A 115,343-nucleotide genomic window follows, 5' to 3' on the forward strand; every position below is an offset into this window, starting at 1 on the left:
TTTTTATTCATTCAAATTAATGCACTGCTATGATCAGGCCACTGAATTTATATATACTATCAGGTTGTTTTTTGATGTCAGCCATCTTTACCGGTTGTAAGAAAGACAACGATTTGCAACATGCTGCCGGTTCGCCGATGAGCATCAGCGATTTCATACCGGCACAAGGTGGTGCTACCACTGAAATTTTAATTTCCGGAGATAATTTTTCCTCCGATACTACGCAGCTTTCTGTTACGATCAACGGTAACAAATGCGCTGTTGTAGGCGCCAATACCAAACAGATTATGGTAGTGGTGCCCAAAAAATGCGGCTCCGGAGAAGTGGTGGTGAAAGTGGGTAACGACACCGTAAAATCAGCCTCCCAGTTTAAATATATTTTTACCAATACCGTTACAACGCTCGCCGGCAACGGTAAAGCCGGTTTCGCCAATGGTACCGGTACAGACGCCATGTTTGCTTTTAATAAAGAATCCTGGTACCGTATGATGGGAATAGGAGCAGATGATAACGGTAACGTATATATCGCTGATCCGGGCAATGCCTGTATCCGTAAAATAGATAAAACCGGTTTGGTGAGCGTATTGGCCGGCAGCCCGGGAAACACCGGGTCAGATGACGGCGTGGGATCCACTGCCCGTTTCATCATTCCTTACGGATTAGCAGTGGATGCACAGGGTAATGTGTATACCGCAGATCCGGGTACCTGGGGCATCCGTAAAACCAAACCGGATGGTACTACCACTACTATCGGATGGGCAAAACAGGAGCCATGGAATGTAGGTGTGGATAAAACAAGTGGTAAAATATACTATCTCAGCACCGGTGGGGGAAGCATATTTGAAATGAAGACAGACGGTAGCAGTGTTGAAATTGTGAGCGGAATTGCGAACCCGGGTGGAATTGATTTCGATAAGGCTGGAAACATGTACGTATCCAGCAATGGTAGTCATACTATTACGCGGTATAAAGCAGGCACCTGGGAACCTACTGTAATTGCAGGTTTGGCCGGAAGCCCGGGTTATGTAAACGGAACAGGCGCCGATGCCCGGTTTGCAAACCCATGGGGGCTGGCGGTGGATGCCGCCGGAAATATATTTGTTGCAGGTAACGGCAGCTATGGCGCCAACGCAGATGAAAGTATCCGCTTTATTTCCGCCAATACATGGAATGTGATCACCTATGCCGGCAGCGGTACTGCAGGCTATGCGGATGCCATCGGAGGCGCAGCCTCCTTCAATACGCCAATGGGTGTGGCAGTCGATAAAAACGGTGTGGCATATGTATTGGACAAAAATAATAACAGGGTCAGGAAAATAGTTTCAGAATAAATCTATATGTGAACCCATGGCGACAGTACCAGGTGCTGTCGCCACCTATTTTTTTATTTATGTTAAACAGCAACATGTTTTTTTTATCATTGGCCCTATTTGCAGCTGCATGCAGCAAAGGTTCCACTTCCGAACCCATTGTTACCGCTGCACAAACACATACTTACTACGTGGCAGCTACCGGCAACGATGCCGCCAACGGCGCTATTGGCACGCCTATGCGTACCATCAACTATGCGCTGGGTAAAGCTAACCCGGGCGACAGTGTTATTGTGCGCGGCGGCAGCTATGTTGAAAAAGTAGCATTCAAGAAATCTGGCAGGCTCGATAAATTAATTACGCTTAAAGCTTATGCCGGCGAAAAAGCTGTTATCGATGGAACGGGGTTGACCGTTTCCGGCAAAGAATCTCTTGTAACCATCAGTAATGTGAGCTTCGTGGTGCTGGAAGGCTTTGATATCTGCAATCTGAAAAGCAGTACTCCCTGGGCCAACGTAAATGGTGTTACTGCTGATGCAGGGTCCGGTAATATCATCATACGGAAAAATAAAATTTATAACATCGAACATAATGTAGATCCCGCGCAAGGAAGAAGCGGGCACGGCATCGAAATCATCGGCAATACCGCCGATGTGATGAAGAATGTCCTGGTGGAAGGAAATATCATTCACGATACCAAAACCGGTTACAGCGAAAACCTCACGATCAATGGTTATGTAGATGGATTCACTATTCGTGGAAACACCATTTACAACACAGAAAATATTGGCATCGACGCGGCAGGCGGTTATAGCGCCAACAGCAATCCGTCTTTCAATTACGCGCGTAACGGCGTGATCACTGATAACGAATTATACAATATAGATATGACACGCGGTCCTGTAGGCGGCGTACATGGCCATGGCGCCATTGCTATTTATGTAGACGGCGCCCGGAATATTGTAGTAGAAAGAAATAAAGTACATGAAGCCGATCGTGGAATTGGTATTGTGAGCGAGAATGACGCGTATCCTACCAGCAACTGTATTGTGAGAAACAACTTTGTTTTTAACTGCTGGCGCACCGGTATTTACCTGGGTGGTTACCTGGGCTATACTTCCGGAGGTACCCGTAATTGTTATGTTGTTAATAATACGCTGATGTACAACAACAAGGAAAAAGGTTCTTTTGATGAGATAGAAGGAGAGATCCGTCTTACAGAGCAATGCTTTGATAATGTGATCAAAAATAATATCGTATATGCGAGACCGGTAGATGTATTTGTACATAAATATACTGCCACCGGTTCCGGTAATGTGATCGATAATAACTTGTATTATACTACCGGTACACCGCAGTGGATCTGGGGCAGTACGAAAGACAACGTTATTACCGATTTCAATGCGTGGAAAACGGCTTCCGGCACAGATGCCGGATCTATATATGGTGTGGACCCGCTGTTTATCAGCACTACATTGCCCGATCTGCATATATCCCCCAATTCACCAGCCAAAAATGCAGGAGCGGTGATTTCGGAAGATATAAACGGCACGCTGGACATAGATGGAAAAACAAGGATTGTGAATAACAAGATCAGTAAGGGAGCGCAGCAATAAAAAATCCCCTTTTTACGTGATTGATGGAGAAGATGGTATGATGTAGATTGAAGTAACCTAAATCTGTACTATCATGAAAAAGAAAACCACTTCAAAATTAAAGCTCACAAAAATTACGGTGGCAAGTCTTAGTAAAACACCAAAGGAAGACAAAAACCGTTCATTGCCTACCACACAATTTATCAGCTGCGGAGAAACTTTTTGGGTATGCTAATAGCCGGATGCCCAATAGCTCAGGTTTTGTTTTAGTCATTGAACCCGCTCAAAAGGCGGGTTCAAATATGATGACTGGTTTCCAGCAAGTACTAATTATTGTGCTATTGTTTCATACACCGGGTAATCTGTATATCCGTGTGCAGCTCCTCCATAGTGTAAATTCCTTTCCGGTACTGTCAGTGGCCAGTCGTTTTTCAATCGGGCGGTTAAGTCTGGATTGGCTATAAATGGTTCCCCGAATCCTGCCAGGTCAATTAAATCCTCATCGATATATTGTATTGATTTTTCCTTGTCCAATCCGCCGGCGAGGATCAGGATACCATTGTATTGTTTTCTGAACCGGGCCAGGAAACCTTCGGGCAGCGCGTAACTGCCTCGTGATTTTTGGTCCATCAGGTGGATGTATGCGATGTTGCGTTTGCCGAGTTCCGCGGCCAGGTAGGTATAGGTAGCCTCAAGCTCCTCATAATGGGGCATTTCGTGCAGGCCGCCATAGGGCGTGAGCCGGATCGCTGTTTTGTCTGCCCCGATACGGCCGATCACGGCATCGATTGCTTCCAGCAGGAAGCGGCTGCGGTTTATTATGTTGCCACCGTATTCATCTGTGCGGTTGTTGACGGCGGGATTTAGGAATTGTTCTATCAGGTAGCCATTGGCGCCATGCAGCTCCACGCCGTCGAAACCGGCAAGTATGGCATTGGCCGCCGCATTGGCGAAATCTTGTACCACTGTTTTTACTTCGGCTGTGGTTAATGCGCGGGGTATGGAACAGGGAACAAAGTTTTCTTTACCATTTTCATCGTAGCCCCAGGCAAAAGAGTTCGCTGCCGGGATGTTGGATGCGCTCACGGGCGCAATGCCACCGGGCTGGTTAGAAGTATGTGATACCCTGCCTACATGCCATAGCTGTGTAAATATTTTGCTGCCGGCTTCGTGTGCCGCCCGGGTAACCAGTTTCCAGCCCGCCACCTGTTCGGGGGTGAACAGTCCCGGTATATGCAATACACCGGCTGCTGTAGGGGAAATCGCCGTTCCTTCTGTGATGATCAGCCCCGCGTTGGTGCGTTGTTTATAATAGAGCGCATTCATTTCATTTGGAATCCCGTTCGGGTTGCGGGCACGGGTCATTGGCGCCATCACGATCCTGTTTTTTAAGTCCAGGTGTTTACTATGATATGGTTCAAATAACGGCATCTGCTGTTTTTTTAATGGTGGAGTAATCCGTGTAGCCTTTGGCGTTACCACCAAAGAAGGTTGTTTTGTCTGGTTCATTCAATGGAAGCCGGTGCTGCAGGCGGTAGGGGAGGTCAGGATTGGCAATGAACGGTCTGCCAAAGCCGATCAGGTCTGCCCAGCCTTTTTCCAGGGCTTCCGCTGCTCTTTCCCGGGTGTATTTCCCGGAATAGATCATGGCGCCGGAATAGGCCTGTCTGTATGCTTCCTTAAAGGCAACGGGCATTACCGGTGCATTGTCCCAGTCGGCTTCCGCAACATGTATGTAGGCGATGCCGATATCGTTCAGCACTTTGGCGGCGGCAATGTAAGTTTCTTCCGGATGATCGTCGATGGCGCCCATCAGGGTAGTAAGTGGGGCCTGGCGTACGCCTGTTTTTTCTTTCCCGATGGCGGCAGCTACAGCCGTTACTACCTCTTTCAGGAAGCGCAGCCGGTTTTCCAGCGAGCCGCCGTATTCGTCGGTGCGGTGGTTGGTTTGTGAGTCCATAAACTGTTCTATCAGGTAACCGTTGGCGCCATGCAATTCCACGCCATCAAAACCGGCTTCAACGGCATTTTTCGCTGCCTGCGCGTAATCACTGATAATAGCCTTTATTTCGGCTTTTGTCAGTTCCCGGGGCATAGAGTGCTGTATCATTTCCCCGGCGCCATTTTCGGCTCCTTTGCCTGCAGGATCAGCAAAAACTTTTACGCCTGTTGCCTGTATAGGCGATGGCGCTACCGGCGCCGCCCCATTTTCCTGTATCGAGGTATGCGATACCCTGCCTACATGCCATAACTGGGCAAATATCAGCCCGCCATTGGCGTGTACCTCGTTTGTTACCTGTTTCCAGCCGGCCACCTGTTCCGGGGTATAAATACCCGGCGTCCAGGCATAACCTTGTCCCTGTCGGCTGATTTGTGTGCCTTCAGTGATAATCAGTCCGGCTCCCGCCCGCTGACGGTAATATTCGGCCATCAAAGCAGTGGCTACTTCTCCTTTCGCCGCCCTGGAGCGGGTCATGGGCGGCATAACGATCCTGTTTTTCAGGGTAAGCCCGCCTAGTTTATAATTTGAAAAAAGCATATTCTCTTCGTTTGACAAGGCAAAATTGACGCAAAAAGAATCATTATCATAATTATTTAACTTATACATTTGTATCAGAAAAATTATAGATTATGGGAATTGACCTGGAATGGCTGCGCACCTTTAAGGCCATCTACGAACAGGGTACGCTTACCGGCGCTGCGCAAGCCCTTTTTATATCACAGCCCGGCGTGAGCTTACACCTCAACTCATTGGAAGCATATACCGGGTATAAGCTGTTTGACCGCTCCGCGAAAAGACTGGTCCCCACAGAAAGAGGAAAGGTGATCTATAACTTCGTGGAAGAACCGTTGCTGAAGCTGGAAACAGCCGAACAGCTTTTCCATAAAAGCACCAAAACGGAACGTGCCACCATCAGCATAGGAATGTGCTTTGAAACGTTTCAATACACATTGGAAAAATACATTGCCACCCTGCCCTTTAACGTGATCATTAAATTCGGCGACTACCACCAGATGATCCATGATCTTGATAGTGGCGTGCTGGACCTCATCATCACCCCGCAAAAAGGTGAACAGAAAAACCTCGAATTCAACGCATTTTCAAAAGAGCGCATTGTATTGATAGCCGGCGGAAAAACCGATACCAGAACATTACGCGCACTCCTGAAAAAAAAGGATCTTACAGGCGCAGAGAACTGGTTGAAAGAACAGATCTGGTACAGCACTGCGGCCGACATGGAACACCTCAAAAGGTTCTGGCAGCTGAACTTTAAACATCATCTCGATTTCAAGCCCAATTATATTGTGCCCAATATGTGCTCTATAACCCGTTGTCTGAGCGGGGAAACAGGCTACTCCATTATGCCTGATTTCCTGTGCCGCGAAGAAATAGCCGCCGGTAAATTACAACTGGTATGGGAAGGAGAACAGGTGATGGAGAATATATTGTACTTCGGCTCGCGGAAAAAAACCATGTATGAGAAGGAAATAAAACAGGTGCAGACGGTTTTCCGGAAAAGCTTTTAGCAAATGCTGTGGGTTTTGTCTTTCCCAGGATTAAACTTATTTTATGATTTACAGGATTTTTTTTGTGATTATAATTTGATTTTAAAAGATTGGGAAAGATAATCGCATATATCTCCATTAATCTTTTAAAATCAAAAAAGAAAAAATCCTGTAAATCATAAAATAAGTTTAATCCTGGGAAAGACAAAATCAATCGCCGGCTTCAATGGCTTTCTGCTTTTTGCTTTCCGCTTTTTGCTCCTCCAGTGCTTTAATATACTCGGTAGGCGTATGGCCGGTAATCTTTTTAAAATACTGGTTAAAGGAAGATTTGGCTTTGAAGCCGCAATCATAGGCCAGTGTCAGCATATTAACAGGCAACGCTTTTTCATTCATAAAACGGATCTGTTCTGTTGCACGTTGTATGCGCCATTCGTTAATATACTGGTAAAATGATTTGCCGGCATAGCTGTTCAGCGCTTCGGAAATATGGTATTTGCTGACAGCAGCGCCCTGCGCCAGTTTGTCGAGGTTCAGCGCTGCGTCGGTAAATATTTTTGTTTTATGAAGATGCGCTTCCAGCGTTTCCATGATCTGTTGATGCTCCGTGGTGCTGAGCAGGTTTTTCCTGGCAGGAAGCGCGGCAGGTATGTCAGCTGTTGTTGTTGCCGGCACTTTAGAAGGCATCGCGCCCATGATCCCCACATATTTATACCGGATAATAACCAGGCAGATCACTAATAGTAAGGAATATACGATGTCTCTGCAGATAATATTATACTGGCCTGTCAGGAGATAAACCGACTGGGCTGTTTTGAAAAAAAGCGAAATGATACTGATGCTTATTAACAGGTAACTGATACTATTGATCAGTTTTTTCTCCTGGGGCATCGCCTGTAAATGCCGCCGGCTGATGCGGATCGCTAAAAGCGGGAAAAGAAATCCCATTAACATCATCATCCAGGTGGTGGCTTCATTATAAAAATGCAGCACCGCATAACCTGCCGCCGCCGACCACCACAGCACACATATGACGGTGAGATAACCAATTGCGCCGCCTATAAACGGCAGGAATACATACCAGCGCGAAGCCGGAATAAAACGGGCGTTCTGTTGCCGGCAGGCATATAAATATAATAATGGTCCGTAGCAAAAGCCGATGAAGGTATTCATCTGCGTGCGTACATGCTCATCCTGCACAAAGTTGAAAATAAAGAATTTGATCGCCAGGTGGGCTGCAATACTGCACAGCAGCAGTATCAGTAACAGATCTGCCTTGCTGCGCAATTTACTGCCGCCTAATAAGGCAACAGCGGTAAGCGCCTGAAATGCCCCGATAGCAATTACATATATCATAGCCTGGATATGCCCCGAAAGTAGAAAATCAATATTACCGGAATGTTAAACTACGTTTTTTACCACCATACCCACGATTTGGTAATGATTTCGTAACACATGCTAATGCATTGGTTTTCAATAAAAGTTGGTACGTTTAAGCCCATCACTACGTGTACGCGTAGGTGTTGTTTGATGCGGTCGCAGCATTCATGATCAGCATAGACTTTTGCTGAAAAATACCTTCATATGAATCGCATTTCTACGAAATTATCCCGCCCCCGTTATGGCGTATTATTACTGTTGCTGCTGGCGGCAGGAGTGGTACGGGCGCAAACGATCAAAGGGGTTATTGATGGTAAAGAAGGACATTTACCCGGGGCTTCTGTGCAGGCCGCCGGTATCAGGGCGGGCACCGCTACTGATCTGAATGGCGCATTTACACTGAATGTGCATACTACCGGTAGAATTACATTGCTGCTATCCTATATTGGTCATGAAACAAAACAACTCGAACTGCAGGTAAAGCCCGGCATCAATGATGCCGGTAATATTATACTGTCGCCCACCGGCGGTAAGCTCGGCGAAATACTGGTAAAAGGCACCATGGCCCCTTCTACGGTAAAAGCATTGAGCATCAAGAAAAATGCGCTTGCCATTATGGATGTTATTGCTGCAGATGCTATCGGCAAATTACCGGACCGTAATGCTGCAGAAGCGGTACAACGCGTACAGGGCGTGGCCGTAGCCCGTTACCATGGCGAAGCAGATGCCGCCACTGTAAGAGGTACGCCGTTCGCCTGGACTTCCATCCTCTTTAACGGCAGCCGCTTACCCAGCGCTAACGTACTGGGCAACCGTAACTCCGTACTGGATGCGGTTCCTTCCGAAATGATACAGTACGTACAGGTGGCCAAAGCCATCACCCCCGATATGGAAGGGGATGCGATCGGTGGCTCCATCAACTTCATCACCCGTACCGCACCCGCCAAAAGAACGCTGAATGTTAGCGCCGCCGGCGGCTATAATACCTTTTCCAAAAATGCTACCTATAATGCTTCCCTGGTATATGGCGACCGCTTTTTTAAGGATAAGCTGGGCGTTATGATTGCCGGCGCTATCTGGGACCGGCAATGGGGTACCGATTCGTATGAAATTGCTTATAACACCGGCCTGCCTGATCCGCAACAACAAAAATCTGTCAGCACCGTATTACTGAAACGCTATATGGGTAAAAGACAAACCTATGGTGGTAACGTAGGACTGGAATATAAATTCAATGCAGCCCACAAAATTTTTATGCGCGGACTGATGGACAAATTTAATGATATCCGTCCCGTATATGAATCTTATGTAGACTATAACAATAGCCGCTTTCAATACAATTATCGCTATTCTTATTATCAGACCGTGTTAAACGGCGCAGAACTGGGAGGGGAACACCAGTTGTCTTCTAAAGTGAAAATGGACTGGGCGCTGAGTAATTATTACACCAAATACTTCCTGGAAACGCCTCCTACCAACAGCAACAAAGGATTGCCTATTGCCACTTTCAGACAAAAGATCACTGGTGGTTTTAACAACCTTTCTGCTGACGGTAAAAGATACTGGGGCTTCGACTCGCCGCAGGGTGTAGGTGGCGACCCGCTGCATTTTGATGCCGGCTTAAAAAATCCTTCCGAAGTAATGGACCCGTCGAAATTAACCTTGCAGCAGCTGGTAATAGCACAGCTGGATACAAAGGAAGAAGATAAAACTGCCCAGCTGAATGTTAAGATCAATGCCTCTTCCAGGGTGAACCTGAAATTCGGCGCTAAATACCGGCATAAAGACAGGGCAGGGATGTACGGATCCAATATTGTATACCTGCCCGGCGCCGCGCTGGGTATTCCCAAATCGCCCGACCTGCTGGTACTGGATCAGCTGCAACGCACCGATTTTCCGGTACGCAGCACGTTTTACAAAAGCATGGGCGGTAATTATAATTCCTTTATCATAGATCCGCTGACAAAGCAACAGCTGTTTGATTTGTATGATACTGCGGCGCTCCGCAAAAATGGCTTCGGTAATTATACGTCCGCCGCCAATGCCACCAATATTTATACCGGCACAGAAAACGTAGCTGCCGCTTATGCTATGGCGGAAATAGACCTGACAGATAAACTGAAAATGATAGCGGGGATAAGAAATGAGTATACTTCGTTTACCCTGCATGGCTCCAAAGCCAGTACAACAGGCACTCCCAAAGTCGCCACTATTACGCCTGCCACGGTTGGCAACAACTACAACGCGCTGTTGCCTATGCTGCATCTGAAATACAGTATCAGCGAACAGGCCAACCTGCGTGCTGCCTATACCCGTACGTTTATCCGTCCTAATTTTACGGATCTTACCCCGGGCGAGTCGGTGGATAACAGCGGCGCTACCATTACCATCACCAAAGGGAATCCCGATCTGAAGCCTACCTTCTCCAATAACTTTGACCTGATGGGAGAATACTATTTTAATAATATCGGTCTGCTTTCCGGAGGGGTTTTCTACAAACAGATCAAAGATGTAATTTTTGCCGATAAAAGTTATTATACAGAGAATGGCAGCAACTACGTGGTATCACAGGCAAAGAACCTGCACAATGCCAGTCTCGCAGGGATCGAAGCCGGCATCAATAAGCGCTTTGATTTCCTGCCGGGTTTTCTCAGCGGATTTGGCGCTGAGCTGAACTACACCTTTATTCATTCTTCCGTAGAAGTACCCAGAACAGGCAGTGGGCCGAAAGTCACCGACAAAACCAGTTTGCCGAATCAATCCAGGCACCTCTTTAACAGCATTCTCTTTTACGAGCGCAACAACCTGATGGTGCGTATTGCAGGGAACTACCGCGGGGCATCCGTGGAAACACTGAATCAGCAGCTGGGAAAAGATTTTTATATCTGGACAGACAAAAACTTTACAGTCGATGCTTCCGCTACCTGGAGCGTGAACTCCCGGATCAAGGTATTTGTGGAGCTGAATAACATTACCAACGAACCTTTAAAAACCTATATGGGTGATAAACGCCGCATTGCAGCTGCTGAATGGTATGGCAGTCGTGGCCAGGCGGGTATCAGGTGGGATATCATCAAATAATTTCTTCTTAAAAAAACTAACAGGTACTATATGAAAAAAATAATTTTGGCACTGGCTATCGCCTTGCCTGGTACAGCTTTTGCCCAGTTGTCGGACAGCGCTCAGAGAGTAGTGCGTATGCAGGGAACGGTGAACTTCCGTGATGTAGGCGGCTATAAAACCCAGGAAGGCCGGCAGGTGGTATGGGGAAAAGTATTCCGCTCTGCCGATGTAAGCCGTTTAACCGCGCAGGATCTCAGCTTACTGGAACAGAAACATATTCATACCGTCATTGATTTCCGTGGGGTGAAAGAGGCTGCTGCAGCCCCGGATCACCTGTTACCGCATACTGATTATCTTTTGTGTCCTGCCGGCAGCGATAGTTTACCCGGCGCTGCGCAAATGGCAGAAATCATCAAAAACGGCGGGTTCCTGGAGAAGTTTTACGGCAACACCCAATACCTGGGCGCGCGCTATAAACCGTTATTCCAGAAATTGCTTACCCTTCCTGCCAGCGAATCCATCATGTACCACTGCACCGGTGGCCGCGACAGAACCGGGATGGCTACCGCTTTATTCCTCTACGCACTGGGGGTGCCGCAAAGTACCATTGAAGCTGATTTTACTGCCAGCAATGTATATCTCCAACCCATGAACCGGCAGATGTTTAAAGGACTGCAGCAAAGCAGCGGTTTGGATGAAGAAACGATCCGCAAAGCCCTGGAACTTAAGCCGGAACTGCTTCATAGCCTGTTTGATGCTATCCGCAAACAATATGGTACGGTAGATAACTTTTTTGAAAAGGAATTGGGAATCGGGAAGAAGGAAAGAGCCATCCTGGTTAAAAAGTATACGGAGAGCTAACAAATGCAGCGGAATTTTTCTTGCCCAGGATTAATGGTGATTATGATGATTCCAAGGATTTTTCTTGTGATTATAATTTGATTTTAAAAGATTCGGGAAGATCTAAGCGAAAAATTAGCCTACGTCTCGCAAAATCTTTTAAAATCAAATCAATCACAGGAAAAAAAATCCTTGGAATCATCATAATCACCATTAATCCTGGGCAAGAAAAATCCCGGGCAAGAAAACAGCTAATCAGTTATTCCCCTCACCATGAGTACAATCAGCAGTCCGCATATCGCCATAATGGCAAACGACAGCCGTAAGCTGGTAGCCTGTGCTACGAATCCGATCAGTGGAGGAACTACGAGGAATCCTAAGTAACCGATGGTGGAAATGGAGGCCAGGGTTTGGCCGCTGTTGGCGCTTTTTGATTTACCAGCGAGACTGAAAACAAGTGGTACAACGCAGGCAACACCCAGGCCGGCAAAGATAAACCCGATGCCCGCTGTAACGGGATATGGCAGCAAAATGGCCAGCAGTAAGCCGCTGAGGATCAGCCAGCCGCTGTACAGCAGGATAGATTTAATGCCTATTTTTTTGACGAGTTTGTCGCCCATAAAGCGACCGGTGGTCATGGCGACCATATATATTACAAAGGCCGCTACAGCGGTGGCTTTGCTGGCGCCTACTACTTTTTCAAAGTATAATCCGCTCCAGTCGTACATGGTATTTTCTGTAGCCATACAGGCAAAACAGATCAGGGAATATTTCAGCAACGATTTATCAGGAAGGGAAAATGCAGGCCGCTTTGTGGTTTCTTTTACGGGTTGGTCGGGAAATGTTTTCGGATAATAATACATGGTGAATGCCAGCAGTAATACGCTTATCAGCAGGAGGTGATAGGAGGGGGGCACATTCATGCTTACCATCAGCAGACCCGTGAGCGCTCCTACAGAACCCGCTACGCTCCAGATACCATGGAAGGTAGTCATAATGGACCTGGAGTAAAGATGTTGCACCGCCACCGCCTGTGCATTCATGGAGAGATTGAGCAGGTTACGGGCAGAACCGAAACAGAATAGCACCAGCGCCAATTGCCACAGACTGTTGGTGAAGCCCGGTAAACTCAGCACCACGTTGAATATCATGGCGCCAAACATCATGATTTTACGGCTGCTGAAATTGCCCAGCAGTTTACCGGTTACCGGCATGGTGAGCATGAGTCCTATGGGCAATGCAAATAATACGGCGCCCAGCTGGGCCTCGTTTAAATGCAACTGTTGCTGAATAGAGGGTATCCTGGAAGCCCAGGAAGAATAACCTAATCCTGAAATAAAAAAGAAAACGGAAGTGGCGATACGGTATTGCCGGGCATCGGTTTCGTTGTGAATATCTGCTAACATGATCTGCGGTGTACACCAGTTTGCGGCGCTGAAGTACGCAAAATTAGGCAAATATTGGCAAAATTGCCTCAAATTCCGTTACCTCCGCCTCACATACGTAGCAGCAGTAGTTTGCCGGTAAATCGGCAAACAATGTGCCCGGAGCAATACCCTGCTCGCTGTCACCCACCGTTTCATCGTATATGGTCATACAATGCGGACACTGATGCACTTGTCTTTCAGCTACAGGCAGGTGTGCCAGCGATTGCTGTTCCTGTACATAATGCTGTAATACATTGGCTTCGCTGTGATGTTCATAAAATGTTTTGCATAAAGACACGATATAAGGCCCCAGGTGTTCTTTTGACACGCCTTCCCGGTATAGCAGCAATTGGGCAGAATTGGCGTTGTAATCTGCCGTATACAGGATGTCATAGCGTTGCATGTATTTAAGTTTGCTGCCATGTTTATTTTCCTGCTTGCGGATGACGACGGTGCCAAAAAGACTTGCCGGCCGGTTGACCCGCACGCTGAAACAAAGTCCGTAGGTACGCACATCTGCCGTATCAAAATAACGAATGATATGCCGTTTCAGGATCAACCCATCTTCACAGTTATCTTCTACCTGCCAGTTGAGTTCGTTGGCAGCATGACGTACATTGATACCATGTTTACCCAGTACATAGTCCCATAGTTTCCGGTGAACGGCATCAATGTTTTTGATGATGAGCGATTTCCACGGTGTGGCATATAGCTGACCGGTGCGCGTTTCCAGGCAAATGGTACATACTTCCTTCAGAAAGGGAATGGGAAAATCCTCATCGCGGCGATATATACCCAGCCAGTAACTGTTATTGTATTTGTTGAATCCTTCATAGTAAGGTAAATGAAAAGCAGGCAGGTCGGGTTCTTTGTCGCGGGGAGAACTGATATAACCCGACGCTTGTTTTACCTGTGTATATATATGTTCCGGCGCATCGCCTTTGCTGAGGAAAGTTTCCACCTGTTTGCTCACCGCAGCAATATTATTGGTGTAGATCAGCTCCGGCCATGCAAACAGTTGCTGGCTGCCGGGTGTGCGCAAATACAGGTGCCAGTAATGTGTATGGGAAGAAGAGATCCAGTTGATATGACCGGTGAACAGCGGCACAAATGTTTGCTGGCTGTCGCAGATATTGATCTTCAGGGCCGGTGCATAGTCAAAGAGATTAAATACATCTTTGTAAATCCCTTCACTTACCCAGCTGTCATGAATAAAGATATCGGCGGCCGGATAAGAGCTGATGATATTGGGTGTGTCGGCAAAACGGATTTGTTTTTCCCCGCAATTGCTTTTAAAAGCCGCTACATTTTTGTCGGGAATATCGATCAGTATTTGCTGCCGCAGCCCGAAACGGATATGCGTGGCCTGCGCAGCGCCGGCTATTTCCAGCAGTTCCAGCAGGTATCCCGGTGAAATAATGCCACCGGTAAAGTTGATCGGAAATGTATGGGTATGTTTTGCCATAATTATACAAGTGCCGCGGCGGTTTTTTGAATAGATTTTTCCAGCAACGCTTTTATTTCCGGTTTGCAGCTGCCGCAGCCCATACCAGCACCGGAGGCCTGGCACAGCTGCTGCAGGTTGTTGCAGCCACCGGCAATTTTTTCCATGATATTGCCTTCACCCACATTACCACAGGAACATACCAGTTTGCCGATAACCGGTGTTCCTTTTTTACCTGAACGCAAAAGCTCCAGCCGTTTGTCCGATAGTTCAATCTGTTGCTGTATAAGATCCCTGAATTCTATAAATTCTGATTTATCCCCGATGAGGATGGCGCCCACAAGCTTGTCCTGGTGTATGATGCATTTCTTATAATATCGTTTTGCTTTATCTATGAATACTACTTCTTCATAAGCAGGGTCCTTGGGTGTTTCTACCATGCCCAGCGAACAAAGATCAGTGCCGTGCATTTTCAGGATATTCATGAAAAGCGAGCCTTTGTAGTAGCTGCTGATATCGCCGTTGAGGTAGCGGGCTACTACGGTTGCCTGTTCTTCTGCCGCCGCGGTAATGCCATACAGGGTACCGTTAAAGGCGGCAATTTCACCGATGGCATAGATATCCGGATCGCTGGTCTGCAGGTATTCGTTGACTACCACGCCGCGGTTACATAGCAGTTGCGCTGCCTGGGCCAATTCGATGTTGGGTACAGTACCGATAGACATCACCACTGCCTGGCAGGGAATATACAAACCGCTTTTCATACGCAGCCCTTCCAGTTGTGTTTGGCCGGAGAAGCGGTCAATTTCATCATTGTAGTAAATGTCGATGCCACGGTCTGTTAGTTCTTCATACAGCAGTTGCCCGCCTAATGTGTCGAGTTGCCGGTCCATTAAGCGGGAAGTGCGTTGTATAACGCCTACGTCTATATTAATTTCTTTGAGAGACGCCGCCAGCTCTATCCCTAATAATCCGCCACCTACGATCATTACTTTCCCTTTGGAGGGATCTATATGTTGTTTGAAGGCGTCGGCATCCATCCGGGTGCGCATGGTAAAGATACCCGGAATGGCTGGCACGTCCCGAAGGGTGGCCGCCCTGCTGCCGGTAGCCATCAGTAATATGTCATACGTGTGTACGTTACCGTTACTATCGGTTAGCAGTTTGTTGCTGCGGTCAATATGTGTGATGCTCACACCCCGGTGAAGGGTGATGTTGAATACATTTTCTTCTGCTCTTGTCATTTTGATCAGCTGTTTCCATTGCTGGGTACCGCTGATATAGTCCGGTAACATTACCCGGTTATAGAAAGGGAGATCTTCTTTGCTGAATACCACTATTTCGTCGGTGCTGTTCAGTTCCCGGTAGGATTTTACAAACCCGCAGGCGCCTGCGCCCGCACCTATGACCACTATTTTCTGTACGGGCTTCCGGTAGCGCTGTACCTGAACAGCGGAATATTTGAAGTCGGGTTGTTTGGAGATAGGGTCGAGGAGCGTGTTAGTCAGGTTGTTGGCCCGGTGCAGATCGTTGTTGAGTATTTTGCCCCAATGCATGGGTAAAAACACTACTCCTTTTTTGATGGTATCGCTGAGCTGTGCTTTTACCCTTACCTGTCCTCTTCCATTATGGATGGTCACAATATCATCGGCCTGTATGCCCCGCTGCCGTGCATCTTCGGGGTGTATTTCCAGGTAGGCGGAAGAAATATGCTGTTTCAGTTTGCTCACTTTACCTGTTTTGCTCATCGTGTGCCACTGGTCGCGTATACGCCCTGTTGTTAATATCAGGGGCAAATCTTTTGAGAGCTGCTCTGATTTATTGGCATCTTCAAAGCTGTGGATAACGGCTTTCCCATCGGCGGTGAAAAACTGGCGGTCTTCAAACAGGCGTGGAGTGCTTTTGCCGCTGTGGTAAGGCCATTGCACGCTGCGTTGCTCCTGTAAGGTCTGGTAATTCAACCCGCTGATATCTATGTTGGTGCCGGCAGTCAGGCGGCAGTGCTCTTCATAGATCTCCGACATATTCGTATAGTCGAAACCGTGATACCCCATTTTTTGTGCAAACCGGCAGATAATTTCAGCATCCGGTAATGCTTCCCCGGGGGCGTCAGTTAATTTGGAGAGATAGCTGATGCGGCGTTCGGCGTTTGTCATGGTACCTTCCTTTTCGGTCCATGCAGCGGCAGGAAGTATGACGTCGGCAAAGCGGAGGGTTTCCGGTTTGTTGGAAATTTCCTGCACGACTACAAATTTTGTTTTCAGCAATCCCGCTTCTGCAAAACGCACATCCGGTAAGCTCACCAGCGGATTGGTACACATGATCCAGATCGCCTTCAAGCTGCCGTCGTGCATAGCGCGGAACATTTCGGTAGCTGTAAGACCTGGTTTATCAGACAATTCGGTACCACCCCAGAATTCCTGTACTTCCTTGCGGTGCTGTGGGTTGCTGAGCACGCGATGCGCGGGCAGCAGGTTGGATAATCCTCCTACTTCCCGGCCGCCCATAGCGTTGGGTTGCCCTGTTAAGGAGAAAGGGCCGCTGCCCGGCTTGCCGATATGACCGGTGATGAGATGCAGGTTGATGAGACTCAGGTTTTTGTTGACGCCTACCACGCTCTGATTTAATCCCATGGTCCAGAAGGTCATGAAGCCGGTGGCGTTGCCGATATAGTCTGCCGTGGTATATATATCTTCCGCTGAAATGCCGCATATGGCGGCGGCCTCTTCCACGGTGCGTTCCATTACGGTATCCTTGTACTTGTCGAAACCGTTGGTATGTTCTTTTATGAAGGAGCTGCTGGTGTGCCCGGCGGTGATGAGCGCCCGGCCGATGGCATGATGCAACACAATATCGGTGCCGGGGTTTACCTGCAGGTGCAGGTCGGCGGTGGCGCAGCTTTGTGTTACGCGCGGATCACTGACAATGATCTTCAGCGCGGGGTTAGCTGCCTTAGCTGCTTCTACGCGGCGCCATAAGATGGGGTGACACCAGGCGGGGTTAGCGCCGGCAACAAAAATGCAGTCGGCCAGTTCTATATCATCATAGGTGCCTGGCACTGCATCTTCTCCCAAAGCCAGCTTGTAGGCAGCTACCGCGCTGCTCATACATAAGCGGGAGTTGGTATCTATATTGTTGCTGCCAATAAACCCTTTGATGAGTTTATTTACCACATAATATTCTTCTGTCAGGCATTGTCCGGATGCGTAGAAAGCTACGGCATCCGGACCATGTTTTTTGATGATGGAAGCAAATACGGCGGCTGTTCTTTCCAATGCCTGATCCCAGGTAACCCTTTGCCGTGGCAGGTTACGGTGGTAACGCATTTCAGGATACAGCAGCCGGTCGGAAGTGTCCATCACCGTATAATGGAGGTTCATGCCTTTGGAGCAAAGCATGCCCTTATTTACCGGGTGTGTTTTATCACCTTCCACATGCAGCTTGCCCTGCCGGTCCTTATGTACTACTATTCCGCAGCCTACGCCACAGTAACAGCACGTCGTTTTAAATGATGCTTGCATGCCGGAAGTTTAAATAAATAATCTACGATATCGCTACCGGTGTTCTCACCGGCGCCGCTTCTTCAACAGGCTGACGGGTAAACCTGGTCAGCATAACGATGCACGAAATACCAATCACAATAAAGCCGATATAGGTGAATGCTTCTACATAAGTGATGCTGTCCGATTTAAAGAGGAAGCCGAACAACATGCCGCCCATATTACCACCGGCGCCTACAATACCGCTCACCAGTCCCGCGTTTTTCTCGTTGATAAACGGTACGATGCCATAAGTGGCGCCGTTGGCCATTTTCAGGAAAAGCGCGAAACTAAGCATAGCCACAATGGCGATTACGAGCGATCCCGCCTGTGCAAATAATAATAATCCAATACCTTCTGCCAGCAGCATCAGGGCCAATAGCCATCCTTTGCCTTTCATGCCAAATCTGGCACCTGCCTTGTCTGAAATAATGCCGCCCAATGCCCTGGCAAAAAGGTTCATAAAACCAAATATGCCAGCCCAGAACCCTGCGCTGCCTTGAGAAAGGTGAAATGTATCTACAAAATGTAAAGAAGCAACATTGTCGAAAGTGATCTCCATACCAAAACACATTCCGTATGCCAGCATGAGCGCCCATATGCGCCAGTCGGCCAGTACGGACCAATCTGTTTTACTGTTCTTTTTGTGATGATTGATCTCATCAAAGTTGCCATTGGGCGTATCTTTTGTATAGCGGGAATACAGGTACGCTACGCCCAGCATCATCAGGCCGGGTACAATCATCGCATAGCGCCAGGCCTCTGCTTTGGTGTAGCCAAAACCTACAATGGCGGCGAAGATCAGCGGCATCACCATATTGGTGACCCCGCCGCCCAGGTTACCCCAGCCGCCGGTGATGGCATTGGCAGTACCCTTGATCGACGGCGCAAACATCAGCGAAGTATGAAACTGCGTGATCACGAATGAACCGCCTATCACGCTGATGGCTAAACGAAACAGGAGAAAAGAAGTATAATCTTTTGCCAGCCCTACCAGGAACACCGGCAACGAGCCTATCAGCAGCAGGCGTATAGCTGTTTTGCGGGGCCCCCAGGTATCGCACAAACGGCCAATGATCAGCCGGGCAATGATGGTGCCGGATACAGAAGCGATAATGATGTTGCCGATTTGGGATTTGCTTAGTCCCAGATCCGTACGGATAGTAGGCATTAGCGGCGCCAGGCCGAACCAGCCGAAGAAGCAGACAAAGAACATGAGCCACGTGATGTGAAACGTACGCATTTGTATGGTATCGAGACTGAATATTTTTATTTTATTAAGCGGAGCAGACATAGTAAAGATTTACAGGTTATTTAATCAGGAATTCCGGACGGATGTTTACAGACAGGTAAGCCCAGTTGCTGTTACTCCCGGCATTTTTTATATTTTTTACCGAGGGAGACGATAATGTGGCGGTATTCCAGAAGTGGCTGTAACCGGCTTCCAGGCCAATCATTTTGGTCAGGGTATAGTTGGCTGTAAGGTCGGCCTCTGTACCAAATTGTTTGCTCATCCCGGCAACAGCGGAGGCGGCATAAAATTCATGCACATCCCCGGTAACCACCCAGCGTTGGCCGGGTTTGAGTTTAGTTTTTATATAGTAATCCTGTAATCCTTTGTTGCCAAATCCGCTGGCTACATAGAAATAGTCCATGTTGCCCCAGAATTTGTGCGGGGTACCATACAGCGGATCGAAGTCGGGACTGGTGTAATCCACTCCTGCGCCTGCGGTGAATGCTTTGCTTACGTTATACATGAACGAGCCGGATAACAGGCTGCCGCTTACCGTTTGCCCGTTGCCGTTAGTACCAAACTGGTGATAGGCGGCGGCGGTATAACTGATCCGGTTAAACTGCTGTGTATAAAACAAGCCGGTGGTCATACGACTGTAAGCGCCGGTTTCCCACACTTTTACGGCTACATGTTCCACGCTGTCGGTATGATATTTTGAAAACTGGTCTGTCAGGAAGAGGAAAGAGAGGTTTCCTTTGGACAGTTTCCGGGATACATACGCGAACTCCAGGCTTTTGTAGGCATTGCCACCATTGGTATTGGCGGGGTAGTTGCCCGGAGGAACCGGGTTATAGATGGTGCCGCTGGCGTTTTCCTTATTCTGGTTAAAAGCGGCGCCGGCGTGTAAGGTCCAGTCGCGGCTTTCATACTTTAATACGGCGGCATCGTGGCGGCGGCCCTGTTGCAGCCAGTCGAGATTACCAAGCAGGCGGCTGTCGTCGTACACCAGTTCCTGCCGGCCCACTTTCAGCGAAAGACTTTTATTTTTAACGATAGTGTCTGTCAGGAGTATTTCCGCCCATGCTTCATGCAGCATGAATCCATTATTATCCGGCGTGGTGGTGCGGTTTAGGGTGGAGGCATCCTGGCCCCATACCCGTACATCCTGCACCGTTAGTCCGAGTTTAATGCGATAGGCGCTGAAGCCGGCGATCAACCGGGTGCGCTGGGAGGTAAAGAAGGCCGGGTCGGCGCCGAGCGGCTGCGGGGCGCCTTGTCCGTTACGTAGCTCGGTGCGTGTTCTGAGTTGCGCTCCGAGAGTGAGCTGGGCATAGCCATACTGTGACAACAGCAAGCCGGGGAGTATCAATGATATCCTGCCTGAAAACCATTTTTTCATGTAACTTTGGTTGATTTTGAATGAGCCAATCATTTCGGATCAGAAGCCCGGTTAGCCTGCCAGCTACCGGGTTTCGTTTTATATCTGCGCGTCTGCCATTTCCACTACTGCATCTACTCCTATGTATACTTTGTCGTCAACAATCTTAACAGGGTAGGTGGTGAGAGCGCATTCTGTTTCGTCGGACAGGCAACGGCCGTCTTTCAGCGAGAATGTTTTTTTGTGAAAGGGGCATGCTACTTTTGGCTCATCTTTTACGGTACCGGTCATGCCGCGGCTGAGGGCCATCTGCCGGCGGTGCGGACAAAGGTTCTGCGTAGCATACCATTCATTTCTGCGTGCAAAGTAAAACAGCGCAATCTGTTCTTCCTTATACTTTACGCATACGCCGCCGTTGGTTGGTACATCCGATGTTTTGCAGGCAAAGAACCAGCTGGTAGAGGTAGTGTGAATAGTAGACATAGCAGTATATTTTTTGTAAAAAGATTATTTCCATTCTGCGGCTTTCTTCTGTGCGCGCATAGTTTCGAATTTTACGGTCGGATCTTTATCTTCCGGTGCATTGATAAAGTGGGAGAAGCGTTTACGGAGTTCAGGGTTTTCCACCACTTCCCTCCACTCGCATTTGTAGTTGTCGACCAGCATTTGCATTTCTGCTTCCAGCTGTGCGGCGATACCCAGACTATCGTTCAGTACCACGTTGCGGAGATAGTCCATACCACCGTCGAGTTTATTGAGCCAGGTGGCGGTACGGGTAAGAGGATCGGCTGTTTTGATGTAGAACATCAGGAAACGGTCGATATACCGGATACAGGTGTCGCTGTCTATATCCGCAGCGAGGAGTTGGGCATGTTGTGGTTTGGAACCGCCGTTACCGCATACATACAGGTTCCATCCTTTTTCGGTGGCGATGATGCCAAAGTCTTTTGACTGTGCTTCGGCGCATTCCCTGATGCAGCCGGATACGGCCGATTTAAGTTTGTGCGGCGCCCGTAATCCGCGGTAGCGTTCTTCTATCCGGATGGCGAAGCTTACGCTGTCGTGCAGTCCAAAGCGGCACCAGGTGGAGCCTACGCAGCTTTTTACAGTACGCAGTGCTTTTCCATAGGCGTGTCCGCTTTCAAATCCGGCGGCAATCAGTTCCTCCCAGATATTGGGCAGGTCGCTCAGATGCGCGCCAAACAGATCGATGCGTTGTCCGCCGGTGATTTTCGTATAGAGGTTATATTTAGTACCTATCTCCCCGATGACAACCAGTTTTTCCGGTGTAATTTCTCCGCCGGGAATCCGGGGTACTACGGAGTAGGTACCTCCTTTCTGTATGTTGGCGAGGTAGCGGTCGTTGGAGTCCTGGGCGGTGTCGTTGCCTTTATCCAGGATCATGTCGTTCCACAAACTGGCCAGTATGGAGGCGACTACGGGTTTACATACTTCACAGCCTTCGCCTTCGCCGTAGTGGTCCAGTACTTCATCGAAGGAGCGCAGTGATTTTACTTTGATGAGGTCCAGCATTTCCTGCCGGGAATAGGGGAAGTGTTCGCATACCACGTTGCGGATGTATTTGCCCTGTGCCTTCATGGTGGCGGTGATCAGGTCTTTTACCATGGGGGTGCAACCGCCGCAGCAGGTACCGGCTTTGGTACATTTCTTTACGTCGTCGAGTGTTTCATGCCCATCTGTTACGGCCTGGCAGATGGCGCCTTTGCTTACGTTTTCGCAGCTGCATATCATGGCCTCATCCGGGAGGGCGGTAACGCCGGCGCCGGCGTCGGAAGTACCACGGGAGGCTCCCAGCAGGAGGTCTTCCGGGTTGGCAGGTAATACCATTTTGTTCCTCGTTGTTTGCAGCAGCATATTATAAGCCGCTGCATCGCCTATTAATATACCTCCCAGCAGGAATTGACCATCTGTAGTAATATTGATGCGTTTGTAGGTGCCTTTGTATTTGTCTTCAAATACAATACTATGGCAGCTTTCGGGATCAGCAAACGGATCGCCGAAGCTGGCTACATCTACGCCGATGAGTTTTAATTTGGTGCTCATATCAAAGCCGGTAAAGGCTTTTGCCTCACCGGTGATATGTGACGCCGCTACTTCCGCCATTTCATAGCCGGGGGCTACCAGGCCATAGATCATGTTATTGAAGAGGGCGCATTCACCGATGGAATAGATATAGGGATCGCTGGTTTGCATTTGTTCATTCACCAGGATGCCGCCGCGGGGGCCGGTGGTGAGTCCGGCGGCTTTCGCCAGTTCGTCGCGGGGCTTGATGCCGGCTGATACTACCAGGATATCTGTTTCCAGGATGGTATCGTCGGCAAACTGCAGCCCGGTGATGGCGTCGTCGCCCAGGATTTCACGGGTATTTTTACCGGTAAGTACTTTAAGACCGAGACCTGCCAGTTTGTTTTGCAGGATGGCCGATCCCTGGTCATCTATTTGCCGTGGCATGAGGCGGGACGAAAATTCGATGACATGGGTATTGGAAATGCCGAGGTCGAGCAGGGCTTTAGCCGCCTCCAGTCCCAGCAAACCGCCGCCTATAACAGCGCCGCTGCGGGCGTTGGGTGCAAAGGCCTTCATCATTTCCAGGTCCTCTATGGTGCGGTAAATAAATACGCCTTTTTTATCCATGCCAGGTACCGGCGGTACAAATGCAGCCGAACCGGTAGCGATTACGAGGTAATCATAAGTTTCCACGATGCCTTTGTGGGACTGCACCGTTTTGTTTTCCCGGTCAATCCGGAGTACCGGGTCGCCCAGGTGAAGCCGGATACCATTTTCAACGTACCAGTCGGCCGTAGCCAGTAAAAGATCATCGGCTGTTTTGCCATCAAACCAGGAGGTGAGGTGCACCCGATCATAGGCGGGACGGGGTTCTTCTCCGAATACAACCAGTTCTGAAGCATGAAGGGAATACCTGGCTACCATCTTCTCGCAGAACTTGTAACCCACCATACCGTTTCCTATAACTACTATTTTCATTCGATTATATTTAAGGATCAGAAAACTTAAATTATATTATAAATAAATTAATATAATAGTATTTTTTGTTTTGGAGATGATTTTTGAGGTAGGTGTATGATGTTGATGATAAAATTAAGCGATTTTGTTTTAATTTTAGGTATCATTCATTGTTAAATTATCAGATAATTTTAAATATAATATGTATGCATGCGTTGAATCCGTCGTTATCTTTAGTAGGTGCAGGACCGGGAGATCCCGAAATGATCACCCTGAAAGCCATTAATACCATCCGGAAAGCAGATGTTATATTATATGATGCATTAGCTAATGAATCCCTGCTGGAGTACGCCGCCCCGGGCGCCATTATCCGGTTTGTGGGTAAACGCTATGGCTGCCACGCCTTGTCGCAGGATGAAATCAACCAGCTCATCGTGGAAATGGCGATGACCCACGGGCATGTAGTACGACTGAAAGGAGGAGATCCTTTTGTATTTGGCAGGGCGGTGGAAGAGATACAGGCAGCCAACGCACATGGCATCAAAGTAACGGTGATACCGGGTGTATCCAGCGCGGTAGCAGTACCGGCATCGCAAATGATACCGCTTACCTGCCGCGGAATAGCGGAGAGCTTCTGGGTAACCACCGGCACCACCCGCTCCGGGGATATTTCGGGCGACATTGCACTGGCCGCCCGCTCTACCGCCACAGTAGTGATTTTGATGGCGATGAGCAAGCTGGAAGCTATCATGGACATCTTTACACAATGCGGTAAACAGGATACGCCGGTGGCGATCATCCAGGAGGGAACCACCCCTCAGGAAAAAATGGTGATCGGTACCGTACGTGATATTGTATGGAGGGCATCCGCCGCCGGTATGGGTAATCCCGCTATTATTGTAGTGGGAGAAGTGGTAAAGATGCAGGCGATCCTGGCAGATGAAACCTGGCAACAGCTACAAAACAGCAATATTATACATGAAGAAAGACAAACAGGGTTGTGATGGTAAAACCTGTCTGCTATGCAGGCTGTCTATTAAAGAATGGATACCCGCCGTGGCCCTGCACCGCAAAAATTTTATCCTGAACAAAGGCGAAATGCTGTTTAAGGAAGGAGATAAGGTAACCGGCATCTACTTCATTTACGAGGGCCGTATGAAAGTGCATAAACACTGGGGCACGGAAAAAGAACTGATTGTCCGCTTTGCCCAGAAAGGAGACATTGTAGGACATCGCGGTATGGGCGGCGTGGAACACTTTTACCCGGTATCCGCCACTGCGCTGGAACCTGTAAAAGTTTGTTTTATTGATATGGACTTTTTCCAGTCATCTCTCAAAATAAACCATGAACTATTATATGAGCTCATGCTGTTCTATGCACAGGAGTTACAATCTTCAGAAAGGCATATGCGCAACCTGGCTCATATGTCCGTTAAAGGCCGGATGGCCAATGCCCTCTTACTGCTGCAGCAAAAATTTGGTTTTAATAAAGACGGATTCATAGATATTTCCCTTTCCAAACAAGACCTGGCCTCCTACATAGGCGCTACCTATGAAACCACCTTCCGGATACTGAATGAACTGATCGACGAACGGATGATAGCAGTGGCGGGAAAGAGCATCACCATATTGAATGAGGCAAAACTATTGCGGCTCACAGAGATAACTTAGCGGTTTTGTCTTGCCCAGGATTAGACTGATTTTGATGATTTACAGGATTTTTTCCATTTTGATTTTAAAAGATTTTGGGAGATATAAGCGAATTATTTTTCGCTTATATCTCCCAAAATCTTTTAAAATCAAATTATAATCAAAAAAGAAAAATCTTGTAAATCATCAAAATCAGTCTAATCCTGGGCAAGACAAAACATACTTCCTCAGTTTCTTCTCATTTAAAATCCGGATCGATTTCCCATCGACTGCAATCAGTTTTTCCTGGATAAATTCCTGCAGGTTACGGTAAATAGTTTCGTACGTGGTACCGGCAAATGACGCCAGATCCTGACGACTGATGGTAAACAGTGTATCGTTATGGAGGCGGCTGATTTCCAGCAGCGCATCTGCCAGCCTGCTTTTTACATCCATGTGAACGAGGTTGCGCATCTTTCTCTCTGCTTCCTGCAACTCGTCAGCATAAAACTGCATCAGCTTTAATGTAAGGGTGGGATTGACTTTCAGGGAAGCTTCAAAAAAAGCCATGTCGGTGTAACATACGGTTGTGTCTTCCAGGGCAGTGGCCGACACGGTATAGAGGCGCTCCCCGCTGCCAAGTCCCCTGTGTCCGAGTATATCTCCCTTTTGTGCAAAGCGGACAATCAGGTCTTTATCCGATCCCCATTGTTTATGCACTTTCACCTTTCCCTCGTAGAGGAAAAAGATGCCTTCTACAGGATTGCCCTCCTGGAAAATGACCTCATTTTTTTTATAGAACAGGTGTTGCTTGTGATCAGATACGGCGGCAATCCACTCCGGAATGCTGAACTGGCAAAGAAAACACGTTTTTAAATCGCAGGCCCCGGCTTTTTTCATGATTGCAATAGTAATGTTTTTTTGCGTTTTTGAAAGAAAAAATAGGTTTTAATATGATTTAGATCATATTTTTGTGTTGATTTTAGCTTTTTGATTGTCATTTTATATAGTATGAATCATAAAAAAGGGCAAAAGTTTGCCGGAAATATGTCGAGAAGGGTATTTTACCTGAGTTTGCAGGCCTGCATCAATGCCCTGTTGATCGGCGTGGTTGCAAAGGGGCTGGTAATGCTGATCAGCCTGATCACTAATCTTTCTTTTTACGGCAGATTTTCATTTGCGGAAGAAGGGCCTGCCGGCAATACCCTCGGCTGGCTGGTTATCCTGGTACCAATAGTCGGTAGTTTACTGGTAGGTGTCATGGCTCGCTTTGGCAGTAAAGCCATCCGTGGCCATGGTATCCCGGAAGCTATGGAGAACATTATTTTGAATGAAAGCAAGATCCCGCCGGTGATCACCCTGCTGAAACCACTGTCGGCCGCCATTTCCATTGGTACGGGTGGTCCGTTTGGTGCTGAAGGACCTATCATTGCCACGGGTGGCGCTATCGGTTCCTTTACGGGGCAGGTGATCCATATTTCTTCGGCAGAAAGAAAAGTATTGCTGGCCGCCGGCGCATGCGCAGGTATGGCGGCCATTTTCGGTAGTCCGCTGGCGGCTATCCTCCTCGCGATAGAATTGCTGTTATTCGAATTTTCGCCCCGTTCGGTGATTCCTGTAGCCATGGGTTGTATTGCAGGAGCAGGCATGCATATTCTCCTGTTTGAGAGTCATCCTGTATTCGCGATGCCGGATATCCCTGCGGTATCAGATATTGCCCTGGTAACTTATGTACTCATGGGCGCTGTGGTGGGCGTAGTAGCGGCTTATGTATCAAAGTCTGTATACTTTGTGGAAGATATGTTTGAAAAACTACCCATCCACTGGATGTGGTGGCCCGCACTCGGCGCTGTAGTGGTGGGTGTGGTAGGTTATTATGCGCCGCATACCATGGGTGTAGGATATGATAATATCAAAACCCTGCTGACAGGTAATGTACCGCTGGCATTAGTGATATCTCTTTGTGTACTCAAGTATATTTCATGGGTGATTTCCCTGGGTAGTGGTACTTCCGGTGGTACGCTTGCCCCTTTATTCACTATTGGCGGTGCTTTGGGCGCTTTGATCGGTATGCTGGTACAGAAAATATTTCCCGGCAGCGATATCAACATCGCTACATCGGCATTGATTGGTATGGCGGCTATGTTTGCCGGCGCCTCCCGCGCATTGTTAACCGCCATCGTATTTTCACTGGAAACCACCGGGCAGCCACATGGCCTGCTCCCACTGATCGGCGCCTGTACTGCGGCGTATTTTGTGTCGTTCTTCCTGATGAAAGGAAGTATTATGACAGAGAAGATCAGGCGCAGAGGGGTGGCCGCACCGGATGAATATACGCCCGATATCATGCAGCTCATTAATGTGTCGACCGTCATCGTGAAACCGATACTGACACTGCGTGATAACATGACCTTGCTGCAGGCGCAACAATTCCTGCAGGAGCATAGTGCCGCATATTATTATCAATACCTGCCGGTAACAGATGAGGCAGGAAGTTTTAAAGGATACCTCAACCGGGCAAAACTGTCTGCCGGCGGGGATATTGCCCTGGCGCAGGAACTGGAATCGTCGGCGCCTTATGTATATGCGTCTGATGATATTAACCTGGTAACGGAATTATTCGACAGTTATGCGCCGGATGTACTGGCCGTACTGGATGCCGACAGGAAAATGACAGGAATGGTAACGGCAGATGCGGTACTCAGGGCCTATGGCGAACGCCGCAAAGCTGACGCCAGGTACCATTCGGCCTTTTATGGAAATACCCGTTTGCTCCGGTTGATGGCCAGGGGCAAACGTTTGATCGTTCGTTAGGATGTGTTGTTGTTGTAAGATAGGTTGAATGCAGGGGTCTGCTCTTTTTTTGGAGCAGGCCCTTTTTTATTTTCTTTTTTATAAAATATATCCCGCAGCTATCCGTCTTCCCTGTAAGAGGTTTTTAACAAAACACTTCTTAACTTTAATACATGCAGGGAAAAGCATTGTCTATAAAAGAACGAATAAAAAATTCGCAGAACTTCCGGGACGGGGTATTTCAGAACCTGTCGCTCACTCCCATGAAGCCGGATGATGTGACTTACTACCAGATGCTGAAAGAAACCTTTCAGCGGCCCGCAGACGTACGACCACCGGCGCCGTTGACTACGGTGAAAACAAACCTGAAAACACTGTATTCAGAAAAGCCCGTCATCGTTTGGTTTGGCCATTCGTCCTACCTGGTGCATGTAAAAGGATTTAATATACTGGTAGACCCGGTGTTCAGCGGCAGCGCTTCCCCAATGTCTTTTATGATAAAGGCTTTCCCGGGCGCTGATGCTTATACGCCGGCAGATATGCCGGAAATAGATCTGATGATCATCACGCATAATCACTATGATCATCTCGATAAAAAAACACTGGCACAACTAAAACCCCATACCAAAATAATTTATACTTCCCTGGGTGTGGGCCGTGACCTGCAATCCTGCCTGGTAAAGGAAAACAACATTAACGAAATGGATTGGTGGGAAACGCAGGAGATCGCAAAAGATATCACGCTAACGGCCACGCCTGCACGACATTTCTCCGGTCGTGGTTTAAAAAGGGGAGGAAGTCTGTGGTCATCTTTTGTGTTACAGATATTCGGGTACCAGCTTTTTCTCGGCGGCGACTCCGGTTACGATACACATTTTAAAGCTATCGGCGACAAATATGGTCCTTTTGACCTGGTGATACTGGAATGCGGCCAGTACAATGATAACTGGCCGTTTATACATATGAAGCCGGAAGAAACCGTGCAGGCGGCTATTGACCTGCAGGCAAAAGTATTGCTGCCGGTACACTGGGCTAAATTTGCCCTGGCTAATCATCCCTGGAATGATTCGGTAAAACGCGTAACGGCCAGCGCCGCACAACGCGGCCTGTTTGTAACCACGCCAAAGATCGGTGAACCGGTTATCGTCGGGGAGCATTATCCGCAGGAACATTGGTGGCTATAAGGCAACAGCAGTATAGCCCTTTATATACGGAAACTCATCATTTCCACCACACCTTCACCGGGCGAATGAAATAACACATTGCGCCCGGTGATTTTTTTTTCTGTTTCACACAAAGGCTCCAGGTTTTCCAGCATAGCATCCAGCCGGTAAATAATACCGGCCATATCGGCATGGCTGTTTACATTGATCCCGATATTGATATATCCTTCCAGCATATCCAGGATACCTTTATGGTAAGACAGGAACGTTGCCGGTACTTCTTCTTCCGCCAGCGAATAATCCAGCATCACTATGTTGCGCTTGTCGGTTGTTTTAAACAACTGCATGATTTGGATAAAGGCGTCGTTACTTACATAATGAATCACTCCTTCAAATACAATGATGGCCGGAACAGCCTCATCGTAGCCCTTTTCCAGCAGTTGTGACCAAAGCATCGCTGTATCGGTAACATCACACCGGGAAAAATGGATCAATGGTTCGCCGGGAATAATGTTGGCATACAATTGTTGTTTTTCTTCGATATAACCATTGTCTATTTCTATAATCCTGCTGAGCTGCTCCCGGTAATTTTCCAGGAGATATAAAGAAAGCGGGTCCAGTCCGGCGCCCAGTAGTATTACCTGTTGCCCCGGAAAAAGCGGAATCCTTTCCTGCAGCATCCGGCGGATACTTTGCTTGCGCAGGCAAACGGTATCAATGATCAATGGATAATGTTGTTTAAACGCATCGTAAACATGGTTGGTTTCGCTGAAGTCGATCGCTTCCATATAACGTTGTTGCAATGGCGTGGTATAAAGCGGCATCGCTGCCTCCAGCACAAGCCGTGAAGTGGAGGGAACCTTTAATTGTTCTGTCATTTTGAGGGTTTTTTTTGATAAAGCTACCATGAGCAGGTGCGTATGGACAGCAGGATTATTTTAACATTAAAGGTGCATAAAAGGTTCACAATAAGGTATATTTATACAACAAAAGCTTTGGGGTCATTGTTTCGTTCATGTAGTCAATAATCATTTATTATGGAGCCTCGTATCGCATCACTCAGCAAACTGGAGCAGGAAGGAAAACGGATTTCTCGTCTGCCTTTTTCCATCAGGATTTTATTAGAAAATGTACTGCGAAACCACGACAACTTCGCTATTACGGATGAGCACCTGGACACGCTGGTGAACTGGGAGCCGGCGGGTACCGACAAAGAAATTCCTTTTAAGCCCGCCCGCGTGCTGATGCAGGATTTCACCGGGGTAGCCGCCGTGGTGGATATTGCTTCTATCCGTGCAGAGGTGATCCGCAAAGGGAAGGACGGCGCAAAAATTAACCCGGCCATCCCGGTAGACCTGGTGGTGGATCATTCTGTGCAGGTGGACTTTTTTGGTACCGACTATTCCTATACAAAAAATGTGGCCTATGAGTATGAGCGTAATAAAGAACGCTATCAGCTGCTCAAATGGGCGCAGCAGGCCTTCAATAATTTTACGGTAGTGCCGCCGGGCATGGGTATTTGTCACCAGGTAAACCTGGAATACCTGGCGCAGGGCGTTATAAACCGCGACGGATGGCTGTTTCCCGATACGCTGGTGGGAACAGATTCCCATACTCCCATGGTAAACGGTATTGGGGTGCTGGGCTGGGGAGTAGGTGGTATCGAAGCGGAAGCAGCGATACTGGGGCAACCCATTTATTTTACCTGTCCCCAGGTAATCGGGTTAAAGCTTACCGGTCGGCTTACAGAAGGGGTGACCGCCACTGATATGGTACTGGCGATTACGCAGCTGCTCCGCAAATACGGGGTGGTCGACAAATTTGTGGAAGTGTTTGGCGACGGACTCGATCATTTATCTGTACCCGACAGGGCCACTATTTCTAATATGTCGCCCGAATTTGGTTGTACCGTTACTTATTTCCCGATAGATCAGCAAACCTTGCAATACATGCACCGCACCAATCGTTCGCCGGAACAGATTGCGCAGGTGGAAGCGTATTGCCGGGAAAATATGTTGTGGCGGCACGGCAGCGAAGAAATCACCTACACCGATATCCTGGAGCTGGATCTGGGTGGTATCCAATCGGCCGTGGCGGGACCTAAGCGGCCACAGGACCGTATCCTGGTGAGAGATCTGCACAACGAGTTTGAATCGCTGCTCAACAAGGAATTCAAGCGCATGTATACCCCCGAAGGGAAGCGCCGTGACACCGCCTGGTTGTCGGAAGGAGGATCGGGCACCGCATTTACCTACGAAATACAAAAGCATGCAGAGGAAGTTGCGGTGGAAACAGTAGAGGTAGATTACCTCAAATCTGTACGCATCAAACTAAAGAATGAAGAATATGTACTGAGTGATGGAGCGATTACCATCGCCGCTATTACCAGTTGCACCAATACCTCTAACCCCAGCGTGATGATTGGCGCCGGGCTGGTGGCAAAGAAAGCGATCAGCCGCGGGCTGTATGTAAAGCCCTGGGTGAAAACCAGCCTGGCGCCGGGTTCCAGGGTGGTCACTGAATACCTGAAACGCTCAGGATTGTTAACAGAACTGGAAGCATTGCGCTTTCATATTGTAGGGTACGGCTGTACTTCGTGTATTGGTAACAGTGGCCCGTTGCCGGCGGCCATTTCGGAAGCGGTAGACAAAGGGAATCTTGTGGTGGCCTCCGTGTTATCGGGCAACCGTAACTTTGAAGCGAGGGTACATCCGCAGGTGAAAATGAATTTCCTGGCCTCCCCCTTGCTGGTAGTGGCCTACGCTATTGCGGGAAGAATAGATGTGGATATGCTGACCGCACCACTTGGATATGATCCCAATGGGGAGCCGGTGTATCTGCGTGATATCTGGCCCACACAAGAGGAGATAAACGATGCGGTAGCCGCTGCCGTTAAGCAGGAAGATTTTGAAAATATCTATAAGGTAATATTTGATGGGGACGACCAGTGGCGTGGTCTGCTGGCGCCTTCCGGCAACGACTACCACTGGAGCAATGATTCTACCTATATCCGCGAAGCGCCTTTCTTTAACGGTTTGCCGGAGAAACCGGCCGCACCGGAAGACATTAAGGATGCACGCGTGTTGCTCAAGCTGGGAGACTCTGTAACCACCGATCATATTTCTCCTGCGGGTTCTTTCAAACCCGATACCCCTGCCGGCAAATACCTGCTGGATCGTGGTATCGATCCCCGCTTATTTAACTCCTATGGTTCCCGCAGGGGTAACCATGAAGTGATGATACGGGGCACTTTCGCCAATGTACGTATCAAAAATGAACTGTCGCCTAAAGAAGGCGGTTTTACCACAGTGATTCCTTCCGGGATGGTAACACCCATTTATGATGCAGCCATGCAATATGCAGCCAATAAAGTGCCGCTGATAATATTGGCGGGAAAGGAATATGGCAGCGGTTCATCACGCGACTGGGCAGCCAAGGGCACTAACCTGCTTGGTGTGAAGGCAGTGATTGCAGAAAGCTACGAGCGTATCCACCGGAGCAACCTGGTGGGAATGGGCGTATTGCCACTGCAATACGAATTCGGCGAAAATGCTGCCACACTGGGCCTTTCCGGCACAGAGTCCTATTCCATCACCGGTATTTCTTCCGATCTTACACCTGGTAAAATACTAACGGTAACGGCTATCCCGGCATCGGGCGATCCCGTGGTGTTTAACGTGAAATGTAAACTCAATTCACTGATAGAAATTGAGTACTATCGTCATGGGGGTATTTTGCAGTTTGTATTGAGAGATTTCCTGCAGAAGACTTAGTGCCTGCTATTTTTTCTTGCCCAGGATTAACAGTGATTATGATGATTTACAGGATTTTATTTTTATAGATTTTATTTTTGATTTAAAAAGATTAGGGAAGAGAGAACTGAAATGTTCCCTAAAAGTGTCCAACTCTTAGGGGCATTTCAAAACAGATACTCGCTGCTGTCTTCGCTAATCTTTTTAAATCAAAAATAAAATCTATAAAAATAAAATCCTGTAAATCATCATAATCACTGTTAATCCTGGGCAAAAAAAAATTATGAATAGAAATCATCATCCATTACTTCGCGAAAATTCCAGGATCTTTTTCCGGTTACCTACCAGCCATACCACATCTTCCCATTCAAATACCGTTTCAGAGGCAGGGTTCAATATTTTTTCACCGCCGCGTGCAATGCCAACTACGAGGGCTTTTGTTTTTTCGCGAATGCCTGAATCGCGTATAGTTTGTCCTTTGAGACCGTTGTGTTCATCTACCACCAGGCTGGTGAGCCCGATATTTTCATCAGCCACATCATCGCTGCGTTGGATGTTGAGGGTGTTTACCACACGGTTAAATTCTTCCAGCTGCGCTTCTGTACCAATGGCCGTGAGTATATCATGCGGGAACAGTTTTTCGTCGCGGGTAGGGGCGTAGATGGTGACATTACCTCTTTTGATGGCGCCTACATTGATGCCATATTTTTCCCGGAGCTGCAGTGCTATGAGTGGCTTATCTACCAGGCTTGACCACGGATCTATTTCTATTTCAGATACCTGTGCATCCCAGGGCAGGAGGTCGGCGGCAGCGGTTTTATTCGCGGCAGCATCGGCCATTTCACGGGCGTTCAGGTTAGCGAGGAAACGGCGTTCGATACGGTTGTAATATTTTTGCAGCTGTGAACGCAACACCAGCAGTACGCAGGCCAATATAATACCGGTGCCCAGCAATGCCTGCCAGAAAGGAAAGTATTGGTTTACGAGGAAGCCTACCAGGAGTACCGCTACTATGTTACGCACTACTTCCACCACTACCAGGGGGCCATGGTTGTATTTGGAGTCCAGCCACAGCGCCTTATAGGAGATGCTGGATATTTTCTGTACCATCAGGGCCCAGATAAACGGCGACATCATAGCGATACCAATCACTACGCACAGGAGTTTGGCGCTGAAGGAATTGTTGAGATACTTCATCACAAACGGCCCGATATAATAAGTATTCAGCAGGATCATGGCCAGCATGATCACACTGTTCAGCACTATTACCTTTACATAGCTGCGCAATACAATACGCCAGTCGCTTTCCGCCTGTAAGGTTTGGGAGCTGGCGCTGTATCTGTTCATGGAATTTAACCAGCGCGCAGGAATGATCTTTTCCAGCCAGTTGTACAGCGGCACGGAAAATTTGATCATATACGGCGTGGTAAAAGTGGTAATAGCGGAAACACCTACTGCTACAGGAAACAGGAAATCGCTGGTAACGCCGAGGGTAAGCCCCAGTGTTGCAATGATAAATGCAAATTCCCCCACCTGGGCCATACTCATCCCCACCTGTACCGCCTGTTTCAGCGGTTGACCGGAAAGCAGGGCGCCAATAGTAGTGCTGAGGAATTTACCTGTTAAGGTTAGAAGGGTTATCCACAACACCGGCCACTTATATTCGATAATCATTTCCGGGTTTATGAGCATGCCTACAGACACGAAGAAGATAGCGCCAAACAAATCTTTTACCGGTTGTATGAGGTGTTCTACTTTTTCAGAAGAAGTAGTTTCTGCAATGATGGAACCCATGATAAATGCGCCCAGTTCCGCAGAGAAGCCCACTTTGGTGGCCAGTATCACCATCCCTAAACAGAGCGCGATGCTCAGTATCAGTAAGGTTTCGCCATTCATATAGCGCTCCATTTTTTTCAGGAAAGTAGGCAGCAGGAAAATACCCGCCAGGAACCAGATGGCCAGGAAGAACATCAGTTTGGCGATGGTAAACAACATCTCTGTACCTTCAAATTCGCGGCTTACGGCCATGGTGGACAATAATACCATCATGAGGATGACCACAATATCTTCTATGACCAGTACGCCGAATACGATTTTGGTAAACGGCTTTTTCTTGATGCCTAATTCTTCAAATGCCCGGATAATGATGGTGGTAGAAGAACTGGCCAGCAAGCCGCCCAGGAACAGGCTGTCCATAAAACCCCAGCCCATCAGTTGCCCGGTAAAGAAGCCGGCTACCGTAATACAGGCTATTTCTACAAATGCGGTAATAGTGGCGGTGCCTCCTACGCGCATCAGTTTTTTGAAACTGAATTCAAGTCCCAGTGAAAACAAAAGGAATATTACGCCGATCTCTGACCAGGTTTTTATACCTGTGGTATCGGCGATGGTTGGAAATAAATGAAAGTTCGGACCCACGATAAATCCCGCAATGATATATCCGAGTACCATCGGCTGTTTCAGCCGTCTGAATAATAAAGTAATAACCCCCGCCGCTCCTAATATTAATGCCAGGTCAATGATCAATGATGGTAAATGCATACAGTAAAAATCGATTTAAGTTTCGCGTATTGTACCTTTATGTGCGCTGTAAAATCAACGCACATATGTGTCAGATGCCAGTTTCCGGTTCTGTGAATATCGCTAATATATCGTTTTTTTAGCAGTTAGCTGCCAGCGGTCAGCAGTTAATCTGTCAGCTTTTACCTGGAAAAGAAGAAAGTTGATGTAAACAGGGAAAAATTACAGCTAATAGCCTTTGTCCGCCTGTATTTGTGCTACATACTTCGATGGCAGCAGCCCAAACTGTTTCTGGAAATTCTTCCCGAAATTGGTCAGCGAGGCAAAGCCGCAGAGTTCTGCTACTTCATTTATTTTATAGGTGCCGGTCGACAGTAAGGAGGCTGCTTTTTTAAGACGGGTGATATTAATCAGTTCATGGGGGGTTAAATCTGAGATGGCTTTTATTTTACGGTAAAAGGTAGGACGGCTCATATTCATGAGGTCTGCCAGTTGTTCCACATCCAGGTCAATGTCGGTCAGGTGTTGATGGATCAGGTCCTGCAGCTTTTCCAGGAACTGTTCATCCGCGCTGGTATGCGCCATGCTGCGCAAATGTACCAGGGGCGTGCTGGCATAATATGATTTTATTTTGTGACGATTGCTGAGCAAACTGGCAATTTGTGCCTGCAGAAATTCGGGTGAGAAAGGTTTTTCTATATAAGCATCGGCCCCGAGCTCCAGTCCCTCAATTTTTGATTGCAGGGTGTTACGGGCAGTGAGCAGAATCACGGGAATATGACTGGATTCAAAACCGGATTTAATGATACGGCATAGCTCAAAGCCATCCATTACCGGCATCATGACGTCACTGATCACCAGCTGTACGGGCTGCTCCTGCAATATTTCCAGCGCCGCTGCACCATCAGGGGCTGTAATCACCCTGTATTTGTCTTCCAGGTCGTCGGCGATAAAAGAGAGTATTTCTTCGTTATCGTCTACCAGCAATATCAGCGGTTTATTTTCCATGTACTCAGATTAAATTCTATTTCCTGGTGAATAGGCAAGGTAAGTGAAAAAACATTAAGACCCGGTTCGGTGGTAAGCAGTTCCAGCTTGCCTTTGTGCAACAGGGTCAGTGATCTCGATAACGATAACCCGATGCCGGTGCCCGATTTCGATTCCGTTGCCCTGGCCCTGAAAAAGGGTTCAAATATTTTTTCCTTCATCTCCGGAGGAATAATATACCCGTCATTTTTTACCAATATGGTAAAGGTAGTATCGCCTTCCGCTATAGGCAATAAATGTATGGATGCCCTGGTATCGGCATATTTGGTGGCATTGTTTAACAGGTTGCCCAATATTTTATGTAGTGCTTCCGCATCGGCATAGGCGAAGAAATGCAGGCAGGCCAGTTCTATTTTGAAACGGATATTTTTTTGTTCTGCGGCAGGCGTGAAACGCAGGTGGTTTTCTTTCAGTAATTCAGGAATATCGGTATTCACAAAATTAAGACTGAAGCCATTGATCTCTGTTTTGCGGAAGTCGAGCAACTGGTTGGTAAGGTCGAGCAGGCGATCAGTGTTGCGCTCCATGATCCGCAGGTTTTTCTGTATCAACGGCACTTCTTCCGATTTTCGGATCACCTTTTCCATAGGTCCTTTGATCAACGTAAGCGGTGTACGTATTTCATGTGCAAGATGGGTGAAAAATTCAATCTTTGCCTGGTATACTTCTTTTTCTTTTTCATGCGCCAGCAATTCCAGCTGCCGTTTTTGTTTTTGTAATGCGCGCTGATGATACCAGCTGATGATGGCATAAATAATACTTCCCAACAGCAACAGGTAAGCCGCATATGCCCAGTAACTGGCCCAGAACGGCGGCCGTATTTCTATGCGCAGCACCCTTGGCGATATGCTCCAGTTGCCACCACTGTTGGCTGCTTTTACCATGAAGTGATAAGTGCCGGGCGACAACTTTGTAAAATAAGCTTTGCGGTTGCTTTCCAGGTATGTCCAGTCCCGGTCCAGTCCTTCCATTTTATATGCATAGGCCGTCATGGCCGGCGAAGTGTAACTGAGCGCCGCGAAATCAATACTGAATGAGGACTGGTCATGCGTTAACACAATGGTATCAGTGAGCGATACCGATTGCCGCAGCATATCGCCTACCTGTACTTCTTTACCGAATACCTGGAAGCCGGTGATATATACCGGTGGCTGAAAGCTGTTGCGCAGAAAATGATCCGGGTTAAAACGGATCATTCCCTTTACGCCTCCAAAGTACATGTTGCCGCTGCTGTCTTTATAAACAGAATTGTAGTTGAACTGGTCATTCAACAGGCCATTGGCCTTGGTAAACACTATCGCTTTTTCTGCAGCTGGTGAAAAGCAGGCCATCCCTTTGGAAGTAGTCACCCATAGTTGCTGCCTGTTATCTTCCAGGATACTGAAGATCATACTGCTGAGAAAGCCATGCCGGGTGGAGTAGGTGGTGAAGTTATTTTGCTGCGGATGGAACAGGGAAAGACCATCATCTGTTGCCAGCCATAGTCGCTTCCGGCTGTCTTCAAATATCCTGTTTACGCGGTTGTCGCCCAGGCTGTTAGGGCGGGCGGGATCGTGGAGGTATATGCCTTTTTTGCCGGTGCGGCGGTTGAAATAATAAAGTCCGTCCCTGATGGTACCCAGCCAGATGGTACCTTCACCGTCCTCAAATACCGCGGTATAAAATATGTAATCGGGTACTTCGGTCACGGGATCGAAATCATCACGGTCACGGCTATACTGAAATAATCCCCGGGTGGTAGCAATCAGTATTTCACCATTGCGCGTATGCAGCATAGCGTAAATAAAATTGCTGTGCAGCTCATGGGCGCCGCTGCCGGCGTTGTAATGACGGATAAATTTTCCGCTGCGGATATCCATGATATCCAGGCCATGCTCAAAAGTGCCTATCCACAGGGAATCGCCGGTAACCAGTAAGCCATGTATATTGGAATGCGATAAACCGGTTTGCGGTGGCGGCGGTGGTTTAATATTGACAAAGTCACCGGTGGAGGGGGTAAATTTATTCAACCCGCCATCTTCTGTACCTATCCAGAGATGCCCGTACTTGTCCGGATGTATTTCCCTGACGGCATTGCCGCCAAGAGAGGCTACGCCTGTTTTAGGAAAGAATTTTTCGAACGCGGTGTACTGCTGCGGAAAATAGTTGATGCCGCCAAAGTAAGTGCCGGCCCATATTCCGCCTTCTTTATCTTTACAGAAATTGTACACTGCGTTATCAGATACCGAGTAAGGATCATTATATTTTTTTTTCAGGTTGATGACTTCGCCGCTTTGCAGATGATAGATATAAATACCTGATTCGGATGCCAGCCAGTATTCATCACCGGTTCGCCTGATCACATCACGGGCATATATCTCCGTATGGTCGGCAGCGTTAGAAAGCATATCCTTATAGGTACGCGTGCGCAGGTCAAATAATTTTAGTCCCTGTGTATTGGTACAAACCCAGATGGAGTCTTTGCCGATGGGTACAATTTTTTGCACGCCATGGGAACTGACCTTTGGTGAATGATCAAAAAGGGAGTAGCTGCTGAAGGAACCTTTATGCGGATCATACACACCTATTTTGCCTTCGGCAGAAGCTATCCACAGGTTGCCGTCACTGCCCGTACAGATAGACGTCGCTTCCGGAAATCCTGCTATATCGTACAAACTGTCTGTGGCCGCCCGGTAGCGGAACAGCCGGCCACCGGAAGCAATCCAGATATTACCCTGCCGGTCTTTGTGAATGGTGCGTACCTCTGCGGTAATTCTTTTGTTTAATGACCGGAACTGCTCGGTTCGTGGATTATATACATATGCCCCTTTGTCTGTTCCGGTATACAACAGCCCGTTATCATCCTGGAAAAGACTGATAATAGTATTGCCTCCCAGGCTGCCGGGCTGCGTTGTTTTGCGGAATACCCGGAAGGTATACCCATCAAAACGGTTGAGCCCGTACACAGTACCAAACCACATAAAGCCCTGCTGGTCCTGTAAGGTGCAAAGCACCGCATTATGCGACAACCCGTTCTCTACCTGGTAGTGAACGAAATTGACCGACTGGCTGTAAAGTGTTTGCGTCAGCAACAACAACACAAGGAGGGTATAATGTCTGGCTTTGATCATGTAACACCGTGGCTAAAGGCTAAAACTAACAGTTTTTCTTAATAGCTGAAAGCAAAAAGCAGAAAGCATAAAGCAGAAAGCATATAATATTGGCCTGGAGGTTATGGCCAAAAGCTGGTTCGCTGCATTACTAACAGCTAAAGGCTAACAGCTAAAAGCTGGTTCGCTGCATTTACTAAAAGCTAAAGGCTAACAGCTAAAAGCTGGTTCGCTGCATTTACTAAAAGCTAAAGGCTAACAGCTAAAAGCTGGTTCGCTGCATTTACTAAAAGCTAAAAGCTAACAGCTAAAAGCTGGTTCGCTGCATTACTAACAGCTAACAGCTAAAGGCTAATGGCTAAAAGCTAAGAATGATACAAAAACGAGAAAGATTGAGATAAATAGACAACCAACTAAGAAAAGGAAATCCTTTCTTTGAGAAAATGTTTTAAGCGTGCTTTGTACACTTAAATGAAACCATCTTCTAAATCCATGTTATGAAGCGTAGCCAACTACTTTCGCTGATATGCTTACTGCTGGTAAGCAGCGTTTGCAGCGCTATAAAAGCCGATACCAGCGGCGTTTTTACCAACCCTTTGCTGGGCAGTGGTCCCGATCCCTGGGTAATACGGCATGATGGTATGTATTATTACATGCATACTACCGGACACCATCTCGTGATTCGTAAAACAACGAAAATGTCGGCCCTCAGCCAGGCAAAGGAAGTGGTGATATGGACGCCACCTGCGAAGGGACCTAATGCCAGGGATATCTGGGCGCCGGAGCTGCATCGCCTTAATAATAAATGGTACCTGTATTATAGCGCCGGTTCATCAGACAGCATACATCCCCAACACACCTTTGTATTGGAAAACACGGCTGCTGACCCTACAACGGGCACCTGGACCGATAAGGGCCAGGTCAGGGATACCGCGGCCAACTGTTTTGCGATAGATGGCACCGTATTCACACACAAAGGGAAAAACTATTTTATCTGGAGTGGGCATAACGGAAAGGATGTAGTACAGCGATTATACATTGCCCGTATGGAAAATCCATGGACCCTTGTTTCACCGCGGGTGGAAATATCAGCGCCCCAATATCCCTGGGAGCAAAACGGGATCAACGAAGGCCCGGAAATACTAAGGAATGCGAAGCATCATGTTTTCCTGGTGTTTTCTGCCTGCGGATGCTGGACAGATAATTATACACTGGGCATCATGCGGCTTAAGGAAGGTGCAGATCCGCTGCAGGCCAGCAGTTGGATAAAATCACCGGAGCCGGTACTAAAGGCAAAGCCTGAAAACGGCGCCTATGCTCCCGGGCATAATGGTTTTTTTAAATCGCCCGATGGGAAACAAGACTGGATCATTTATCATGCTAACTCGAAAGTGGCGGAAGGATGCGGTTTACAAAGGAATCCACGGATGCAGGTGGTGCAATGGAAAGCCGACGGCAGTCCTGACTTTGGCGAGCCCGTGAAAATAAATACACCCATTAAAAATCCTTCAGGAGAATAACATCACTTTAAGAATACATATGAAAAAGACGTACCTAATTTTTGCGCTGGCGCTCGGACTTGGCTGGAATACCGTGAAGGCACAGCAGCAAGACTGGAAAATTGTAACAGGAAAAATTACAACTTCCTGGAGTGAACAGGTAACACCATCTGCTACCTTGCCGGAATATCCGCGTCCACAGCTGGTACGCGGCAACTGGAAAAATCTGAATGGCTTGTGGAACTATGCCATCAAACCAAAAAGTGACGATAAACCCACTACCTGGGATGGAAAAATACTGGTGCCTTTTGCGGTGGAGTCTGCCCTTTCAGGAGTAGGCCGCAATGTGGGAAAAGATAATATACTCTGGTATAATACAGCGGTTGCATTGCCTTCTTCTATGCAAGGCAAGAAAATATTACTGCATTTTGGAGCGGTAGACTGGCGTACAACCGTGTACGTGAACGGGCAGGAAGCAGGTACGCATGAAGGAGGCTTCGATCCCTTTACGCTCGACATCACTGCCTTTGTAAAGAAAGGCAAACAGGATATCGTAGTTAAGGTATGGGACCCTACCGATGAAGGCGTGCAGCCAAGAGGTAAGCAGGTAAAGAAACCTGAAGGTATCTGGTATACGCCGGTAACAGGCATCTGGCAAACAGTATGGGTAGAAGGCGTTGCTGATACCTATATTGCAGGTACCAAACAAACACCGGATATTGACCAGGGAAGCCTCACCATTGCCGCCGATGTAAAGAATGTAAAAGCCGGTGATATAGTAACGGTAGCCGCTTTCGACGGTGGTACCAAAGTTGCGGATGGCGTCATCAGCGGCGAAAATACCGTGTTAAAAATTGCCTCTCCGAAATTATGGTCACCCGAATCACCTTTCCTGTACGACCTAAAGTTAACGGTTACACGTAAAGGTAAAGTAATCGATGAAGTGAAGAGCTATTTTGCCATGCGCAAATCTTCCATCGGGAAAGATGCCAACGGCATTGAACGCATGCTGCTGAACAATCGTTTTGTGTTCCAGTTTGGTCCGCTCGATCAGGGCTGGTGGCCCGACGGATTGTATACCGCGCCAACAGATGAAGCCCTGAAGTTTGACATCGTACAAACCAAAGCGATGGGCTTTAACATGATCCGCAAACATATCAAGGTAGAGCCGGCACGTTGGTATTACTACTGCGATCAGTTGGGCATCATGGTATGGCAGGATATGCCAAGCGGCGACCTGGGTAACGGATGGGAAAACCGTCCCGGCGTAATTGACCGCGCTACGGATAAGCAACGCTCCGCTGAATCGGAAGGCTACTACCGGAAAGAATGGAACGCGATCATCGACCATTTATACAACTATCCTTCTATCGTGGTATGGACACCATTTAACGAAGCATGGGGACAGTTTAAAACCATGGACATAGCACAGTGGACAATGGATAAAGATCCTTCCCGTCTTGTGAATACCGCCAGCGGGGGTAACTTCTATCCGATAGGACATATTATTGACCTGCATAACTATCCTGAGCCGGCCATGCCGGACCCGGCGATATATGGCGATAAACGCGCTATTGTGCTGGGTGAATTCGGAGGACTGGGATTGCCGGTAAACGGGCATGTATGGCAGCAGAAAGATAACTGGGGCTACCAGAGCTTCAAAAATGAAGAAGACCTTTTTAAGCGGTACAGCGGGTTTGCCGACAGGCTGGAAACATTGATCAAACAAGGATTGTCGGCCGCCGTTTATACACAAACCACGGATGTGGAAGTGGAAATAAACGGGTTGATGACCTACGACCGTAAAGTGCAAAAAATGCCATTAGATAAATTGAAAGCCGTTCATCAGAAGTTGTACAACCCGGCTTTGGTCACTATAAAACCATAATCATGAAAAGGCGAAAGATATTTGGCTTATTGGTTCTTTCTGCTTTTTTTGTTGGTCTTATTCCGGCGGATGCATCGCATCCGCCGGGTACCAGGGCTGATACAAATGTGTATATAGCACCTGTGTACAAAGCGCTGCCACTGGGCGCCATAAAGCCGCAGGGCTGGTTGAAGCATCAGCTGGAAATTATGCGTGATGGTACCACCGGGCACCTTGATGAAGTATATAACAAAGTAAAAAACGATAATGGCTGGCTGGGTGGAAAAGGCGATGGCTGGGAAGAAACGCCTTATTGGCTGGATGGCGCTGTACCGCTGGCCTACCTGCTGGATGATAAAAAATTACAGGAAAAAGTACTGCGCTATATCAGCTGGACGCTGCAACATCAGCGGCCTTCCGGTTATTTTGGGCCGCTTACCAAATCGGAGCGAGAGAAAAATATACCCGTTGGCGTTAGTAATGCTGCCGATGGGGAAGACTGGTGGCCTAAGATGGTGATGCTGAAAGTACTGCAACAATATTATACGGCCACAAATGATACCCGTGTTTTATCTTTTATGACGCGGTATTTTAATTACCAGCTGCAAACGCTGAAATCTTGTCCATTGGGCAAATGGACGGAATGGGCCACTTCCCGGGGATCAGAAAACATAATGATGGCCCAGTGGTTGTACAGCATTACCAGGGATGAAAAATTGCTGGAGCTAGCCTCGTTGCTGGAGTCGCAGTCTTTTGCCTGGAGTACCTGGCTCGGCAATCGCAGCTGGGTAATAGATGCGGCTGCCCGGCAAAACGATCAGCACTGGATGCGCCGTCATGGGGTGAACGTAGGAATGGGGCTGAAGGCGCCCGCATTGAACTATCAGCGTACCGGCAACAAAAAATACCTGCAGGAACTGCGCACCGGTTTCGCCGACCTGATGAACCTGCATGGATTACCCATGGGCGTTTTTTCGGGAGATGAGGACCTGCACGGTAACGCACCTACGCAGGGAACGGAGCTATGTGCCATCGTAGAATCCATGTTCTCCCTGGAAGAAATTATAGGGATTACCGGCGATCCGGCATATATGGACGCCCTGGAACGGATGACCTTTAATGCCCTGCCCACACAAACAACAGACGATTATAACAATAAACAGTATTTCCAGGTAGCCAACCAGGTAAATATCAAGCGGGGTGTATTTAATTTTTCGCTGCCCTTTGACCGTGAAATGAATAATGTATTGGGTATGCGCAGCGGTTATACCTGCTGTCTGGCTAATATGCACCAGGGCTGGACGAAGTTCGCTTCCCATCTCTGGTACAGCACTGCCGGCAATGGCCTTGCGGCATTAGCCTACAGCCCTAACGAAGTGAGTGCTAAAGTAGGTAAAAACAATACCACTGTTACAATTAAAGAAGTAACCGGTTATCCTTTTGAAGAACAGGTGGGGTTTAACCTGGGCATGCAACAACCTGTGGCTTTCCCGCTGCAGTTACGTATCCCTGCCTGGTGCGCGGAAGCCGTGGTAGTGCTGAACGGCCAAAAGCTCCGCACCGCCAAAGGAGGACAGCTGATTACCATTGACCGTACCTGGAACAACCATGATCAGCTCACGCTGCAGTTGCCAATGCAGGTAACTACCTCTAACTGGGGCCGTAATTCCCGCACCGTAGAAAGAGGACCAATCGTATATGCGCTAAAGTTAACAGAGCGTTGGGAAAAGGGACATGATGAGGCGGAAGGCGATTATTTCAGCGTGTATCCAAAAGATGACTGGAATTACGGCCTCCCTGAAAAAATTATCCAGGCGCCGGCACAACATCTGCAGGTAACACAGGTAAAGCCAGCCACAGCCGACTTTGTATGGAACCTGGAACATGCACCTGTTACGATCACCACCACCGGTAAAAAAATCCCTGAATGGAAACTGGTCGATGATGTGGCGCCACAACCCGTAACCGACAGAAATGGTATTTATAAAGGCAAAGTAAATGAGCAGGAAGAAGTAATTACGCTGGTCCCTTATGGATGTACCAAGGTTAGAATCGTAGCATTCCCCGTAGTAAAATAAGCCGATAGAAAAACATCAACCAGCGAGGCAGTTATGAAAACTGAAATTTAAAAGACCACACAAAATCTAAGTTATGAAAAAGCGATTACGTATTCCGGATCTGATCCGGGGGGCCGGCTCATGCCTGCACATGGCGGTATGGTTGCTCTTCTTTGCGCTGTCAGCGCATGCAGCTCCCGCAGATATTACAATTACCGGTAAGGTTACCGACGAGCAGGGCGCCGCTTTACCCGGGGTGACCGTTAGTGTTAAAGGCACTTCCAAAGGAACTTCCACAAATGGAAATGGTAGTTACAACATTGCTGTAGCCGACAGAAATGCGGTACTGGTATTCTCATTTGTAGGCTATGTAAAACAAGAGATCACGATAGGTGATCAGAAAGAAGTGAATGTAAAACTGCAAACAGATAGCAAAGGATTGGGTGAAGTGATTGTAGTGGGTTATGGCACCCAAAAGAAGGAATCTGTTACAGGCGCCATCTCGGGCGTAACCAGCAAAGATCTTGAAAGGGTTCACGCCTCTACCGTTAGTGCTACGCTGGCCGGTAAAATACCGGGTGTTTCCTTTCGTATGCCGGATGGGCGGCCGGGCGCCAGCGCCAACATACAGATCCGTAACTTCGGAAATGCCCTGTATGTAATTGATGGCATCCAGAAAGATGCCGGTCAGTTCAATAATATTTCGCCCAATGATATTGAAAGTATTACGGTGCTGAAAGACGCTTCTGCCGCTATATACGGGGTGAGGGCCGCAAACGGGGTAGTAGTGGTAACCACTAAAAGAGGTAAACCCGGTAGCGGCAACGCCATTAACGTAGACGCCTACACGGGATGGCAGAACTGGTCCAGGTTCCCTAAAACCGTAAACGCGTATGAATGGATGCTGGGTAAGGCAGATGCCGAAATGAATGCCGAAGATCCCCGCACAGATATCACCAAAGCAGAACTGGAGAAATGGAAGGCCGGTACGGAAAAAGGCTATCAGAGCTTCGACTGGTATGATTTCATTATCAAAAAAAATGCGCCGCAGCATTCTATTAACGTAAACGCTACCGGTGGATCAGAGAATATCAACTATTACCTTTCCGTTACCCGCCTCGATCAGAAGTCGGTCCTCGGAAGAGAGTTTGATTTTAACCGCACCAATATCCAGAGTAATGTGGATGCAAAAGTGGCAAAGCGTTTGAAAGTTGGCGTGCAGATCAACGGCCGTATTGAAGAGCGTGATAACCCCGGCGTACCTGGTGGTGATGACTATTGGGCGCCCCGTTTTGCATTGTTCCGCAACCGCCCCACGGAAAGGCCATACGCGAATGATAACCCTTTGTATCCAAATGATATTGGCCATAACACCGAGAACTGGGCTGTGCAAACCAAAGCCATTTCCGGCTACTGGACGGAAGATTGGAGAGTATTACAAACCAACTTCAACGGCACGTATGAAACGCCGATCAAGGGATTGACGCTGAAAGGCATGTATTCGTACTACTATGCCGATAAGCTGATGAACGGTCACGAATACACGTACGATACCTACACCTATCACCCGGAAAACGATACCTATGTGAGAACCGGTGGAAGCTCCAATCCGTGGCGGGAGCGCGGCACGCATAAAGTGCTGGAAAATGTATTGCAGGGTCAGATCAACTATAACAATACGTTTGGCAGGCATACCATCGGAGGTACTTTTGTTTCAGAAAGAATTAAGCGCAGGGAACTGGATGTATGGGTGCATGCCGTGCCCAAAAGCAACGTGCTGCCGCTGATCCAGTTTTCTGATATGGATACTTATAATGATGCCGACTGGACAGAAGCAAGAGTGGGCTACATCGGCCGTTTTAACTACAGCTTCAGCGATAAATATTTCCTGGAAATCGCAGGTCGTTACGATGGTTCCTGGAAATTTGCGCCGGATAAAAGATGGGGTTTCTTCCCCTCTGTTTCCGCCGGATGGCGGTTAACGGAAGAACCCTTCTTTAAACGCTGGCTGGGCAGCAACAGCATACTTACAGAATTGAAACTCCGCGGTTCCTACGGAGAGCTGGGTGATGACGACATCGGCATCGGCGCCTACGATTATTTGCCCGGCTACACCTATGCCACTTCTACCGTGATACTGGATGGTACCGTCATCAAAGGCTCCCGCGATAAAGGAGTACCCAACAACCGCCTTTCCTGGTTTGTCAGCAAAATTGCCGATGTGGGGCTGGACTACCAATTGTGGAATGGTAAAGTATACGGTTCACTCGATTTCTTTAACCGCAAACGTTCCGGTCTCCGTGGCAGGAAGTACGATGTGCTGGTACCCAGCGAAATCGGGTACGGACTTCCGGATGAAAACGTAAACAGCGATGCGCAGAAGGGCGGAGAATTTTCTGCAGCATATACTACGCAGGTCGGTAAAGTGAATTTTGTGGTAGGAGGTAATGTATCCTATTCCAGGAGCAGGTTCCTTGAATCCTATAAACCTATATGGGGTAACTCACTGGATCATTACCGCAATTCCATAGAAGACCGCTGGAATAATATTTACTGGGGTTATGAAGCCATCGGGCAATTCCAGTCGCAGGAGGAAATTAACAAGTACCCTGTTAACGTAGACGGAAAGGGAAATAAAACCCTGCTGCCGGGTGATATTATTTATAAAGACATGAACGGCGATAATGTGATCGACGACCAGGACCAGCGGCCAATTGGCTACCAAACCAGCGGTAACCCTACCGTGAACTTCGGTTTTAACCTGGGCGTGCGGTGGAATGGTTTTGACTTCGCTGCCGATTTTTCCGGTGGATCTATGTATTCGTACAACCAGAACTGGGAGATGAGATGGCCTTTTCAAAACGGAGGTAACCTGTTAAAACAGTTCTATGATGATCGCTGGCACCGGGAAGATCCTTTCGATGTAAACAGCAAATGGATCCCTGGTAAAAATCCGCCGTTACGATTCAATAAGGGAGATCACAGCAATTACAACAAACCTTCCACATTCTGGCTGCATAATGTGCACTATGTGAGGTTACGGACGATGGAACTGGGTTACGCTATTCCCCAGCAAATACTGGATAAGGTGAGGTTTAAAAAAGCCAGGGTATATATCAATACCTATAACCTGTTTTCGCTCGATAATGTAAAAGACCTGGGAATAGAGCCGGAGATAGCAGATGAAAACGGGTTGCAATATCCGCAGAATAAGCTGGTGAATATTGGTGTGAACCTTACTTTCTAAGTAATAAATAAGATTCGTTATGAAAAAAAGTTTGTTATATATATGCCTGGTTATACTCGCCTGCAATGCGGGGTGTAACGACAAGGATTTTCTGAATGTGGCGCCTACCAATGTGCTGCAAAATGATCAGCTCTGGAACGATGAAGGCTTAATCCTCTCAGTACTGGCTGATTTGTACGACCGTTATCCTGATCGCCAAACCGATGTAAACAATTCTCCCATTCCTTCCATGGTAGTACAAACCATTGATAACTGGGGGGAATTTGCCCGGTTCGATGAAGCGTTTGCATCAGAGAACGGGCAGTATTGGCGGCATGGCGCCAGCGATTACCCTTATGTATTTCCGGGTATGATTGTAAAGGGGGGAGCGGAAGTAACCTACTGGGACTACGCTTACATCAGGGAACTGAACATCTTTATCGCTAAATGCGGTACTTCCGTCAAATTGAAGCAGGAGGTAAAAGACCGGTTTATTGCAGAGGCAAGGTACCTGAGGGCGGTTGTGTATTTTGAAGAAGTAAAAAGGGTAGGTGGTGTACCGTTGGTGCTGCAGCCGATGGAGTACGATTATAAAGGTGATCCTGCCTACCTGCAGCATGCGCGAGCGAAAGAATCCGAAATATATGATTTCGTTATCAGCGAAATGGATACTGTAAAGAAGTACCTGCCCTCCAGTCCGATCAGTAAAACACGGGCCACTGTTGGGCTGGCGCTGGCTACCAAGGCAAGAGCGGCGTTGTATGCCGGATCTATTGCAAAGCATGGCGTTACCACACCGCAGGTATCTTTACCCGGTGGTGAAGTAGGTATACCGCTGGCGAAGGCCAATGAATATTATACCATCGCCCTGAATGCAGCGAAAGAGCTGATCAGCAGCGGCAGTTATTCGCTCTACAAAAAGAATTCGGATAACCTGACGCAGAATTTCATCAGCCTGTTCATTGATAAAGGCGCCAATCCGGAGGTGATCTTCGCCAAGGATTTTAAATTGCAGAGCGGAAGAGTACAGCCGTGGACGTTATGGAGTCAGCCCCGTTCCAATGCAGAAGAGCAGCAGGGCGGACGCCTCAATCCATCGCTGAACCTGGTACAGTCGTTCGAATTACTGGATAATACCTTTGCACCGTTGAACATCAACGCAGCCGGCGGAGGATACATGTATTACAGTGATCCGCTCGACCTCTTCGCCAACCGCGATCCACGTTTAGCCGCCACTGTTATGTTGCCCGGCTCCGACTTTAAAGATAAGAAGCTGGATATCTGGGCGGGTTATATCCGCAAGAACGGAGAAATTGTTACCGGTGACAACTTCGGTGCAAAAGCCAAGCTGGAACCGGGCGGACCAGATGTTCAGGTGGTAGGTTATGACGGACCGGTAAATAACCTGGAATTTAGTGCGCAGTCAGGTTTTATAGTCCGGAAGTATATGGACCCTACGGTTGGTTCCGGCCGTATTGGTACACAGAGCGAGGTGTGGTGGATCCGGTATCGTTATGCGGAGGTGCTGCTCAATGCCGCGGAAGCAGCATTTGAGCTGGCGCAGCCAGATGTGGCAGCCGGTTATATAAACCAGGTACGTGAAAGGGCCGGGTTTAAAATTCCGCTGAAAGCAACAGATATTACCTTCGACCGCATCGTTCATGAAAGAAAAGTGGAGCTGGCATTTGAAGGTCATGAGTTCTGGGACATGAAGCGCTGGCGTTTGGCACATAAAGTCTGGAATGGCGTGAAAACCAATTTAACTACTAATCCGGGAAAGAGTGATGAGTCCAGTACGCGTGTATTTGCATTGTGGCCGTACAAGGTGTATGATCCCGGAAGTCCCAATAACGGCAAGTACATTTTTAAACAGGTACTGCCTGGTGCGGTAACATCGGCGCATGGCTTCCGCCTGGGTAATTACTATGCCGCCATTAATGATGATATCAGGAGTAACAATCCTAAAATTGTGAAGAATCCTAACCAGTAAAGTGATGTATTATGAAAGCTAATATTCAATATGCTATATTCATTGCATTGGGCGTATTATCCGCTTCCTGCAAAAAAGATAATTACAAAGTGCCTTCCAGTGCCTTCACCGGGCGGTTGGTATACCAGGGAGAACCTGTTAATGTGAGCTATAACGACGTGTATTTTGAATTATGGGAACCGGGTTGGGGAAAAAGTACGCCCATTGTCGTTAATGTATCGCAGGACGGCTCTTTTTCTTCGTTGCTATTCAACGCAGCCTATAAGCTGGTGATCCCAGCGGCGCAGGGACCATTCCGCTCGTTAACGGATAAAACCACTAATTCGGATACAATTCCGCTGACAGTGTCGGGTAATCTTACCCGCGACATAGAGGTGCTGCCTTATTACATGATCCGACATCCAAAGTTTGTGGCGACCGCCAGGAAGGTGACAGCTACTTTTGCGGCGGAGCAGATTATTAAAGACGCCAACGCCAGAGATATAGAGCGGGTATCCCTGTATATCTGTAAAACACAATTTGTGGATGGCCGTAACAGTGTGGCTACAAAAGATATGAGCGGGTCGGATATTACAAATCCGGCGGGTATCAGTTTGCAGACAGATGTACCGGCGCTGGTGCCGGAGCAGAAAACAGTTTTCGCGCGGGTAGGAATAAAGATTGCCGGTGTGGAAGATATGATCTACTCGCCGGTACAGGAGATAGCCTTATAAAAGGAAAGAGCGGTGAATATTTTAGTTTGCCCTCCGGTTGTCCGGGGGGCTTTTTATGTGCATTTGTTCGTTCGCTATGCCCTTTTTTTAGCCCGTTTACGGATGTCATTCAACTGGGCGGTGATTGTTTCGTGCAGGATATCAATAAGCCGTTTAACAGCCGCGGAAGGCGTTTTTTTATAGGTTAGCATAAACACCTGCACATCCGGTAAAGCCGGCAGTCCGGAGGAGGTGGTGAATGCTTTGCAGCCTGCGGGCATGCCAATTTCGGTGCGCACCGTGATGCCCAGTCCAGCCTGCGCGGCTGCCCACATACCCGCCACACTGCCGCTGGTGAGGGCGGGGCGCCAGCTACGTTTTATTTTTTCCAGTGCATGCAGCCCGGCGCTGCGGAACATGCAGGGCGCTTCGAACAGCAACAATGGCAATGGCTGCAGCGATGCCACTGTATTGTTGCTACCGCCTATCCATCGTATGGGCAATGGTCCTATAGGTATAGCGTGTTCAGGCACCTCTTTGCCAAAGGAAATAACTACATCTAGTTTGCCGCTCTGCAGTTGCTGGGCCAGTATTGCCTGGCGGTCGAGCGTGACTTCAATTTCCATTTGCGGATGTATGGCGGCGAAACGCGCCAGTGCTATAGGCAACCCGCTTTCTGCAAAATCAGCCGGCAGCCCCAGTCTTACTTTGCCGGCGATATGTGTGGCAGTGAGGGCGGTGATCGCCTGGTGATTGAGGTCGAGCATCTGGCGGGCATAGCCCAGTAACATTTCGCCGCTGGCGGTAAGCCGCCAACCCCGGCCCTGTTTGAGAAACAGCTGTTGCCCGGTAATTTCTTCCAGCCGCTGCATCTGTAAGCTCACGGCCGATTGCGAACGCGCTACCTGGTCGGCCGCCCGGGCAAAGCTGTCCAGGTCTGCCGCCAGCACAAAAGTGCGGAGGAGGTCGAGCTCCAGCAGGTCTGTAGCCATAGTTTAATTTTATTAAAGTATGATGTTAAATGTTTCAATATTGCAAATGTATGAAACAGCAGTAAGTTTGTAGCGAAATCTTCTTTCGTATGAAAAAAATACTATTCGCTGTGTTGGTATTGTTAACAGGAACTGTTGCGGCACAAACGCCAACAGCCAGGAAGTCATTACTGAAACAACAGCTCCCCGTTACTACCGTAGAAGAAGTCCGCATGGATCAGGTGACGCTGGAACCCGGACAGGGCGCGCCGGTGCATCATCATCCGGGAGAAGTATACGGGTACATCGTATCCGGCGAAATAACTTATCAGCCTGCAGGTGAAGCCGCAGTTACACTGCGTGCCGGCGATGCTTTCCGCGAAGCTGCCGGCAAAGAGATCAGCATTTTCAAAAATGCAGCCAAGGATCAACCAGCCACCTTTGTAGCGGTTTATCTCCTGAAAAAAGATCAACCTTCCATCATCATAAAAAAATAAAATATGCCTTTCGTACAAATTTATCTCGGTGCTCATCTCACCGCAAAAAATAAAAAAGATATTTCTCTTTCTGTACATCAGAGCCTGCAGGATCATTTCAACATTCCCGCAGCCGATTATTTCCAGGTAATTCACGTGCAGCAGCCGGAAGATTTGCTGTATCCTGACAGTTATTTCGACGTACCGCATACAAACAATCTCCTGTATATACGGATCACTGCGCGCAGCGGCAGAACGGTAGAAATGAAAGAGGCATTATACAAAAGCATTGCCGGCAGGATTGCCGCTACTACGCCCGTAAAGGAGGAGGATGTGGTGATTGTGCTGGTAGAAAATGAATTAGCAGATTGGTCATTTGGCCGGGGCATCGCCCAAATGGTCGTTAAGTAGATGATGTATAACAGATGGGGTGGTGGTAAGCCCAGGCAGCTACCGCCACACCCATTCTTTTATTTCATTTTTCGTAATGCAGTTCCAATACACCACTCGTATAAGTTTTGGTCGCTATCAGCCGGAATATTTTCTCCATCGGTATTCCGCCGAATAAAGGCAAACCGTCTGCCGGCACAACAGATATTACATGGATCATCATTTCATCGATCAGGTCAGCCTGTAATAAGGCCGCGTTTAATTTTATCTCTTTTTTTACAAAGATGAGGTATTGGGAGATACGGAAATTGTATAAAATTTCCGGTTGTTTTGATCGGCAGAATGTTGTATTGATAGGGTTAAAAGAAATATTTGTTGCGAAGTTTTTTAACTATTATACAAGTAAGTATTTTTGAAAAATTTCGGGATATGGATACTGTTTCCTTGCAACAAATATTGAATAAGCTGGATGCGATGAATGCCACGATGGAAGCATTCCGGTTAAAACAGCATGTAATGGATATAAGGATAGACCTAATGGAAACCAGATTCGATTACCGTTTTGATCTGATTGATGAACACCTTGCGTTTATCAGCGAGGCTGGTGATTTATAAATATCGTATTCGGAAACCCTGCATGCACCCGTCCTTCCTTTACCGCCATTTGGTATGCTGATGGCGTTATCCCCGCAAATGCCAGCTATCAGGAATTAATCAGTAAATTGAGCCCTAATCAGCAGGCATGGAAACGGTTACACAAGAGAAAATATTACCCCGCCGGCAGCTCTTTCTGCTTTCTTTTAAGGATGCGTATAAAGCGTTGCAGGCAAACGACCCACTACGTATGGCGGGAGCTACCGCTTTTTTTACCACCTTTGCGTTACCGGCTATTCTCATTATCATCATTCAACTATTACGTATTATTTTCCGTATTCAACATCCCGGCAAGCGACTGATGCTGCAACTGGAGGGAATGTTTGGTAAGGAAACAACGGACGCCATTATACAAACGTTGCAGGCATTCCGCAGCATTGCACAAAACTGGATCATTGCCATCACCGGGTTTATTTTTCTTTTGTTTGTGGCCACCACACTCTTTAAAATTATTAAAGGATCACTGAATGAATTGTGGAAGATAAGAGCCACTCATAAAGCCAGCTTCGGACAAATTATGGTGTCGCGACTGAAAGGTGTGTTGGTCATCGTTTTTGCGGGGATATTGTTTATCATCGACCTGGTAGCGGAAGCTGCCCGCGCTTTCCTGGGAAAGTATGTTTTATTGTATCTGCCGGCCCTGGGTATTTATTACGACAGTGCGCTGAACTATGTCATCTCCGTTATTATTGTTACCATCTGGTTTTTCCTGGTATTTCATTTTCTGCCGGATGGCCGCCCGCGCTGGAAGGTAGGCATTACCGGGGCGCTGGTAACGAGTATCTTGTTTAATATGGGGAAGGCCGTACTGAAAGTGATGCTTACCTATAGCAGTATTAACAGCATCTATGGCGCTTCCGCATCTACCGTATTATTATTGCTGTTTATGTTTTACTCTTCACTGATCTTTTATTTCGGTGCCTGCTTTACCTATGCCTGGGGCGCCCGCACGGAGCGGCCCGTTGAACCCCTGCACAACGCCAGTCGCTACGAAATTACCGTGACGGAGGATTGATAGCAAATCGCCCTGAATAGATAAATAAATATTATAAAAATTGCCTATTATAGGGATTGATTTGCGGATCGTATTTATCAAGTAGAATTCCACCTATGGCCAACAAAGTTTTGCTAAAAGAAAAAATAGGGTATGGCTTTGGAGATATGGCTTCCTCCATGTTCTGGAAGCTGTTCGGTATGTACCTGTTGTTTTTTTATACAGATGTGATGGGCATCGCTGCTGCGGCGGTAGGAACCATGTTCCTGATCACCCGCATATGGGATACTTTCTTTGACCCGGTGGTAGGTACGCTGGCAGACCGTACCCATTCCCGATGGGGAAAATTCAGACCTTATATTTTGTACATGGCCATTCCTTTTGGCGTAATCGGTGTACTTACTTTTACCACGCCTGGTTATAGCGCGTCCGGCAAGCTGATCTATGCCTATATCACCTATTCTGTGATGATGATGATCTATTCCCTTATCAACGTTCCTTATGCGTCGCTGTTAGGTGTAATATCTGCTGATGGTAAAGAAAGAAATACGCTGGCATCTTTCAGAATGGCTTTTGCTTTTGGCGGTAGTTTTATTGCGCTGGCGCTGATAGAACCGCTGGTGAATTTTTTTAGTAAAACGGGTACTGGCGCTGTCAATTTGCAACGGGGATGGCAACTGGGTGTTGCAGTGATCGCATTGATCTGTACGGTGTTATTCCTGTTATGTTTTGCCTGGGTAAAGGAAAGGGTGCAAGCTGCCGGAGAAACCTCCGCTTCCCTGAAAGACGATCTCCGGGACCTCGCCGGAAACCGGCCCTGGTGGATATTACTGGGTGCAGGCATTGCCGCGCTGATCTTTAATTCCATTCGCGACGGCGCCACGTTGTATTATTTTAAGTATTATATACAAAACGTAGATGCGTTTAAGTTAGGTAGCATGAATGTTACCTATTCCACGCTTTACCTGATACTCGGACAGGGAGCTAATATCCTTGGCGTAATCCTGGCTTCGCCTGTTGGCAACAAAATAGGAAAGAAAAATACATACCTGGGCGCTATGGTGATAGCTTCCGTCTTCAGCATATTGTTTTACTGGCTGGGAAAGGAGCAGCTTACACTGATCTTTGTATTCCAGTTCCTGATCAGTGTTTGCTCAGGAGTTATTTTTCCGTTGTTATGGTCTATGTATGCGGATATCGCTGATTATTCCGAATGGAAAAATGGACGCCGCGCTACGGGACTGATCTTTTCATCATCGTCTATGTCGCAGAAGTTTGGCTGGACTATTGGCGGTGCACTCACTGGCTGGCTGCTGGGCGCCTATGGATTTAAAGCCAATGAAGTACAGGCGGATGCGGCGCAACAGGGCATTTTACTCATGCTAAGTTTTTTACCGGCCATCGGCGCCGTATTATCTATTATATTCATCGCTATGTACCCGCTGACGGAAGGGCGCATCGCCACCATATCTGCAGACCTGGAACAAAGACGCAAATAATGCAACAAACACTGACAGCATCGCTGCAGGAGGAACTGGTCAATATCCTGTCGTACTGGATGAAGTACACACCTGATACAGCACAGGGAGGGTTTTACGGAAAACTGGGTAACGACAATATACCTGTTCCAGCTGCGGAAAAAGGCGCGGTACTGAATGCGCGCATTTTGTGGACTTTTGCTGCGGCGAATAACGCCAGCGGTAACCCCTTATACCTCGCTATGGCCGATCGTGCCTATCGCTATTTTGATACCCGTTTCATCGATAAACAATACGGTGGCGTATACTGGACGGTAACAGCAGCCGGTGACCCCGCTGCAACAAAAAAACAGGTGTATGCTATTGCGTTTGCATTGTATGCCTTTAGTGAATATTATAAAATTACGCAGGATCCGGTAGTACTGGCCACTGCCATCGATTTATACAGAAGCATTCAAACACATAGCTTTGATCCGGTGCATAGCGGGTACTTTGAAGCCTTTACGCGGGAATGGGAGGAGATCGGCGACCTGCGCCTGAGCGATAAAGATGCTAATGAGAAAAAAACGATGAACACCCACCTGCATGTAGTGGAAGCTTACGCCAACCTGTATACGATATGGCCGGATCAGCAGTTGCGTGCCGCCATACAGGCGTTGCTGCAGTTATTCGATGATAAAATTATTGACAGGAAAAGTGGTCATCTTCATTTATTTTTTGACGAACAATGGAACGTGAAAGGCAACAACGTTTCCTACGGGCATGATATTGAAGCGAGCTGGTTGCTGCTGGAAGCCGCGGAAATTATCCGGGATGAGCAGCTCATTGCCCGGTACCGGCAGCTGGCACTTCTTATGGTCAACGCTACCATTGCAGGGGGACTGGATAAAGATGGCGGCGTGTGGTATGAATATGAACCTGCACAACGCCACCTGGTGGCAGAAAAGCATTGGTGGCCGCAGGCGGAAGCGCTGGTGGGATTTATCAACGCCTGGCAGCTGCAGCCGCATGGGCGCTATCTGCAACATGCCGTTAATACCTGGCAGTTCATCACTGCACATATTATCGACAACACCAATGGTGAGTGGTTCTGGGGGGTGTATAAGGACTATAGTATTATACAGGAAGATAAAGCCGGTTTATGGAAATGTCCCTATCATAATGCGCGCGCCTGCCTGGAGGGCATAAAGCGGTTGGGCTGACGCTCCGATACTGATTTCGCATTCTTTAATCGGTAATTAGCAATTTGGCCTTCCCGCTGGCACTGCAATATTATTTTATATATCTTGACATACATGAACTGCAAGATATATTCCACGGTACAAACTGCACTTTTATTGGGCGCATTGACACTGTCTGCGCAATCTGATGTAACCATCCGTTTCAATGAACCAGCGGCTCATTTTACGGCGTCCGCACCCTTGGGGAATGGCCGTTTGGGGGCCATGGTATTTGGTAATACCAACAGGGAACGGATTGTGCTGAATGAAATTTCCATGTGGACCGGTGGCATCCAGGATGCCGATAGCAAAGAAGCTGCCGCCTACCTGCCAAAAATTCAGCAGCTGCTGCTGGAAGGAAAAAATATTGAAGCGCAGAAAGTGTTACAGCAGTATTTTATCTGCAAAGGTCCCGGCTCCGGCAGCGGTAATGGAGCTGATGTAAAATTCGGTTGTTATCAAACGTTGGGCGATCTGTTTATACAATGGAAAGATACGGTATCGGCTGTACGTAACTACCAGCGGCAGCTAAAGCTGGATAGCGCCGTCAGTACCCTGAGCTGGGAGCGGAATGGGATTGCTTTCAGAGAAGAAGTATTGGTATCTGCTCCGCAGCAGGTAACAGCCATCCGGCTGACAGGCAATAAACCTGGTAGCCTGTCTTTTACCACCGGTCTTTCCCGGAAGGAACGTGCCGATATCCGTGTGATGAATGGAGCGGTAGCCATGAGTGGCACCTTAAACGGAGGCAACGGCGATGCGGGCGTAAAATATGCCGCTGTGCTAAAAGTCATTTCGAAAGGTGGTACCCGTACACAAAGCAAAGACCAGGTAACAATTACGGGAGCGGACGAATGTATTTTACTGGTGGCTGCCCGCACCAATATGAACTGGCCTGACGTGGAAACGCCTGGCCCGGAACCGATGCCTCAAACGGTAGCGGATATCACCAAAGCCGCCGGCGTATCCTGGCCCGCTATGGTACAGTCGCACGTAAAGGACTATACGTCGTTTTTTAACCGCAGCCAGCTTTCTTTCAGGGATGACAGCAATGATGAGGTAAAGGGGCTGTCGACCGTAGACCGGCTGCAGCGTTTGCAGGACGGGAAAAAAGATGCATCACTCGTATCGCTCTATTTCAATTTTGGCCGTTACCTGCTGATCAGCTCTTCCCGCAAGGGTGGTATGCCGGCCAATCTGCAGGGCCTGTGGGCAGAAGAATACCAGACACCCTGGAATGGGGATTATCATCTCGACATCAACGTAGAAATGAACTACTGGCCGGCGGAAGTAACTAACCTGTCCGATTGCCATGAGCCATTATTTACGCTTGCAAAACAGATGTCGCGGTATGGGGAACGCACCGCCCGTACTTACTATAAAGCAGATGGCTGGATGGCGCATGTGATCTATAATCCATGGGGATTCACGTCGCCGGGTGAAGGCGCGAGCTGGGGTTCCGTATTAACCGGTGGAGGCTGGGTGGCTTCCCATCTCTGGAAGCATTACCAGTATACAAACGATAAAAAGTTCCTGAAAGAAATATACCCCGTCCTGAAAGGAGCCGCTGCATTCTTTAAAGAAATCCTGATCACTGAACCATCGCACCAGTGGTTGGTCACAGCGCCTTCCAATTCTCCGGAAAATTCCTATATACTTCCCGACGGACAGGTAGGACAAACCTGTATGGGCCCTACGATGGATATGCAGATCTGCCGCGATTTGCTGGGCGCCAACCTGGAAGCCGCGCGTATCCTGCAAACAGATAAAGCCTGGGCGGATACCCTGCAAACCGTGATCAGCAAGCTGGCGCCTAACCAGGTCAGGCCTTCCACCGGTGGTATACAGGAGTGGCTGGTAGATTACAAGGAAGCCGAACCACATCACCGCCACGTTTCTCCCTTATACGGCCTGTATCCCTATGATGAAATTACGCCCTGGGATACGCCGGAAATGGCTGCTGCCGCAAAGAAAACGTTGGAAGGCAGGGGCGATGGCGGCACCGGCTGGTCGCGCGCCTGGAAGATCGCTTTCTGGGCCCGTTTGGGAGATGGTGATCATGCCTATAAAATGCTGAAAGCATTATGGGTACCCGCTGTTGCAGGCAGTGAAATCAGTATGAATTCCGGAGCCGGCACCTATGCTAACCTGTTTTGTGCGCATCCGCCTTTCCAGATAGACGGTAACCTTGGGGCTACCGCAGGTATTGCGGAAATGCTGCTGCAAAGTCATGGCAAGGAAAATGTTATCCGCTTCCTACCCGCGTTGCCGGCAGAAGAACAGTTTGCTGCAGGCCGGATAAAAGGACTGTGCGCGGTCAATGGTTTTGTGGTAGACTTTAGCTGGAATAACAGGACTGTTCAGCAGATCAGTATTCTATCTTCCACCGGAGGCGAGTGTAAGTTATTGCTGCCGCAAACGGCCGTGGTAAAGGATCATAACGGGGCGGTAGTACCACATCAGTATAAAGATGGCGTGCTTCGTTTTAATACAAAGAAGGGAATGAGTTACCGTGTAACGGTATAAAGTAACCGGAAATTCAGATCTTTGCCATTCAATATCCTGTATATGGAAGATCTGAAACAAGTGGCTGCAAAGGCAGCGATGGATTTTATAAAACCTGGTAATATCATAGGTTTGGGTGCAGGCAGTACCATTGCCCACCTGGTTAATTTTTTAAAGGAAGATGTTACGCTGGCCAGGCATATTACCACCGTAACATCTTCTTTTAATACCCGGCAGCTCCTGCTGGAGCATGGTTTCCATACAAAAGATATCAGTGAAGTATCCAGGCTGGATATTTATTTCGATGGCTGTGATCAGTTCGATCACCAGCTGAATGCGTTGAAAAGCGGCGGTGGTATTCATACCCGCGAAAAGCTGCTGGCAGCCATGGCCGACAAGTTTATCCTGGTGGGCGATGGCGGCAAATATGTTAACCAGCTATATACTACTTTCCCCGTAGTGATAGAAGTAATTCCGGAAGCGGTGCTATTTGTTCAGCAACAGCTGAAGAAAATATTTTCACTGGCTAACCCTGTGACCCGGATGAGTAATAAAAAAGATGGCGCCGTGATCACAGAAAACGGCAACCTGCTGATCGATATCTGGTTCCGTTCCTTCCCGCCGTTGGATAATCTGAATGAGCGTTTAAAGCAGATCCCGGGTATCCTGGAAACATCGCTATTCTACAACATGGCGCATGCTGCCATTATAGCGGGAAAGACAGGAGTGGAAATTATCCGGAAAGATCCTGCTTATTTAATCTGAAACACTTTGGTACCGGCGCTGACATGATATCGTAATCCATTGCCGGTGGATTGTGTGATTACTGGCTGATCATTTTCATATATTTTTTGTTTGGGTGAGATGTGAAAATAAATGTCGGCGCTCGCATTTGCAGGCACCGTCACGCGGTAGCTGACAACTTCGCCATTTCTTTTCCAGGATGAAAGTACGCGACCATACGGACTTTCATGCATGGCTTCAAATTCGTCGAGCCCTGTTACGAAGTTGGGCGACAGCAATATATTTTTAAACCCGGGCGCCGCTTCATCTGGTCTAATACCGGCTATGCCTTTATACATCCAGGCGCCTATTTCTCCAAACATAATGTGGTTGCGCGACAGGTCGGATGCTGCGTTGATATCCCAGTTTTCGAACAGGGTGGTGGCGCCATTCATGATCCACCAACCCCAGGAAGGGAAGCTGCGTTGGGCCGCTATTTTATAGGCCACATCAGCATAACCATTTTCGCTTAAGGCATTCAGGATACTTTTGGTGCCGAGCAAACCAACATCGAGATGGAAGTTGTCTGCGGCTACGCGTTCTGCGAGATTAGCTGCCACCTTGCTTTTCATGGCATCGGGCACGAGCCCCCAGTACAGGGCAACGCTTTGCTCTGTTTGTATGCCTGTTCCGTAAATGCCGGTAGCGGTATTCAGGTATTTGGTATTAAAGGCATTTTTGATCTTATTGGCGAGTGCATAGTACTTTGTATAATCGGCTGTTTTGCCAAACAGTTTTGCAGCTTTGGCAACAATGAGCGCATCTGCGTAGTAATAAGCCGAAGAGGTAAATTCCACCGGTGATTTCGATTTTACAGGGACCCAGTCGCCCAGTCCCCAGGTGGTTAAACCGGAAGGGCTGATTGCTGTGATATGGTCCACATAGCGGCGCATGTTATTGTAGGAGGCGGAGAGCAAAGCAGTATCACCGTAGAAGAGATAGATATTCCAGGGAATAATAGCGATGGTGCTGGTCCAGTCCGGACCATTGCCCCATTCGTATCCCCAGCCGCCGGTAGGAATAATGGAGGGCAGTACGCCGTTGGGTTGTTGTTCATCGCGGTGATCGGCCAGCCATTTTTCATAAATGGTGATACCATCGAAATTATACAGTCCTGTTTCTATGGCAATTTGCGCATCACCGGTCCATCCGTTTTTTTCCCGTTGTGGGCAGTCGGTTGGATAGCCGAAGAGGTTAGAGAGATAAGCATTGTTGGTAGCCCACCATAATTTGTTGATCATGGTATCTGAGCCATGAATGCTGCCTGCCACGGGTACGTTGCTGTGCATAAAGTAGCCTGTCAGGCTTTCTTTCGACAGCGTTACCGGTTTGCTGCTGGTTACTTCCACATATTGAAAGCCTTTATAGTTGAAGCGGGGCATAAAGGATTCTTCGCCTTTGCCTTTCAGCGTAAAAATATCTGTCTGGAAAGGGTCGGTATCATCCGTTGGGCGATAATGCACCACGATGTTGCTGAGGTCTACAAATCCTTTTTTGTCCAGTTGTTCGCCATGCTTCAGTTTTATCACGGTGCCGGCGCCGCCGCTGACACGGATGTTGCTTACGCCGGCAATATTTCTGCCGAGGTCAAATACCCAGGTGCTGTCGTTGAGCCGGGTCATGTTGACGGCGGGAATTTCTTCCACATTTTCTATCGGGTACAGTTGCTGTGACACAATATTTTTGGAAGGGGCAGAGCGCAGTGTCACCGGTTGCCAGGCATGATCATCGAACCTGGTGGTGTTCCATCCTGGTTGTTCCAGGCGGGCATCATAATGTTCCGCGGTATAGATGCTGTTAAAAACGATGGGACCGGTGGCGGTTTTCCAGTCTTTCCCCGTTGCTATTGTTTCGGTGCTGCCATCGGTATAGGTGATGTGCAGGTCCATGCAAAAGGCGGGTCTGCCGCGCCAGGGCGCCTGGTGGAAGTTCCATACGGCGGTAGACTGGTGGTTGTACCAGCCGTTGCCCAGGGTAACGCCAATGGCGTTGCCGCCTTGTTGCAGCAGTTGGGTCACATCATAGGTAACATAAAGTGTGCGGCGGTCGAACCGGGTGTACATGGGATCCAGTCGGTGATTACCGGCTTTTTCTCCGTTGATGTACAATTCGTACAAACCCGCAGCCGCAATGTACGCACGGGCTTCCTTAATCGATTTAGCAGCTATGAAATTTTTTCGGAAGTTACCGGCGGGTTTGGTATGTACATTATCGCCATCACTGATCCAGGCGCCTTGCCAGTTGCTGCTGTTGCCCATACCGGTTTCGAACCAGGAAAGGGTGGCGGGCGATTTATGGCCGTCTTTATCCCATACTTCCACGCTCCAGTAATATCTTGTAAAGGGTTGCAGGGTTTTGCCGGTGTAGGGCACGAGCATATTGGCGGCATTTACTTTGCCGGAAGTCCATACCGGCGCGGACGCCAGCAGCAACGAATCAGTGGCCATCCGGATGATATAGGCTGTTTGTTTTGCTCCGTTGCGGGTATCGGCCAGTAACCACGACAGGCGGGGATGTGCGGCATCTATGCCCAGCGGGTTGGCGAGATGCTCACATTTCAGGTTGGCAGCCGCGCAGGGAACGCCGCCATGGGCCATGGAAACAGCAAAAAGGAAAATAAGGGAAAGCAACAGGTGCCGTAATGTTGAATGCATGCGCAGCGAATGTTTAATTAATATTAATCCCTGACAAGATAATACAAGGCCCGCTTTTTTTCGCCGGTTTTATATGACCGGAAATAAGGATAGATCGATCTGTCTTTTTTGTACCTTTGTACCATGAAGAAGAAGATCAGCGATCCGAAGCAGCGTTTACTGGATACGGCTACCGACCTGTTTTATAACCAGGGCTATCATGCTACCGGCATCAACCAGGTAATCCAGGAGGCCGGTGTGGCCAGGGCCAGTTTGTACCTGCACTATGAGTCGAAGGAAACCCTGCTGCTGGCCTTTTTGCAGCAGCGTCATACCGACTGGATGGCGGGGTTAAAGCGATTTACCGATACCGCCGCAAAACCTAAAGAGAAGATCCAGGCGGCTTTTGATTTCCTGTCCGATAATAATGAAAAGGAACATTTCAGAGGCTGTGCTTTCCTGAATATACTGTCGGAAACAACAGACAGGGATGCCGAGGTACTCACCGTGATCCAGGATCATAAAAAGGATCTGCGCGCATTCCTGGGTGATATTCTCCATAAGGAAAAGCAGGCAGTAAAGGATCATGTGTACCTGCTGTTTGAATCCGCTATTGTGGAAAGCCAGCTTTACCGCAACCAGTGGCCGGTGCAGGAGGCAAAGAAAATGGCCGCCGGATTGTTGTAGGCCATATCCCGGATCCTGTCTCACAAAAAAATATAAAAAAGATAGATCGATCTGTCTGTTTTTTGAAATATTCGTTTTACATTTGTGAAAGAATGGGATAACACGGGCTTGGTATTGGTGTTAATGGGTGATTTACGCCATTCCCTGGAAAGATGCGTTTGCGTCTTTTTTTAAACTATTAAAATAGACAGATCGATCTGTCTTATTTATTCACTGCTTAAATATATTATCATGGAACAGAAATTTCCTCTTCCTCCGTTTACACACGAAACTGCTTTACAAAAGGTGCAACTGGCCGAAGATGCCTGGAACAGCCGGGATCCGCAAAAAGTATCGCTGGTATATACAAAGGACACTGTATGGCGCAACCGCGACCAGTTTATTAACGGCAGGGAAGAAGTGGTTAGCTTCCTGACGCAGAAATGGCAGAAGGAACTGGATTATAAATTAAAAAAAGAACTCTGGAGCTTTACAGACAATCATATTGCGGTATGCTTTGAATATGAATGGCACGATCATGCCGGTAACTGGTTTCGCTCCTATGGAAATGAACTCTGGGAGTTTAATGCAGATGGACTCATGCAACGCAGACTGGCAGCCATCAATGATGTACCCATTAAGAGCAGCGAACGGAAATTTAAGGAACCGGAAGACCTGGTACTGGCATGTTAAAATAGCTGGCACGCAGAATCAAAGGAATACCCCGGCTAACCGGCTTAAATAAATGATGTCCGCAGGATGGCAGCAACCGGTAGGAAAGAATTGCTGCCATCCTGTGGGATTTTTATGGAAAGGGCACTGGAATCATTTCAGCCGTATGGTCTGAATTTTGTAACTTTGGCCCATGAATAAAACAGAGTCATTACAAGAGTTTTATCAGCATAAATTTGCGGCCGTACCCGATACACTGCAGCAGGACCTGGGGCATTTTAATGTGTTCCGGATGGAAGATTGTATTGTAGATGGTAAGATGACCATACAATACAGCCGCCGCGATTTCTATAAAATAAGCCTCGTACGGGGGCATAATCTTTTTCACTATGCCGATAAAACCGTAGAGGTAAAAGGCAGTACCCTCATTTTCTTTAACCCGCAGGTACCTTATTCGTGGGAATCCTTGTCGGGCGATAATGCCGGCTACTTCTGCATATTCAAAGAGGCATTCTTTACCAGCGCCAACAGGGGCAACATCCATGATCTGCCAATGATGATGCCCGGAGGCATTCCTTCTTACGTGTTGAATAAAACCCAGGATAAAGAGGTAGCGCTGTTATACAAAAAAATGCTGTCCGAAATCAATTCAGATTATGTGTATAAATACGACCTGCTCCGCAGCTATCTTACGGAAATCATTCACTATGCATTAAAGATGCAGCCTTCGGAAGCGCTGTACCAGCATGCAGATGCCAAAACCCGCATTACATCGGTATTTACGGAGCTGCTGGAGCGGCAATTCCCCATTGAATCGCCCGGACAACGTTTTGCATTAAGATCGGCCAACGATTTTGCGAAACAACTGGCGGTACACGTGAACCACCTGAACCGCGCCATCCGCGACACCACCGGAAAAACCACCACCGCCCATATTGCTGAGCGGCTCACCAGCGAGGCAAAAGCACTCCTGAAACATACCAGCTGGAATGTGGCAGAAATCAGTTATGCCCTTGGCTTTGAGGAGCCCGCACACTTTAATAACTTTTTCAAGAAACAAACCAACATCACCCCGGGCGCTTTCCGGATTGTTTGAATTTTGCAATCATTGGTTTGATTGGCGTAACAGCCGGCATGTATTCCTGGTCTACATTTGTGCTAACAAAAAAGCACAAGATCATGAACAACAACAAAGTATGGTTTGTAACCGGTGCCTCCAAAGGCTTAGGACGTTCTTTCGTATTACAATTACTGGATCAGGGATATAAAGTAGCAGCTACTTCACGCAACCTCGACGACCTGCGTAAAATAGCCGCACATGATAATTTCCTCCCCCTATCGGTAGACCTGAAAAGCGAAACCAGCGTAAAAGCAGCAGTAGATGCCACCATCCAACAGTTTGGCAGTATAGATGTATTGGTAAACAATGCCGGCTTCGGGCAAATTGGTAGCCTGGAAGAATTATCCGATGCGGAAGCCCGCAGCAGTTTTGATGTGAATGTATTTGGCCTGTTAAATGTAACCCGCGCGGTATTGCCGCATATGAGGGCACAGCAATCCGGTCATATTTTCAATATCTCCTCTATTGCTGGTTTTACCGGCGCCTTCCCCGGCTTTGGTATCTATTGCGCCACTAAATTTGCAGTAGACGGTTTATCAGAATCGTTATCCGCCGAAGTAAAACCATTTGGCATCAACGTTACCATTGTAGCCCCCGGATATTTCAGGACCGAATTCCTTTCCGCCGGATCACTGGGACTGCCGGCCAATCAAATCGACGCTTACGAGTCTGTACGTGAAACACAAATTGCCCATCAGCACCAGATAAATGGTAACCAGGCCGGAGATCCTGAAAAGGCAGTAGCTGCCGTTATTGACGTAGCCGGAGCCGAAAATGCACCGTTGCATTTATTCCTCGGCGCTGATGCCTATGAGATGGCTTACCAGAAAATGGCAGCGGTAGAAAGCGATTTGGAAGCGTGGAAGACTATTACGGTAGGCACAGCAATCGAAGCGTGATTTTTTTCTTGCCCAGGATTAGACTGATTTAGAGGATTTATAGGATTTTTTTATTTTGATTATAATTTGATTTTAAAAGATTCGGGAAGACGTAAGCAAATTCGCTTATATCTTCCCGAATCTTTTAAAATCAAAAAGAAAAAAATCCTATAAATCCTCTAAATCAGTCTAATCCTGGGCAAAAAAAAAATCACGGCCAAGAAAAAAACCTATTCTATACCCACATTGAAATCCGTACCCAGCACCAATTTTCCCTCTTTTTCTTCCGTGCTGCCAGGTACTTTCAAGCCTTTTATTTTACTGGTTTTGCCTTTGGTAAGCAAGTCTGCGATTTGTTTGTCATTTAATTTTTTGCCCAGCAATTCGAAGGGCAGTTTGAAGCCACATTCCTTGAAGTTGGCACAACCATAGGCGGTATTGCCTTTTTTGAGTAAATGCGTTTTGCATTTAGGACATTGTATTTCCCCGATAGCAACAACTTTTTTGGGTTTGGGCTCTTTCTTTGGTTTCTCTTCCTTTTCCGGTACCGGTGGCGGATCAGGGGCAATGGTGATGAATTTGTAGCTGGATGTTTTTACTTCTTTGGTGAGGTCTACCACCATTTGAATCAGTTCATCCTTGAAGGTATCCATGGCATATTCGCCTTTTTCTATAAGACGGAGTTTGCGTTCCCACTGACCGGTAAGTTCAGGGCTTTTCAACAGCTCCGTTTGTATGGTATCGATCAGGTCAATGCCGGTTTGCGTGGCGTAAATATTCTTCTTTTTCTTTTCTATATATTTTCTGCGGAACAGTGTTTCAATGATGTTGGCACGGGTAGAAGGACGGCCAATACCGTTGTCTTTCAACAGCTCGCGCAAATCTTCATCGTCTACCTGTTTACCGGCGGTTTCCATGGCTCTCAGCAAAGACGCTTCGGTAAAGGCTTTGGGCGGGGATGTTTTCCCCTGGTGAATACGTGGCGTATGCGGACCGCTTTCACCCACTTCGAAATGAGGCAGTATCTTTTCTTCCTCTTCTCCCTCTTTTTTCTCTTTTACATCGTTGGCATATACTTCTTTCCATCCCGGTTCTATAATCTGTTTACCGGTTACCTTAAACGGTACCTGTCCTACTTTTCCAAGCACGGTAGTATTGGAGATCTTACATTCCGGGTAAAAGGCGGCAATAAAGCGGCGGGCCACGAGGTCGTATATACGCTTTTCTTCCAGTGGTAATCCACCCGGGTGCATACCGGTAGGAATGATAGCATGGTGATCCGTAACTTTTTTATCGTCAAAAACCGTTTTCAGTTTTGGAATAGGGTTAGCCAGCAGCGGGGCGGTAAGCACGCTGTAGGGCGTCATATCCTGCAGTATACCGGCAATTTTAGGATGCAGGTCTTCCGACAGGTAAGTGGTATCTACCCTTGGGTAGGTGGTCAGTTTTTTCTCATACAGGTTTTGGATGTATTTAAGCGTATCATCTGCAGAGAAACCGAATTTTTTATTGGCTTCTACCTGTAAGGCGGTGAGGTCGAACAGGCGGGGATTCCCTTCTTTGCCATCTTTTTTTTCGAAAGAAGTAACCTCAAATGGATGCTCTTTCAGGTAGGCGAGACCTTTGGCGGCTTTATCAGGACTTTTCAGGCGGTCAATGGCGGCGGTGAATTCCGTTTCCCGGTAAATGGTTTTGAGCTCCCAATAGTCTTCCGATACAAATGCATTGATTTCTTTTTGCCGTTGTACAATCATAGCCAGCGTGGGTGTTTGTACGCGTCCTATGGATAATACCACCTTTCCCTGTGCAAATTTTTTGGTGAACAGGCGGGTGGCATTCATGCCGAGCAGCCAGTCTCCTATAGCGCGGGCGCTTCCCGCGGCATACAGGTTATTATATTGTTCTGATTCTTTCAGGTGAAGAAAGCCATCACGGATCGCCTCCGTGGTAAGAGAGGATATCCATAGTCTTTTAATGGGCGCCGCGCATTTTGCTTTCAGCAAAACCCAGCGTTGTATAAGTTCTCCTTCCTGGCCGGCATCCCCGCAGTTGATCACCTCTTCACATTGTTGTACCAGGGTTTCTATGACCTTAAACTGTTTTTGTACGCCGGAGTTTTCAATCAGCTTGATACCGAAACTGGGCGGTATCATCGGAAGATCTTCCAGTCGCCAGAACTTCCACTGTTCGTAATAATCGTGTGGTTCTTTAAGGGTACAGAAATGACCGAAAGTCCAGGTTACCTGATAGCCATTGCCCTCATAGTAGCCATCTTTGCGTTGTTTTGCGCCGATCACTTCTGCAATATCCCTCGCCACGCTTGGTTTTTCAGCAATGCAAACTTTCATAATCGATTAAAATTGGGTAACAAATGTCGGATAAATAGTTCAAATGACTTAATTCCTGTTTCCTATATTCAGTTACAATTTACAGCTTTTGGGGCGAGATACATATAGCAGGGAAGCATTTCAAATGCTGGCGCCAGCTCCCCGTTTTACCGTTTGGGCAGTGAGTACTTCCGCGCTACTTTATTATACCTTTTCAGGTATTTCCGGTTTTTCTTAACACCTACGGCTGTTACGATACCGGAAGTTTCTGCTTTTACCCAGTAGTTGAAAATAAATTTCTCCCGGTCACGCACGAAGAACATCCGTGTGGGCCGATGATTGGAATTTCTGAGAACAGCATTGGCCAGCAAGGTTTTCAGGTTCGCCATAAAGCCGGGTTTCAAAGTATCTTTTTTATTGAGCACCTGTATATTAAGCCTGTTATAATAGAAATTCATATCACCCAGCGTGGCATATTTATTCCCCGACCAGCTGGAGTAGATAGTATCTGCGTAGCCCCGTCTTACTTTTACTGCGGCCATGGGAATGGCTACGGTATTAAAATCTTTCAGGTCCATCGGCGCCAGGTAGCTCTGTGCATAAAAGCCGGAAAGGGAATCGCCGTACGATTCGTTATAGGAGAAGTAGTGAATCGGGTTGCCCAGCAATCTTCCACTGGCCTGTACCCGCAGACTATCGCTGTTGGGATGTACGTTGCCAAAATGCGTAATGAGTGCATTGATGGCAGTGATTGGTACAGCCGACCATTTATTGGTGGCTTTGGAGGATTCGTTTACGGTGACGGCGGCGTTCCGTAACACGATGGAATCTACCTGTAACGCTACCGGCAGCGAATGAATCAATTTGGTAGGCATTAATTTTTCGACGCCGTGTTCAAACGGAATTCGTTTATCCCTGGCCGTTGTAAGCAGGGTGCTGTCTGCCATTACTTTCCGGATGCGGATGGTGGTATCGCCCGGGGCATCATTCACCTGTATGCCGCTGAGCTGCAGCGCTGAACCCTTTACGGTAATGTAATCCCGTTGCCAGCGAGCGGTGCGGAAGGTTTCTTCGGCGCTGAGGTTGGGTGTCATACTAAAATCATTAACCTCTGCAGTATGAGTAACCGGATCCAGTTTAAAACTGCCGGCGGCAACATGCAGTTGTTTGTTGCGATAAAATACAGCGCCTTCACTGATGCCGGTATTAGCCAGGAACGGCTGCCACGCTATCTTGTGGTGTTGCTGGAAAGAGAGAGCCGCATCATTAAACATGCCGGATAGTTGTTTAACGGTGAGCTCCATGGTATCGCCCCGGTGCTGCGTTAACTGCAATCCCTGCCATGTGGCGGCAACACCGGAGTGCAGCGCCAGCTGACCGGCTTTATCCTTATGCAGCGTTCCTTTGGCCAGCTGTAGGGATATTTTGGGGATAGCCAGTTCCGTGCCGCTGTTGTTGTTGAACTGCAAGGGAGTGGCTTCCAGTTGCAGCTGATCATATGTCAATAACTTTTCGTGACCGGTATGCAGCGATACTTTGCTGCCGGAAAACTGCAACGTAGTCTGTAGCCGGGTGCTGTCATTCCCGTTGATCTTTGTGTATTGAATGCCGGCATCCTGCACATGCAGTTGTGCCATCACCGCTTCCAGCGGCGCTGCTTTGCGATGTGCGGAAGGCGCTGCGCCATTGTTCAGTATCTCCACGCGGGGGCGGTCGATATGGAGTGACTGCACCTGCAGGCGACTGAAATCGGTGCTATGAATACCCGTTTGTATACTTAGTGTGGGAACCGATATTTTAGTATGCCCGTTTCCGTTATGGAGTTGCATCGCAGCATTGCTTAGTGTAGTAGTGCCGGTGCTGTTAAGCGATACGTTTGCTACCTCCAGGTCCATTTCGGGGCTGTGGCTGCTGATATGGTAGAATTTACCGGCAGCGCTGCTCCAGGTAATAAACCGTTGCAGTGTGCGTACGTTGCGAAGCGCTATCCCGGTTCCATCAAGACTGCTGTGTGCGGCAGCGCCGTTGCTGCTGAATTGCAGCTGACCGATATCCAGTTGCGCTATGCGTATGACCGGCAGATTTTTGGCGGTGGCAGGTTGGGGTGTGTTTGCCTTTTGTGTTTGTATATTTAAGGCGCCGAAGCGTAATACATCTACCTGTATATCCTTTGTTTGCTGGAAAACGTCCCAGTCAAACACCTCCCAATATAGGCTGGTACTGGTAATACGGGTACCATTGGAAAGGATGACCAATAACTTATCCGCTTTATTATGCCGTTGTTTACCATCAAAAGTATAGTTGTTCACTGTTACATTTACTTTGTCTGATGCTACGCTCATTTCCCGGATATGCAGGTTGGGCATGGCATGTTTGATATCTACCAGTGAATCACTCATAAAGAAATTATGCAGCAGGATATCTGTATTTACATTTTTCAGTCTCAAGGCAAGTGCTGATTTTCCGGTGACCATGAAATTGACATTACCGTCCACTATCCGGAAGGTATCCACCTTGATCAGTCCACTTAACCCATGCAGGGTTTGATAAAACGCCGGCATTTTAATACTGCTGTCGGCCGGCAGGGTATTCCCTTTCCCCGTTTTTTTACTTTTAGTCTGAAAGGTGATGCCCGGTGAATACAGTATGGCATTACCCGCTTTCAGGTGCTTTTGCAGCAGGTCTTCCAGGCTTACATCATTGAGCCGCAGCGATGGCGCAGTAAAGGTGAGGCCTTTGCCGGAATGATTTTTTTGCGTGGGACCGTATTCTACGCTATTAAAAATAACATCGTTGTGTTGCAGGATAAATTCATCTACGCTCAGTTGGAACATACTGTCGAGTGAATAAAACTTTATTTTATCCAGGTTCAGCGAAATGCTGTCGGTGGTAATACCGGGTACGGTATCGTGTGCGATGGTGAGGTTGTAGATGCGCAGGTTGGTACCTTGGGTAACACCTGTGGACACATTTCCCTTCAGCAATAGTTCCCCGTCTTTCACTGCAATATATTTGAAGTTCATTTTTTTGAACAGTGTATTGGGGATGCTGTCTAATGCAATCTTTTTATCTTTTACAGTCGCCTTTCTGCCGGGTAATTTTAATACAGGCCGCACGCACACCAACGTATCGATCAGTAGTTCCTGCCGCATATAAATTGCGGGCAGGTGCCGGGCATTGAAATAGAATTTATCTGCCTGCAACGACATTTCTCCCTTATTGGCGGTGGCTGCGCTGAATATGGTACAGGAGTCCATTTCAAATACCTGTTGCTTCCCCGAAAAGTGAAGCCGTTTAAAACTAATGGTGTTGCGGCCATCCGGCAACACCCAGTGCTGATTGTCGAAAGAAAAGTCGACGTCTTCAGAGGCCAGGATGTGGTTGTCGGAGCTAGTGACTTTAGAGAAGTTGAGAATAGAAAAATTGAAATGATCCAGCCGTAGGGGCGGGGGGCCGTTTACTTTGCTGTATACCAGCGATCCATCCTGCAGATGTACGATCCGCGCATTCACATATTGTAAGGCGCTTTCCAGGTGATCCACGATGGACGACAACTGGAAGTTTTGCTGTCGCGGACCCGGCGCAACGTGTTCGTGAATAAACAGGGAAGGACCGATCACAGAAAGACTGTCGACCAGCAGTTTTTTATCGAAGATCAGCGTGCGCCAGGATTGAATAGACAAATAGATCCTGGGGATTTTTACATCGTAATGTGCATTTACGTGTACGGTATCTTTGCCGGTGAGTTTTGCGCCGCGTACCACGATGTTCCTGTTCCAGAGTGAAAAATCAATATCGTCTGCATCAAACCGGTAAGTATCGCCGGATTCCTTGTTTACCAGGTATTGAACGATCTTCACAAACTTTTGTTCTACCAGGTAGTAGAGCAGCACACCAACCACTATCCTTAGCAGGAGTAGTATGGCTAGTATTTTGATCCATTTTTTTAACCTGGGCGACAGTTTCATGAAATCGATTAACGGGTTACTTTGTTGCTAACAGTTTTAAGGTCTTTATGTTCACAGATCAGGCAACCAGTTTGGCAATGCCGAATGCCGCCGCCGCGGCGAGTATCCCTATCATGGTTACTTTCAGCGCGCCCTGTACTGGCGGCTGACCAGTGACTTTGCTTTTAAAATAGCCAAATACAAACAGGCAGATAATAGTGAGTACCGTAGAGCCGATCAATCCGCGTTGAGGCGTGTCCGTGAACAGGTAGGCCGATAATGGCAGTAGTCCTCCCACAAAATAGGAAGCGCCAATGGTGAGGGCGCTTTGTCTCGCGCGGTTGGGATTAGGGGCTTCCAGGCCCAGCTCAAATTTCATCATGAAATTGACCCATTTGGTTTTATCTTTCGACAGCTCGGAGGCGATGAGTGCCTGTGCTGCTGCACTCAGTCCGTATTCCGCAAATATCTCCTTTACTTCCTCCATTTCCTTTTCCGGCACCGTTTCCACTTCTGTGTATTCTCTTTTTAGTTCGCTTTCATAGTGCTCCAGCTCCGTTTTTCCCGCGAGGTAGCCACCCAGTCCCATGGCAATGCAGCCAGCGACTATTTCAGCAATACCGGCGGTGAGGATAATGTTGTTGCTGCTCACGGCTCCGCTAAGGCCGGCAGCCAACGCGAAGGGAACGGTAAGACCGTCGCTCATACCGATCACCATGTCTGTAATAAAATCTGAGCTCTTTAAATGTTCTTCCTGGTGCATTTTTTCCGGGTTTATGGAGGATATTCGTAGTATAAATATAAGTGCTTTACCGTATTTTGTATCATTACAAATGTAAGTGCACGGGATCGTGACAACTAATCAAAACCGGAAATTATGTCAAACGCTATCATCTGTTTTGGAGAAATGTTATGGGATATTCTACCGGGTAAGGAATTACCCGGCGGCGCCGTCATGAATGTTGCCTGGCATCTGCAGCAGTTGGGAGAAAAGGTGTCGCTGATATCGCGGGTAGGCCACGATGCCCATGGTCAGCGTCTGCTGGACATGCTCCGTGGTTACCATTTAAGCACTGAATATATACAGGTAGATGAGCAACAGGAAACAGGTAAGGTATATGCAGACATGACCAATCCTGCTGATGTGCATTATGATATCGTATACCCGGCAGCGTGGGATTTTATCCGCTGGGAGCCACCTTTGACTGCACTGCTGAAGCAGCCGGGAACACGTTACTTTGTATTTGGAAGTCTCTGTTCCCGTGATGCCGTTTCACGCCTCACCCTGGAAGAAGCGCTGAGAGAAGAGCTCATCAAAGTGCTGGATATTAACCTTCGGGCGCCGCACTACACCCGCGGATATGTGGAGTGGCTGCTGCAACACTGCGATATCCTGAAGCTGAATATATCGGAACTGGAACTGATCAGCAGCTGGTATCATCCGTATGAAGACAAGGAATGGGCGGTGCGGGAGCTGTCGGCCCGTTTTAATATTTCCACTATTGTAGTTACCATGGGAGCCGATGGGGCGCTGCTTTTCATGAACGATACTTTTTACGTGGAACCGGGCATCCCGGTACAGGTAGTTGATACCATTGGCAGCGGCGACGCCTTCCTGGCGGGCTTCCTGCATAGTTTTATCCAACAGCGCCCTCCCCGCGAGTGTCTTGTTTTTGCCAATAAACTGGGCGCAAAGGTGGCTGCGCAAGCGGGAGCAGTTGGAATAGCTGTTAGCCATTAGCTGTTAGTAAATGCAGCGGAGATTTGTCTTGCCCAGGATTAGACTGATTAGGACGATTTTCAGGATTTTTTTTTATTGATTAAAAAAGATTAGCGAAGACCGATGGTGTATCTCTCCATCTATCTTCGCTAATCTTTTTTAATCTTGTAAAATCAAAATGATAAAATCCTGAAAATCGTCCTAATCAGTCTAATCCTGGGCAAGACAAATCTCCGCTGCATTTAACTAACAGCTAACAGCTAACCGCTAAAAGCTACATCAGTATCCCTCATTGTTTGGATTGAGGGCAGGATTCTTCTGAATTTCCACTGCAGGAATAGGGTAGCGTACATGGAAATCCTGGATATTGGTGGCAATAAAGGCGTCTTCTGTGGCGGCAGCGGTTCTTACTGATGATACCAGTTTGCCCCAGCGGATGAGGTCGAGGCGGCGTTGGCCTTCTCCATAAAATTCTATGGCGCGCTCTTTAAACAGGTAATCGCGCATGGCCTGTTGCGCCAGTGGTGCAGTAAAAACGCCATCGGCGCCAAAAGCTCTCTTTCTTACTTCATTAACCCCCCATAATGCTTTATCGGGGCTGTTGTTTTCGTTGGCTGCTTCAGCCAGCATCAGCAGTACATCGGCATAACGGAATACGTACATATCGAGACCGCCGTCGTTATCCTGCTGGGTATTGAGCCGCCATAATTTGGGTCCGCTCCATGCTTTGATTCCGGAGGTGGGATCTACTTTAAAGGGCTGGCCGTTATAGCTGGTGGCAATGATGGCGGCGCTGCGTTTATCGTTGGGCTCAATGGTATTAAGGAAGGTGGTGTAAGGAATGTAGGTGCCGTACCAGGAGCGGCTTACAAACGGACTTACGCCTACCTGGTTATGTGGTTCGTACCAGGCTGCATGATCCTGCCCGTTTAGTATCGGCTCAAAGTCGACCTCGAAAATAATTTCGGGTCCGAATTCATTGGCTTCTGTAAATACGTCAGCATAGTTGGCAGGGAGTGTATAAGTTTTGCTGTCTACTATCTCCTGCGCTTTTTTTTGTGCGAGATCCCATTTTTTCTGCCACAGGTAGATCTTTGTCAGCAGGGTTTGTGCCGCGCCTTTGGTGGCTCTGCCAACGTCGGCGCCGGTGAATTTGGCCGGCAGCTTACTTTCTGCATCCAGCAGGCTTTCCACCAGTTTTTCCCGGATCTGATCGGCGGCAATACGGGGAAGTCCCTGCGTATTTTCGATGGTATAGTTGGTTTCATCATAGTATACCACATCTCCGAATAAACCGGTGAGATAGTAGTAGTATAGTGAGCGCAGGAATTTGGTTTCTCCGATAACGCGGTCCTTGATGGCTTTGCTGATACCGGTCGATTTACTTACTTTATCGATCACCAGGTTGGCGTTGCTGATACCGCGATACATGGTAGACCAGATGGCGGAGGTGTAGCCCGGATTGAAGGCGGTTAACGTGTAGGTAGGCACCGGGTCGTTTACCCAGATCCTGCCGCGGATCACATCGGTGCCTTCATCGAGCGCACGCCAAAGACTGCTTTTAAAAGCGCCGGAGGTGCCGAGCCAGGAGTATACGCCGTTTACGCCCAGCACTGCTTCCGTATCATTGGAATAGAAGCTGTTGGTGCCGATGGAGCTCTTCGGATCTTCTGCTAGCTGCTTATCACAAGCGGTTGTTAACAACAAACACAGGGAGAGCAGTGTTAATATCTTTTTCATGTACTATAATTCAATAAATTAAAAATCAACTTTAAGTCCTGCTACATAAGTCCTGCTTTGCGGATAGTTGGTAGCGTCAAATCCGCGTACGGTAGAGCTTTTGCCATAGGCGTTGGTCTCCGGATCGTAGTATGGGTAACTGGTGGCCAGGAACAGGTTGGAGCCCGACAGGTAAATGTTAATGTTCTGGAACCAGCTGGCATGCAAGGCTTTTGCAGGCAGATTATATCCGACTGTCAGCGACTTCAAGCGAAGAAAAGAACCGTCGTATACCCAGCGGGTATTGGGGATATAATCTCTTGAAAATGCCGGTATTTCCGAATTGGGATTTTGCGGCGACCAGCGGTTCACCATTGATTTGTATTGGTTTGATAGCAGGTCGGCTGAATTATAAAAGGCATCGGCAATGTTCATGATCTGGTTGCCTTTTGAAAACGACATATAAAAGCTCAGCGTAAATCTTTTATAGGTAAAGCTATTGGATAAACCGCCGAAGTAGTCCGGGTTGGAGTTGCCTATTACGTGGTAATCATCTACACTTAATTTACCATCGCCGTTGGTATCTACATACAACGCTTCGCCCAAACGTGGCACGGCGTTGGGGCTTACGGCCCCGGGCACTTTCTCCAGCGTTTTGCGGGTGCCATAGTAGTCTGCTCCCCAGAAGGTGCCTACCGGGTCGCCGAGGGTTAACCTGCTCACATTGCCTGCATAGGAAACATTTTTTGTGAGAATATAATCCACTCCACCGAGGTCCACTACTTTATTTTTATTGGTAGCGATGTTGAAGGAGGTACTCCATTTGAAATTTCTGCGGTCAATGTTCACGGTGTTGATCATCAGTTCCAGGCCACTGTTACGGATGGCGCCGATGTTGGTGGTGATGCTGGAGTAGCCGGTTTGTTCGGGCAGCTGTTTACTGTTCAGCAGGTTGTTGGTGCGTTTGGAATATATGTCTGCTTCCACGGTAAGGCGGTTCTTAAAAAATCCTGCTTCTATACCCAGGTCGTACTGGCCGGTAGTTTCCCAGCGCAGGTCCGGGTTGCCATAGTTGCCCTGTATATAACCGAGCGTGTTGCTGTTGTTGCCGAGAATATAACGGGAACCTGTCAACGTAGGAAGTGAGCCATATGGAGGAATGGCCTGGTTACCTACTTTACCATAGCTGGCCCTGAATTTAAGATTGGAAAATACATCCAGGTTTTTAATAAATGGTTCTTCAATGGCTCTCCAGGCAAAGGCTACCGCCGGGAAAAATGCGTATTTGTTGTTGACGGCAAAGCGGGAAGAACCATCTACCCTGCCGGTGAGGGTAAGGAGGTATTTATCTTTATAACCATAGTTAACTCTTCCCAGGTACGACACGATCGCAAACTGCGAGTAGCCGGAACCGATAATAAAGGTGCTTTGATCGGTGCCGTTCAGGTTGTTGTATTCCATGCCATCGGTAGGGTACTTGGAGCCTTTGCCGTTCAGTGATTCGAGGGTATACGACTGGAAGGTCATACCGGCAACGGCATCCAGACTATGTTTACCTGCGAATTTCTTGTTATAGGAAAGTGTGTTTTCCAGGAGATACATCATTTCCTGCGTGGTGGTAACGCTGGCTACTCCGCCGCCGTTGCCGTTTTTGGCTACCGGCAGCTGGCCGGAAGAATAAGAATTGTTTTTGATAAAGTTCAGCTCCGTGCCAAAGGATGATTTGAACGTGAGATCTTTAATCGGTTTATAGTTAAAGGTCACATTTCCCAGGAGGTTGTTGCGCCTGATAGGATTGGAGATATAGGTAGCCTGTGCCAGCGGATGGTTCAGGTTACCGGAACTATATTCACGTTTCAGTGCAAAAGTACCATCGGCTTTGTATACCGGCATGGTAGGCGCTACACCCAATGCAGAGGAATAATAATCCAGGCCGCCCAGTGAAACGGGGTTGTTCCTTGTAAGACCGCTGCCGGCGTTGAGGGTAGTGTTTACCTGTACTTTGGAAGATACGTTACGGGTATAGTTGAGCCGGAACTGGTAGCGTTTAAAACCGCTGTTGAGGATAATACCGTCCTGGTCGGCATAGTTACCGGAAAGCATATAATTTGATTTAGCGTCGCCTCCGGATGCCTGTGCCGTGATACTTGTTTGCCGGGCGCGGTGGGTGATTTCCCGCTGCCAGTCGGTATTGGCAACAGAGTCTACGTTTGAATAAAACGGTGCTTTGCCCTGCGATGCCAGCTGATCGTTTACCAATTGCGCATATTCAGGCCCGTTCATCATTTCAATAAATTTGGGCAGCTCCTGGAAACCGGTATTAACGTTAACGGATACACGATCACGACCCTGTTTTCCTTTTTTGGTGGTGATAAGGATAACGCCATTAGAGCCGCGGGCGCCGTAGATAGCCGTAGAGGAAGCGTCTTTCAGCACATCGATGGAAGCGATATCTTCCGGGTTGAGGAGGTTGAGGTTAAATTCATCGCTGGCAGCGATGATCCCATCTACCACGTACAGCGGTTCGTTGGTCGCATTGAGTGAGTTGCCGCCGCGGATGCGGATACTGGTACCGTCGCCCGGTTGTCCGCTGACGGAGGTTACCTGCATACCGGGTGCTTTGCCCTGCAGCATCTGGTCGATGCTGAGGATAGGCACGTTTTCAAAGGCTTCTGATTTGATAGTGGCAACCGAGCCGGTAAGGTCTTTTTTAGCGACCTGTCCGTAGCCTACTACCACTACTTCATCGAGACCGGTAGGTTTTTCCCTGAGTGTTACGGTAAAATCTGCCTGACCGGTATAGGGTATTTCCTGCGTGAAAAAACCGACAAAGGAAACCACCAGTACTACGTTATTGCCGGCTTCCCTGAACTCAAAAAATCCGTTGGCATCAGTGGCGGTAGCAAGTGCGCTGCCCTTTATTTTTACGATGGCGCCGGGGAGTGCAGCTCCTTTTTCGTCGGTAACTTTTCCCTTTATCTGCAGGAGTGTAAGCGGGTTAAAGGGGGCTATTTTTGTGCTTACCACCACAATGTTATCCATCAGGCTGTAGGTAAGCGGCTGGTCTTTGAAACACAGTTCCAGCACCTGTTGCAGGGTAGCGTCTTTTACCTGTATGTTTACCTTTCCGGTTTGTTGCATGGTGGCATTTTCAAACCAGAAGAGGTAGCCCGATTGTTTTTCAATTTTTTTGAAAACATGCTCCAGCGATACCTGTTTTTCGGACAGGGTAATACGCTGTGCATAGGCTGCGGCACTTACCTGTAAACAGGCAATGAGTAATAGAAATACCGTCAGTTTCATAATCAACAGGATTTTAATGTGCTTCTTCCATTGTTCATACGGAGGAATACAAAGCATTGAAAATTTCATACTTTTGTAAGGTTTGGGTGAAGTGTTTAATCGTCTTAGCGGATCTTTAAATAACTGACTCAATGAACCTTTTTGCAAAAAAGGGTTCCCTCCGGTAGTGTTCCACCACTATCGGATTTTTTATGAGTGAATTACAGGATGGGAATAGGTAATTATGCGCTCATGTGGTAGTGTTTATGGCATTACGATAATTTTTTTTCCGGATATGCTGAAATGAATCTGGCTCAGTTCCAGTACCCTCAATACTTTTGATACATTCACGTTCCTGGGTATTTTACCCGTAAACAACCGTTCGGGTATTTCTCCTTTATATTCTATTTCCACATCGTACCAGCGGCTGATCTGGCGCATGATGCTTTGTATATCGGCATTTTTAAATACGGTCATGCCATTTTTCCAGGCCACGGCATCATCGGTATCGGTGTCGGATACGGCGATATGATCGGTGAGGCGGGCCTGCTGACCCGGCGACAGCACTTTGGAATCTTTTTCATTCGTAATCCTTACGGCTCCTTCCAGCAGGGTGGTGTTGATGCTTTTTTCGTTGGCATAGGCCATAATATTGAAATGGGTGCCCAGTACCTGCACGGTCATATTATTCACTGTTACTTTAAACGGCGCATTACCATCGGGTGCTATTTCAAAATAGGCTTCCCCGGTAAGTTTTACGGCACGTTCATGGGCTGTGAATGCAACCGGGAAGGAGAGTGAAGAGGCGGCATTGAGCCACACCTTACTGCCATCGGGAAGGTTTACCTGGTATTGGCCGCCGTTGGGTGTTTGTATGGTATTGTAAGTAATGGCAGCTGCCGGTGCAGTGGCGGGATCGATGGTGTATACGAGCTGGCCATTTTTGGTTTTGGAAATATTTACGCCTGCCTGTTGAGCTACCTTACCGTTGGCGGCATCATCGAGCGCAATGCGGGAGCCATCGGCCAGCGTAAGCATGGCTTTATTGCCGCCGGGCGCAACATCAGCCGCCGGCGCCTGTTGTGCCACGGGTATGGGCCTGGCGGGTGTTTTGAAGAGGTAGATACCGGCAGTCAGCAGGGCCAGCACTACTGCTGCGGCGGCCATCCGGTACCAGTTTTTATAGGGAGATGGCAAGGCCTTTGGCAGCTGTTCTTTTTCTGCGATCAACTGCCGGAGGCGTTCCTGTTGCTGTTGGGCCTCGTTATATTGCGACTGCCCCGCCAATGCCAGTACCAGCGGCTTTAATGCGGCCACTTCTTTTTCCAGTTCAGGATCCTGCCGGAGCCGGTCTTCCCAGTACAATACATCTACCGGGTTGCGTTGCAGGCAGTAGTTGATGAATCGCTCGTCGGATATAAGTGGTGACATGTCCTTTCCGGGCATAATTGTTCAGCTGTTTCCTAATAGAGCAAAAGACGGGGAGTTTTCACTACTCAATTTGAAAATAAAATATAACCGGCAAAGGAAACGTAGAGGAGCACACTGATCAATTCTTTATTGATACCGGCTTTGAGCTTGTCCAGTGTTTTGTAGATGGTATTATAAACAGTATTTACAGAGACGCCGTTGGCGGCGGCGATTTCAGGATAAGACAGGTTCAGGAAAAACTTCTGATAGATCATCTGCTGTTGCCGGGAAGGGAGATTGGCGATATAGGCCCGTACGGTTTTGCTGAGCTGGGCAGTTTGTTCCCGGTCAATCAGCTGTTCCTCCACCGATGTGGATAACAGCCATTCCGGTAAGTCCATGGCTTCATTCACTTCTTCTACGAAAGACTCTTTGCGGAACAGTTTGCGCAGAAAAATGGTGATAATATAATTATGAAAATGATGAATTTCCCGGAGCTTCAGCCGGCTTTCCCATAAAAAAAGGAATACGTCGTTAATCACATCTTTCACCAGTTCGCTGTTAGCTCCTTTTTTTACGCCCAGGTAAGTCAGGTAGTGATAATAGTGCGTGTAGATGCGGTAGAAAGCCGGTTGGCTTTCCTGTGTTGCAAAGTCCTGCCATTCTTTCTTTAAGTCATTTCCTGGAATCATTTGGTGCTGTGGCCCTTTAAAGAAAAAACAAAGTTAAAAGTAGCGTGTGCCTACTCATTTTTGCATACCGTGTGTCAGTCTTAACAGAAACTTTACATAGCCTGGTTGACAATGGCCGGAAGTACTGTGATGCCATATTACAATTAAAACGGGGAAAAACAAAGGAGGAATTTTGTCTTGCCCGGGATTAAACTGATTTTGATGATTTAGATGATTTTTTCTTTTTTGATTTTTAAAAGATTCAGGAAGATATCAATAAAGATTCGCTTATATCTTCCCGAATCTTTTAAAAATCAAATTATAATCGCAATAAAAAAATCATCTAAATCATCAAAATCAGTTTAATCCTGGGCAAGACAATCCTGGGCAAGACAAAATCCGCTGCATTGCCGTGGTCAACGTATACTCCGGATCATCCGAACGCCAGGCGATGAAGCCGTCGGGGCGTACGAGGAGCGCCATACCGGGTTGCAGTTTGGCGGCAGTTTTCCATTCTTCCGTAGTGATACTTTTTACGGGCAGCGGAATATTAAATCGTTGTGCAACGTTGGCGGCGGTTTCCTGCCAGGCTTCCCCGTTGTCGGTGGTGATCAGTAAGAAGTGGGTAACAGCCAGGTCGATGGTAGATTGGCGTACGCCGTTTTCGTGCAGCCACAGGTGTGGAACGCGGGTACCGGGTTGTCCGTCGGCCTTGATAATGTCTGAGGCGGGAGCGGCAGGTTTCCCGGCGATAGCGGCGGAAGTATAGGTATAGTCGGGCAGCCCCAGCAAACGCTTCATCCAGGCAAAGTCTCCCTCCCGGGTGGCGTTTTCGCGTGCTTGTTTTATTATGTTGATGTTGACGAGCCCTTTATCGTTGGCCATGCTGCCGGAGAGGAGGGCGTTTTCCAGTCCTATAGGTTGCCGTTCGGGGGAGTAGGTATTCAATAGTGCGGGGGAGGCTTTTTGTTGCAGTACCAGTGCCAGTTTCCAGGCGAGGTTATGCACATCCTGCACACCGGTGGCAGCGCCTTTTCCGCCATAGGGTGTCATTTGGTGGGCAGCGTCGCCGGCAATAAAGATACGGCCATATTGCATGTTAGTCACCGCGTTGACGGTGGGTTGCCAGGGCAATACGCTGATGATACGTACAGGAAAATCAGGGATGCCGATAATTTCGCGGATAATTTGAAGCAGGCGGGTGTTGGTATAGTCCCCGGGTGTTTCGTGGTTTGCATCATAGTGAAGATGCAGTACCCATTTATCGCTGTTGTTGATGGCGGCGAGCATACCGGAAATACCGGGTCTTTCGATGACGCCGAGGCTGAATTCCCGGTCGCGTACCTGTTCTGTCAGCGGTGATTCAAAGTAAACATTCAGGAGGGTGCCCAGCGGGCCGGGGCCGGTGGTGGCGGCGTTGAGTTCGCGACGAACAGGGCTGCTGCTGCCGTCGGCTGCAATCATATACTGACAGGTAACGGTGCTGGTTTCACCGTTATCACGGTTACGGATATACGCTGTAACCTGATCGGTGGTTTGTGTAAACGACAGCAGTTCTGTATGAAAGCGAACATCGGCGCCCCGGGCAATGGCGGTTTTCAGGAGAATGGGTTCACAGAGGTCCTGGGTGCAGCGGGCGCCGGAAACAGGGCTGAGGGCGGCCAGTTTTTCCAGTTCCCGGAACTCCACGGGGTGTTTTACCCTTTCGCGGTCGGGACTCACCTGGTCGGTAATAGCCTTTAAATCGGCGCCGGCATACATTCCCCAGGCAACGGCCAGCGCTTTGCCGGCTTCGCGGATCTCGTCATCTACCTGTAGCCCCCGGAACAGCTCCATGGTACGTACATCAAAGCCGCGTGAGCGGGGATGAATGGAGGTGCTTGCATGGCGTTCCACCAGCAACGGGCGTATGCCCTGCTGTAACAGGAAAAGTGCGGCCGATAACCCCGTTAAGCCGCCGCCGATAATTAATACCGGTGTTTGTTCGTTATTCTCTTTAATTTTGTTTGGCATAACCATCTTATTATTTCCGGTAAAATTGTTGTTTTACCCACCCAACAGATGGCATATAACGGATAACTTTGTACCATTTTTGAAAATAAAACCCACCTGGTATGGTAGAGCGTACATTACCGCCGGCCCCTGCTTCCTACGATCAGATGTTTTCACCCGGCAGAGCGGTGGTACAGGACCTGGCGTTGCCTTTTGAAGATAAGCAAGGCATCATTACCCTGGCGATGTTAAACAGGATGGGCGTGGCCGACAGCCGCTTTCAAACCGATCGTATTGCGCCGCCCTGGCAGCACCTGAACAGTATGCCGTTCGTGGAAATGAATTTCATCGTGGAAGGAGATCTGTATCAAACGATAGAAGGTTTTCCCGGCAAGCGGCTATGCGCCAGGGGAGCCAACAACATTATGTTTAACCCCGGGAGCCTGGAGAAAAATGAGCTGATAGGATATGGTAAATTCCGCACTTTCGGCGTACATGTAAACCCCGACAGGATGGCCGAATTATTGACGGCCTATGTGCCGGAACTGGAAAAATATGCCGAGAAGATATACGCCGGAAAACCCTTTATACTGGAGTCGCCCGCCCCGGTGATCACCGCCGGGATGAAGTATATTTTTGATACCATCTGGCAATGCCCTAACCCGGAGGGCTTAAAAAAGCTTTATATTGAATCGAAGATACTGGACCTGCTGTCCCTGCAATGTGAAGGGTTGCTGCAACCCGTGGTAAAAAAAACGACGAGCATTCCCCGCCCGGATATCGACAAGCTGTATGCAGCACGTACCCTCCTCGAACAACAACTGGATCAACCACCTGCTTTAGCGGAGCTCTCGAAATTATGCCAGCTGAATGAATTTAAGCTGAAGAAGGGTTTCCGGGAATTGTTTAATACCACCGTATACGGCTTTGTACATGAAATGCGGTTAACAAGGGCACAGCAAATGATCCGGGAAGGACAATATAACATTTCTGAAATCGCCTATAAGCTGGGATACAGTCACCCGCAACATTTTCAGCGGGCATTTAAAAAACAGTTTGGGGTTACACCGGGTACCATGTTGCGTTAACGCGGTTTTTTTTCTTGCCCAGGATTTTTTTGCCCAGGATTAAACTGATTTTTGATGATTTAAAGGATTTTTTCTTTTTTGATTTTAAAAGATTCGGGAAGATACCAGCGAATCTTTATTTATATCTTCCTGAATCTTTTAAAATCAAATTATAATCACAATAAAAAATCCTTTAAATCATCAAAAATCAGTTTAATCCTGGGCAAAAAAATCCTGGGCAAAAAAACGCCTTACTTCCGCGTCATCACAATTTCCATGTCCTTGATTTCCTTTCCATCTACGGTCCGGTACATTTCCATGGTTTGATGATCTTTGTCGGTCCATTTTGTTACCTGGCGCAGGTTACAATCTTTGCCGGTAAGGGGATCTGTTACTTTTCCCTTTAGCTCCAGCGAGTGGGTAGCATCATCCCAGGCGCCTTCCAGGATGGTAATGCCGGTGCCCATGTTGTCGATCCAGCTGTTGATAAATACTTTGCGTTGGTTGTCGTAGGCCAGGACGCCAATGCCTTCAAAAGCCATTCCCATCATGGTGGCGGTATAGCGGCTTTCGCAGTAGCGGCCGCCCAGGATCATTTTGTTGACACAGGCGCCGGTAGTTTTGGTAGGCGGGGCATCGGGCTTTTCCCACATCGTCATATCAGCTGTCCATTCACCGTCGGCCATGGCCATTTTCTGATGAACGGGACCTGGCGTCATATACTCCATCCAGGCCTTCATCATTGCTGCAGAGTCTTGCTGCGCAAATGTTTCAGAGGTAATTAACAGGCATAAGGCAGCCGTTAACATGTAGATTGTTTTCATGATGTGCAGTGTTTAAGAAGTGTTATAACAGGGGTACAGTAGAATTACAGGATAACAAGTTAAGATATTTATTTTGTGCTGCCATGGTATGCGTGTTACACCTCCCAAATTCCATACCTTTGATACCGAAAGAATAATCCCCTTATGCAAACAACCATACTGGATGTGTCCGGAGGAAGGGCACAGACATTGGGCATCGATACAGCCATATCTTTTGAACCGTTTATAGCCTATCTTAAAAAAAGGATCAGCGAAGAACAAACGGTGAAGTCCCTGTTGTATGCAGCCGCACTCGCGCAATTCGAAGCATCGGATGGCAGCCGGCAGGATATTCCACTGGAAGAAATCACCAGCTATGAAAAGCAGCTGGAGCATATATATGCCTGTCTTTCGCCTGCCATGACTGCCGAAGACAGGATCGCATGGGGACTCAGCTACCCTTTTTTGCCCATTACTTTTTATGGTACCGATCTGTTGTTCGAGTTGCTGGGACAAAGAATGCATCATCAAAACTATGAAGTAAGCCGGCAGCCGGCCGATTATCACCGGGAGCGTTTGCAGCTGGTATATTCTTTTATCCTGCAACGGTTATATAATTTTATTGTACCGGTAAAAACCGGGCAGCATCATTCAGGGATCAATAAGCACACCGGTTTGCTGCAATATTATGAGGTAAACATCAACACCAGTTTTGTGGATGTTACAGCCAAAGGGCCTTTGCCTGAAATTGATGTGGTACAGCTGTATACGCATCTGAGTGAGGGAGGCGGATTTGAGATACTGGAAGAAATGTTGCCGCTGGAACTGTTCCGGTTCAGGGGGATCTGCGTGATCACGGTAACGGATATCACAGCAGAAAAAGCGGTGGAAAATATCCGGAAAGTACGGCTTTCGCGTACCGCGCTGGTAGAAGAAAGCAATTACCGGGAAGTGATACAGTCGCTGAAATCGTTGGTACGTGATAGTAAGATTGAGTTCGATCTGTTCCCTATGTTACGGGTTAATAATAACCCGGTGTATGGCCTGGAAAAAGGAGGAACGGGTATCCTGTTCGACGTGTGGGGGGAAGACAGGCTTACGCCGGAAGAATTCCGGCGCCAGGCAGGTGCATACGCTGCAAAACCGCTCTTCTTCTTTTCTGCTGATATCTGGCGGGAAAACATGCCGGAATACGCATTCCTCGAACATTTCCGTAAACTGAATGTGAAGTCGCTGGCGCTGATGCCCATTTTTTATGCGCACGAACTGGTGGGCGTAATGGGCGTACACACCTGGAAGGAAGATACCTTTGATGACAAAACCCTGGCATTGCTGGAACCAGCCATCAGCGCCATATCGCAGCTGTTACAGGTGTATATAGAAGAGTTTAACCTGGAGATAGAAAAGGTGATCAAGGAAAAGTTTACTTCCATACAGCCCGCTGTGCAATGGAAGTTTAACGAAGCGGCGTGGAACTACCTGTATAGCTTAAAAAAGAATTTACCCGCTACCATTCAGAATATTTTCTTTGAGCAGGTATACCCGCTGTATGGCGCCATTGATATCCGTAATTCAACTGTAGAACGGAACAAAGCAATTATTGCGGACCTGGACAGTCACCTGAGCCTGTTGGCAGCCACACTGGATGCGCTCCGGCAATACCAGCAAAACGACCTGCTAAAGGAAATGATCTTTCATTGCCAGCAATGGCAACAGGCGCTCTTGCTGCAACAACTGAGTCCTTCCGATGAAAATGAATTAAACAGGTTCCTGGAAGTAGAAGCAGTGGAATACCTCCGGCATTTTGCGGTGCAGTTTCCCAAAACGAAAGAAGCTATTGACGCCTGCCTCCAAAGTTTGGCGGGTGATGTGAATAAAGATGCGCTGGAACAGTCCATGCAACTCATCACCCAAACGGTGAACCAGTATTTCGAATCCGAGAAAGGCGCGTTGCAGGAATCCTATCCCTGCTATTTTGAAAAATTCAGAACGGATGGGGTAGAGTATGATATTTATATCGGGCAGTCTATTGCACCGGATAAACCCTTTAATCATTTCCATCTCAAAAATCTCCGTTTATGGCAGCTGTCTTCCATGGTCACTATTGCCGGATTAACCCATGGGCTGCTGTCGCAGATGCCAACAGCGCTGCGCACCACCCAGCTGATCTTTGTGCATAACCAGCCTATTGATATCAGTTTCCGTGCGGATGAAAGAAAGTTCGATGTGGAAGGTGCTTATAATATCCGTTACCAGATGATCAAGAAGCGGATCGATAAAGTACTTATCCGGCATAGCGAGGAACGTTTAACCCAACCTGATAAAATTGCGCTGATCTATTCCGACAGGAAGGATGTGGAAGATTACCTGCCCTTTATCCGTTACCTGCAACAAACCGGCGTACTGTTGCCCGAAATGGAAGAGCTGGAACTGGAAGACCTGCAGGGGCTGAGCGGTTTGCAGGCAATCCGGGTAGGGATCACGCTGGAAGCAGAAGGCACAAAGGATAAAGCAAAAGCTAATGAAGCGAATGATCAGCGCGGATAGCTATTATTTTTACTCATCATCCGGTTCATTAGCTTTTGCTTTATCCTTTGTGCTTTCTGCCTTATATTTATTCTTTCTTAAAAATAATTTGCATTCCCGTTGATAGCATACTAGGTTTGTAGACCAATAAAATCAGCCGGTGGTTGTAGGCATCACTCATGGATAAAAGAGATTTCGACGCAATAGTAGTAGGATCGGGGCCTAATGGCTTGTCTGCCGCCATCAGGCTGCAACAGGCAGGGGTGTCGGTGTTGGTGCTGGAGTCGAGGGATACGATTGGCGGGGGGATGCGTACGCAGGAGCTTACCTTGCCGGGATTTTATCACGACGTATGTGCCGCCGTGCATCCAATGGCGGTAGGTTCTCCTTTCCTGTCTACCTTACCACTGGCAGCTTACGGGCTGGAATTTGTTTATTCACCGCTTGCTGCGGCGCATCCTTTCGACGATGGCAGCGCTGCCATCCTTGCCCGGTCGCTGGACGACACCGCCGCGGCCCTGGGGGCAGACGGGGCGACATATCGCCGCCTCATAAAGCCGGTAGCCGATCATTGGGAAGAGATAGCTGCTGATATCCTGGGTCCGCTTTCTTTTCCGCGGCATCCGCTGAGGATGGCGCGTTTCGGACTGGATGCGTTGCGTTCGGCAGAGGCGATATCCAAACGGTTTTCCACTACGGCGGCGAAAGGGCTGTGGGCAGGAATGGCGGCGCATGCCATACAACCGCTTACCAATATCGCTTCAGCAGCGGTTGGAATGGTGTTATTGTCTATCGGGCACCGGCATGGATGGCCTGTTCCCAAAGGCGGTTCCCGGGCCATCGGAAATGCGCTGTCGCAATATTTTATTTCGCTGGGTGGTAAAATTCAAACAGGCGTTCACGTTAGTTCGCTGTCGCAGTTGCCATCGCATCATGCGGTGTTGTTTGATCTTACGCCTAAACAGTTGCTGACTATAGCAGGAGAGCAGTTTTCGCCGCATTATAAACGACAGCTCACGCGATACCGTTATGGGCCGGGCGTGTTTAAAATAGACTGGGCGCTGAACGGCCCTGTACCATTTTCCGCGCCGGAATGCCGGCAGGCGGCTACGGTACACCTGGGCGGAAGCTTTGCTGAAATAGCATTGTCGGAACAGCGTGCCTATAGCGGACAGCCAAATACGGCGCCTTTTGTGTTACTGACGCAGCAAAGCCTGTTTGATCACAGGGCGCCCGAGGGTAAACATACCGCCTGGGCATATTGCCATGTGCCCAACGGTGATACAACGGATATGACGGAGATCATAGAAAAACAGGTAGAACGGTTTGCACCCGGTTTCCGCGATCTGATCCTGGCAAAGCATACATTCAATGCACAGCAGATGGAAACCTATAACCCGAATTATGCAGGCGGTGATATCAATGGTGGTATTATTGATATCCGGCAGTTGTATGCCCGCCCTGTTCCACGTTTGAACCCTTACCGTACATCAGCGAAAGGGATCTATATCTGTTCTTCCGCCACACCTCCGGGTGGAGGGGTACACGGAATGTGCGGCTACCATGCAGCCAACACAGTGCTGAAAGATATTTTTTAAAGCAGTCAATATCATCAATGAATCTATATGCCTACAGTAAAATCTTATTTGCAGGAAGACTGGGCGATTGTTATGCTTGGTTTCCTGATCATCCTTCTTTCGGTAGCCGGTGTAGTGGTGGCTTTGCCGGAGTACAAGTGGAGTACTGCCGAAGACCTGACCGGTAAAGTTTTAACCGGCGCCAATTTATTGAAGATCGGCGCACAGTTTATTTATGTGATTGCCATAGCTGCGCTGGGATCTTTTCTCACAGGGAAATCAGTAAAAAATACGCTGCTGGTTTTCCCGGTAGTATTTATACTCACCACACTGGCGCTGATCGTAGCCGGTAACGCCACCATGAATGATTATGGACTGGAAGCCGTTATTTTCAGTCTTATTATCGGCTTGCTGATCGGCAACCTGTTTAAGCTGCCGGCCTGGTTCCGGGAGTCGCTCACGTCGGAGTTTTTTGTGAAAATAGGATTGGTGCTGCTGGGTACCACCATTATTTTTTCCGATGTGATGAAAGCCGGCGCACTGGGCCTGGTACAGGCATTGGCGGTGGTACTGTCCGTATGGTATTTTTCTTACTGGGTATGTAAACGCCTGAAAATAGACAATGAGCTCACCATGATGTTATCCAGCGCAGTATCTATTTGCGGGGTATCTGCCGCCATCGCTACTTCGGGCGCCATTAAGGGAGATGCTAAAAAGCTGTCGCTGGTCATTTCCCTGGTACTGATCACGGCTATCCCGATGATGATCTTTATGCCCATGATTGCGCATTACTTTAACTTCCCGGAAGCGGTAACAGGCGCCTGGCTGGGCGGCAGCATTGACACTACCGGTGCGGTAGTGGCGTCGGGCTCACTGGTAGGTGAAACCGCGCTGAAGATCAGTACTATCGTTAAATTTTCGCAGAACGTATTGCTGGGAGTAGCGGCATTCGCTATCTCTGTATACTGGACCTATACCAAACATCCCAACGCGGGTGATGCCAATACCAAACCCACTTTAAAAGTGATATGGGAGCGCTTCCCGAAGTTTGTGATCGGCTTTATCGCTGCCTCGCTGGTGTTTTCCTTTTTCGTTTCACCGGCCACCATCGCCAGTGTAAAAGGACCCTTGAAAAGTTTGCAGGGACTCTGGTTTGCGCTCGCATTTACCAGCATAGGACTGGAAACAAATTTCAAAGACCTGGTGGGTACAGAAAGCAGGAAACCCGTATATGCGTTCCTGGTAGCCCAGTCGTTTAATGTGCTGATAACGCTGGTGCTGGCTTACCTGCTGTTTTCTTAGCTGAATGCAGAAAGCATAAAGCAAAAAGCTATTGAAGCGAATGATTGATGGGGATATTAATATTTAATCGCTTTGATCATTCGCTTCAATAGCTTTATGCTTTTTGCTTTCAGCTTTTTGCTAATTTTATGATATGAAATACCACAATCCCGTTGCCGTCCTGGAAAGAATGAATGGCAAAGCCATTGACCCAACGGATACAGCCGCTGTTGCTCTTCTCCGGAAAAAAATGCTGGCAGAACTGGAGCTAACAGCCGATAAGGTATTACAAGTAGCGGGGGAGTGGTGGAGTAAAAATGACCTGCTGGTTTTTTTTGACAGGCTGCAATCCCCCGCGGAATTACATTTTCACCAGGAAATTAATAACGATCCTGTTTTATCACAGTTCCTGGAAACAGGAACGATGGCAGGATTGTTTGCAGATAAGGCGCTATATAAAGACAATTCCTTCCTGTCTTTTATAGCGCCTTTTTATGAGCCGTTGTTTACCGCAGCAGTACTAACAGGTTTACAACAACGACAGGTAACTGTCCTGCAATACCTGTTTGGTAACCCGTTGCTGATTCCCGGTGAACAGGTAAAACGCAGTTATGATAAAATATTCCGTTTCCTCGGTGAGCAATATACTGCCCTGGAAAATTTACGGCTCGTGATGGAAAGAGACCGGCGAACCTTCCTGTGGAAAGAAGAAGCGGGGCCATATGTCAGCTACACACAGGTAAAGTTGCTGAATGCCTTGCCGGACGTGTTTATGGAATGGAGAAGCAGCTATGGCATCCTGATGATTAACGTTGCGTTGGTACTGAGTTCGATCGGTGAGCGGAAAATCGCGTTAGGCATCCTGGAAGATGTGCAACGGTTAAAGAGCACCGCGCATGTACAGGAAAATGCCACACACTTTATCAGTTACGTAAAAGAGGCGATGAAAACCGGCATCGAAATTTTTGGCGAACACAATACACCGTTTGATAAATTGCTGGCCAGGTGGAATTTATCGAGAGACGGGTTGTTAAGAATCGCCGTTGCAATTTTTATTATGGTGGTGATCGGCATTGGCTCGCGCTACGAAAAAGAAAGACACCCGGCGGAATTATATTATTCGACTGCTGATCAGAGCCCTTTTGGAGGCTCCCGTACTTATTGGACGATGCAGTATTTATTATCCCAGTTGGAATCGAATACGGTTGACCGGGCTGTCACCATTAAAGGACATACGGGAACAGTTATCCCCAAAACAGGCGATGACCTGTATGGCCCGCAGTTAATGGCCGCATTGGGGGAGCAGGGCGATGTGGGGAAATTTTTTACAGAACCACGGTATGACGCAGGCAGGCCGGTGTTAAAAGAAGACAGTACGTTTACAGATCCGCAACACCGGCAGAGTTTGTGCGTATTTAACCGCGTGGAAGCAGGACTGATCACGATTATTCAAACACCCGATTCGTTCTATTCCCGTTATGTATCCGCGCACGACAGCGTGTTTGTGCCGCTGCCGCTTGCCCTCAGCCAGGTATATTTTTATTTGGGGCTATACTGGAGCCCGGAATGGTCAGCAGCTGCGGCAATGAAATATGTGCCGGATTACCGTGCGAAAGGTTTTTTCCTGTTGCCTTATTTTAATTCTGTGTCATTTTTACGGCAATCGCGTATGCAGTTTGTGTTAGACAGTAACTACTGGAAAACATCCAACCGGTATATGCCGGTGGAAATTTCGCTGTCCGGGGCGCAGCAACTGCAGCTGAAAAGATTATCGGATAATGTGAATGGCACAGACATCAAGATAGGAGAGTAGCACGCCTGCTTTTACATCTTTTTGCTTATTTTGCCGGCAGATGAAGTACCTGAACCCCCTTACACTACTTGATAAAATGAATGGCGGACCCGTGGATGTGCGGGACAACACCGCGTTAACCCTTCTCCGGAAAAAAATGCTGGCAGGGCTGGACCTTACCGATGATAAAGCATTGCAGGTAAACGGGCAGCTGTTCAATAAGCATGAGCTGCTGCAGTTTTTTGACCGGTTACAATCAACGGATATCCTTCGTTTTCATCAACAGGTAGCCGCAGATGCCGTGTTGGTACATTTCCTGAAAACAGGGGAAATGAAAGGCCAACTGGCAGATCAGCCCTGGTATGAGGATCCCGGATTCCTGGTATTTATTGCGCCATATTATGAGCCGCTGTTTACAGCAGCGGTACTTAACAGTTTACAGCAAGCCGACGTTGCCGCCACGCAACACCTCTTTGCGGCGCCCTTGCTCATGGACGGTGCGCATACAACGGCCAGTTACCGGCAGATTTTGCGTCATCTCAAAGGGTGGGAAAATGAGCTGAAAACCGCCCTGGCGGAGTTGGATAATGGGGCTGCATTTACCTGGAAATACCTGGCACACCTGGCCAATACAAAACTGATACAGCAATTGAACAGTTTGCCGGCAGAATTTCACCAGTGGAGAATTGATTATAGTATCAGTCTTATTAACCTGGCGATCGCCATTTATACAAAAGATTTTAAACGCAGCATGGCGGTATTGGACCTGGTATCGCAGCTGCAAACCTCCGACTATGTGCAGGAGCGGGTGGTGATCCGCAGGGCAGAACTGCAGCAACTGAGAAAGCAGCAGCTGCATAAACGCCCGGCAGAAACATGGTTAGGCCGCCTGATAAAGCCTTTCTGGCCGGCCTGGTTAACGGAGAAAAAAGCATACCTGATTTTTTTCTGTTTGTTGCTGGGTATTGGTATTGTATTGGATATCCGGGACCAGTCCGGCAGAAAAAACAGCAAAAGTGTGCCGTCACATAATGTTGACTTTTTTGCCGGGAGCCGCACCGGGGCGCAAATGAAATACCTGGTGGCACAATTGCAGCATATGGTTCCCGGGCAGCTGCAGGATACGCCTGTAAAGGATTCAGGGCTGCTTGCCCCGCAAACGGGAACGGATGTATATGGCCCGGCTTTTATGGGAGTATTAAAACCCGGTAAATTGCCGGGCGCAGCGAAGGCTAACGGTGACGAACAAACGTACAGTGCAGCAGCAATAGATAGTGCTGCTTTCCTGGATCCGCTGCATAAGCAAAGCGTAAAGCTGTATAACCGCTTACCGGCAGGGCTGGTTGCGCTGGTACAAACGCCGGATTCTTTGTATTCCCGCTTTGTGGCCCCGCATGATAGTGTGTTCTTACCATTGCTGGCAGGTATTGCCAACCGCCTATATTTTTATGCAGGGGAAAACTGGACGATCTCCAAACAATCGGGGACGCCCTATGACAGTACTTATCGCGTCAATGGATTTTTTATGTCACCCTACAAAAACTCCGCTGTTTTTCTCACCGAAACGGCATTGGTATATACGCTGGATCCGGCCTACTGGCGCCGGTCTAACAGGTATATTCCTTTAGAGATCAACACAGAAGGGGACCACCTGTTTTTGAACATGATGGATAACGATGCAACGGGGGTAGATCTTTACCTCGGAGAATAGCGTTTAGCCGATACCGGTACCTTTCAGCTGATCGCCTTCTTTGGTATCCGGCAGCAGGTGGTAGAGCTGGTTCACCACCACTTTTAGTTCATCATAGTTTTTCCGTTCCAGCGCTTTTTCGCCGGCATCTTTAAAGCGGGCGGCCTTTTGCGGGTCCGTATAATCATCGGTGGTAACGCTGGCATAGTAGTAATAGGCATTGATCCAGGTTTCCGGTTTGTTGCGCCTGATTTCCCATCCCAGGTCATCCAGTTCATCTATTTTTGCCTTGATGGTATAATAGCTTTGTGAAGAAAGGTAACTGCTTTCGTCGGCGGTTATTTTTTCAAAGCGGGCGATGCGGCTGTCGTCTTCCTGTTCGCGGATAGTTTGTAAACAGTATTCTTTCCTTTTAAAATACTGTTCTGTAATTTCAAGGATTTGCTGGTCTTTCCCGGTACTGTCCAGTTGCTGGGCCAGTTTACGTTTCTTTTCTTCGAGCTGGTATTTTTCGTCGGTTACATCATCGTCGCTGATCGTGTCGATACGACTGCTCACCTGGTTCAGGTCTTCCTGTATTTGTTGCACCGCAGCTGCTAGTTCGTACTGCTGCCTGCTTTTAAACGATTTCATTTTGGCGGCTGCTTTCTGATACAGTTGCCGGATATCATCTTTTAATTTACCGATGTTGATTTGCCGCACCTGCGGATTAAACACTTCTGAAAATTCCTGTTCATTCATGAGCAGTACTGCTTTTACCGATAGGTCCCTGCTTTCGCTGATTTGCAGGGTGATTTCCACATCGGAGCCTTTTACCAGGTCGGTGAGCAGATCGGTGCTTTTTATTTCTATCATGCCCAGGGGCACACAGCTGCCGGGAACGGCATAGCGGCTGCCTTCCACCACATGGATCAGCAGGCTGTCCTGTCCGGTCCGCAGGATGTTTTTCATCACTTCTTTTACGATGGTTTTACGAAGCGGGAGGATGGCATTTTTTTCAAAGATGAGTTCCAGTTTGGTGGTATTATTTTCCAGGTCATCTATTTCTATGCAGATATCGTTGGGCAGCGGTTGACCGTGGATATTGAATTTTCCCTGTGTGATGGAAATAACCGGCGTATCGGCGGATATTTCATGATGGGCAGCGTCAAATACCAGGATATTGAACTGGTTATTGGTATTTTCTGCCAGTAGCAGCATTTCGGAAATCCGCTCCTGCAGGGGTTTTATGCCACTGTCATAGCCGCCATCGGCACGTACAATGCGATAGCTGAGTCCTGTTACCGGTCCGGTAACAATAGCGGTGAAATATTCTTCCTTATCGGCTGTATTTTTCTGATAGGCTGTTTTGAAATGAATGTTTACCGGGGCGCCGCTGTGTTGTCTTTTTTCAGGCGATTCCGGCGCGGAAACGGAACGGGTGCCTGCATACCATGCTGCGCCTGTTGCCACTGCCGTGGTGGGGTCTACACTGCAGTTTACCGGTATATCCAGTTGCGCGGTGACCAGTTGTTTTACCAGCGGTATATAGGTGCTGCCACCGATCATCACTACTTCCATAATATCGGCAGCTGAGAGATGGTTTCTGTCGAGTATCTTTTTTACCAGGTCTACAGAATACTGGATGGTATCGTAGATCACTGATTCAAATTGTTCCCGGGTGATGGTGAGATAGATGTCCTGCTCATCGATTTCGAATTCAATTTCAGCGGAGGGGCTGTTGCTGAGCTGTACTTTTACCTCTTCTGCTTTTTTCAGCAGGATGTGATACAGGGTATTGTACTTGCCCCGTGCGCTGCGCAGTTCCGTGAGCAGTTCCGGGTAGGCGCCCTGTTGCTGCAGATGCGGCACCACCAGTTTTTCGATGATGGCAATGTCGAAGTCCACGCCGCCCAGGTAGTTATCTCCTTCGTGATCGGTGACCCGCATTTCTCCGTCAACGATTTTCACCAGGGCTACGTCGAAGGTTCCGCCGCCAAGGTCGTATACGAGCCATTGGCCCTGCAGGCTGGCGGCGTTGACTTGTTTGTTGGCAAAAGCGAGACTGGCGGCAATGGGTTCCTGCAACAGCTGTACTTCCCGGAACCCCGCATCGTTACCAGCTTTTTTGGTAGCGTTGGATTGAATGGTATCGAAAGAAGCGGGGATGGTAATGACTACTGCATCGGGTTTTTCGCCGGTATAGATAAAGTTCCGGAGTTCCCGCAGCACAATGGCCGACAGTTCCACCGGTGTTTTAAAATCACTGCTATTGGGCACAAAAAAGGATTCTGAGGTACCCATTTTTCTTTTGAAAGAAGAAAACACATTTTCCGGATCTTTTTCTATCAGCTCCCTCGCTTTGTCGCCCACAATGATCCTGTCTTTCCTGAATGCCACTACTGATGGCAATGTTTCTTTCTGACCAAAAGGATTTTTGAATATTTCTACGGTACCGTTCTGGAACCTGGCGATCAGGGAGTTGGTAGTACCCAGATCAATTCCGAAATTAATTTGCTGGCTCATAGGTTTATTTTGCGGCGGCGATAACGACCCCTTTTTGTAATATGGATTTTTGTCCACCTGCAGTAAAGTATACCACGGGTTTTATCACATTTACGATTTCCATTTCGGACGACATTTCCCCTGTGATACTGGCTTCATAGTCGACCCTCGTTTCCCGGTAAGCTTCTCCCAGCGGGTTCAGGATGGTATAGCCGGCCTCCTCAAAATGTTGCTTGATGCGGTCGATATTGCGTTGCAGGGACGATAGCTCCGGTTTGGCAGCTGTTTTCTTATCCAGTTCAAATACCTGGTTAATGATCCTGATATGTAGGGTTAATAGTGGGTCCATTCAGTCAATTGTGTTGTTCACAAATATAACAGATAATTCGCTGTGTTTTTGGCGGAGTTTAGGTCATGGGGTGGCGTCCGGAACGCCGGAAATGAGTATCTTCATCCGGTAAAATCCATGGCCATGACATCAGCTGCCAACACTCCGGAAGAATATATTGCATCATTGCCGCCCGGCAGGAAGGAAGTTATTTCCCGGCTCTGGGAGGTGCTGCTGCAACATATACCCAAAGGCTTCCGGGAACAGATGTTGTATGGAATGCCCGGTTTCGTAGTGCCGCATACGTTATACCCTGCCGGGTATCATTGCGATCCGAAGCTGCCGTTGCCTTTTATCAGTATTGCCTCACAAAAGAACTATGTCTCCTTTTACCATATGGGGCTGTATGATCCCGCTTTGCTGGATTGGTATACCGGGGGCTGGAAAAAGTTGTCGGCAAAGAAACCGGATATCGGGAAAGGCTGTATCCGCTTCAAAAATACGGCTGATATTCCCTATGAACTGTTAGGCGGACTGGCCGCCAAACTTACGCCACAGCAATGGATTCAGCGCTATGAAGATACGATGAAGCGATAAGTGCGTTACGCTCTTCCCACAAATTTTGTTTTTCCGGAATTAGATATTATCTTAAAGCTGTTCCGCTTTCCACATTAAATATATCCTGCGTTATGAAAACTTGGTTGTTATTCATCTTTTCCCTGGTTATACACCCGTTTTTGCAATCGAATGCACAGACGCCGTTACCTGCTATTGGTATTTGTACCTCCTTTTCGAACGACAGTCTCGCCGCGGCGAGCGGGTTTACTTACGTGGAAGAAACCGTACGCAAGATTTTGTCGCCTTCCCTGAGTGAGGCACAGTTCCGAGAACAGCTGCATGCGCTGCGCAGCAGCCGTTGTAAGGTGCAAAGCTGTAACGTATTTGTGCCGGGATATATTAAATTAACAGGCAGTGAGGTAAACGAGGCAAGGGTATTGGGTTATGTGGACTCTGTGATGCAGCGGGCTAAAATTGCGGGCATAAAACTTATTGTGCTGGGCAGCGGGGAAGCGCGTAAAATGCCGGAGGGTACTGACCGGCCGAAGGCGGTGCAACAGTTTGTGCAGTTAGGGCGCAAAATGGCCGTCATCGCTGCTAAGTACGATGTGGTCATTGCTATGGAGAACCTCAATCAATCAGAAACCAATTTTGTAAATACGCTGACAGAGGGTATTGAAGTAGCCACCGCTATTCATCATCCTAACTTCCGGTTAACGGCCGACATTTATCATATGCTGCGGGAAAATGAATCTGCCGCCAGTATTGAAAAGGCGAAAGGGCTGCTGGTGCACTGTCATATTGCAGAAAAGGAAAAGCGGTCGGCCCCCGGTGTGACAAAGGAAGATTTCCGGCCATATTTTGCAGCACTGCATAAAATAGATTTTACCGGCCATATCATGATGGAATGCCGCTGGGATGACCCGGCCACAGAGTATAAACCGGCATTTGATTACCTGGAAGGGCAGCTGAAAGAAGCCTGGGTAACTAAATAAAAAAATAACACGCTATAAAAACTGAAAACTACTTTGTATGTCTGACTCAACAAAAACAAGGCGGGAGTTCCTGCAACAATCGTTACTGGCAGGAGCCGGTATTACCCTCAGTGCGATGGGCATGCCTGCCAGCAGTTATGCCCGTATCATGGGCGCCAACGACCGTGTAAATGTGGGCCTGGTAGGCTTCTCCGATCGTGCGCGACAGGCATTGCTACCTTCCTTTTTTAACAACAACAAGGAACTCAATTTTGACCTGGTTGCTGTTTCCGATATATGGAACAGGCGAAGAGAGGAAGGAAAAGCTTTCCTGGAGAATAAAACAGGGCATAGCGTACAAGCTTGTGTGAATAATGATGAACTATACAAAATAAAAGGACTGGATGCGGTGTTTATTGCATCGGCCGATTTTCAGCATGCCTATCATACCATAGAAGCGGTACAAAACAAATGTGATGTATACAGCGAAAAACCGTTTGCGGAAACCATGGAAGATGCCCGCAACGCACTCAAAGCGGTGAAGGCTTCCGGCCGCATTATGCAGGTAGGTACGCAGCGCCGCAGCGGACCGAGCTATCACGCTGCCGCCAATTTTATACAGCAGGGTAAGTTTGGTCCCATTACCATGGTAGAAATGACCTGGAATGTGAATCAGCCCGGTCGCTGGCGTCGTCCGGACCTGGTAAAATCTATCCGCGAATCGGACACCGACTGGAAACGCTTCCTGGCCGGCCGGCCGCAGGATAGCTGGGATCCCCGCAAATACCTGGAATTCCGCCTGTTCTGGCCATATTCTTCCGGTATCTTCGGTCAGTGGATGACACACCAGATCGATACGGTACACTGGTTCAGCGGTTTGAAACATCCCCGTACCGCCGTAGCCAACGGCGGCATCTATATGTGGAAAGATGGCCGTAAAAATGCGGATACCCTCACCGCTGTATTTGAATACGGTCCTGAAAACGACCCGGGCAGCGGTTTCCAGGTAATGTATAGCAGCCGTTTCCATAATTCGGCCGGCGGCACCAAGGAAATTTATTATTCCAATGGGGGCACCATCGACATGTCTACCAACAAAATCAGTTCCACCGGAGGTTTAACAGAAAAAGAAGCACAGGAAATGGGGATGCATGCCAACCTGCTCACCGGTCAAACGCTGAGCGATGCCGAAGCCGCTGCTACCAGCGCCAACACCGGCGGCGATCCGCTTACCAATGCGCATGTACGCAACTGGATGACGTGTGTGCGTGAACGTAAGCAACCCAATGCACCAATAGAAGCAGCTTATTCGCACTCCATTGCGCTGATCATGGGCAATGCCGCCTACCGCACCGGTATGAAGGCGACCTTTGATGAGGCTACCCAGGAGGTGATGGTAGGCGGTAAGGTGTTTACGCTGTGAATAAATGCCGGGTGATCCAAAATACTTTGTATTTTGGGTCGCTTAGAACGTCGCACAATGAACAGGAACAATTTTTTTAAGTGCCTGCCCCTGGCAGCAGGGGTGGCGCTTTTATCGCTGCCGGTGAAAGCCCAGCAAAGGGCCGCTACTACACCCAACATCGTTTTTATTCTCGCAGATGATTTAGGTTATGGAGACCTGAGCGCTTATGGTCAGCGTAAATTCAGTACACCGCATATAGATCAACTGGCCAAACAAGGGATGCGGTTTACACAGTTTTACGCCGGCACTTCCGTATGCGCTCCTTCAAGGGCATCGCTGATAACCGGTTTACATACCGGGCATACCTTTATCCGCGGTAACAAGGAAGTGAAACCGGAAGGACAACAGCCCATTGCCGATACCGTTGTTACAATAATGGAAGTATTGAAAAAAGCAGGTTATACTTCCGGTATCTTTGGTAAATGGGGACTAGGGCCCGTAGGCTCTTCCGGCGATCCGCTGAAACATGGAACGGACCGTTTCTACGGCTACAACTGCCAGCGGGAATCACACCGCTATTTCCCCACACACCTGTGGGACAATGGCAACAAAGTAGTGTTGACCGAAAACGGTCAGCTGGAACAAATGAAAACATACGCGCCGGCGCTGATACAGCAACAGGCATTACGTTTCCTGGAAGACAATAAAAATAAACCTTTCTTTTTATACCTCACCTATACACTGCCCCATGCAGAACTGCAGGTGCCGGATGATAGTCTTTTCCGCCATTTTAAAGGCAAATTCGCGGAACAACCTTACAAAGGAAACGACTACGGGCCCAAAGCTACCGTACCCGGTTATGCCTCACAGGCCTATCCGCACGCCACTTTCGCCACCATGGTTACCCGCCTGGACAACTACGTAGGGGAGGTAATGGAACGCTTAAAAGCATTGGGACTGGATAAAAATACCCTGGTGATATTCACCAGCGATAATGGACCGCATACAGAAGGAGGCGCAGATCCGGCTTTCTTTAACAGCGCCGGCGGTTTCCGCGGTGTAAAGCGCGACCTCTATGAAGGCGGTATCCGTGAGCCCTTTATTGCCCGCTGGCCCGGTAAAATCAAAGCCGGCAGCACCAATCATTTCCAGGGCGCTTTCTGGGATATTATGCCTACCCTGGCGCAACTAACCAACGCACCTGCTATGCCCTATACTGACGGCGTATCCCTGCTGCCAACATTAACCGGCGGTAAAGGACAACAGCAGCAGCCGTATCTCTATTGGGAATTCCATGAAGACGGTGGCCGTCAGGCAATAAGACAAGGCAAATGGAAAGCCGTGCGCCAACAGGCGCAGCAACATCCGGATGCACCGATCGAATTATATGATCTGACAAAAGACCCTGCAGAAGCGAAGAACGTAGCTGCTGCCCATCCAGATATTGTCCGCAAAATGGCGACCTACATGAAAGAGGCACACGTGGAAACGCCGTTGTATCCATTTACAACAGCGGTTAGCCATTAGCTGTTAGCTTTTAGTAAATGCAGCGGATATTTTCTTGCCCAGGATTAGACTGATTATGACGATTTTTAGGATTATTTTTTTTTGATTAAAAAAGGATTAGCGAAGACCGATGGTATATATCTCCATCTATCTTCGCTAATCTTTTTATCTTATAAAATCAAAATGATAAAATCCTCCTAATCCTCCCAATCAGTCTAATCCTGGGCAAGACAATATCCGCTTGCTAACAGCTAACAGCTAATGGCTAAAAGCTTAAGACCGATCCACAAGTTTATTCATGCTCTCATTATACCGGTCGCCGGTGTTGGGATATTTTGCCAGCAGGGCTTCGAGGTTTTGGAGGTCGGTGGCTGTTAAGTGTACCTCTACAGCGCCGGCGTTATCCAGCAGGTATTTTCTCCTTTTGGTGCCGGGGATGGGGATGATATTATCACCCTGTGCCAATACCCAGGCCAGTGCCAGCTGGGCAGGGGTACAGTTTTTACCGGCAGCCAGTTCCGCAAAGGCAGCGGCCAGCAGGCGGTTGTTTTCGGCATATTCGCCCTGGTAGCGGGGTAACGATCTCCTGAAATCGTTGTCGCCCAGTTTGTTGATGTCGAGATCGTTGGTCACCAGGCCACGTGCCAGCGGGCTGAATGGAACGAAGCTGATACCCAGTTCCCGGCATACCGGCAGAATATCCTTTTCCACATCCCGGGTGAGCAGCGAATATTCACTCTGTAATGCGCTGATCGGGTGTACCGCATATGCTTTACGCAGGGAGTTGGCAGAAGCTTCCGATAAACCCAGGTAGCGGACCTTACCTTCTTTTACCAGGTCGGCCATAGCGCCTACCATTTCTTCCACGGGAATATTGGGGTCAATACGGTGGGCATAGTACAGATCGATCACATCGGTTTGCAGTCGTTTTAAACTGGCTTCCACCGCCTTTTTCATGTAGGCCGGAGAACCATCAAAATTGCCCGCCCGAACGTCTGTATCAAGAGAAAAACCAAATTTTGTGGCAATGAAAATTTTATCCCGGTTCGGCTTTAATACCCTGGCGATCAGTTCCTCGTTTTTGCCGGCAGCGTAGATATCGGCTGTATCCCAGAAGTTAATCCCGATTTCAAGCGCTTTTTCCAATGTGGCAATAGATTCCACATCATCGGGTACGCCGTAGGCGTGACTCATACCCATACAGCCCAAACCAATGGCGGACAGCTGTACATCTGTTGTTCCTAATGTTCTGTATTCCATAAGATAACCAGCTTTTATAAATGATAACCTGATTGCGCAAAGATATACCGGCGACGCGGCCGGAAAATTGTAGCAACAAAAGAAATAATTGTGTTTTTCAAAGAAAGGGGATAGACAGGGGATAGACAGGGGCAATTTTTTTAAAGGTAGTTATTATTCGTAATTTTAAACCGATATGACGAACCAGGATAAACAATTCCAATTAACAACGGAACACAGTAAAACTACTATCACAGACTGGTACTGTGATGAGATCCGGCTTACGCATACTATTACCCGGTACGACAGGCCAGATAAGATGGTGGCCGGTAACGATACCGATGTGGTGCAGCTGCATTTTGGCCTGAAAGGAGACTATGCTTTTTCTCATAAACAACTCAACCGTTCCTTTGATCTGATCGGCGGGCATCACAATACGATGTACTCCAAAGGCTTTGAAATTGAGGTTCAACCCAAAGCTACAGAAATAGAAACATTTGGGATACAGTTCCCCAAAAACCTGTTTGTGGAGTTTACCCAAAGCGGAAATGAATGCCTGCAACGTTTTTGTGAAGACATGTTAGCCGGCAGAAGCGCGCTGCTATCCGAAAACTGGGGGCCTATCGATGCTGCCACCCAACAGGTAATAACACAAATCATGAACTGCCGCTTTTCCGGGCAACTGAAAAAATTATTCCTCTTATCAAAAAGCATTGAGTTGCTGGTATTATCTGCCGAAGCATACAATTATACTGCCGATAAAAAAGAGGTTTTTATAAAAAATAAAACGGATAAAGAGAAAATCATTGCAGTAAGAGACCTGATCAACGGGCGGTTAAGCAATCCGCCGGGACTCACTGAAATAGCACAACTGGTAGGACTCAACGAGTATAAGCTGAAACGCGGATTTAAAGAAACGTTTAACACTACCGTGTTTGAATATTTAACCGGGCAACGCCTGCAGCTGGCCAATCAATACCTGCTGGACACCGGGAAAACTTCTGCTGAAATAGCTTATGAACTGGGCTATTCCAGTCCGCAGCATTTTAATAATGCCTTTAAGAAGAAATTTGGTATCACTCCTAATTCAGTTAGAATTAATCCGTAAAATGCAATCCGCTCCAATCATGGTTGTCTAATATTGTAGTACAATAAAAACACATTATTATGGACAAGCAGTTAAAAATGTCGGAATCTATCAATATCCATGCTCCCGCTTCAAAAGTATGGAACGCCCTCACCGATAAAGCACAGATCAAATTATACTTTTTTGGGACAGATGTAGACAGCGACTGGAAGAAAGGCAGTCCCATTACCTGGTCCGGCGAATGGGAAGGTCAGCATTATGAAGAAAAAGGATCCGTACTGGACCTGGAAACTGGAAAGATGTTATCCTTCAGCTACCTGAGCAGCGGAAAGGCAGATGTGGCGGAAAACTATTCGACTATTGTGTACAACCTGGAAACAAATGGCAATGGCGAAACAAAACTCGCGGTTTCCCAATCAAACTTTGAAAGCCAGGAAACCTGTGATCATTCCAAAGAGAACTGGAAACAGATATTGGCGGGGGTGAAGAAAGTAGCAGAGGGAGCATGATTTTTTTCTTGCCCAGGATTAGAGTGATTTTTGATGATTATACTGATTTTACTTTTTGATTTAAAAAAGATTAAAAAAGATTTGGGAAGATATAAGCGAATCCGCTTACATCTTCCCAAATCTTTTTTTAAATCCTGTAGAACAAAATCAGTATAATCATCAAAAATCACACTAATCCTGGGCAAAAAATTCCCGGGCAAGGAAACACGCTTGCGAACAATATAACGACTTCTGTTGTTCTAATATCCTGACATTCCTCCCAGAACAATCTAACGGTTTTAAAAGCACATATATGAAGCCCTTATGTACTTTAATTGTAGTATTATTTGTTTGTATAACCTCGTTTGCCCAGCCGCCGCGTATTATCATCCTCGCTACTGGTGGTACTATTGCCGGAGAGGGTGCATCGGCTGACAGGGCGGCGTATACCGCTGGTAAGGTGCCTATTGAGTCATTGCTTAAGGCCGTTCCGGGAATTGAAAAAATTGCGGCTATTACAGGTGAGCAGATTGCTAATGTGGGCAGCCAGGATATGAGTATTGATATCTGGTTAAAACTGAATAAGCGGATCAATGAAATATTTGCTAATAATGAGGCCGATGGGATTGTGATCACACATGGTACGGACACGCAGGAGGAAACAGCTTATTTCCTGAATCTCAGCGTGCGCAGCGGCAAACCGGTGGTGCTCACAGGCTCCATGCGCCCGTCTACCGCTATCAGCGCCGACGGGCCTAAGAATTTATATGATGCTGTTACGGTGGCCGCCAATACCAGGTCTGGCGGACGTGGCGTAATGGTGGTATTTAATGAAAGCATTTTTGATGGCCGCGATGTATCAAAAGGCAGCACCACCAAAGTAGATGCTTTCCGTTCGCCCAACCTGGGTCCCATCGGGCAGGTATATGATGGCAAAGTGATATACTATATGAACCCGATAAGGAAGGCGGATAAAGAAACACCTTTTGATATTTCCACCCAAAAAGTGTTACCAAAAGTAGGAATTGCCTATATGTACGCAGATGCGGAAGCCGGCGCCATCAATAACTTTGTGAAAGAAGGATACAAAGGCATTATCATTGCCGGCGTTGGAAACGGTAATTTCAACAAAGCCTTTTATGATGCTATTGCCGCTGCTGTGAAAAAAGGATTGGTAGTGGTAAGATCCAGCCACGTTGGCTCCGGAAGGGTTACCCAATTCGATGAGGTGGATGATAAAAATCTGGGGACCATTGTAAGTGATGACCTTAACCCGCAGAAAGCAAGGATACTGCTGATGCTCGGACTAACGCAAACGTCAAACAAAGATATTTTACAGAGTTATTTCTTTAAATATTAATACCTAAACCTCGCTTATGGCCCTCTCATATATCAAAACCACGGTAGCGGAACAACGCGCATTACAGAAGTTAAGTCCGTTCGAACTAAAGGATACGCTGATTTCGCTGGCAAAAAGTAAAGCAGAAAAAAGTACGGAAATCATGCTGAATGCCGGGCGTGGCAACCCTAACTGGGTGGCCACGGTACCGAGGGAAGCTTATTTCCTGCTTGGACAGTTTGGTATTGCTGAGTGCCGGCGCAATATGGCTGATAACCACGGGTTTGCCGGCGTACCGGAAAGAAGCGGTATTGCCGACCGGTTTAAAGCCTTCCTGGCATTGCATAAAGAGGTGCCGGGAGTCAACCTGTTACAACAAGCCTACCTGTACGGTATACAACAGCATAATTTTTCGGAAGATGATTTTGTGTTTGAGCTGGCGGAAAGTATTATTGGCAACGAATACCCGGTGCCTGGCCGCATGTTGTCGCACATGGAGCCTATTGTGCATGATTATATTGTACAGGAAATGTGCGGCGGAAAAGCGAAAGGAAAATTTGACCTGTTTGCCGTAGAAGGCGGCACTGCGGCGATGTGTTACATCTTCGACTCGCTGATGCAGAATAAATTGTTGAAGCAGGGTTCCCGCATCGCCCTGATGGTACCTACTTTCACGCCTTACCTCGAAATCCCGGAGCTGGAACGCTACCAGTTTGAAGTGGTGTATATCAATGCTATCGGGCAAACCAAAGAGGGCCGGCATACCTGGCAGTATCCCGATGAAGAGCTGGAAAAGCTGAAAGATCCGCATATCAAGGTATTGTTTTGCGTGAATCCCAGCAACCCGCCTTCGCGGGCCATTGCGCCGGCAACGATGGATAAACTGGCCGCCATTGTAAAAAAAGATAACCCCCACCTGATGATTGTAACGGACGATGTATACGGGACTTTCGTGAATGGTTTTCATTCATGGCTGTCGAAGATGCCTGCCAATACAATTTGCGTATATTCGTTCTCCAAATATTTTGGTTGCACCGGATGGCGTTTAGGCGTGATCGCTATACATGAAAACAATATCTATGATAAGCTGATCAGCGAACTGCCTGTGTCCGCAAAAAAGGAGCTGGCAAAGCGTTACAGCACTACCACCCTGCAACCGGAAAAAATGAAGTTCATTGACCGCATGGTGGCCGATAGCCGGCAGGTAGCCTTGAATCATACGGCAGGACTATCTTTACCACAGCAAACACAAATGACGTTGTTTAGTTTGTTTGCGTTACTTGATAAAGAAAATAAGTATAAACAAATTGCGCAGGAACTGGTACATAAGCGTTTGAAATTGTTGTGGGATAAAATAGAACTGACCCAGGTAGATGACCCTTTAAATACCGGTTACTATTCCGAAATAGATATTGCGTTATGGGCCACTAAGATTTATGGAGATGATTTCTCAAAATGGCTGCAAAAGAAAATGCAACCTACGGACATCCTGTTCAGGCTCGCAGAAAAAACGGCGATTGTATTGCTGAATGGTGGCGGATTTGGAGGACCCGAATGGTCGGTAAGGGTGTCGCTGGCTAATTTGCATACAGATGCCTATACGTTGATCGGGGAAAACCTTACAGAGATCATGCATGAATACGTAAGCGCCTTTAAAGAAGAAACCGGCAAAAACTAGTTTTTTTCATAATGATAGATGTACGGCGGGTGGCTATGCAAGGGCTGCCCGCTGTTTTTTATGATTTGGCAATACCATGATAAATTGTCAACTTCGCAGTATGAACATTCCTGCATCCGCACTGCGTTTTTTACTGTTTGCTTTGCTGGTATTCTGCGGCAGCAATATACATGCACAACAGTATACTCCGGTTGATGATGGCTCCAAAGTGCAATTCACCATTCTTAACCATCTTGTTTTCACTACCACGGTTAACGGTTATTTTAAAGGCCTGAAAGGCAATATCCGATTTGATCCGCATGACCTGAAATCGGCGGCGATAGATGCCACGGTGGCTGTTAAAACCATCAGCACAGGTATTGGGAAACGTGACCGTGACCTGTTGGAAGAAAAATATTTTGATGCTGCAAAGCACCCGGTGATGCGGATGGTGTCGACGACCATTACTGCTTCAGATAAAGCCAATACTTATCAGATGAAAGCGGAGCTAACGATCAAAGGCGTTACCAAAACAATCAGTTTCCCTTTCACCGCAGTGGTATCCGGCAATGGCTGCCAGCTTAACGGGCAGTTTACGATTAACCGGAAAGATTTCAAGGTGGGGCCGGACAATGCTATCGATGATAAGCTGACGGTTGTGCTGAAAGTACTGGCTAAAAAACAGTAACGGCTATACGCATACCAGCCCGTTGATATCGTATAGCCCGTTCCGTACTGGTAAGTACTTATAAAGGCTGAGAAAAATGATGTGCGGAAATATGAAACCCCTGCCGGTGATATAGCCGGTGCGCCGGATGCAGCGCGTGACCAGAGTCCAGCTGCACAGAACGCAGTCCTTCCTTCCTGGCTAATGCTGTAATATGATCCAGCAGCAGCGCTGCATAACCTCTTCCCTGGTAAGCAGGTAAACAGGCCAGGTCATCTATATAAATAGTTTTACCGGAAAATAATTTGTTCATATGCCGGAAGCCCGCAAAGGCCGCTGCTTTGGACGGATCATCATCTGCGGCGATATACACAATCCGGTAATCTTCCTCCTGCATTTCCTTTATCTGCGCAAGCAGGTTTTCCTTTTGTAACAATGGACGCAGAAATAGTATTACTTCGCTGCAGGCTTGCAGATCCGCGTCGCTGGCGGCAGTGTGAATAGTTGGCATAAAATAATATTTAATTTATTTACCTGGTATCCGGTGAGTGGAAATACCGATACGATTCCAGGCATTAATAATGTTAACCGCCATGATCACTTCAGCAGTGCGTTTCATGCCTAATTGCTGTAAAGCTTCCTGGTAAGTAGCTTCTGTTAAGCCCTGCCGGCTGATATGAGTAACCTCTTCCGTGATGGCCAGGATAATCCTTTCTTCATCCGTGAACTGTGGTGATTCGCGCCACGCATTGAGCAGATATAAACGTTGCTCTGTTTCTCCGTGCTTACGGGCATCTTTGGTGTGGGCATCAATACAATAAGCGCAACCATTGATCTGGGAAGCCCTTACCCTGATCATTTCATGGTGAAGCGGAGATATGCCGGTAGATGACAGGTAAGCTTCCAGGCCCAGCATTGCTTTATAGGCGCCTGGCTCTATTTCTTTCATTAAAAAACGCTCGGTCATAGTCATTCTTTTTTGGGTAAAAATTATGCTACAAAATTAAACGGATCTGGAGTACCTTAGTAGTCCACTTTATAATTAAGAGGTAGTCCAGATGCTTCCATTCAAAACGCTTATACAAACAGATAAAACACTGAAACTGCCGGTGTATCAGCAAATCGCCAACCGCCTGATAGGACTGATACAGGAAGGCGTGCTGAAACCGGGGTTATTTCTGCCGGGCAGCCGGGTACTGGCTTTGCAGCTGGAGCTGCATCGTAAAACGGTCATCGCCGCATACGATGAACTGATCAGCCAGGACTGGCTGGTAGCCGTGCCCCGCAAAGGGGTGATGGTAGCCACCAATTTGCCGGTGATCCGCCCCCGCACTTTCCGGGGCAACGCCTCCTCATATACCGGTAAGGCAGCATTTCCCTTTCATGCGGTGAATACCATCGCAGCAGGCGGGCCACCGTCTTCCAGCGGCATGCCGTTGATCATCAACGATGGGTTTCCGGATGCGCGACTGGCGCCACTCAACGCCTGGGTACGGGAATGCCGCTCTATCATTGAAAGCCCGCGTTACCATAAACTGCTGATGTATGGCAATGCTACCGGCAGCGAAGCATTGAGAAAGGAAATGCAGAGGTACCTTACCAATACGAGAGGACTCAATATTAGTCCAGCGCATGTGATGATTACCCGGGGCGCTCAAATGGCCATCTACCTGGCTGCCGCCATGATCATCAAAAAAGATGACTATGTAATTGTTGGCAGCCCGAATTATTTTTTTGCAGATCTCTGTTTTGAGCAGCTGGGCGCACGCCTGATCCATGTGCCGGTAGATGAAGAAGGAATTGATGTAGATGCGATTGAGCGTGCATGCAGCAACAAAAAAATAAAGATGCTATACCTCATCACGCATCATCATCACCCTACTACCGTAACCCTTAGCGCTGCCCGCCGGATGAAGCTGCTGGAAATTATACGCAGGTATAAACTGCCGGTAATAGAGGATGACTACGATTATGATTTCCATTACAGCTCAGCACCCATTTTACCATTGGCCAGCGCCGATCATGGCGGAAATGTTATTTATATCGGCTCTTTTACCAAATCATTGGGACTATCTATCCGTATCGGTTTCATGATTGCGCCCGCCGATTTTATTGCTGGCGCAGCCAATCTGCGTCAGCTGATGGACCTTCGCGGCGATAACCTGGCCGAACAGGCATTGGCTAACCTCCTGGCCGACGGTACCATTGAACGACACCTGAAACAATCCAATAAAATATACCGGGAACGGCGTGACCTGACCTGTCATCTCCTGCAAACGCGTTTGGGCAATGCTGTGCAGTTCACTATTCCATCCGGTGGCATGGCTATCTGGTTACGGTTCTCAAAAAAAATATCTTTACGCCGGCTTTCTGAAAAAGCCAGCGGGCTTGGACTGCGGATTACTTCCGGCGAACAGTATCATTACGGAACTAAGCCGCAGAATGGGATACGGTTTGGCTTTGCCTCTTTGAATGCCAGGGAACTGGGAGAGGTGGTGCGGATATTGGAATCGATTATCGCGTGATTTTTGTCTTGCCCGGGATTAACAGTGATTATGATGATTTTCAGGATTTTATTTTTATAGATTTTATTTATGATTTAAAAAGATTGGCGAAGACAGAAGCGAGTATTCACTTTTGTCTTCGCCAATCTTTTTAAATCAAAAAATCAAAAGAAAAAAATCCTGAAAATCATCATAATCACTGTTAATCCTGGGCAAGACAAATTACAAATCATAGAACTGCTTCGTTCGGTTTATCCGTAAATCCCGCAGTAGACCCGCTTTGGCGTTGATAGTGAAGCTGAATTGCCGGAAGGTGCCAAACGGGATGAGGTTAATGGACAATGTGAAATCGTGCAGGTCGCGGGAGATGTACATATTCGTATAGGCGATCTGCATATTGGTAAAATCAAAGCCACTGTTTAATCCTATCTTCCATTTCGGCGTGAGACTAAAATCACCATTGAAGCTAACGTATTGGGTGATACGCTTTACTACGCCACCGGAGTCTGGTATAATGGTATTGGTATAAGATAAGCTATAAGAGAGATCGATACGCCAGGGGATATCAAAATCCACATATTCACCCGGATTGTTCCGTACCATAGCCAGCTGCCGCTGTTGCGCAGCAAAGGCAGCATCTCCGTTCTGGATATTGCTTATAGAGTCTATCTGTTTTTCTTTGGATTGACTCTTTTTATCTTTCGACTGGAATGAAGTACTCATAGAGATGCTGGCATTGGTTAAACGCCCCAGGCTGATTTTTCCCTGTTGCCATACATATTTGTCGATCCGGCGGCCGCGGTTATCGGTTTGATAAGGATCAATATTCCCACTGGCTGAGATGTTGAGTTTATCGAAAAGATTGGTGCGGGCGTAAACACTGAAAGTGGATAGCTTAAACGAATCTGCTACCAGGTTGTAACTGCCGTTGATACCAAAACCATCCAGCAGTTTAATTTTTCGTTCATGATTGCCGCTGGTATCTTTTTTTGAATAAACTTTCATTTCCAGGTTATTATCCAGGCCGAAGTTCAACCCGCCGAATGACCCGGGAGAAGGTACACCGATAATGGCGCCATCATATACGGATACCATGGACTTATCGCCCTCCTTGTTATATTGTAACTCCTTATAGAGGTTGGGATTCAGATCCGGCCGGTAACTGGCGCTCAGTGTGGGACGCATCACATGACGGATGGCCTTTACCTTTGAATGTTTATTAAAGGTATACATGCCATACATAGCGGTGGACAATGACAGGCTGGCGCTCACATCACGGGCAGTGAAGAAGCCTGCCTGGTAAGAGGTATCGATGGCGCCCTTGGTACCCAGCCCTGGATTATCTTTAGCAGGGTCCCATTTACGGATGAACTTTTTGGTATACCAGTATTCTGTATAGTTAATACCCGGTGACAGCGTAAATGTTTTAAATACCGGGATGGAGAAGGAGACCGGGATATTGTGCTGCATGCCTGTTTGCATAGCATCAAACATGGCCTGTTTACCAAACAGGGAATCTTTAAAATTTGCCTGGTTGCGTAAAACGGTATTATAAGAGATCCCAATTTTTTCGTACCATTTTGGCGTGCCTGTCATTTCCTTTGGCTGGAAAGGATAGATGGTATTTACCGTAAAGGTTCCGTCGGGGAAGGAAACAGATACATCGCGGGTGCTAAGGTTCTGCGAGTGGTTCAGGCCCAAGGTGAGGTTATAAGGTTTGCCGATCCAGGTTTTGGAAAAGGTGATAGACGATCCGATGTTATTATTTACGCGTGTGTTATAGTCGTATACGTTATACCTGTTATAAGAAGAGGTACCAAAGTTTACCGCTGCTCCAAAGTTTACACCTGGCCGGGCTTTGCTGTCCATGCTATGATTCCAGGTTACCCGGAAATCTTTCGACGTACTGAATTCTGATTTCACTGCCGGATCGCCAAAGCGGGTATTGGCAAAGCTGAGGTTTAATCCTCCGTTATATTTATACCGCTTCCGGTAGGTAGGACTGGCCGTGAGACTCCAGCTGCCATAGGAGTATACATCGCCCCGCATGGTAAGGTCAAAGTGTTCGCCAAGACCGAGGTAGTAGCCACCGTTTTCCAGTCCTATTCCTTTTTGCTGGTTGGTTACATACTGTGGTGGTAATATACCGGAGCGCTGTCCCTGTGTGATAGGGAAAATGGCGAAGGGTATAAACAGCGGGGTAGGAATACCTTCAATTTCGAGGTTGGCCGGCCCGGAAATAACCAGCTTATCCGGTATCACTTTTATTTTGCGGGCGCGGAACTGGAAATGCGGTGTATCCAGGTCACAGGTAGTAAAGGTATTTTTAAAACCAAAAATGGTGTTGTCGGCCATTCGTTTTGACTGTTGGCTGCCGATGTAACCTTCTCCGTATTGTGAGCGGGTATGATATATTTTGGCTTTGTGGGTATTGATGTTTACCTGCATGGTATCCGATTGGAAGCTTTGATCATGATCGGTCATTTCCACGTGGCCATAGGATTTTCCGGCAGTATCTACCCATTTGGTGGCTTCCATGATGCCGGTTTGCTGGTTTATTTTGATACGTTCCGCTTTAATGCTGGTCTCTTTATACTTGGTGTCGGCGCTGCCGTACATAAAGATTTGTTTTTGCGGAACCTGCATCACAATAGAGTCCTTTGCCTTGTAATGAATGGGAGCATCCATACTATCCCTGGATACGGGAACGGCTATAGGAACGGTATCCGCCGGCAGGGTGTCTGCAGGGAGACTATCCACCATGTCAGTCGTTTTAAAAAGGGCATTATGCGGCCTGTCTGCTGCGATTAAAATAAAAGCAATCAGAAACCCTGAAAGAAGCTGGCAAATGAATTTCATGTATTATCGAATCGGCGTCGAATCCGCGAAAATAATACCGGAATATGTATGTTTGTCTTGTGTAAACAGTTACAAAAAGGATACTGCTATGGATCACCTGGATGAAAAAGCATGTAAATCCGCTGGTATGGCGGTAAGAGATACCTTGGATACAATTAATGGAAAATGGAAACTGCTGATACTTTTAACATTATTTAAAGGAGGTAAGCGTCGTTTCAGGGAGTTGTCGAAAGAAATTAACATTTCACCGCGGGTACTTTCGAGGGAGTTGCAGGAGCTGGAAATGAATAAGCTGGTGAGCCGCACGGTGTCTGATACGAGGCCGGTCACGATCGAATATAACATTACACCATATTGCCAAACATTGGGGCCTGTGCTCAGGGCCATGAAGGAATGGGGGGAGCAGCACCGGGTGGAGATATTGGGGAAGAAATCAGTATAACAGGAAGCATCTTAAAAAGCAACAAGGGATGGTAACAGATCGTGTTGCCATCCCTTGTTGCTTTATTTATCTTCCTTAATAAAATAATGCGTTCAGGAAATTTTTGTCATCATCCGGCGCCGGCTTGGAGGCGAGGAATGTATTCATTTGCGCGGTACTGAGCACGGCGCTGAGATTTGTTTTAAAGGTATTGAAGAGCGCCGGTTGCTGCTGCTGGTAGGCAGCCGGATTGTTCCGGGTAGCCAGACCGAGGGTCCTTTTTGCATCCAGGTAGTCTGCTATTATTTTGTTGACCTGCGGTTTCTGTGCGTCTGTAACCGGTATTTTTTTCAGGAATATCCTGGTGTAGTCGGCATGCGCCAGCGTGTTTTTCAGGCCAGCCTTCGCCTGCTCAGTTTTACCGGGGGTATTTTGCTGTGCATAAACACTATATGCTCCCAATAGGCTCATAGCGGCGATTAGAAATATCTTTTTCATCTGTTGTTAATTTAAAGTGATTAATTATGGGTGTGCCCATGTCATCCATCCCAATGCATCGCCGGCAGTGACCATGTCATAGGAAGTGCCATTTTCTTTACGCACAATATAAAAACCCTGTGAGCTGCTGCCGTAGGGCGGCGCTACTTTCCCGGTGTCAAAGATGGTGTTGGTAGCCAGCAGTCCTGGCGGATTTACCACTCCATCGCCGCCGTCGAGCATCACAAACACGAGGCGTCCGCTCGCCACGCGGGTAAAAGCTACTCCACCTGAAAACAAATAGGGATAGCCGGTGTCGGTCAGGCCGGTAAAGAAAGGTGATAAAACATCAAAGAACCGTCCGCCACCACCATTTACCAAACCCGGGTAAAAAACAAATGCGAGGTAGTTACCGCCGGGGTAGGTGAGTTTGAGAATATTGTAGGCATCGTCTACACCATTTACGTGAAAACCGGGACCAGCCAGCCAGGGGTTGTCGAATCCTTCGTTGTAGAATGCCAGCGCAATACCGGGTTCCGGTGCAATCGGCGACAGCGCAGGTGCAATGTTAGCTGCAGCCGTACCGTTGATTTTGGCGCTGATAGTTCCGCCGTTCCATACAAGATCATCAAGACTGCTGATCGATTGTCCGGCGATGGTAACAGGGGTTTCGAACCGTATACTGCGTGCCGTAAACTGGCAGGCCACATTCACCAACTGCCGGTTGCTGGGAGATTTGATATTCACGGAGCGTCCGCCAATACCGGGTGTCATTTCAAAAGCTTCCGCACCACCGGTTACCCGTTTAAAATAGGTGAGTATTTTATTAAAGGTGTTATAGGCGCCGAAGCCGGTAGTGGTAAAAATGGTTTGTTCTTCCTGCGTTGCTTTTACCAGTATCGCCTTGGCATTGTTCAGGTTGCCGCTCAGGTGAATGGTATCTCCCAGTTCCGCAGCGGAAATGTTATCCGCAAACGCGAATTCGAAATCTGTTCCCCATCCGAAGCCGCCTCCCAGCGGACTGTTGGACACGGAAGGATCCGGATCGCAGGGCAGGTGAACATAACTATAGGTATCAAA

82 protein-coding genes (1 of these 82 running past the window's edge) are annotated in these 115,343 nt (G+C 47.9%); 47 read left to right on the top strand and 35 right to left on the bottom strand.

From position 1 onward, the window contains the following. Nucleotides 1–74: 74 nt before the first annotated feature. The 3 genes from KE626_RS27620 to KE626_RS27630 all read left to right on the top strand — a co-directional run bounded on the left by KE626_RS27620 (nt 75) and on the right by KE626_RS27630 (nt 3,140). Nucleotides 75–1,331 (top strand): IPT/TIG domain-containing protein, encoded by a 1,257-nt coding sequence (locus tag KE626_RS27620; protein WP_249207744.1) that lies wholly within the window; start codon nt 75–77, stop codon nt 1,329–1,331. A 74-nt stretch (nt 1,332–1,405) separates the two neighbouring features. Continuing rightward, nucleotides 1,406–2,926, top strand: coding sequence for a right-handed parallel beta-helix repeat-containing protein (locus tag KE626_RS27625; RefSeq protein ID WP_211976269.1), 1,521 nt, complete (start codon nt 1,406–1,408; stop codon nt 2,924–2,926). A gap of 73 nt (nt 2,927–2,999) precedes the next feature. Then, nucleotides 3,000–3,140: a hypothetical protein gene (locus tag KE626_RS27630; RefSeq protein WP_211976270.1), complete on the top strand. Its 141-nt coding sequence runs from the start codon at nt 3,000–3,002 to the stop codon at nt 3,138–3,140. A 95-nt stretch (nt 3,141–3,235) separates the two neighbouring features. Here KE626_RS27630 and KE626_RS27635 read toward each other — a convergent pair whose 3' ends face one another. Both KE626_RS27635 and KE626_RS27640 read right to left on the bottom strand, forming a co-directional pair. Next, complete coding sequence (locus tag KE626_RS27635) at nt 3,236–4,336, bottom strand: alkene reductase (RefSeq protein ID WP_211976271.1); 1,101 nt, start codon at nt 4,334–4,336, stop codon at nt 3,236–3,238. Continuing rightward, nucleotides 4,323–5,444, bottom strand: a complete 1,122-nt coding sequence (locus KE626_RS27640) for an alkene reductase (RefSeq protein WP_211976272.1) — start codon at nt 5,442–5,444, stop codon at nt 4,323–4,325. Before KE626_RS27640 ends, KE626_RS27635 begins: the two co-directional genes overlap by 14 nt. A gap of 92 nt (nt 5,445–5,536) precedes the next feature. Here KE626_RS27640 and KE626_RS27645 point away from each other — a divergent pair, with 92 nt between their 5' ends. Then, entirely contained in the window at nt 5,537–6,433 is an 897-nt protein-coding gene (locus tag KE626_RS27645) for a LysR family transcriptional regulator (RefSeq protein ID WP_211976273.1), read from the top strand. Nucleotides 6,434–6,622: 189 nt separating this feature from the next. On the opposite strand, the gene KE626_RS27650 is transcribed toward KE626_RS27645, so the two are convergent. Then, nucleotides 6,623–7,768, bottom strand: a complete 1,146-nt coding sequence (locus KE626_RS27650) for a helix-turn-helix domain-containing protein (RefSeq protein ID WP_211976274.1) — start codon at nt 7,766–7,768, stop codon at nt 6,623–6,625. A 228-nt stretch (nt 7,769–7,996) separates the two neighbouring features. Between KE626_RS27650 and KE626_RS27655 the strand changes: the two genes are divergently transcribed. Together KE626_RS27655 and KE626_RS27660 are read left to right on the top strand one after the other, a co-directional pair. After that, complete coding sequence (locus KE626_RS27655; protein WP_211976275.1) at nt 7,997–10,873, top strand: TonB-dependent receptor; 2,877 nt, start codon at nt 7,997–7,999, stop codon at nt 10,871–10,873. Between the two features lie 30 nt (nt 10,874–10,903). Then, nucleotides 10,904–11,716, top strand: a complete 813-nt coding sequence (locus tag KE626_RS27660; protein WP_211976276.1) for a tyrosine-protein phosphatase — start codon at nt 10,904–10,906, stop codon at nt 11,714–11,716. Between the two features lie 230 nt (nt 11,717–11,946). Here the strand turns inward: KE626_RS27660 and KE626_RS27665 are convergent, their stop codons facing one another. The 7 genes from KE626_RS27665 to nirB form a co-directional block, all read right to left on the bottom strand. After that, nucleotides 11,947–13,101, bottom strand: a complete 1,155-nt coding sequence (locus KE626_RS27665) for an MFS transporter (RefSeq protein WP_211976277.1) — start codon at nt 13,099–13,101, stop codon at nt 11,947–11,949. A 43-nt stretch (nt 13,102–13,144) separates the two neighbouring features. Further along, entirely contained in the window at nt 13,145–14,587 is a 1,443-nt protein-coding gene (locus KE626_RS27670) for a rubredoxin (RefSeq protein ID WP_211976278.1), read from the bottom strand. 2 nt (nt 14,588–14,589) lie between these two features. Continuing rightward, nucleotides 14,590–18,087, bottom strand: a complete 3,498-nt coding sequence (locus KE626_RS27675; protein ID WP_211976279.1) for a nitrate reductase — start codon at nt 18,085–18,087, stop codon at nt 14,590–14,592. 22 nt (nt 18,088–18,109) lie between these two features. Continuing rightward, entirely contained in the window at nt 18,110–19,399 is a 1,290-nt protein-coding gene (locus KE626_RS27680) for a NarK family nitrate/nitrite MFS transporter (protein ID WP_211976280.1), read from the bottom strand. Nucleotides 19,400–19,415: 16 nt separating this feature from the next. Continuing rightward, nucleotides 19,416–20,738: an alginate export family protein gene (locus tag KE626_RS27685; RefSeq protein ID WP_211976281.1), complete on the bottom strand. Its 1,323-nt coding sequence runs from the start codon at nt 20,736–20,738 to the stop codon at nt 19,416–19,418. 78 nt (nt 20,739–20,816) lie between these two features. Continuing rightward, nucleotides 20,817–21,200 (bottom strand): nitrite reductase small subunit NirD, encoded by a 384-nt coding sequence (gene nirD, locus KE626_RS27690; RefSeq protein WP_211976282.1) that lies wholly within the window; start codon nt 21,198–21,200, stop codon nt 20,817–20,819. Between the two features lie 24 nt (nt 21,201–21,224). Beyond that, on the bottom strand, nt 21,225–23,723 hold the full coding sequence (gene nirB, locus KE626_RS27695; RefSeq protein WP_211976283.1) for a nitrite reductase large subunit NirB: 2,499 nt from the start codon (nt 23,721–23,723) through the stop codon (nt 21,225–21,227). A gap of 185 nt (nt 23,724–23,908) precedes the next feature. Here nirB and cobA point away from each other — a divergent pair, with 185 nt between their 5' ends. Both cobA and KE626_RS27705 read left to right on the top strand, forming a co-directional pair. Next, nucleotides 23,909–24,706, top strand: a complete 798-nt coding sequence (cobA, locus tag KE626_RS27700) for a uroporphyrinogen-III C-methyltransferase (RefSeq protein WP_211976284.1) — start codon at nt 23,909–23,911, stop codon at nt 24,704–24,706. Then, entirely contained in the window at nt 24,681–25,373 is a 693-nt protein-coding gene (locus tag KE626_RS27705) for a Crp/Fnr family transcriptional regulator (protein WP_211976285.1), read from the top strand. The genes cobA and KE626_RS27705 overlap by 26 nt, the downstream gene beginning before the upstream one ends. A gap of 171 nt (nt 25,374–25,544) precedes the next feature. On the opposite strand, the gene KE626_RS27710 is transcribed toward KE626_RS27705, so the two are convergent. After that, a complete protein-coding gene (locus KE626_RS27710; protein ID WP_211976286.1) occupies nt 25,545–26,231 on the bottom strand; it encodes a Crp/Fnr family transcriptional regulator in 687 nt (228 codons plus the stop codon). 111 nt (nt 26,232–26,342) lie between these two features. On the opposite strand from KE626_RS27710, the gene KE626_RS27715 reads away from it, so the two are divergent. Then, complete coding sequence (locus KE626_RS27715) at nt 26,343–28,145, top strand: chloride channel protein (RefSeq protein WP_211976287.1); 1,803 nt, start codon at nt 26,343–26,345, stop codon at nt 28,143–28,145. Nucleotides 28,146–28,297: 152 nt separating this feature from the next. Next, nucleotides 28,298–29,308, top strand: coding sequence for an MBL fold metallo-hydrolase (locus KE626_RS27720; protein WP_249207746.1), 1,011 nt, complete (start codon nt 28,298–28,300; stop codon nt 29,306–29,308). Nucleotides 29,309–29,328: 20 nt separating this feature from the next. Here the strand turns inward: KE626_RS27720 and KE626_RS27725 are convergent, their stop codons facing one another. After that, entirely contained in the window at nt 29,329–30,165 is an 837-nt protein-coding gene (locus KE626_RS27725) for a class I SAM-dependent methyltransferase (protein ID WP_211976288.1), read from the bottom strand. A 159-nt stretch (nt 30,166–30,324) separates the two neighbouring features. On the opposite strand from KE626_RS27725, the gene acnA reads away from it, so the two are divergent. Then, the gene (acnA, locus tag KE626_RS27730; protein WP_211976289.1) at nt 30,325–33,060 is read left to right on the top strand and encodes an aconitate hydratase AcnA; all 2,736 of its coding nucleotides are present in this window, start codon (nt 30,325–30,327) and stop codon (nt 33,058–33,060) included. Nucleotides 33,061–33,336: 276 nt separating this feature from the next. On the opposite strand, the gene KE626_RS27735 is transcribed toward acnA, so the two are convergent. The 3 genes from KE626_RS27735 to KE626_RS27745 form a co-directional block, all read right to left on the bottom strand. Further along, nucleotides 33,337–35,580 carry a monovalent cation:proton antiporter family protein gene (locus tag KE626_RS27735; RefSeq protein ID WP_211976290.1) on the bottom strand — a complete coding sequence of 748 codons (2,244 nt, stop codon included), beginning with the start codon at nt 35,578–35,580 and terminating at the stop codon, nt 33,337–33,339. Nucleotides 35,581–35,787: 207 nt separating this feature from the next. Then, on the bottom strand, nt 35,788–36,567 hold the full coding sequence (locus KE626_RS27740) for a response regulator transcription factor (RefSeq protein WP_211976291.1): 780 nt from the start codon (nt 36,565–36,567) through the stop codon (nt 35,788–35,790). After that, complete coding sequence (locus tag KE626_RS27745; RefSeq protein ID WP_211976292.1) at nt 36,549–39,716, bottom strand: ligand-binding sensor domain-containing protein; 3,168 nt, start codon at nt 39,714–39,716, stop codon at nt 36,549–36,551. Before KE626_RS27745 ends, KE626_RS27740 begins: the two co-directional genes overlap by 19 nt. A 476-nt stretch (nt 39,717–40,192) precedes the next feature. On the opposite strand from KE626_RS27745, the gene KE626_RS27750 reads away from it, so the two are divergent. The 6 genes from KE626_RS27750 to KE626_RS27775 all read left to right on the top strand — a co-directional run bounded on the left by KE626_RS27750 (nt 40,193) and on the right by KE626_RS27775 (nt 51,047). Beyond that, the gene (locus tag KE626_RS27750; RefSeq protein ID WP_211976293.1) at nt 40,193–41,215 is read left to right on the top strand and encodes a glycoside hydrolase family 43 protein; all 1,023 of its coding nucleotides are present in this window, start codon (nt 40,193–40,195) and stop codon (nt 41,213–41,215) included. A gap of 19 nt (nt 41,216–41,234) precedes the next feature. Then, nucleotides 41,235–43,082, top strand: a complete 1,848-nt coding sequence (locus KE626_RS27755) for a glycoside hydrolase family 2 protein (protein ID WP_211976294.1) — start codon at nt 41,235–41,237, stop codon at nt 43,080–43,082. A gap of 2 nt (nt 43,083–43,084) precedes the next feature. Further along, entirely contained in the window at nt 43,085–45,139 is a 2,055-nt protein-coding gene (locus tag KE626_RS27760; RefSeq protein ID WP_211976295.1) for a beta-L-arabinofuranosidase domain-containing protein, read from the top strand. Between the two features lie 73 nt (nt 45,140–45,212). Further along, nucleotides 45,213–48,365 (top strand): SusC/RagA family TonB-linked outer membrane protein, encoded by a 3,153-nt coding sequence (locus tag KE626_RS27765; protein ID WP_211976296.1) that lies wholly within the window; start codon nt 45,213–45,215, stop codon nt 48,363–48,365. 19 nt (nt 48,366–48,384) lie between these two features. Next, nucleotides 48,385–50,334 (top strand): RagB/SusD family nutrient uptake outer membrane protein, encoded by a 1,950-nt coding sequence (locus tag KE626_RS27770; protein ID WP_211976297.1) that lies wholly within the window; start codon nt 48,385–48,387, stop codon nt 50,332–50,334. A gap of 11 nt (nt 50,335–50,345) precedes the next feature. Then, the gene (locus tag KE626_RS27775; protein ID WP_211976298.1) at nt 50,346–51,047 is read left to right on the top strand and encodes a DUF3823 domain-containing protein; all 702 of its coding nucleotides are present in this window, start codon (nt 50,346–50,348) and stop codon (nt 51,045–51,047) included. Nucleotides 51,048–51,121: 74 nt separating this feature from the next. Here KE626_RS27775 and KE626_RS27780 read toward each other — a convergent pair whose 3' ends face one another. After that, complete coding sequence (locus KE626_RS27780; RefSeq protein WP_211976299.1) at nt 51,122–52,018, bottom strand: LysR substrate-binding domain-containing protein; 897 nt, start codon at nt 52,016–52,018, stop codon at nt 51,122–51,124. An 89-nt stretch (nt 52,019–52,107) separates the two neighbouring features. Here KE626_RS27780 and KE626_RS27785 point away from each other — a divergent pair, with 89 nt between their 5' ends. Both KE626_RS27785 and KE626_RS27790 read left to right on the top strand, forming a co-directional pair. Beyond that, nucleotides 52,108–52,494, top strand: a complete 387-nt coding sequence (locus tag KE626_RS27785; RefSeq protein WP_211976300.1) for a cupin domain-containing protein — start codon at nt 52,108–52,110, stop codon at nt 52,492–52,494. A 3-nt stretch (nt 52,495–52,497) separates the two neighbouring features. Beyond that, on the top strand, nt 52,498–52,884 hold the full coding sequence (locus tag KE626_RS27790; protein ID WP_211976301.1) for a tautomerase family protein: 387 nt from the start codon (nt 52,498–52,500) through the stop codon (nt 52,882–52,884). Between the two features lie 64 nt (nt 52,885–52,948). Here KE626_RS27790 and KE626_RS27795 read toward each other — a convergent pair whose 3' ends face one another. Beyond that, on the bottom strand, nt 52,949–53,086 hold the full coding sequence (locus KE626_RS27795; protein ID WP_211976302.1) for a dihydrofolate reductase family protein: 138 nt from the start codon (nt 53,084–53,086) through the stop codon (nt 52,949–52,951). Nucleotides 53,087–53,292: 206 nt separating this feature from the next. On the opposite strand from KE626_RS27795, the gene KE626_RS27800 reads away from it, so the two are divergent. From KE626_RS27800 to rpiA, 6 genes are all read left to right on the top strand, one after another. Further along, complete coding sequence (locus KE626_RS27800) at nt 53,293–53,478, top strand: hypothetical protein (RefSeq protein ID WP_211976303.1); 186 nt, start codon at nt 53,293–53,295, stop codon at nt 53,476–53,478. Nucleotides 53,479–53,605: 127 nt separating this feature from the next. Further along, complete coding sequence (locus tag KE626_RS27805; protein ID WP_211976304.1) at nt 53,606–54,532, top strand: YihY/virulence factor BrkB family protein; 927 nt, start codon at nt 53,606–53,608, stop codon at nt 54,530–54,532. Nucleotides 54,533–54,627: 95 nt separating this feature from the next. Further along, complete coding sequence (locus tag KE626_RS27810) at nt 54,628–56,010, top strand: MFS transporter (RefSeq protein ID WP_211976305.1); 1,383 nt, start codon at nt 54,628–54,630, stop codon at nt 56,008–56,010. Then, a complete protein-coding gene (locus tag KE626_RS27815; RefSeq protein ID WP_211976306.1) occupies nt 56,010–57,191 on the top strand; it encodes an AGE family epimerase/isomerase in 1,182 nt (393 codons plus the stop codon). The genes KE626_RS27810 and KE626_RS27815 overlap by 1 nt, the downstream gene beginning before the upstream one ends. Before the next feature lie 93 nt (nt 57,192–57,284). Beyond that, complete coding sequence (locus tag KE626_RS27820; protein ID WP_211976307.1) at nt 57,285–59,735, top strand: glycoside hydrolase family 95 protein; 2,451 nt, start codon at nt 57,285–57,287, stop codon at nt 59,733–59,735. A gap of 42 nt (nt 59,736–59,777) precedes the next feature. Further along, complete coding sequence (gene rpiA / locus KE626_RS27825; RefSeq protein WP_211976308.1) at nt 59,778–60,479, top strand: ribose-5-phosphate isomerase RpiA; 702 nt, start codon at nt 59,778–59,780, stop codon at nt 60,477–60,479. Here rpiA and KE626_RS27830 read toward each other — a convergent pair. After that, a complete protein-coding gene (locus tag KE626_RS27830) occupies nt 60,467–63,151 on the bottom strand; it encodes an alpha-L-rhamnosidase (RefSeq protein WP_249207748.1) in 2,685 nt (894 codons plus the stop codon). The genes rpiA and KE626_RS27830 overlap by 13 nt on opposite strands. 123 nt (nt 63,152–63,274) lie before the next feature. Between KE626_RS27830 and KE626_RS27835 the strand changes: the two genes are divergently transcribed. The 4 genes from KE626_RS27835 (at nt 63,275) to KE626_RS27850 (ending at nt 66,487) form a co-directional block, all read left to right on the top strand. Continuing rightward, the gene (locus KE626_RS27835) at nt 63,275–63,817 is read left to right on the top strand and encodes a TetR/AcrR family transcriptional regulator (protein WP_211976309.1); all 543 of its coding nucleotides are present in this window, start codon (nt 63,275–63,277) and stop codon (nt 63,815–63,817) included. Between the two features lie 231 nt (nt 63,818–64,048). Beyond that, nucleotides 64,049–64,489: a nuclear transport factor 2 family protein gene (locus tag KE626_RS27840; protein WP_211976310.1), complete on the top strand. Its 441-nt coding sequence runs from the start codon at nt 64,049–64,051 to the stop codon at nt 64,487–64,489. Between the two features lie 172 nt (nt 64,490–64,661). Next, a complete protein-coding gene (locus KE626_RS27845; protein WP_211976311.1) occupies nt 64,662–65,564 on the top strand; it encodes an AraC family transcriptional regulator in 903 nt (300 codons plus the stop codon). Nucleotides 65,565–65,647: 83 nt separating this feature from the next. Further along, complete coding sequence (locus KE626_RS27850; protein ID WP_211976312.1) at nt 65,648–66,487, top strand: oxidoreductase; 840 nt, start codon at nt 65,648–65,650, stop codon at nt 66,485–66,487. A 209-nt stretch (nt 66,488–66,696) separates the two neighbouring features. On the opposite strand, the gene KE626_RS27855 is transcribed toward KE626_RS27850, so the two are convergent. The 3 genes from KE626_RS27855 to KE626_RS27865 all read right to left on the bottom strand — a co-directional run bounded on the left by KE626_RS27855 (nt 66,697) and on the right by KE626_RS27865 (nt 73,503). Further along, nucleotides 66,697–68,814: a DNA topoisomerase 3 gene (locus tag KE626_RS27855; protein WP_211976313.1), complete on the bottom strand. Its 2,118-nt coding sequence runs from the start codon at nt 68,812–68,814 to the stop codon at nt 66,697–66,699. Nucleotides 68,815–68,960: 146 nt separating this feature from the next. Further along, nucleotides 68,961–72,761: a hypothetical protein gene (locus KE626_RS27860; protein ID WP_211976314.1), complete on the bottom strand. Its 3,801-nt coding sequence runs from the start codon at nt 72,759–72,761 to the stop codon at nt 68,961–68,963. 58 nt (nt 72,762–72,819) lie between these two features. Further along, nucleotides 72,820–73,503, bottom strand: a complete 684-nt coding sequence (locus tag KE626_RS27865; protein WP_211976315.1) for a VIT1/CCC1 transporter family protein — start codon at nt 73,501–73,503, stop codon at nt 72,820–72,822. Nucleotides 73,504–73,617: 114 nt separating this feature from the next. On the opposite strand from KE626_RS27865, the gene KE626_RS27870 reads away from it, so the two are divergent. After that, complete coding sequence (locus KE626_RS27870) at nt 73,618–74,481, top strand: carbohydrate kinase family protein (RefSeq protein ID WP_211976316.1); 864 nt, start codon at nt 73,618–73,620, stop codon at nt 74,479–74,481. Between the two features lie 258 nt (nt 74,482–74,739). Here KE626_RS27870 and KE626_RS27875 read toward each other — a convergent pair whose 3' ends face one another. The 5 genes from KE626_RS27875 to KE626_RS27895 all read right to left on the bottom strand — a co-directional run bounded on the left by KE626_RS27875 (nt 74,740) and on the right by KE626_RS27895 (nt 83,555). Continuing rightward, nucleotides 74,740–76,200 carry a RagB/SusD family nutrient uptake outer membrane protein gene (locus KE626_RS27875; protein WP_211976317.1) on the bottom strand — a complete coding sequence of 487 codons (1,461 nt, stop codon included), beginning with the start codon at nt 76,198–76,200 and terminating at the stop codon, nt 74,740–74,742. Between the two features lie 18 nt (nt 76,201–76,218). Further along, entirely contained in the window at nt 76,219–79,482 is a 3,264-nt protein-coding gene (locus KE626_RS27880) for a TonB-dependent receptor (protein WP_211976318.1), read from the bottom strand. Between the two features lie 243 nt (nt 79,483–79,725). Next, the gene (locus KE626_RS27885) at nt 79,726–80,892 is read right to left on the bottom strand and encodes a FecR family protein (RefSeq protein ID WP_211976319.1); all 1,167 of its coding nucleotides are present in this window, start codon (nt 80,890–80,892) and stop codon (nt 79,726–79,728) included. A 65-nt stretch (nt 80,893–80,957) separates the two neighbouring features. After that, nucleotides 80,958–81,563: an RNA polymerase sigma factor gene (locus KE626_RS27890; RefSeq protein ID WP_211976320.1), complete on the bottom strand. Its 606-nt coding sequence runs from the start codon at nt 81,561–81,563 to the stop codon at nt 80,958–80,960. Nucleotides 81,564–81,899: 336 nt separating this feature from the next. Beyond that, nucleotides 81,900–83,555, bottom strand: coding sequence for an FAD-dependent monooxygenase (locus KE626_RS27895; protein ID WP_211976321.1), 1,656 nt, complete (start codon nt 83,553–83,555; stop codon nt 81,900–81,902). Between the two features lie 101 nt (nt 83,556–83,656). Between KE626_RS27895 and KE626_RS27900 the strand changes: the two genes are divergently transcribed. Continuing rightward, nucleotides 83,657–84,622: a helix-turn-helix transcriptional regulator gene (locus KE626_RS27900; protein WP_211976322.1), complete on the top strand. Its 966-nt coding sequence runs from the start codon at nt 83,657–83,659 to the stop codon at nt 84,620–84,622. 230 nt (nt 84,623–84,852) lie between these two features. Here KE626_RS27900 and KE626_RS27905 read toward each other — a convergent pair whose 3' ends face one another. Next, complete coding sequence (locus KE626_RS27905; RefSeq protein WP_211976323.1) at nt 84,853–85,425, bottom strand: DUF1579 domain-containing protein; 573 nt, start codon at nt 85,423–85,425, stop codon at nt 84,853–84,855. Nucleotides 85,426–85,569: 144 nt separating this feature from the next. Between KE626_RS27905 and KE626_RS27910 the strand changes: the two genes are divergently transcribed. The 5 genes from KE626_RS27910 to KE626_RS27930 all read left to right on the top strand — a co-directional run bounded on the left by KE626_RS27910 (nt 85,570) and on the right by KE626_RS27930 (nt 94,291). Then, a complete protein-coding gene (locus tag KE626_RS27910) occupies nt 85,570–87,951 on the top strand; it encodes a GAF domain-containing protein (protein ID WP_211976324.1) in 2,382 nt (793 codons plus the stop codon). 158 nt (nt 87,952–88,109) lie between these two features. Then, the gene (locus KE626_RS27915) at nt 88,110–89,528 is read left to right on the top strand and encodes a phytoene desaturase family protein (protein ID WP_211976325.1); all 1,419 of its coding nucleotides are present in this window, start codon (nt 88,110–88,112) and stop codon (nt 89,526–89,528) included. 27 nt (nt 89,529–89,555) lie between these two features. Then, complete coding sequence (locus KE626_RS27920) at nt 89,556–90,809, top strand: YeiH family protein (protein ID WP_211976326.1); 1,254 nt, start codon at nt 89,556–89,558, stop codon at nt 90,807–90,809. A 133-nt stretch (nt 90,810–90,942) separates the two neighbouring features. Then, nucleotides 90,943–92,601 carry a hypothetical protein gene (locus KE626_RS27925; RefSeq protein WP_211976327.1) on the top strand — a complete coding sequence of 553 codons (1,659 nt, stop codon included), beginning with the start codon at nt 90,943–90,945 and terminating at the stop codon, nt 92,599–92,601. Between the two features lie 40 nt (nt 92,602–92,641). Next, nucleotides 92,642–94,291 carry a hypothetical protein gene (locus KE626_RS27930; protein WP_211976328.1) on the top strand — a complete coding sequence of 550 codons (1,650 nt, stop codon included), beginning with the start codon at nt 92,642–92,644 and terminating at the stop codon, nt 94,289–94,291. A 3-nt stretch (nt 94,292–94,294) separates the two neighbouring features. On the opposite strand, the gene KE626_RS27935 is transcribed toward KE626_RS27930, so the two are convergent. Next, nucleotides 94,295–96,775 (bottom strand): Hsp70 family protein, encoded by a 2,481-nt coding sequence (locus tag KE626_RS27935; protein ID WP_211976329.1) that lies wholly within the window; start codon nt 96,773–96,775, stop codon nt 94,295–94,297. Nucleotides 96,776–96,779: 4 nt separating this feature from the next. Continuing rightward, nucleotides 96,780–97,103 carry a hypothetical protein gene (locus KE626_RS27940; protein WP_211976330.1) on the bottom strand — a complete coding sequence of 108 codons (324 nt, stop codon included), beginning with the start codon at nt 97,101–97,103 and terminating at the stop codon, nt 96,780–96,782. A 123-nt stretch (nt 97,104–97,226) separates the two neighbouring features. Here KE626_RS27940 and KE626_RS27945 point away from each other — a divergent pair, with 123 nt between their 5' ends. The 4 genes from KE626_RS27945 (at nt 97,227) to KE626_RS27960 (ending at nt 101,546) form a co-directional block, all read left to right on the top strand. Further along, nucleotides 97,227–97,679: a DUF1801 domain-containing protein gene (locus KE626_RS27945; protein WP_249207751.1), complete on the top strand. Its 453-nt coding sequence runs from the start codon at nt 97,227–97,229 to the stop codon at nt 97,677–97,679. A 92-nt stretch (nt 97,680–97,771) separates the two neighbouring features. Beyond that, nucleotides 97,772–98,635, top strand: a complete 864-nt coding sequence (locus KE626_RS27950; protein ID WP_211976331.1) for a sugar phosphate isomerase/epimerase family protein — start codon at nt 97,772–97,774, stop codon at nt 98,633–98,635. Nucleotides 98,636–98,672: 37 nt separating this feature from the next. After that, nucleotides 98,673–100,037, top strand: coding sequence for a Gfo/Idh/MocA family protein (locus KE626_RS27955; protein ID WP_211976332.1), 1,365 nt, complete (start codon nt 98,673–98,675; stop codon nt 100,035–100,037). Nucleotides 100,038–100,094: 57 nt separating this feature from the next. After that, the gene (locus KE626_RS27960) at nt 100,095–101,546 is read left to right on the top strand and encodes an arylsulfatase (protein ID WP_211976333.1); all 1,452 of its coding nucleotides are present in this window, start codon (nt 100,095–100,097) and stop codon (nt 101,544–101,546) included. 252 nt (nt 101,547–101,798) lie between these two features. Here KE626_RS27960 and KE626_RS27965 read toward each other — a convergent pair whose 3' ends face one another. Further along, complete coding sequence (locus tag KE626_RS27965; RefSeq protein ID WP_211976334.1) at nt 101,799–102,785, bottom strand: aldo/keto reductase; 987 nt, start codon at nt 102,783–102,785, stop codon at nt 101,799–101,801. A gap of 175 nt (nt 102,786–102,960) precedes the next feature. Here KE626_RS27965 and KE626_RS27970 point away from each other — a divergent pair, with 175 nt between their 5' ends. The 5 genes from KE626_RS27970 to KE626_RS27990 all read left to right on the top strand — a co-directional run bounded on the left by KE626_RS27970 (nt 102,961) and on the right by KE626_RS27990 (nt 108,023). After that, nucleotides 102,961–103,872 (top strand): helix-turn-helix domain-containing protein, encoded by a 912-nt coding sequence (locus tag KE626_RS27970; RefSeq protein WP_211976335.1) that lies wholly within the window; start codon nt 102,961–102,963, stop codon nt 103,870–103,872. Between the two features lie 59 nt (nt 103,873–103,931). Next, nucleotides 103,932–104,360, top strand: a complete 429-nt coding sequence (locus tag KE626_RS27975; protein ID WP_211976336.1) for an SRPBCC family protein — start codon at nt 103,932–103,934, stop codon at nt 104,358–104,360. A 292-nt stretch (nt 104,361–104,652) separates the two neighbouring features. After that, nucleotides 104,653–105,699, top strand: a complete 1,047-nt coding sequence (locus KE626_RS27980) for a type II asparaginase (protein ID WP_211976337.1) — start codon at nt 104,653–104,655, stop codon at nt 105,697–105,699. Nucleotides 105,700–105,715: 16 nt separating this feature from the next. Next, nucleotides 105,716–107,356, top strand: a complete 1,641-nt coding sequence (gene aspD, locus KE626_RS27985) for an aspartate 4-decarboxylase (protein ID WP_211976338.1) — start codon at nt 105,716–105,718, stop codon at nt 107,354–107,356. Between the two features lie 100 nt (nt 107,357–107,456). After that, on the top strand, nt 107,457–108,023 hold the full coding sequence (locus KE626_RS27990) for a YceI family protein (protein WP_211976339.1): 567 nt from the start codon (nt 107,457–107,459) through the stop codon (nt 108,021–108,023). A gap of 58 nt (nt 108,024–108,081) precedes the next feature. Here KE626_RS27990 and KE626_RS27995 read toward each other — a convergent pair whose 3' ends face one another. Both KE626_RS27995 and KE626_RS28000 read right to left on the bottom strand, forming a co-directional pair. Next, nucleotides 108,082–108,513 (bottom strand): GNAT family N-acetyltransferase, encoded by a 432-nt coding sequence (locus KE626_RS27995; RefSeq protein ID WP_211976340.1) that lies wholly within the window; start codon nt 108,511–108,513, stop codon nt 108,082–108,084. A 15-nt stretch (nt 108,514–108,528) separates the two neighbouring features. Beyond that, nucleotides 108,529–108,969, bottom strand: coding sequence for a carboxymuconolactone decarboxylase family protein (locus KE626_RS28000; protein WP_211976341.1), 441 nt, complete (start codon nt 108,967–108,969; stop codon nt 108,529–108,531). Nucleotides 108,970–109,060: 91 nt separating this feature from the next. Here KE626_RS28000 and pdxR point away from each other — a divergent pair, with 91 nt between their 5' ends. Then, on the top strand, nt 109,061–110,527 hold the full coding sequence (gene pdxR / locus KE626_RS28005) for a MocR-like pyridoxine biosynthesis transcription factor PdxR (RefSeq protein WP_211976342.1): 1,467 nt from the start codon (nt 109,061–109,063) through the stop codon (nt 110,525–110,527). Nucleotides 110,528–110,728: 201 nt separating this feature from the next. Here pdxR and KE626_RS28010 read toward each other — a convergent pair whose 3' ends face one another. Then, nucleotides 110,729–113,269, bottom strand: coding sequence for a putative LPS assembly protein LptD (locus KE626_RS28010; RefSeq protein ID WP_211976343.1), 2,541 nt, complete (start codon nt 113,267–113,269; stop codon nt 110,729–110,731). A gap of 184 nt (nt 113,270–113,453) precedes the next feature. Here KE626_RS28010 and KE626_RS28015 point away from each other — a divergent pair, with 184 nt between their 5' ends. Continuing rightward, nucleotides 113,454–113,807, top strand: coding sequence for a winged helix-turn-helix transcriptional regulator (locus KE626_RS28015; RefSeq protein ID WP_211976344.1), 354 nt, complete (start codon nt 113,454–113,456; stop codon nt 113,805–113,807). Nucleotides 113,808–113,882: 75 nt separating this feature from the next. On the opposite strand, the gene KE626_RS28020 is transcribed toward KE626_RS28015, so the two are convergent. Beyond that, nucleotides 113,883–114,284 carry a hypothetical protein gene (locus KE626_RS28020; protein WP_211976345.1) on the bottom strand — a complete coding sequence of 134 codons (402 nt, stop codon included), beginning with the start codon at nt 114,282–114,284 and terminating at the stop codon, nt 113,883–113,885. 24 nt (nt 114,285–114,308) lie between these two features. Further along, nucleotides 114,309–115,343: the 3' portion of a DUF4302 domain-containing protein gene (locus KE626_RS28025; RefSeq protein ID WP_211976346.1), read on the bottom strand. 357 nt of this gene lie beyond the right edge of the window; 1,035 of the gene's 1,392 nt are visible here — the last part of the coding sequence; its start codon lies beyond the right edge, outside the window — the gene reads right to left on this strand; it ends in the stop codon at nt 114,309–114,311.

Origin of the sequence: Chitinophaga hostae (assembly GCF_018224885.1) — a bacterium.
Lineage (GTDB): Bacteria > Bacteroidota > Bacteroidia > Chitinophagales > Chitinophagaceae > Chitinophaga > Chitinophaga hostae.

What these genes read in the sequence shown, in the direction of transcription:
- KE626_RS27905 (WP_211976323.1), bottom strand. Translation starts at nt 85,425, where the DNA reads ATGAAAACAATCTACATGTTAACGGCTGCCTTATGCCTGTTAATTACC.
- KE626_RS27840 (WP_211976310.1), top strand. Translation starts at nt 64,049, where the DNA reads ATGGAACAGAAATTTCCTCTTCCTCCGTTTACACACGAAACTGCTTTA.
- KE626_RS27660 (WP_211976276.1), top strand. Translation starts at nt 10,904, where the DNA reads ATGAAAAAAATAATTTTGGCACTGGCTATCGCCTTGCCTGGTACAGCT.
- KE626_RS27980 (WP_211976337.1), top strand. Translation starts at nt 104,653, where the DNA reads ATGAAGCCCTTATGTACTTTAATTGTAGTATTATTTGTTTGTATAACC.
- aspD (WP_211976338.1), top strand. Translation starts at nt 105,716, where the DNA reads ATGGCCCTCTCATATATCAAAACCACGGTAGCGGAACAACGCGCATTA.
- KE626_RS27930 (WP_211976328.1), top strand. Translation starts at nt 92,642, where the DNA reads ATGAAGTACCTGAACCCCCTTACACTACTTGATAAAATGAATGGCGGA.
- KE626_RS27750 (WP_211976293.1), top strand. Translation starts at nt 40,193, where the DNA reads ATGAAGCGTAGCCAACTACTTTCGCTGATATGCTTACTGCTGGTAAGC.
- KE626_RS27780 (WP_211976299.1), bottom strand. Translation starts at nt 52,018, where the DNA reads ATGGCTACAGACCTGCTGGAGCTCGACCTCCTCCGCACTTTTGTGCTG.
- KE626_RS27805 (WP_211976304.1), top strand. Translation starts at nt 53,606, where the DNA reads ATGGAAACGGTTACACAAGAGAAAATATTACCCCGCCGGCAGCTCTTT.
- KE626_RS27970 (WP_211976335.1), top strand. Translation starts at nt 102,961, where the DNA reads ATGACGAACCAGGATAAACAATTCCAATTAACAACGGAACACAGTAAA.
- KE626_RS27740 (WP_211976291.1), bottom strand. Translation starts at nt 36,567, where the DNA reads ATGGAAAATAAACCGCTGATATTGCTGGTAGACGATAACGAAGAAATA.
- rpiA (WP_211976308.1), top strand. Translation starts at nt 59,778, where the DNA reads ATGGAAGATCTGAAACAAGTGGCTGCAAAGGCAGCGATGGATTTTATA.
- KE626_RS27680 (WP_211976280.1), bottom strand. Translation starts at nt 19,399, where the DNA reads ATGTCTGCTCCGCTTAATAAAATAAAAATATTCAGTCTCGATACCATA.
- KE626_RS27835 (WP_211976309.1), top strand. Translation starts at nt 63,275, where the DNA reads ATGAAGAAGAAGATCAGCGATCCGAAGCAGCGTTTACTGGATACGGCT.
- KE626_RS27815 (WP_211976306.1), top strand. Translation starts at nt 56,010, where the DNA reads ATGCAACAAACACTGACAGCATCGCTGCAGGAGGAACTGGTCAATATC.
- KE626_RS27975 (WP_211976336.1), top strand. Translation starts at nt 103,932, where the DNA reads ATGGACAAGCAGTTAAAAATGTCGGAATCTATCAATATCCATGCTCCC.
- KE626_RS27885 (WP_211976319.1), bottom strand. Translation starts at nt 80,892, where the DNA reads ATGTCACCACTTATATCCGACGAGCGATTCATCAACTACTGCCTGCAA.
- KE626_RS27765 (WP_211976296.1), top strand. Translation starts at nt 45,213, where the DNA reads ATGAAAAAGCGATTACGTATTCCGGATCTGATCCGGGGGGCCGGCTCA.
- KE626_RS27950 (WP_211976331.1), top strand. Translation starts at nt 97,772, where the DNA reads ATGAAAACTTGGTTGTTATTCATCTTTTCCCTGGTTATACACCCGTTT.
- KE626_RS27870 (WP_211976316.1), top strand. Translation starts at nt 73,618, where the DNA reads ATGTCAAACGCTATCATCTGTTTTGGAGAAATGTTATGGGATATTCTA.
- KE626_RS27625 (WP_211976269.1), top strand. Translation starts at nt 1,406, where the DNA reads ATGTTTTTTTTATCATTGGCCCTATTTGCAGCTGCATGCAGCAAAGGT.
- KE626_RS27775 (WP_211976298.1), top strand. Translation starts at nt 50,346, where the DNA reads ATGAAAGCTAATATTCAATATGCTATATTCATTGCATTGGGCGTATTA.
- KE626_RS27705 (WP_211976285.1), top strand. Translation starts at nt 24,681, where the DNA reads ATGAAGAAAGACAAACAGGGTTGTGATGGTAAAACCTGTCTGCTATGC.
- nirB (WP_211976283.1), bottom strand. Translation starts at nt 23,723, where the DNA reads ATGAAAATAGTAGTTATAGGAAACGGTATGGTGGGTTACAAGTTCTGC.
- KE626_RS27850 (WP_211976312.1), top strand. Translation starts at nt 65,648, where the DNA reads ATGAACAACAACAAAGTATGGTTTGTAACCGGTGCCTCCAAAGGCTTA.
- acnA (WP_211976289.1), top strand. Translation starts at nt 30,325, where the DNA reads ATGGAGCCTCGTATCGCATCACTCAGCAAACTGGAGCAGGAAGGAAAA.
- KE626_RS27915 (WP_211976325.1), top strand. Translation starts at nt 88,110, where the DNA reads ATGGATAAAAGAGATTTCGACGCAATAGTAGTAGGATCGGGGCCTAAT.
- KE626_RS27790 (WP_211976301.1), top strand. Translation starts at nt 52,498, where the DNA reads ATGCCTTTCGTACAAATTTATCTCGGTGCTCATCTCACCGCAAAAAAT.
- KE626_RS27640 (WP_211976272.1), bottom strand. Translation starts at nt 5,444, where the DNA reads ATGCTTTTTTCAAATTATAAACTAGGCGGGCTTACCCTGAAAAACAGG.
- KE626_RS27845 (WP_211976311.1), top strand. Translation starts at nt 64,662, where the DNA reads ATGAATAAAACAGAGTCATTACAAGAGTTTTATCAGCATAAATTTGCG.
- KE626_RS27910 (WP_211976324.1), top strand. Translation starts at nt 85,570, where the DNA reads ATGCAAACAACCATACTGGATGTGTCCGGAGGAAGGGCACAGACATTG.
- KE626_RS28000 (WP_211976341.1), bottom strand. Translation starts at nt 108,969, where the DNA reads ATGACCGAGCGTTTTTTAATGAAAGAAATAGAGCCAGGCGCCTATAAA.
- KE626_RS27965 (WP_211976334.1), bottom strand. Translation starts at nt 102,785, where the DNA reads ATGGAATACAGAACATTAGGAACAACAGATGTACAGCTGTCCGCCATT.
- KE626_RS27995 (WP_211976340.1), bottom strand. Translation starts at nt 108,513, where the DNA reads ATGCCAACTATTCACACTGCCGCCAGCGACGCGGATCTGCAAGCCTGC.
- KE626_RS27890 (WP_211976320.1), bottom strand. Translation starts at nt 81,563, where the DNA reads ATGATTCCAGGAAATGACTTAAAGAAAGAATGGCAGGACTTTGCAACA.
- KE626_RS27685 (WP_211976281.1), bottom strand. Translation starts at nt 20,738, where the DNA reads ATGAAAAAATGGTTTTCAGGCAGGATATCATTGATACTCCCCGGCTTG.
- KE626_RS27810 (WP_211976305.1), top strand. Translation starts at nt 54,628, where the DNA reads ATGGCCAACAAAGTTTTGCTAAAAGAAAAAATAGGGTATGGCTTTGGA.
- KE626_RS27715 (WP_211976287.1), top strand. Translation starts at nt 26,343, where the DNA reads ATGAATCATAAAAAAGGGCAAAAGTTTGCCGGAAATATGTCGAGAAGG.
- KE626_RS27755 (WP_211976294.1), top strand. Translation starts at nt 41,235, where the DNA reads ATGAAAAAGACGTACCTAATTTTTGCGCTGGCGCTCGGACTTGGCTGG.
- pdxR (WP_211976342.1), top strand. Translation starts at nt 109,061, where the DNA reads ATGCTTCCATTCAAAACGCTTATACAAACAGATAAAACACTGAAACTG.
- KE626_RS27760 (WP_211976295.1), top strand. Translation starts at nt 43,085, where the DNA reads ATGAAAAGGCGAAAGATATTTGGCTTATTGGTTCTTTCTGCTTTTTTT.
- KE626_RS27960 (WP_211976333.1), top strand. Translation starts at nt 100,095, where the DNA reads ATGAACAGGAACAATTTTTTTAAGTGCCTGCCCCTGGCAGCAGGGGTG.
- KE626_RS27635 (WP_211976271.1), bottom strand. Translation starts at nt 4,336, where the DNA reads ATGCCGTTATTTGAACCATATCATAGTAAACACCTGGACTTAAAAAAC.
- KE626_RS27770 (WP_211976297.1), top strand. Translation starts at nt 48,385, where the DNA reads ATGAAAAAAAGTTTGTTATATATATGCCTGGTTATACTCGCCTGCAAT.
- KE626_RS27945 (WP_249207751.1), top strand. Translation starts at nt 97,227, where the DNA reads ATGACATCAGCTGCCAACACTCCGGAAGAATATATTGCATCATTGCCG.
- cobA (WP_211976284.1), top strand. Translation starts at nt 23,909, where the DNA reads ATGCATGCGTTGAATCCGTCGTTATCTTTAGTAGGTGCAGGACCGGGA.
- KE626_RS27720 (WP_249207746.1), top strand. Translation starts at nt 28,298, where the DNA reads ATGCAGGGAAAAGCATTGTCTATAAAAGAACGAATAAAAAATTCGCAG.
- KE626_RS27800 (WP_211976303.1), top strand. Translation starts at nt 53,293, where the DNA reads ATGGATACTGTTTCCTTGCAACAAATATTGAATAAGCTGGATGCGATG.
- KE626_RS27675 (WP_211976279.1), bottom strand. Translation starts at nt 18,087, where the DNA reads ATGCAAGCATCATTTAAAACGACGTGCTGTTACTGTGGCGTAGGCTGC.
- KE626_RS27665 (WP_211976277.1), bottom strand. Translation starts at nt 13,101, where the DNA reads ATGTTAGCAGATATTCACAACGAAACCGATGCCCGGCAATACCGTATC.
- KE626_RS28015 (WP_211976344.1), top strand. Translation starts at nt 113,454, where the DNA reads ATGGATCACCTGGATGAAAAAGCATGTAAATCCGCTGGTATGGCGGTA.
- KE626_RS27795 (WP_211976302.1), bottom strand. Translation starts at nt 53,086, where the DNA reads ATGATGATCCATGTAATATCTGTTGTGCCGGCAGACGGTTTGCCTTTA.
- KE626_RS27880 (WP_211976318.1), bottom strand. Translation starts at nt 79,482, where the DNA reads ATGAAACTGACGGTATTTCTATTACTCATTGCCTGTTTACAGGTAAGT.
- KE626_RS28020 (WP_211976345.1), bottom strand. Translation starts at nt 114,284, where the DNA reads ATGAAAAAGATATTTCTAATCGCCGCTATGAGCCTATTGGGAGCATAT.
- KE626_RS27895 (WP_211976321.1), bottom strand. Translation starts at nt 83,555, where the DNA reads ATGCCAAACAAAATTAAAGAGAATAACGAACAAACACCGGTATTAATT.
- KE626_RS27645 (WP_211976273.1), top strand. Translation starts at nt 5,537, where the DNA reads ATGGGAATTGACCTGGAATGGCTGCGCACCTTTAAGGCCATCTACGAA.
- KE626_RS27860 (WP_211976314.1), bottom strand. Translation starts at nt 72,761, where the DNA reads ATGAAACTGTCGCCCAGGTTAAAAAAATGGATCAAAATACTAGCCATA.
- KE626_RS27940 (WP_211976330.1), bottom strand. Translation starts at nt 97,103, where the DNA reads ATGGACCCACTATTAACCCTACATATCAGGATCATTAACCAGGTATTT.
- KE626_RS27650 (WP_211976274.1), bottom strand. Translation starts at nt 7,768, where the DNA reads ATGATATATGTAATTGCTATCGGGGCATTTCAGGCGCTTACCGCTGTT.
- KE626_RS27785 (WP_211976300.1), top strand. Translation starts at nt 52,108, where the DNA reads ATGAAAAAAATACTATTCGCTGTGTTGGTATTGTTAACAGGAACTGTT.
- KE626_RS27745 (WP_211976292.1), bottom strand. Translation starts at nt 39,716, where the DNA reads ATGATCAAAGCCAGACATTATACCCTCCTTGTGTTGTTGTTGCTGACG.
- KE626_RS27670 (WP_211976278.1), bottom strand. Translation starts at nt 14,587, where the DNA reads ATGGCAAAACATACCCATACATTTCCGATCAACTTTACCGGTGGCATT.
- KE626_RS28010 (WP_211976343.1), bottom strand. Translation starts at nt 113,269, where the DNA reads ATGGTGGATAGTCTCCCTGCAGACACCCTGCCGGCGGATACCGTTCCT.
- KE626_RS27900 (WP_211976322.1), top strand. Translation starts at nt 83,657, where the DNA reads ATGGTAGAGCGTACATTACCGCCGGCCCCTGCTTCCTACGATCAGATG.
- KE626_RS27920 (WP_211976326.1), top strand. Translation starts at nt 89,556, where the DNA reads ATGCCTACAGTAAAATCTTATTTGCAGGAAGACTGGGCGATTGTTATG.
- KE626_RS27955 (WP_211976332.1), top strand. Translation starts at nt 98,673, where the DNA reads ATGTCTGACTCAACAAAAACAAGGCGGGAGTTCCTGCAACAATCGTTA.
- nirD (WP_211976282.1), bottom strand. Translation starts at nt 21,200, where the DNA reads ATGTCTACTATTCACACTACCTCTACCAGCTGGTTCTTTGCCTGCAAA.
- KE626_RS27855 (WP_211976313.1), bottom strand. Translation starts at nt 68,814, where the DNA reads ATGAAAGTTTGCATTGCTGAAAAACCAAGCGTGGCGAGGGATATTGCA.
- KE626_RS27990 (WP_211976339.1), top strand. Translation starts at nt 107,457, where the DNA reads ATGAACATTCCTGCATCCGCACTGCGTTTTTTACTGTTTGCTTTGCTG.
- KE626_RS27620 (WP_249207744.1), top strand. Translation starts at nt 75, where the DNA reads ATGTCAGCCATCTTTACCGGTTGTAAGAAAGACAACGATTTGCAACAT.
- KE626_RS27725 (WP_211976288.1), bottom strand. Translation starts at nt 30,165, where the DNA reads ATGACAGAACAATTAAAGGTTCCCTCCACTTCACGGCTTGTGCTGGAG.
- KE626_RS27820 (WP_211976307.1), top strand. Translation starts at nt 57,285, where the DNA reads ATGAACTGCAAGATATATTCCACGGTACAAACTGCACTTTTATTGGGC.
- KE626_RS27875 (WP_211976317.1), bottom strand. Translation starts at nt 76,200, where the DNA reads ATGAAAAAGATATTAACACTGCTCTCCCTGTGTTTGTTGTTAACAACC.
- KE626_RS27935 (WP_211976329.1), bottom strand. Translation starts at nt 96,775, where the DNA reads ATGAGCCAGCAAATTAATTTCGGAATTGATCTGGGTACTACCAACTCC.
- KE626_RS27925 (WP_211976327.1), top strand. Translation starts at nt 90,943, where the DNA reads ATGAAATACCACAATCCCGTTGCCGTCCTGGAAAGAATGAATGGCAAA.
- KE626_RS27630 (WP_211976270.1), top strand. Translation starts at nt 3,000, where the DNA reads ATGAAAAAGAAAACCACTTCAAAATTAAAGCTCACAAAAATTACGGTG.
- KE626_RS27830 (WP_249207748.1), bottom strand. Translation starts at nt 63,151, where the DNA reads ATGCATTCAACATTACGGCACCTGTTGCTTTCCCTTATTTTCCTTTTT.
- KE626_RS27865 (WP_211976315.1), bottom strand. Translation starts at nt 73,503, where the DNA reads ATGCACCAGGAAGAACATTTAAAGAGCTCAGATTTTATTACAGACATG.
- KE626_RS27735 (WP_211976290.1), bottom strand. Translation starts at nt 35,580, where the DNA reads ATGCATTTACCATCATTGATCATTGACCTGGCATTAATATTAGGAGCG.
- KE626_RS27710 (WP_211976286.1), bottom strand. Translation starts at nt 26,231, where the DNA reads ATGAAAAAAGCCGGGGCCTGCGATTTAAAAACGTGTTTTCTTTGCCAG.
- KE626_RS27655 (WP_211976275.1), top strand. Translation starts at nt 7,997, where the DNA reads ATGAATCGCATTTCTACGAAATTATCCCGCCCCCGTTATGGCGTATTA.